This is a genomic window from Sinorhizobium fredii USDA 205, assembly GCF_001461695.1.
Classification (GTDB): Bacteria; Pseudomonadota; Alphaproteobacteria; order Rhizobiales; family Rhizobiaceae; genus Sinorhizobium; species Sinorhizobium fredii.
The window spans coordinates 1-84023 of the sequence record NZ_AUTC01000137.1; the positions used below are offsets into that span (position 1 = coordinate 1).

70 protein-coding genes, 4 pseudogenes and 1 riboswitch are annotated in these 84023 nt (G+C 61.2%); of the genes and pseudogenes, 29 read left to right on the forward strand and 45 right to left on the reverse strand.

Translation table 11 applies throughout. From position 1 onward, the window contains the following. Positions 1-354 precede the first annotated feature (354 nt). The 4 genes from N181_RS15455 (at position 355) to N181_RS15470 (ending at position 5130) form a co-directional block, all read left to right on the forward strand. A complete protein-coding gene (locus tag N181_RS15455; RefSeq protein ID WP_037396885.1) occupies positions 355-2541 on the forward strand; it encodes a TonB-dependent siderophore receptor in 2187 nt (728 codons plus the stop codon). Between the two features lie 5 nt (positions 2542-2546). Further along, positions 2547-3302, forward strand: a complete 756-nt coding sequence (fhuF, locus tag N181_RS15460; protein WP_080577592.1) for a siderophore-iron reductase FhuF — start codon at positions 2547-2549, stop codon at positions 3300-3302. Position 3303: 1 nt separating this feature from the next. Continuing rightward, positions 3304-4428: an ABC transporter substrate-binding protein gene (locus tag N181_RS15465; protein ID WP_037396879.1), complete on the forward strand. Its 1125-nt coding sequence runs from the start codon at positions 3304-3306 to the stop codon at positions 4426-4428. 183 nt (positions 4429-4611) lie between these two features. Next, on the forward strand, positions 4612-5130 hold the full coding sequence (locus N181_RS15470) for a hypothetical protein (protein ID WP_014329017.1): 519 nt from the start codon (positions 4612-4614) through the stop codon (positions 5128-5130). Here the strand turns inward: N181_RS15470 and N181_RS15475 are convergent, their stop codons facing one another. Next, positions 5131-5715, reverse strand: a complete 585-nt coding sequence (locus N181_RS15475; RefSeq protein WP_014329018.1) for an isochorismatase family protein — start codon at positions 5713-5715, stop codon at positions 5131-5133. 114 nt (positions 5716-5829) lie between these two features. Here N181_RS15475 and N181_RS15480 point away from each other — a divergent pair, with 114 nt between their 5' ends. Then, positions 5830-6273: an Lrp/AsnC family transcriptional regulator gene (locus N181_RS15480; protein ID WP_234885888.1), complete on the forward strand. Its 444-nt coding sequence runs from the start codon at positions 5830-5832 to the stop codon at positions 6271-6273. Between the two features lie 69 nt (positions 6274-6342). Here N181_RS15480 and N181_RS15485 read toward each other — a convergent pair whose 3' ends face one another. From N181_RS15485 to N181_RS15495, 3 genes are read right to left on the reverse strand one after another with little or no spacing between them, the layout of a single operon-like run. Then, the gene (locus tag N181_RS15485) at positions 6343-7887 is read right to left on the reverse strand and encodes a trimethylamine methyltransferase family protein (RefSeq protein WP_037396876.1); all 1545 of its coding nucleotides are present in this window, start codon (positions 7885-7887) and stop codon (positions 6343-6345) included. A 51-nt stretch (positions 7888-7938) separates the two neighbouring features. After that, positions 7939-10386, reverse strand: coding sequence for a GcvT family protein (locus N181_RS15490; RefSeq protein WP_037396873.1), 2448 nt, complete (start codon positions 10384-10386; stop codon positions 7939-7941). After that, entirely contained in the window at positions 10383-12830 is a 2448-nt protein-coding gene (locus N181_RS15495; RefSeq protein ID WP_014329022.1) for a GcvT family protein, read from the reverse strand. The genes N181_RS15490 and N181_RS15495 overlap by 4 nt, the downstream gene beginning before the upstream one ends. 128 nt (positions 12831-12958) lie before the next feature. On the opposite strand from N181_RS15495, the gene N181_RS15500 reads away from it, so the two are divergent. Then, the gene (locus N181_RS15500; protein ID WP_014329023.1) at positions 12959-13819 is read left to right on the forward strand and encodes a LysR family transcriptional regulator; all 861 of its coding nucleotides are present in this window, start codon (positions 12959-12961) and stop codon (positions 13817-13819) included. A 6-nt stretch (positions 13820-13825) separates the two neighbouring features. Here N181_RS15500 and N181_RS15505 read toward each other — a convergent pair whose 3' ends face one another. The 3 genes from N181_RS15505 to N181_RS15515 all read right to left on the reverse strand — a co-directional run bounded on the left by N181_RS15505 (position 13826) and on the right by N181_RS15515 (position 16668). Then, positions 13826-15517 carry an alpha/beta hydrolase gene (locus N181_RS15505; RefSeq protein ID WP_014329024.1) on the reverse strand — a complete coding sequence of 564 codons (1692 nt, stop codon included), beginning with the start codon at positions 15515-15517 and terminating at the stop codon, positions 13826-13828. Positions 15518-15641: 124 nt separating this feature from the next. Further along, the gene (locus N181_RS15510) at positions 15642-16145 is read right to left on the reverse strand and encodes a methyltransferase family protein (RefSeq protein WP_037396860.1); all 504 of its coding nucleotides are present in this window, start codon (positions 16143-16145) and stop codon (positions 15642-15644) included. 64 nt (positions 16146-16209) lie between these two features. After that, a complete protein-coding gene (locus N181_RS15515; protein ID WP_014329027.1) occupies positions 16210-16668 on the reverse strand; it encodes an Lrp/AsnC family transcriptional regulator in 459 nt (152 codons plus the stop codon). A gap of 127 nt (positions 16669-16795) precedes the next feature. Between N181_RS15515 and N181_RS15520 the strand changes: the two genes are divergently transcribed. After that, a complete protein-coding gene (locus N181_RS15520; protein ID WP_014329028.1) occupies positions 16796-18079 on the forward strand; it encodes a cystathionine gamma-synthase family protein in 1284 nt (427 codons plus the stop codon). Between the two features lie 38 nt (positions 18080-18117). Here N181_RS15520 and N181_RS15525 read toward each other — a convergent pair whose 3' ends face one another. From N181_RS15525 to N181_RS15530, 3 genes and pseudogenes are all read right to left on the reverse strand, one after another. Beyond that, positions 18118-18468 (reverse strand): VOC family protein, encoded by a 351-nt coding sequence (locus N181_RS15525; RefSeq protein WP_014329029.1) that lies wholly within the window; start codon positions 18466-18468, stop codon positions 18118-18120. Further along, a pseudogene (locus N181_RS31805) lies at positions 18443-18574 on the reverse strand (TetR/AcrR family transcriptional regulator); the annotation flags it as partial. The gene N181_RS15525 and the pseudogene N181_RS31805, both read right to left, overlap by 26 nt. Before the next feature lie 23 nt (positions 18575-18597). Next, a complete protein-coding gene (locus N181_RS15530; protein WP_037396857.1) occupies positions 18598-19074 on the reverse strand; it encodes an anthrone oxygenase family protein in 477 nt (158 codons plus the stop codon). Between the two features lie 210 nt (positions 19075-19284). Continuing rightward, positions 19285-19555: riboswitch (cobalamin riboswitch) on the forward strand. Between the two features lie 40 nt (positions 19556-19595). Here N181_RS15530 and N181_RS15535 point away from each other — a divergent pair. Both N181_RS15535 and N181_RS15540 read left to right on the forward strand, forming a co-directional pair. Then, on the forward strand, positions 19596-19772 hold the full coding sequence (locus N181_RS15535) for a CbtB domain-containing protein (protein ID WP_014329031.1): 177 nt from the start codon (positions 19596-19598) through the stop codon (positions 19770-19772). Between the two features lie 174 nt (positions 19773-19946). Beyond that, positions 19947-20720, forward strand: coding sequence for a CbtA family protein (locus N181_RS15540; protein ID WP_037396855.1), 774 nt, complete (start codon positions 19947-19949; stop codon positions 20718-20720). A gap of 137 nt (positions 20721-20857) precedes the next feature. Here the strand turns inward: N181_RS15540 and N181_RS15545 are convergent, their stop codons facing one another. Continuing rightward, the gene (locus N181_RS15545; RefSeq protein ID WP_060563539.1) at positions 20858-21697 is read right to left on the reverse strand and encodes a ferric iron reductase; all 840 of its coding nucleotides are present in this window, start codon (positions 21695-21697) and stop codon (positions 20858-20860) included. 69 nt (positions 21698-21766) lie between these two features. Beyond that, complete coding sequence (locus N181_RS15550) at positions 21767-23107, reverse strand: glucoamylase family protein (RefSeq protein WP_037396828.1); 1341 nt, start codon at positions 23105-23107, stop codon at positions 21767-21769. A 259-nt stretch (positions 23108-23366) separates the two neighbouring features. Between N181_RS15550 and N181_RS15555 the strand changes: the two genes are divergently transcribed. After that, positions 23367-24161, forward strand: coding sequence for a DUF1194 domain-containing protein (locus tag N181_RS15555; protein WP_037396825.1), 795 nt, complete (start codon positions 23367-23369; stop codon positions 24159-24161). 150 nt (positions 24162-24311) lie between these two features. On the opposite strand, the gene N181_RS15560 is transcribed toward N181_RS15555, so the two are convergent. The 6 genes from N181_RS15560 to N181_RS15585 all read right to left on the reverse strand — a co-directional run bounded on the left by N181_RS15560 (position 24312) and on the right by N181_RS15585 (position 28776). Continuing rightward, entirely contained in the window at positions 24312-24545 is a 234-nt protein-coding gene (locus tag N181_RS15560; RefSeq protein ID WP_037396821.1) for a hypothetical protein, read from the reverse strand. A gap of 183 nt (positions 24546-24728) precedes the next feature. Next, positions 24729-25910, reverse strand: a complete 1182-nt coding sequence (locus N181_RS15565) for a YcaO-like family protein (protein ID WP_037396845.1) — start codon at positions 25908-25910, stop codon at positions 24729-24731. Between the two features lie 29 nt (positions 25911-25939). Continuing rightward, the gene (locus N181_RS15570; protein WP_014329038.1) at positions 25940-26155 is read right to left on the reverse strand and encodes a hypothetical protein; all 216 of its coding nucleotides are present in this window, start codon (positions 26153-26155) and stop codon (positions 25940-25942) included. Between the two features lie 23 nt (positions 26156-26178). Then, complete coding sequence (locus tag N181_RS15575; RefSeq protein ID WP_037396844.1) at positions 26179-27975, reverse strand: AfsR/SARP family transcriptional regulator; 1797 nt, start codon at positions 27973-27975, stop codon at positions 26179-26181. Positions 27976-27982: 7 nt separating this feature from the next. Next, on the reverse strand, positions 27983-28531 hold the full coding sequence (locus N181_RS15580) for a helix-turn-helix domain-containing protein (RefSeq protein ID WP_234885889.1): 549 nt from the start codon (positions 28529-28531) through the stop codon (positions 27983-27985). Positions 28532-28569: 38 nt separating this feature from the next. Next, on the reverse strand, positions 28570-28776 hold the full coding sequence (locus tag N181_RS15585; protein ID WP_060563540.1) for a CsbD family protein: 207 nt from the start codon (positions 28774-28776) through the stop codon (positions 28570-28572). 357 nt (positions 28777-29133) lie between these two features. Between N181_RS15585 and nuoH the strand changes: the two genes are divergently transcribed. The 3 genes from nuoH to N181_RS15600 all read left to right on the forward strand — a co-directional run bounded on the left by nuoH (position 29134) and on the right by N181_RS15600 (position 31405). Beyond that, entirely contained in the window at positions 29134-30120 is a 987-nt protein-coding gene (nuoH, locus tag N181_RS15590; protein WP_037396819.1) for an NADH-quinone oxidoreductase subunit NuoH, read from the forward strand. Between the two features lie 133 nt (positions 30121-30253). After that, positions 30254-30820: an NADH-quinone oxidoreductase subunit I gene (locus tag N181_RS15595; protein WP_037396815.1), complete on the forward strand. Its 567-nt coding sequence runs from the start codon at positions 30254-30256 to the stop codon at positions 30818-30820. 144 nt (positions 30821-30964) lie between these two features. Beyond that, entirely contained in the window at positions 30965-31405 is a 441-nt protein-coding gene (locus N181_RS15600; RefSeq protein WP_014329043.1) for a CBS domain-containing protein, read from the forward strand. Positions 31406-31426: 21 nt separating this feature from the next. Here N181_RS15600 and nuoG read toward each other — a convergent pair. The 16 genes and pseudogenes from nuoG to N181_RS15680 form a co-directional block, all read right to left on the reverse strand. Further along, a pseudogene (gene nuoG / locus N181_RS15605) lies at positions 31427-34011 on the reverse strand (NADH-quinone oxidoreductase subunit NuoG). Positions 34012-34042: 31 nt separating this feature from the next. Beyond that, positions 34043-35305 carry an NADH-quinone oxidoreductase subunit NuoF gene (gene nuoF, locus N181_RS15610; protein ID WP_037396808.1) on the reverse strand — a complete coding sequence of 421 codons (1263 nt, stop codon included), beginning with the start codon at positions 35303-35305 and terminating at the stop codon, positions 34043-34045. Between the two features lie 4 nt (positions 35306-35309). Then, on the reverse strand, positions 35310-35822 hold the full coding sequence (locus tag N181_RS15615; protein ID WP_037396805.1) for an NADH-quinone oxidoreductase subunit NuoE: 513 nt from the start codon (positions 35820-35822) through the stop codon (positions 35310-35312). A gap of 17 nt (positions 35823-35839) precedes the next feature. After that, on the reverse strand, positions 35840-37054 hold the full coding sequence (gene nuoD, locus N181_RS15620; RefSeq protein ID WP_037396802.1) for an NADH dehydrogenase (quinone) subunit D: 1215 nt from the start codon (positions 37052-37054) through the stop codon (positions 35840-35842). A gap of 1 nt (position 37055) precedes the next feature. After that, on the reverse strand, positions 37056-37619 hold the full coding sequence (locus N181_RS15625; protein ID WP_037396799.1) for an NADH-quinone oxidoreductase subunit C: 564 nt from the start codon (positions 37617-37619) through the stop codon (positions 37056-37058). Then, positions 37616-38119 (reverse strand): NuoB/complex I 20 kDa subunit family protein, encoded by a 504-nt coding sequence (locus tag N181_RS15630; protein ID WP_037396796.1) that lies wholly within the window; start codon positions 38117-38119, stop codon positions 37616-37618. The genes N181_RS15625 and N181_RS15630 overlap by 4 nt, the downstream gene beginning before the upstream one ends. After that, the gene (locus N181_RS15635) at positions 38107-38472 is read right to left on the reverse strand and encodes an NADH-quinone oxidoreductase subunit A (RefSeq protein ID WP_037396793.1); all 366 of its coding nucleotides are present in this window, start codon (positions 38470-38472) and stop codon (positions 38107-38109) included. The genes N181_RS15630 and N181_RS15635 overlap by 13 nt, the downstream gene beginning before the upstream one ends. 141 nt (positions 38473-38613) lie before the next feature. Further along, a complete protein-coding gene (locus tag N181_RS15640; protein ID WP_037396790.1) occupies positions 38614-40053 on the reverse strand; it encodes an NADH-quinone oxidoreductase subunit N in 1440 nt (479 codons plus the stop codon). Further along, positions 40050-41525, reverse strand: a complete 1476-nt coding sequence (locus tag N181_RS15645) for an NADH-quinone oxidoreductase subunit M (RefSeq protein ID WP_060563541.1) — start codon at positions 41523-41525, stop codon at positions 40050-40052. The genes N181_RS15640 and N181_RS15645 overlap by 4 nt, the downstream gene beginning before the upstream one ends. Before the next feature lie 8 nt (positions 41526-41533). Further along, positions 41534-43294 (reverse strand): Na(+)/H(+) antiporter subunit D, encoded by a 1761-nt coding sequence (locus N181_RS15650; protein WP_037396787.1) that lies wholly within the window; start codon positions 43292-43294, stop codon positions 41534-41536. Beyond that, positions 43287-43541 (reverse strand): hypothetical protein, encoded by a 255-nt coding sequence (locus tag N181_RS15655; RefSeq protein ID WP_037396786.1) that lies wholly within the window; start codon positions 43539-43541, stop codon positions 43287-43289. The genes N181_RS15650 and N181_RS15655 overlap by 8 nt, the downstream gene beginning before the upstream one ends. Beyond that, the gene (locus N181_RS15660) at positions 43538-45001 is read right to left on the reverse strand and encodes a monovalent cation/H+ antiporter subunit D family protein (protein WP_037396784.1); all 1464 of its coding nucleotides are present in this window, start codon (positions 44999-45001) and stop codon (positions 43538-43540) included. Before N181_RS15660 ends, N181_RS15655 begins: the two co-directional genes overlap by 4 nt. A 4-nt stretch (positions 45002-45005) precedes the next feature. Next, positions 45006-45308, reverse strand: coding sequence for an NADH-quinone oxidoreductase subunit NuoK (gene nuoK / locus N181_RS15665; RefSeq protein WP_014329055.1), 303 nt, complete (start codon positions 45306-45308; stop codon positions 45006-45008). Next, on the reverse strand, positions 45308-45808 hold the full coding sequence (locus N181_RS15670; RefSeq protein ID WP_014329056.1) for an NADH-quinone oxidoreductase subunit J family protein: 501 nt from the start codon (positions 45806-45808) through the stop codon (positions 45308-45310). The genes nuoK and N181_RS15670 overlap by 1 nt, the downstream gene beginning before the upstream one ends. Before the next feature lie 239 nt (positions 45809-46047). Further along, positions 46048-46932 carry a hypothetical protein gene (locus N181_RS15675; protein ID WP_037396781.1) on the reverse strand — a complete coding sequence of 295 codons (885 nt, stop codon included), beginning with the start codon at positions 46930-46932 and terminating at the stop codon, positions 46048-46050. Between the two features lie 212 nt (positions 46933-47144). Further along, positions 47145-49148, reverse strand: a complete 2004-nt coding sequence (locus N181_RS15680) for an aldo/keto reductase (RefSeq protein WP_060563543.1) — start codon at positions 49146-49148, stop codon at positions 47145-47147. Positions 49149-49386: 238 nt separating this feature from the next. On the opposite strand from N181_RS15680, the gene N181_RS15685 reads away from it, so the two are divergent. Next, positions 49387-50277 (forward strand): helix-turn-helix domain-containing protein, encoded by an 891-nt coding sequence (locus N181_RS15685; RefSeq protein WP_080577590.1) that lies wholly within the window; start codon positions 49387-49389, stop codon positions 50275-50277. 324 nt (positions 50278-50601) lie between these two features. Here N181_RS15685 and N181_RS34805 read toward each other — a convergent pair whose 3' ends face one another. Then, complete coding sequence (locus N181_RS34805; protein ID WP_255877882.1) at positions 50602-50877, reverse strand: PIN-like domain-containing protein; 276 nt, start codon at positions 50875-50877, stop codon at positions 50602-50604. A gap of 116 nt (positions 50878-50993) precedes the next feature. Continuing rightward, the gene (locus N181_RS15695) at positions 50994-51689 is read right to left on the reverse strand and encodes a MerR family transcriptional regulator (RefSeq protein WP_037396776.1); all 696 of its coding nucleotides are present in this window, start codon (positions 51687-51689) and stop codon (positions 50994-50996) included. Between the two features lie 362 nt (positions 51690-52051). On the opposite strand from N181_RS15695, the gene N181_RS15700 reads away from it, so the two are divergent. Both N181_RS15700 and N181_RS15705 read left to right on the forward strand, forming a co-directional pair. Beyond that, positions 52052-53356: a tyrosine-type recombinase/integrase gene (locus N181_RS15700; protein WP_081318998.1), complete on the forward strand. Its 1305-nt coding sequence runs from the start codon at positions 52052-52054 to the stop codon at positions 53354-53356. A 24-nt stretch (positions 53357-53380) separates the two neighbouring features. Continuing rightward, positions 53381-54358, forward strand: a complete 978-nt coding sequence (locus N181_RS15705) for a hypothetical protein (RefSeq protein WP_060563546.1) — start codon at positions 53381-53383, stop codon at positions 54356-54358. A gap of 19 nt (positions 54359-54377) precedes the next feature. Here N181_RS15705 and N181_RS31810 read toward each other — a convergent pair whose 3' ends face one another. Further along, complete coding sequence (locus N181_RS31810; protein ID WP_081318999.1) at positions 54378-54620, reverse strand: helix-turn-helix transcriptional regulator; 243 nt, start codon at positions 54618-54620, stop codon at positions 54378-54380. Between the two features lie 431 nt (positions 54621-55051). On the opposite strand from N181_RS31810, the gene N181_RS15710 reads away from it, so the two are divergent. Then, positions 55052-55420 carry a hypothetical protein gene (locus N181_RS15710; RefSeq protein ID WP_210172813.1) on the forward strand — a complete coding sequence of 123 codons (369 nt, stop codon included), beginning with the start codon at positions 55052-55054 and terminating at the stop codon, positions 55418-55420. Between the two features lie 700 nt (positions 55421-56120). Here the strand turns inward: N181_RS15710 and N181_RS15715 are convergent. Next, positions 56121-58742, reverse strand: coding sequence for a UvrD-helicase domain-containing protein (locus tag N181_RS15715; RefSeq protein ID WP_060563553.1), 2622 nt, complete (start codon positions 58740-58742; stop codon positions 56121-56123). A gap of 182 nt (positions 58743-58924) precedes the next feature. Between N181_RS15715 and N181_RS15720 the strand changes: the two genes are divergently transcribed. Further along, on the forward strand, positions 58925-60835 hold the full coding sequence (locus N181_RS15720) for a DUF262 domain-containing protein (protein WP_060563554.1): 1911 nt from the start codon (positions 58925-58927) through the stop codon (positions 60833-60835). Here the strand turns inward: N181_RS15720 and N181_RS15725 are convergent. The 5 genes from N181_RS15725 to drmD form a co-directional block, all read right to left on the reverse strand. Then, positions 60803-63487: an ATP-binding domain-containing protein gene (locus N181_RS15725; RefSeq protein ID WP_060563556.1), complete on the reverse strand. Its 2685-nt coding sequence runs from the start codon at positions 63485-63487 to the stop codon at positions 60803-60805. The genes N181_RS15720 and N181_RS15725 overlap by 33 nt on opposite strands. A gap of 241 nt (positions 63488-63728) precedes the next feature. Further along, the gene (drmB, locus tag N181_RS15730) at positions 63729-65636 is read right to left on the reverse strand and encodes a DUF1998 domain-containing protein (protein ID WP_280938364.1); all 1908 of its coding nucleotides are present in this window, start codon (positions 65634-65636) and stop codon (positions 63729-63731) included. Further along, on the reverse strand, positions 65614-69150 hold the full coding sequence (drmA, locus tag N181_RS15735) for a DISARM system helicase DrmA (protein WP_081319001.1): 3537 nt from the start codon (positions 69148-69150) through the stop codon (positions 65614-65616). Before drmA ends, drmB begins: the two co-directional genes overlap by 23 nt. A 98-nt stretch (positions 69151-69248) precedes the next feature. Beyond that, positions 69249-73184 (reverse strand): Eco57I restriction-modification methylase domain-containing protein, encoded by a 3936-nt coding sequence (locus N181_RS15740; RefSeq protein WP_060563560.1) that lies wholly within the window; start codon positions 73182-73184, stop codon positions 69249-69251. A 7-nt stretch (positions 73185-73191) separates the two neighbouring features. Further along, positions 73192-76356: a DISARM system SNF2-like helicase DrmD gene (gene drmD, locus N181_RS15745; protein ID WP_060563563.1), complete on the reverse strand. Its 3165-nt coding sequence runs from the start codon at positions 76354-76356 to the stop codon at positions 73192-73194. A gap of 267 nt (positions 76357-76623) precedes the next feature. Between drmD and N181_RS15750 the strand changes: the two genes are divergently transcribed. The 3 genes from N181_RS15750 (at position 76624) to N181_RS15760 (ending at position 78612) form a co-directional block, all read left to right on the forward strand. Beyond that, positions 76624-77052 carry a hypothetical protein gene (locus tag N181_RS15750; protein ID WP_060563564.1) on the forward strand — a complete coding sequence of 143 codons (429 nt, stop codon included), beginning with the start codon at positions 76624-76626 and terminating at the stop codon, positions 77050-77052. Positions 77053-77285: 233 nt separating this feature from the next. Beyond that, positions 77286-77753 carry a hypothetical protein gene (locus tag N181_RS15755; RefSeq protein WP_060563566.1) on the forward strand — a complete coding sequence of 156 codons (468 nt, stop codon included), beginning with the start codon at positions 77286-77288 and terminating at the stop codon, positions 77751-77753. Positions 77754-77817: 64 nt separating this feature from the next. Further along, the gene (locus tag N181_RS15760; protein ID WP_141322135.1) at positions 77818-78612 is read left to right on the forward strand and encodes a hypothetical protein; all 795 of its coding nucleotides are present in this window, start codon (positions 77818-77820) and stop codon (positions 78610-78612) included. Here the strand turns inward: N181_RS15760 and ligD are convergent. Together ligD and N181_RS15770 are read right to left on the reverse strand one after the other, a co-directional pair. Next, positions 78602-79573 (reverse strand): non-homologous end-joining DNA ligase, encoded by a 972-nt coding sequence (ligD, locus tag N181_RS15765; protein ID WP_060563570.1) that lies wholly within the window; start codon positions 79571-79573, stop codon positions 78602-78604. The genes N181_RS15760 and ligD overlap by 11 nt on opposite strands. A 32-nt stretch (positions 79574-79605) precedes the next feature. Next, positions 79606-79932 carry a sunset domain-containing protein gene (locus N181_RS15770; protein ID WP_192936727.1) on the reverse strand — a complete coding sequence of 109 codons (327 nt, stop codon included), beginning with the start codon at positions 79930-79932 and terminating at the stop codon, positions 79606-79608. A 141-nt stretch (positions 79933-80073) separates the two neighbouring features. On the opposite strand from N181_RS15770, the gene N181_RS33180 reads away from it, so the two are divergent. The 8 genes and pseudogenes from N181_RS33180 to N181_RS15795 all read left to right on the forward strand — a co-directional run. Beyond that, positions 80074-80538 carry a hypothetical protein gene (locus N181_RS33180; RefSeq protein WP_153451703.1) on the forward strand — a complete coding sequence of 155 codons (465 nt, stop codon included), beginning with the start codon at positions 80074-80076 and terminating at the stop codon, positions 80536-80538. Between the two features lie 468 nt (positions 80539-81006). Next, positions 81007-81135: pseudogene (locus N181_RS34810) on the forward strand (hypothetical protein); the annotation flags it as partial. Beyond that, positions 81113-81424 carry a hypothetical protein gene (locus tag N181_RS31825; RefSeq protein ID WP_081319002.1) on the forward strand — a complete coding sequence of 104 codons (312 nt, stop codon included), beginning with the start codon at positions 81113-81115 and terminating at the stop codon, positions 81422-81424. The pseudogene N181_RS34810 and the gene N181_RS31825, both read left to right, overlap by 23 nt. Further along, positions 81390-82043 (forward strand): SOS response-associated peptidase, encoded by a 654-nt coding sequence (locus tag N181_RS15775; protein ID WP_060563572.1) that lies wholly within the window; start codon positions 81390-81392, stop codon positions 82041-82043. Before N181_RS31825 ends, N181_RS15775 begins: the two co-directional genes overlap by 35 nt. Before the next feature lie 8 nt (positions 82044-82051). Then, positions 82052-82570: a thermonuclease family protein gene (locus N181_RS15780; protein WP_037401804.1), complete on the forward strand. Its 519-nt coding sequence runs from the start codon at positions 82052-82054 to the stop codon at positions 82568-82570. A gap of 413 nt (positions 82571-82983) precedes the next feature. Continuing rightward, positions 82984-83331: a transposase gene (locus tag N181_RS15785; RefSeq protein ID WP_037448289.1), complete on the forward strand. Its 348-nt coding sequence runs from the start codon at positions 82984-82986 to the stop codon at positions 83329-83331. Further along, a complete protein-coding gene (tnpB, locus tag N181_RS15790) occupies positions 83328-83672 on the forward strand; it encodes an IS66 family insertion sequence element accessory protein TnpB (RefSeq protein WP_037448290.1) in 345 nt (114 codons plus the stop codon). The genes N181_RS15785 and tnpB overlap by 4 nt, the downstream gene beginning before the upstream one ends. A 73-nt stretch (positions 83673-83745) precedes the next feature. Continuing rightward, a pseudogene (locus tag N181_RS15795) lies at positions 83746-84023 on the forward strand (IS66 family transposase); the annotation flags it as partial.

Consider the following 84023-nt stretch of genomic DNA (forward strand, 5'->3'; position numbering starts at 1 on the left):
AAACCTGCTCCGGCAGAATGCTTCAATTTAACCAGGAAAGGCTCTAACGGGCAATCGAACCCTCATCCGAGCCGCCGGCCGCCTTCGCCCCTTGCGGCTCGCCGGCGAGACAAAAGCCTTCGCCCTTCAGCCGATTGCAGAAACGGCCGAAGGGCTTTCTTTTGCCTGTAGCTTTGCGTTTGCCGACTGGTTGCATTCCATGCATCGGGACACAACGCATGCTCGCTGTTGCACTTTTCTCACAAATTTCAAAACATGACTCTAAGAGTCATAAATACTGCTTGCACCTGCAATAATCATGAGTGAATAACTCATCTTATTAATTTTCGCTTACCGTTCAGAAAGTTCGATCGCATGCGCAGCCACGCCACCCGCCTCCTGCCGCTGATTCGCGCGGCCCTCGCCGGGACCTCAGCCCTTGCCCTCGCCACCACCGCGCAGGCGCAAGAGGCTCAACAGGAGACCGCCGGCAATGGGGATTCGACCGCCCTCGAAACTCTGATTGTGAACGGCGGCAGCGGCGGCGTGATCACCGCCGACGGCTATGTCGGCACGAGCAGCGCAACCGGGGCAAAAGTCGATACGCCCTTCCTGCAAACGCCGCAGTCGATCTCTTCCGTTACCGAACAGCAGTTGAAGGACCGCAACCCGCAGACGCTGCTCGACGTGCTGGCTTACACCCCAGGTTCGCGCGTAAACGCCTTCGGCTTCGATCCGCGCTTCGACAGTTTTTCGGTGCGCGGCTTCGATGTGACCTATACGGGCATCTTCCGAGACAACCTCCGCCAACCGGCTGCCAGCTCGTCGATTTTCAAGAACGAACCTTACGGCCTGGAAGGCGTTTCCATTCTTCGCGGTCCGTCTTCCGCCCTCTACGGCGCATCCGGCGCGGGAGGTCTCTTCAACCTCATCACCAAGCGGCCGACCGAAGTGCCGCTGCACGAACTGCAAGTGCAATACGGCACCGATAACCGGTACCAGGGACAGTTCGATTTCTCCGGCCCGGTCAACGAAACAGATCCGGTCTACTACCGCCTGACCGGGCTCCTGCGTGACTCCGACACCGAGCAGGTGAGCGTGCCGGACGACCGCGCCTATATCGCGCCAGCCTTCACCTGGAAACCGGACGAAGACACGAGCCTGACCGTTCTCGGCGAATATTCGCGCACCAAAACCGGAGGCACGGCGGCCTACTACAATGACCCGACCGGTGAGGTAACGGACATCTTCGCGGGCAACCCCGACTTCAACGATTCGGTGCAGAAACAGGCCCGACTGGGCTACGAATTCGAGCATCGGCTCAACGATACCTTCACGTTCCGCCAGAACGCGCGCATCTCCACGCTGAATACGGATACCGACTGGGCCTTCGCCTACGGCCCGAACGCCGACGATCCGACGCTGCTTGACAGCAGTGCGGGCACCTTCGACGAGCGGTTGACGGCCTTCGTCATCGACAACCAACTGGTAGCCGAGTTCGATACCGGCGCGCTCGATCACACATTGCTCGCGGGCGTCGACTACACCAAATTGCGTTTCCGCTCTCTCTCCGGTACAGGCGTTTCCCCGCCGCTCGACACCAACAACCCGACGCAAGGTCGCCCGGTTGCGGCGATCGACTTCAGCAGCCGCGTCGTCCAGGATCAATGGCAGCTCGGCACGTACCTACAGGACCAGGTCCGCTACGATGCCTGGACGCTAACCGGTGGCGCACGTTATGACTGGGTTTCGACCGATACCGACACGACCGATCTCGCCAGCGACACGGTGAGCACCGTGTCTCAGAACGACAAGGAATTTTCCGGCCGTATCGGCCTGACCTACGAAACCGACTTCGGCCTGGCACCCTATATCAGCTACTCGACGGCATTCTCGCCCAATGCCGGAATCAATAGAGAAACGAACCAGCCGTTCAAGCCGACGGAAAGCGAACAGCAGGAAGTCGGCGTCAAATATCTCCTGCCGAACAGCAACACACTGATCACCGCCGCTCTCTTTAACATCGACCAAACCAACAGCCTCTATTACGAGGTTGTGGACTTGCCCACCGGGCCCGAGAACATTCAGGTGCAGCGCGGCAAGGTGCGCTCCCGCGGCTTCGAGTTCGAGGCGAACACCAGCCTCGACAACGGCCTGTCGCTGGTGGCCTCCTATACCTACACCGACGCAAAAATCCTCGAAGGCCCTGCGGACACGATCGGCAACTACGTCTCATCCGTGCCGCGCCACATGGCCTCTGCCTGGGCGTACTATACCCTGCCAGAGGATGGGCCGGGATATGGTCTCGGCTTCGGGGCAGGTGCACGCTTCCTCGGGTCCAGCTATGGCAACGACCAAAACACGACGCGCAATTCGTCTCGCGTCCTGTTCGACGCCGCTGCTCACTACGACTTTGCAGCCCTTGACAAGAAATATGAAGGTTTGCGTCTGCAGGTGAATGCCACCAATCTATTCGACCGTCGCGAAGCGGTTTGCTCGGCAGGCTTCTGCTATCGAGACCAGGGCCGCGCCGTCATCGGCTCGCTCCGCTACAGCTGGTAGCAACCATGACGACCGGCGGGCATGAAAGCATGGCGGAAGTAGGCAGGGTAAAGGTCCTGTCGGCGGCCTTTGCCGGTCCGCATGCCTGGTGCAACGAAAAGATGATGCTGTCGGCCGATCTGGCCGATGGCATCCCGCTGACCGAGTTCTTCGCCTCTGGCGCCTTCGAGCAGGCGCTTTCCACCTATGCGGCAACGTTCGACGGCAGCGACCGGCGCGCCGTCGCCTCCATGTGGTCGCTCTTCTATTTCTCGTGCCTCAGCATTCCCTATGTCGTCGCCTGGGCGCTGGAGCGCCAGATGCTGCCCGTCACCTTAGACGAGATGACCGTGGCGCTTTCGGCCGACGGCCTGCCTCGTGCTTTCGGCGTCGCGGCGCACGGCGACTGGCGCGATGAGGGCGGGCAGGAGATTTTCTCCGTCCTTCAACCGTTGATGGACGAGCACCTCGTCAAGGTCATTGGCCATCTCAAGGCGGTGGGCGGAATTGCGCCGAAGCTCGCCTGGAACAACGCCGCTGTCTACATCGACTACGCGCTGCGGACCGCCGGAACTGAACCCTTGAGCGATCAGGCCGATGCGATGACCGGCTTGCGCCTGATGCCGAACGGCACGCCCAATCCCTTCTTCGACTGCCTGCGCCATGAGGAAGAGGACGGGGGGGGCGTCTGCCGGCGCAAGATCTGCTGCCTGCGCTACCTTCTTCCCGGAATCGCGAGCTGTGGCAGCCTCTGCGCCCTTCCGAGCCAAAGGAACCAATAGTTTGTCTCAGATCCCTTCGCGCGTCGTTCGAACCGTCGCAACGCTGTTGATCGCCCTGCTCGCCTTCACTGCCCGGGCGCAAGCGCAGTGGCCGATGACGGTGACCGATTCGGCAGGACGCGAGGTCACGATAGCTTCGCGCCCCCAGGCGGTGCTGCTCGGCACCGGCTTCAATCTCATCGCCCTTTCGCTCATCCACTCGGATCCGGTGAGCCTGCTGGCCGGTTGGTCCGGCGATATGAAGGGCGACAATCCGGAAATCTATGAAAGCTTCCGGCGCAAATTCCCGAGATTTGCCGAAGTGCCGCTGATCGACGACGGCAGCGGACCGGGCCTGTCCTTCGAGACGATCCTGACGCTCAAAGCCGATCTGGCGCTCCTCGCCAATTGGCAGGCGGATACCGAGGCCGGCCAGCGCGCCATCGACTATCTCTCGGGGATCGGCGTCCCAGTGGTCGTCGTGAACTTCAACGACGACGTGCTCACGCGCACGCCCGACACCATGCGACTGCTCGGCAAGATCTTCGAACGAGAGGAAAAGGCCGAGGAATTCGCCCGCTTCTACGAGGAACGCCTTGCCCGCATCCACGACCGGGTTGCCAAGCACCCGGAGCCCGGACCGACCGTCCTGATGGAAGCCTTTCCCGGTGCGGATCGCTGCTGCTGGGCCTATGGCATCGGCGGTCTCGGTGAATTCATCAGCCTCACCGGCAGCCGCAACATCGCCGAAGGCAAACTGCCACGACCGGGCGGCATGATGAATGCGGAAGCGATCATGGCCGAGAACCCCGATGTCTATATCGCCACCTCGTCGCCTGGCGGCAAATATAGCGGCTTTTCGATCGGCCCCGGGGTCAGTGGCGAAGAGGCCGAGCAGACATTGGCAAAGGTGGTCGCCACGCCGGTAATGGAGAGTATCGCGGCCGTCCGCAACGGCCGCGTCCACGGACTGTGGAACTTCTTCAATGCCATTCCGCTGAACATCGTCGCCGCGGAAGCCTTCGCCGCCTGGCTGCGGCCGGACCTCTTCGCCGATGTCGATCCGGCCAGGACCCTGGCCGAAATCAACGAACGCTTCGCGGCCGTTCCCTTCGAGGGCGCCTACTGGATCAGCCTGAAGAAGTGAAGTTGTGCCGAGGTTAACGACGTCCCGTATCGATTTCTGCCGGCCAGATGGCGGGAATTGCCCGCTTTGCGCGAGCCTATGTAAATCGGATTCGATTTAAGGGAAAAAACATGCAGTAATTCAAAGCGCTACAGCGACCCCTCGCGCGTCCTGTTGGACGGCCGCCGCTGTAGGAGGGTCTTTATGCTGTGGGTGATTGCGTTATTCCTGGGCTTGGCGATCGTGTATCTCGCGGCCCGCTATGGCCGCTTCCGTAGCTGGGTGGAGCCGGTCCTTTCCATTGCGGTTGCGGTGGGACTCGCCGCCGCCTTTCTGATCTGGCTCAGCGAAAGCACACCGGACTCGCCCGCACCCGCACCCGCCCCGCGCCCGGCCGGGCTCGCCCCTTCCGACATCGATCTCGAGAATCTGGCCTTCGAGCGCAACCAGGCAGAACGCAGCTATCGCCTCCGTGGAGCCGCCCGAAACACCTCGTCAATCACGCTTGAATATTTCCGTCTGACCGTCACGCTCGAGGATTGCCCGGAAAGCGGGTGCACTCGGATCGGCGACGACACGGCGCTCGTGCTGGTGCGTGTCCCGGGCGGTGAGACCCGCCCCTTCGAGACGTTTCTCACTTTCCAGTTCCGGGAGGACGAAGCGCCCAAGGCGCCCAAATGGAGCTACCGCATCGTCGAGGCGAAGGGCGCAACGGCGCGATGATCATGCCGCCTTCACCGCGCTCAGCGCGGTCAGCATGTCCTCTGTGGTCACCACCGCGGCAAAGTCGGCCCTGAGCGTCGCCACATGCGCGCGGTGGATTTCCCGCGCCGCGATCACCGCGCCCGCGCCATCCGCCAAATCGAAACAATCGCAGGCATCCTCCACCAGGATCACACGATAGCCGAGATTGGCGCCGACACGCACCGAGGTCGACACGCACATGTCGGTCGAGATGCCGAACATCACGACGGTATCGGCTCCGAGGCGGCGGAGCCTGAGGTCGAGATCCGTGCCGATGAAGGCCGCATTCACGCTCTTGGTGACGAGTTGTTCCTCTTCCAACGGGTCGAAGCCGGGACGAAAGGCGTTGCCTGGCTGCCCCGGACGCATCGTCGAGCCTTCCACGACGCTGTCGTGCCGCACATGAATGATCGGCCGTTTTGCGGCGCGCCACGCCGCCAGAAGCGCCAGCCCGTTTTCATCGACGCGTTCATTCCAGCGCGGCGGCCACGGCGGTGCATCGAAGGCGCGCTGCATATCGATCGGGATCAGGACGGTGTTTGCGGGAAGTTTCAAGCTGTTCATGACGCGGGCTCCTTCGTTGTGCGAAGAACGTAACTTCCCTATCGTCCGGTTTCATTGAGCATGATGCCGTCCTGCCCAGACATTCGTCCGGCGCAGCCGGCCGAGGACGACGAATTGACCGAACTCGACGAAAAGGACCGTCTTTTGCTGGCAGCGTTGCGTAAGGATTCCCGCCAGAGCCTGGTGGCGCTCGCCCGCCATGCCGGCCTGTCGCGCAGTGCCACGCATGAGCGGCTGCGACGGCTGGAAACCAAGGGCACGATCGCCGGCTATACGATCCGGCTCGGGGTGGAAGCGAAGGCCCCCGTGGTGCGCGCCCTCGTTGCCGTCGCCTTCCAGCCCGGCAAGAACTGCGACCATGTCTTGCCGCACATTTCAGGCATGCCGCACGTCGTCAGTTGCTGGTCGCTCGCCGGCGCGACGGATCTGATGCTGCTCGTCGAATGCGACTCGAACGATGACCTCGACACGATCCGGCGACAGATCGCCACGATTCCAGGCGTTGCCACGGTGCAAACGCATGTGACGCTCAAGACGCATTTCGACCGGCGCAGCTAGATCACGATAAGCGGGATGCGGGCGGAAAACCGCACACACTTTTCCTCATCCCGCTCTGAACCCTTCCCTTCAGCAATAGATCCTGAATTTTTCCCGGATTGCGCGGTCGATTTCCGGCGCAATGACGGACGGCGCCGCCTCGGCGAGAATGCGGTTCTTCCGCTCGATGGCGCGGGCGACGAGATCGGGCCGGCCGATCTCAACCCATTCCTTCGGGCTCGTGCGGTCGGCGACGGCCGGGTAGATGTACTCGGTCTGCATCAGTCCGAGCGTCTGGGGATGGCCGAGATAATGGCCGGGACCGTCGATGCAGACGGAGCGCATGGTTTCGAGCGAAACCGAATCCTCGGTCACGTCGATGCCGCGGATGCAGCGCTGCACCTGGCCGAGCAAGTCGTCGCCGAGCACCAGCGATTCCAGGCAGAAGCCGAGGAGCGAGGCATGCATGCCGACCGCCTCATAAACCATGTTGAGGCCGGAGAGACCCGCCATGACGTTGGAGATCGCCTGTTCCCAACCCGCCTGCATGTCCGGCAGCTTCGCATCCGCGATGCCGGCGGCGGCGCCACCTGGCAGGCGGTAGAACTGGTGCATCTGCGCACAACCGGCCGTCAGCAGCGCCTGCTCGCCGGAGCCGCCGGACATCGCCCCGGTCCTGAGATCCGAGACGAAGGGCCAGGTTCCGAAGACGGCCGGATGCCCCGGAGACATGGCGTTGACATAGACGACGCCGGCCAGGCATTCGGCGACCGCCTGGACGATCGCCGTTGCCAGCGGCGCCGGGGCTGTGGCGCCCGCCTGCCCGGCGGAGAGCAGCAGGATCGGCATGCCGCCACGAATGCACTTCTCCATGGTGATGCAGCTCTCTTCCGCAAACTTCATCGGCGGCACGACGAAGCAGTTGGAATTCGAGACGAAGGGCCGCGCCCGCCATTTCTCCTCGCTGCCAGCGATCATGTGGATCAGATCGAAGCAGCCCTCGACATGCGACGGATCGGAAAAGCTGGTGCCGACATGCTTGGTGGTACCGGCGCAGCAGGCATAAAGCGTGTTGATGTCCATCAGGAAATTGTCGGGAACGTCCCGGCAGACCATGGCGCGCTGGAAGAAATGGACATTGTCGAGATGATGGACGAGCCGGGCGGCGTTGAGCAGATCCTTCGCCGTGGACTCGCGATATTCCCGCTTTTCGACATCGACGACATGCACGGCTGCTCCGGCCGTGCCGTAATGGACCCGCGTGCCGCTGAGTTCGAGATCCTGTTTCGGATCACGGGCGTAGAGGGTGATGTCGCGGGCGGCGATGGCGAGCATGTCCTCGACAAGCGCGCGAGGAAAGCGGATACGTCCGTCGTCGCCGAGGATCGCGCCGGCGCCGGTCATGATCTCGATCCCGGACTTCGGCGCGTTGGCAAGGCCGATCTGTTCCAGCGCATCAAGCGCCGCCTCGTGGATGCGCCTGACACCCGCCTCGGTCAGTGGTTTGTACTGGCCGCCTGGAAGCCCCGGGCGAACCGGCCGGATGTTTTCCGCAAGCGGAGCCGCGCGAAGCGCCACCCGCGCCGCCCGTCCCCCGGATCGTCTCGAAACCGCAACTGCGCATTCGTCAGCCATTATCATCTCCTAATGGCGCTGTCATTTCTCGCGTAGTTCAATCGAACATGCCTATGCCCGCACCCGCTCCGCCTTCGGATCGTACATCGGCTTCAGCGAAGCCTCTGCCTTGACCCGCGTCCCGGCGATTTCGATCTCGTAGCTCGACGCCAGCACGTCCGCGGCGCTCTCGCCCCGGCACGTCACGTAACCGAGCCCAATCGCCCCGCCGAGGTGATGACCGTAATTGCCGGACGTGATCGTCCCGACGATCTCGCCGTTGCGGACGATCGCCTCGTTGTGGAAGAGCAGCGGCTCCGGATCAGCAAGCCGGAACTGCACCAGCCGGCGCGACAGCCCCTTGTTCTGCTTCGCGAGCACGGCCTCGCGGCCGATGAAATCGCCCTTCTCCGGCTTCACGGCAAAGCCGAGACCCGCTTCAAGGACGTGGTCCTCGTCGGTGATGTCGTGGCCGAAATGACGGAACGCCTTCTCGATGCGGCAACTGTCGAGCGTATGGATTCCGCAAAGCTTGAGCCCGACGCTCTCGCCTGCGGCCTCGAGCGTCTCGAAGACATGCGCTGCCTGGTCGGTGGAGACATAGAGCTCCCAGCCAAGCTCGCCGACATAGGTGACGCGGTGCGCACGGGCGAGACCCATGCCAACCTCGATCTCGCGCGCGGTGCCGAAGGGATGCGCCTCATTGGAGAAATCGTTCGGGCTGACCTTCTGCATCAGCGCCCGCGCCTTCGGCCCCATCACGCAAAGCACGCTTTCGGCGGCGGTCACGTCGGTGATCACGACGAACTCGTCACCGAGATGCTTGCGCAGCCAGGCAAGATCGCGCTGCAGAGTTGCTCCAGGGACGATGAGCAGGAAAGCGGTCTCGGAAAGTCGCGTAACGGTTAGGTCGCTCTCGATCCCTCCGCGGGCATTCAGCATCTGCGCATAGACGATGCGGCCCGGTTCGACATTCAGCTCATTGGCGCAAAGCCGCTGCAGGAAGGCAAGCGCATCGCGTCCTTCCACCCGAATCTTGCCGAAGGAGGTCATATCGAACAGGCCGACGCCGCCGCGCACGGCCAGATGCGCGGCCTTCTGGTTTTCGAACCAATTCTGCCGCTTCCAGGAATAGCGATATTCGCGTTCCTGGCCTTCATTCGCGAACCAGTTGGCGCGTTCCCAGCCGGCCACCTCGCCGAAGACCGCGCCGCGGGCCTTCAGGTGGTCGTGCAAGGGAGATCGGCGAACGCCGCGCGCCGTCGCCATCTGGCGATAGGGGAAGTGATCGGCATAGAGAAGGCCAAGCGTCTCCGACACACGCTCCTTGAGATATCTGCGATTCTTCTGGAAAGGCTCCGCCCGGCGGATATCAACCTCCCAGAGGTCGAAAGGCGGCTCGCCATCGTTCATCCATTGCGCCAGCGCCATCCCGGCACCGCCGGAGGAGACGATGCCGATCGAATTATAGCCGGCTGCAACCCAGTAACCTTTGAGTTCCGGCGCCTCGCCGAGATAGTAGCGGTCGTCCGGCGTGAAGCTCTCGGGACCGTTGAAGAACGTATGGATGCCCGCCGTCTCCAGCATCGGCATGCGGTTGACCGCCATTTCGAGGATCGGGGCGAAATGGTCGAAATCCTCCGGCAACTGGTCGAAGCAGAAGTCCTCGCTAATGCCCTCCATGCCCCAGGGCTTGGCCTTCGGCTCGAAGGCGCCGACCAGCATCTTGCCGGCATCTTCCTTGTAATAAGTGCACTCGTCCGGCACGCGGAGCACAGGCAGGCGGCTCAGGCCCGGGATCGCCTCAGTGACGATATAGAAATGCTCGCAGGCATGCAGCGGCACGGTGACGCCGGACTGGCGGGCCAATTCCCTGCCCCACATGCCGGCGCAATTGACGATGTTCTCCGTCTCGATCGTGAAGCGCTCGCCGTTCTGTTCGCAGGTAACGCCGGTGACGCGGCCGTCCTTTTTCAGGACCGCCGTAACCTTGACGCCTTCGATGATCGTCGCGCCGTTCTGCCGCGCGCCCTTGGCAAGCGCCATGGCAATGTTGGCCGGATCGCACTGGCCGTCGAGCGGCAAGTGAACCGCCGCCTTGACGTCGGAGGTGTTGAGATGCGGATACATCGCCTTGACTTCGTCCGGCGTGATCTCGCGCACATCGACGTTGAAGGCCCGCGCCAGCGAGGCCTGTCGGTAGATTTCCTCTTTACGCTCCTCGGTGAGCGCCACGGTAATCGAGCCGTTCTGGCGCATGCCGGTCGAAATGCCGGTCTCGGCCTCCAGCTTGACATAGAGGTCGGCCGAATATTTCGCGAGCCGCGTCATGTTCTGCGAGGCGCGCAGCTGGCCGATCAGTCCGGCCGCGTGCCAGGTAGTGCCTGAGGTCAATTGCTTGCGCTCGAGCAACACCACGTCGGTCCAGCCGAGCTTCGACAGATGATAGGCGACAGAGCAGCCGGAAACGCCGCCGCCGATGATCACCACGCGCGCCTTTTCAGGGATGGGCTTCGTCATGCTTTCAGTCTTTCATTCGAGGGATCCCAGAGCGGCTGATCGGGCTGAACGACCGCCTTGAAGCGGTCGCCGAAAATCTCGACTTCAATTTCTTGACCGGGCACCGCAAGATCGGCGCGCAGCATGCCGAGTGCGATCGACTTGCCGACGCGATGGCCCCAGTTTCCGGAGGTCGTCTCGCCGACCACCTCACCGCCCGACCAGAGCGTCGACATATAGGGCGCGTCGCATTCGCCGGCCTCCACCGTCAGCGTCACGAAGCGCTTCGCCACCCCCTGCTGCTTCTCGCGCTCCAGCGCCGCCTTGCCCTCGAAGCGCGGCTTCGACCAGTCGACGAAGCGGTCGAGCCCACCCTGCAGGACGGTGTAATCGGTCGAAAGATCGCCTTTCCAGGCGCGGTAGCCCTTTTCGATGCGCAGGCTGTCGAGTGCCTCCATGCCAAAGGGTTTGAGCCCATGTTTCTGCCCGGCCGCCCAGACGGCATCGAAGACAGCCGCCGTATCCTCGATCTTGGCGTGGATCTCCCAACCGAGCTCGCCGGCGAAAGAAACCCGCACGAGCTGGCAATAGCGCCCGGCGATCTGCGCCGTCTGATGCGTCAACCAGCCCTTCGAAAGATCGGCATCCGAGACCTCCGCAAGAATTGCGCGCGATTTTGGCCCACTCAGGATCTGGCAGGCAAAGTTGGCGGTCACGTCGTCGAGCGTGAACACGGCCCCGGCCGGGCGGTGCTTTTGCAGCCATTCGAAATCGTGCCACTGCGCCGTCGCTGCGGTGATCAGGAAGAAGAAATCTTCCTCAAGCACCATCACCGACATTTCCGTGACGATCCGCCCCTTGTCGTCGGCGAAATAGGCCAGCCCGATGCGCCCCGGCTTCGGCGTCCGGCTGGTGATGAGACCGGAGAGCCATTCACGCGCCCCCTCACCCTTCAGCCGGAAGCGCGAGAACCCCGGCAGGTCGAGGATGCCGGCGGCATCGCGGACGGCCAGGCACTCCTCCTCGATCCGCTTCGCCCATGGCCCTTCGCGCCCCCAGGTCTGCGCCGCCGCTTCCGAAGTATCGTCGCCGGGCTGCGCATACCACATCGCACGTTCCCAGCCGTTATAGGGCTTGAACTGCGCGCCGAGCGCGGCAATCCGGTCATGGATCGGCGACAGCTTCCTGTTGCGTCCGGCAGGCCAGTAATGTTTCGGGAAATGCATCGCATATTCGTGGCCGTAGATTTCCTTGCCCTTGGCGATGCAATAGTCCTGGTCGGTATAGTCGGTGTAGCGGCGCGGATCGCAGGACCACATGTCCCATTCCGTCTGGCCCTCGGTGATCCATTCGGCGAGCACCTTGCCGGCGCCACCCGCCTGGCAGATGCCGAAGGTGAAGACGCAGGCCTCGAAGGCGTTTGGCACGCCCGGCATCGGCCCGATCAGCGGATTGCCGTCCGGCGCATAGGGGATCGGGCCGTTGATGACGCGCGACAGCCCCGCGGTGGCGAGGATCGGCACGCGCTCGACGGCGTCGTTCAGATACCACTCCAGCCGTTCGAGATCGTCCGGGAAAAGCTGGAACGAAAAATCCTCCGGCATCGGATCGTCGGGCGTCGTCCAGTGCGCCCGGCAGTTCCGCTCGTAGGGGCCGAGATTCATCCCGTATTTCTCCTGCCGGAGATAGTAGGAGGAATCGACGTCGCGGAGCAGCGGCAGCTTGTGCCCCGCCTCCTTCGACCAGGCGGCAAGCTCGGGGATCTCGTCGAAGAGAATGTATTGATGGCTCATCACCATCATCGGCACGTCCCGGCCGAACATCTTGCCGACCTCGCGGGCATAGTAGCCGGCGGCATTGACGACATATTCGCAGCGGATCTCGCCCTGCGGCGTGGTGATGACCCACGCGTCGTTCTCGCGCCGCACCGCCGTCACCGGACAGAAGCGGATGATCTTCGCACCCATGTCGCGTGCGCCCTTGGCGAGCGCCTGGGTGAGCTGCGCCGGGTCAATGTCGCCGTCATAGGGATCATAGAGCGCACCCGTCAGCTCATGCGTTTCGAGGAACGGATAGCGGCTGCGCATCTCCTCCGGCGACAGGATATCGAGGTCCATGCCCTGGTAGCGGCCCATGCCGACGACACGCTTGAATTCCTGCAGGCGCTCCCTGGAATGGCCGAGGCGGATCGAGCCCGTTACGTGGTAGTTCATCGGATAATCGACCAGGGCGCCGAGCTCGCGATAGAGCGAGGCTGAATAGCGCTGCATGTTCATAATCGACCAGGACGAGGAAAAGGTCGGCACGTTACCCGCCGCATGCCAGGTGGATCCGGCGGTCAATTCGTTCTTCTCCAGAAGCACGCAATCGGTCCAACCGGCCTTGGCAAGGTGGTAGAGCGAGGAAGCGCCGACGGCTCCCCCACCGATGATGACGACACGCGCGTGAGACGGCAAATTCGACATGCAGAATTCCCTTGTTGTGTCGCGATATTTGACGACGGGACCAAGGCCATCAAGCGGAGAGATTCGGCTTTATTGATCGACCATTTCGATTAGATTTGACTGCAGCAGGCGTAAGGAGCGGCCCCAAGATGCAAGTCGACCTGATCGAGACCTTTCTGGATCTGATGGAGACACGGAGTTTCAACCGCACCGCCGAGCGGCTGAACATCACGCAGTCGACGGTTTCCCATCGCATCAAGGCACTCGAGGCGCAGTTCAGCCGCAAGCTCTTCACCCGCAACAAGGGCGGCACGGTTCCAACCGCCTCGGGCTTACGCTTTCTGGATTATGCAAAAGCGCTGCAAAATCAGTGGCATGAGGCAACTCGCGCGGTGGCGAGCGCCGGCGCTCTGGAGCGCTCGATGCGGCTCGGCATCCAGCACGACCTCGCGCATGCATTCGCCGGCGAATGGGTGGCCGCCATCCGGCGCGAACTGCCGGCGACCGAAATCTACATGGAGGCGGATTACTCCAGCCAGATGAACCGCGATCTCGCCGCCGGAGAACTGGACCTCGCAATTCTCTACACGCCGCACTATCTGCCTGACCTTCATTATGAAAGGATCGGCGAACTGCATTACCTGCTCGTCAGCACCGAGGCTCGCGACATGGCCGGTGTGAAGCCCGAAACCTATATCCGCTCCAGCTACTCGCCCGCCTTCGACCGCGCCCACCGGCTGGCGCTGCCGCACCTTTCGGTCGCCTCGCTTGCCGCCGGGCAGAACATGGCGATCACCGGTCTGCTGCGCTCGCTTGGCGGCGCAGCCTATGTGACGAGCGCCACCGCCGATCGGCTTGCCAACGACGGTGTCGCTGCTACGGTCGCCGACGCACCCGTCATTCCGCAGGCCATCTATGCTGCGACGAGCCTCCGCACCCGCCACGCTCACCAGCACCGAAAGATTATTGCCGCCATGGATGGATTGCTCGCCAACCTGGCTGCGCCGTAGTGCCGCTCAGAACCTTCCCTTGAAGTCGGCCTTCAGCCGCGCCGCATCCTCGGCCGTTACGCCCTGCGGATCGGTAACCGCCAACCAGGCGTCGATATAGTGTTCCGGTGCATAGACATGGCCGTAGCCCATCGGCGAGGTGGTTGCCATCGCCATATCGGCGAGAAGCTGCAACCCTGTCACGACAGGAAACCACTTCAGCGCCGGAGAAACATCGGGTCCGCGCGGCGCCCTCATCCAGTCCGGCTCGCGGTAAAAGGCGTGCGGGTCGAAGAAGGTCACCGGGTCGCTCGCATATTGCAGATAGACGATCCGCATGGCGCCCCAATGCGCGCCGGGGATGTCGAGCGCGTTCTCCTGATTGGTAAAGCGGATCACGGAACTGTCCCGATAGCGTGGCAGCCAGGCGGGCGAGCCTGCGACGCGGTCCGCCGTCACCGAACCCCACAGCCCGCTTTGAAAGGGCGGCCCGCTCCAGAGCGCGCCCTGGAACGGATCGCTGATGACGTCGAAGAGATCGACCGACCCCTGCGAATTCATCGCCCCGAGACTCAAGCCATGCAGATAGAGCTTCGGGCGCCGGTCCTTTGGCAGCCTCGTCCAATAACCGTAGACCTCGTCGAAGAGCGCGTTGGCCGCATCAGCCCCGTAACCCGGCTCGACGAGAAGCGACAGCCAGCTCGTGAGGTAGGAATACTGCACCGCGACGCTCGCGACATCACCTTGCAGCAGGTATTCGAGCGGATCGAGCGCCTCCGGGTCGATCCAGCCCGTGCCGGTCGGCACGACGACGATCAACGACTTGCGCTCGAATCCCCCGGCGCGTTTCAATTCCTCCAGCGCCAGTTTCGCCCGCTCGCGCGCCGTTTCGGCGGAGTTCAGGCCGACATAGACACGCACCGGGTCCGGCGCCGCGCCGCCGAAGAAAGCGCCGATATCGGCGCCCGTCGGCCCCGAGGCGATGAACTGCCGCCCCTGCCGGCCAAGCTCGTCCCAGTGTACAAGCGACGCCGCGCTGCCGGTCTTGACGGGATCGGTCGGGGGCGCGACATCGGGATCGATCAGCGCGTCGAGTTGCTGGAAAGAACTGTCGGCCGCGCGAAGCGCGAACTTGAAGATCACGCCATTCGTCACAGACCAGAAGAGCGCAAGGGCGACGAGCCCGCCAAGCGCATTGGCGATGGGGCGCGTCAGGAAATATTGGAGCCAACGAGAAACAACACGGAAATTCAGCCGGAACAGCCGCGCCAGGAACACCAGAGAAACGAACACGGCGATGGCTATGAGACCGAGTTTCACCGGGTCGGCGCTCTCGATCGGCTCGAGACCCATGATGTTGCGGACGGTATTCTGCCACCCCGCCGCCTGCCAGAGAAATACCGCCGCCGCCGCTATGCAGACGATGGCGGCAGCGATCTTCAGCGTGCGCGCCCGTCGCGACGTCGGCTCGGGCAATTCAAAAAACGACCAGAGCCACCGCAGGAACGCACCGATCGCGTAGCCGGCGGCGAGCGAAGCGCCGGAAATCACCGCCTGGATCAAATAGGGACGAGGAATGAGGCTCGGCGTCAGCGACACTGCAAAGAAGATGACGCCGACCAGAAGTCCGCTCGTCGAAAAGGAGCGCAAGAGGCTTGCCAGATAGCGCGGCAATGGCCGCATCGGCTTCGACAGGTCCGTCTGTTGAAGGTGTTCCATGGCGGGCCTCCCCTCTGCGGGCGGTGTCACCGTTGCTGCGCCAGTCGACCGAGACGAACGACGCATGCCGGCAATGTCGCCTCCCGTTCTCGTACAGTCAATCGGCGCAACCCGAAGATGCGCCTCAACCTTTCCGCCACGGCGTCAGCCTTGGGAGCCAGCGCGGCACGTTACGCTGATAGGCTTCATACTCGGCGCTGAAGGCGTGGTGCAGCGTCGGCTCCTCGTAGGCGATGACGAAGAGATGGCATATCGTCCAGAATGCCGCCCCATAGGCAACGAGCCGCCAGTCGCCGAATAGCAATCCCTGCCCCAGGATGATTGCCAGCACCGAGAGATACATCGGATTACGCACGTGACGGTAGAAGCCGGTGACGACCAGGATTTGCGTCGGGGCAACCGGCGCCGGCGTGCCGAACCCTTCCACAGCGAACCGTCTGATCGAATCGACCAGCCCTGGAAGCCCGGCGACGATTAGGGTGACGCCGACCGCCTGCGTCACCCATGTGCCGAGAAAGGGGTCGCGAAACTGCCAGCGAGTGATCCACCATGGGACCAGTCCCGCGATCGCACAGGGAACGACCACGAAGAAAACCGCTGAACCGAGGATTGCGACCGGCTTTCGCATGATCAAGCAGTATCCGTCTGACGGGTTGCAAAAATTCGTCCCGACCGTATCGACGACCTCCAGATTAGATCCTCCGCTCCTTGATGGTATTCATCACGAAACTCGTCTCGATCGAAGCAACGCATTTGAGCCGGGCGATTTTCTCCTTAATGAAGCGCTCATAGTGATCGAGACCGGCGCTCATCACCTTCAGCACATAGTCGCGCGAACCGGTAACGAGGTGGCATTCGAGCACTTCGTCCCAGCCGCGGATCGCCTCCTCGAACATGACGATCTCGTCCTCGTGCTGGCGGCTGAGGCGAATGGTGGCGATCGCGGTCATCGTCCAGCCTTCGACGACCGGGTCGACGAGCGCCGTGTAGCCTCGGATGACGCCGGTTTCCTCCAGGCGCCTGAGCCGCCGCAGGCAAGGTGAGGGAGACAGTCCGACACGCTCCGCCAGTTCGTTATTGGTGATCCGCGCGTCGGAAATCAGTTCCCTCAGAATGCGGCGATCCGTCTCGTCGGCAATTTTCTGCGTCATATTGCAAAAACCTCGGCAAAAAGTTGCGTCTATCAAATCGAAGTGATCACAAATAGCAAGGATCGGTCCAGTCGTTTGATATAAATTGGCAGATAGTCGAGTCCGCTCGCGCCCAGGGAGAGAAACCATGACCGCGCCGCATCCGTCGAAGACCCATATCGGCAACCACAAACTGCATCCCGAAACGCTGATGCTGAACTATGGTTACGACCCCGAGCTTTCGGAAGGCGCGGTCAAGCCACCGATATTCCTGACTTCGACCTTCGTATTCCACTCCGCCGAGGAAGGCCGCGACTTCTTCGATTTCGTCTCGGGTCGGCGCGAACCGCCGGCAGGCGTCGGCGCCGGGCTCGTCTATTCCCGCTTCAATCATCCGAACAGCGAGATCGTCGAGGATCGCCTTGCCGTCTATGAACGCGCAGAAGCGGGCGCACTCTTCTCCTCCGGCATGTCGGCAATCGCCACCACGTTGCTTGCCTTCGTGCGGCCGGGCGATGCGATCCTGCATTCGCAGCCGCTTTACGGCGGCACCGAGACGCTGCTCGCCAAGACCTTCCTCAATCTCGGCATCCATGCCGTCGGCTTTGCCGATGGCGTTGACGAAGCGGCCGTCAGCGCCGCCGCCGAGGAGGCGATGAGCAAGGGCCGCGTCGCCGCCGTCCTCGTCGAAACGCCGGCCAATCCCACCAACAGCCTGGTCGACGTCGCAATGATCCGCCGCATTGCCGAGAAGATCGGCGAGAGGCAGGGCCAAAGACCGATCGTCGCCTGCGACAACACCCTGCTCGGCCCGGTTTTCCAACACCCGATCGAGCACGGCGCCGATCTATCGCTTTATTCGCTCACCAAATATGTCGGCGGCCATTCCGATCTGATCGCCGGCGCCGTCCTCGGCTCCAAGGCGCTCATCAAGCAGGTGAAGGCGCTTCGCGGCTCGATCGGCACGCAGCTCGACCCGCATTCCTGCTGGATGATCGGCCGTTCGCTGGAAACGTTGTCGGTCCGGATGGAGAAGGCAAACGACAACGCCCGCATCGTCGCCGAGTTCCTGCGCGATCATCCGAAGGTCGAAGGAATCCATTACTTGCCGTTCCACGACGAAGCCTCGGCGGTCGGCCGTGTTTTTGCCGGGCAATGCACGGGCGCGGGCTCGACTTTCTCCTTCGACATCGCCGGCGGCCAGGAGGCCGCCTTCCGTTTTCTGAACGCGCTGCAGATCTTCAAGCTCGCCGTCAGCCTTGGTGGCACGGAATCGCTGGCGAGCCACCCGGCCGCGATGACTCACTCCGGCGTGCCGATCGAGGTGCGGCGCCGCATCGGCGTGCTCGAATCCACCATCCGCCTGTCGATCGGTATCGAGCATCCGGACGACCTCGTCGCCGACGTCGCGAACGCGCTGACGACCGTTTGATCGGGGCTGATCGGTTGTGCGGGGCTCCCGTGCCCCGCTCAATGCGACAGGATATTGACGATGTTGCCGAATGGATCGCGCAGGTAGAAGCGCCGCACGCCCCATGGTTCGTCGGTGATATCGTAGACGATCTCGACTCCCGCGGCTTTTGCGCGCCGATACAATTCGTCCGCATCATCCACCTCGATAGAGAGCACCGGCACCGGCGTTCCCGATCCGCCTTCGGTGGCGAAGCTGACCTGCGGCATGGCCGAACCGCCCTTCGCCGCGAAGGTGACGATCCAGCCATGGTCCATGACGATCTCGAGGCCGAGCAGGTCGGCATAGAAACGGCGCGCATCTTCCGGATCGGACACCTGAAGATTAGGCACGATGCGTCGGACTGCCATTTGATCCTCCTGATCTAGCCATGTGTCTCACAAGAGAAGCCGCGGCTATTCCCGCTGTCTCCATATAGTTCGGATCGCGGTGGAGCAAAACGACCGCGAAGCTGCCACCGCGGGCGCTGAATCGCGCCCTCAATTGCGTGCGAAGCCGAGCACGAAGAGGCAGAGCGACCCGATCGAGGCGAGCGTGCGGACATGGTTCCACCAGACCCAATCCGTCAGGTAGCGCTGCTGCCAGAGTTCGACCGCGGTCTGACCGCCGGCCGCAGCAAGCGCGTTGTTCAGCGGCACATTGAAGACGATCGTCACCATCAACGTCCCGACGATGTAGACAATACCGCCCGCCGCCAGCAGGTAGCTCCCCTGCCCGCCCCCGACGAACGCGGCGACGATGAGGGCCAGGCCGAGAAGTGCCGTTCCCATGAAGGCGATCAGGAATAGCGGGTTCTGGATCACCACATTGATCGCATTCATGGCGGCGATCCCCTGTTCGGGCGGCAGCCGCGACAGTGCCTGCATCACGCAGACCGAAAAGACGAAGAAGAGGCCGGCCATCAGGCCGGACCCAATAATGGCGGCGAAGGCCAAGGCAGGAACGAAAGCAGTCATCACGCGGGACTCCGGACACCGGTTTGCAGCGAGTTTGCGGGGCACAGGTTGCAAGCTTTCACGCTTGCACGCAGGCGCCACCAAACAGATAGCCGACTGTCGCGACATAGTCATCAAGGGTTGCGTCATGAGGGGTGAGGTCCCTCAGAAGCAGCAAACCCTCCCGCACTTTCCACCGCGGCTCGATTGACATCGTCGGTGTCCGCACCTAATCATCGCTGATCGGTTGGTTCCCGGAATGCGAACGCGTTTCGGGAGTAAACGGGAATGTGACGGATGGACCCAAGCTGGGCATCTCAATCACGGCCGACCCCGCGACTGTAGAGCAGCGTGAATCTGCCGTTCCGGAGCGATCCGGAAGAAGCCACTGGATAACCGCGAGAGGGCGGTTCGCATCTGGGAAGGCGAGGCAAATTTCTGGCGCCTGATCTGGGCACCTGACGCTGCGAGCCAGGAAACCTGCCAAGCGATGCGGGCATAATGCCCAAGGGGAATATCCCATTGCCATCACGGAGGTTGTCATGGCTACGTCTACAGTTTCGAGCATTCCGCTCTCCCTCAGCGACCGTCTGACCGCGGGCATCATCGCCCTCATGATCGGTGGCTTCCTCGTCTTCGGTGCAGGCCTGGCGAATTCCGCCGTGCTGCACGACACGGCACACGACACGCGTCATTCCTACGGCTTCCCCTGCCACTAAGCGAAGCCATGGAACGCGTGCCGCGTTCCACATCGACGAAACAATCGACCCTCCGGTGCTCGGAGCGCGCGTCGTGCCTCTGGCACGTGCCCGCGACTTCGGGCGCCGGTTTGCGTCCATGGAACCGGGACGGCAGTGCCGCAAGGCGGCCGCGCCCGCTGAGGAAAATCGACAATGATCGTCAAGACACTTCTGGCCGCGGTCGTGGCCGGGCTGATTGCCGGCGTCTTCATGACCGGCGCCCAGGAATTGCGCGTCACGCCGCTCATCCTGCATGCGGAAGAATTCGAGGGCGAAGCACCGGCTGCAGGCGAACAGCCGGCGGCCGCGGATCATCAGCAGCATTCGTCGCTGAACGGCGCCCCCACCCTGGGCGAGATGCTCGCCGCGCTTTCGCCGGTCACCCCCGCCTACGCCCATGAGGGCGAAGAGCACGAGGAAGGCGGCATCATGTTCGGCATGAGCCGCTTCTCCGGCACTCTCGCCGCCAATCTGGTTACCGGCGCCGGCTTTTCGCTGCTGCTTGCCGGCATCAGCCTGGTGATCGGTTATCCGATCACGCTTGCCAATGGCGCGCTCTGGGGCGCCTTCGGCTGGCTCGCGGTGCACCTGCTTCCGGCCGTCGGCCTGCCGCCGGAACTGCCGGGCTTTCCGGCCGCCGAGCTCGGCGACCGCCAGCTCTGGTGGGGGGCGACCGTGCTGCTCTCGGCCGCCGGTCTGTACCTGTTGGCGCTCCGTGGCGAAATCGTCGCCAAGCTGGCGGGTCTCGTCCTTGTCGCCGCTCCGCACTTCTACGGCGCGCCGCAGCCGCTCGACATTTCCAGCAACGTGCCGGCCGTGCTCGGCGCCGAATTCGCCGTCGCCGCGCTCGCGACGACGCTCGCTTTCTGGATCGTGCTCGGCATCGTCTCCGGTTTCATCAATGACCGGTTTCTGAAAGCAAACTAATGCATGTCGCCCAAAAGTGCGCAGCGGTTTTGGGATAACGACATGCATAAAAACAAAAACCTAAAGCGCGCCGCGTGAATACGTATTCACGCGGCGCGCTTTAGCATTGTTCACGGGTTCCTCCTCACCTTGGTCCCTCAAAGTGAGGAGTGGCGGCGATCGAGCAGATGCGCTCTCAGCCTCTCCCGCCGGACCTCCGGATCCAACAGCACGCAGGTGTCGCAAAAATCGCCGCCGTCGGTACGGTAATAGAGGCAGCAGCCACCGCGCATCCGGTAGGTTCGGGAATGCGGAGCTTCCGCTATGATCTTCTCAAAGTGAAGCTCGGGCGACGCGAGCGGCGAGTGAGCGCGTTTGACAATCGCCAGCGCCTGCTCGGTTGCTGTGTCCTCCTCTCCGCGCCGGCGACCGATTTCCAGGAAAGCCCCGGCGAGGCTGTCAGCGGCTAGCCGCCATTGTGCACGGGCCGACAGACCGCAACGCTTTTTCACGAGAGCGATTACCGGCTTCAGGTGCACAACGAAGGCATCGTGGAAGCTCCGGGCCGCCTCCCCCGGCCCCCGCTTATTTTCGCCCGGCGGAAGCTCGACGAGGAAATGAAAGCGGCCGGCCGCGAGTCGCCCGTCGAACGGACGCAAATAGGTTTCGAAACGCAGTCCCGAGACGCTCGGGACAAGGCCGCTGGCGAGATAGATTGCTCCTGCCGCAAGGCTGAACTGGTGGCTGTAGAAGGCGATCAGATGCGCCGCCCTAATCTTGTCGTCCATGCCGGCCGCAAAGCGGTCCTGATAGGCAAGGCAGGTCTCGAGGTTGGCGGAGCCCAACCAGAAATCGTTTGGCGATTCCAAGTCTGCGCAGGGGGGCGCAACCGAACAGGCGACTTCCGGCATGGCGGCCGCAAGCCATTCGACCGCAGCCACTGCCTCTCTGTCCGCGGCGTTCCCCTGATGCTGCCCCCGCCCCATTCTCTCATCCATCAGACCACGCCCGGCACTACAGCGCCGTGCGTCTTTTCAGACGCACTAAGGTCGCTGTAGCACTTTGAATCACTGCATGTTTTGATCCGTAAATCGCTTACGATTTAAGGAAACAGGCAGTAGCCATCCACCTTCGAAGCCTGCCCTTTTCAGCCCGCGGCTGAATGCCGGGATGCTGCGTGTGATTTCCCAAACAAGGCCGCTTCTCCAGTTCTCGATCATCATGACTGCCAGCCCCTGGTCAAGCCCGACAATCCGGTCATCGACCCAGCCCTCGCGCCCGCCTCCCGGCAGGCTCGGATTGAACCCGCCCGGCAAGCGGCCGTCGCGAAGCAGGGCCGGATAATGCGCCAGCAGATGCGAAAGACTGTCCAGGCAATCATCCGGCGCGAAAGGCAGACCCGCAAGCGGCGCCCACGGAACCAGGGTCCCGTCATCGGCGCCGAAGGGAGCGCCGCGCGCCGCATAGCCCAAAAGCTGCTGCCGCCGGCCGTCACGCAGCTTCAGCCAGCCCTTTGGCGCATGGCAGGCGCTGAAGCCCCAGAGATCGCGGCAATAGCCGAAAAAACGGTGAGGATTTTCTTCCGCATGAGCGCGCTGCAAAGCGATCGCCCGGCGGGTATTCGCAAAATAGTCGCTTCTTGCCGAACGCATTCCCATGTCGCCTATGCCACGGAAGTCGATCCATGCATGGGGAAAGAGGTGAATGAACAGCTCGCCGGCATGGAGATGTGGCGCCCCGTCGATCGTCAGCCATTCGTGCGCCGCCGAATAGGCGCCATAGGTTTCCGGCGCGACGGGGCGGTTCGACGAACCGAGCGCCAGCACGTAAAGAAGCAACGCCTCGCTGTAACCACGCCAACGGTGTTTCAGGAAACGTCCTGGAGGCCTCCAGCCCATCGCTACCGTGTCTCCGCGGTTGAGGGCCCAGGCCCAATCCGCCCGCTCATAGAGACGCGCAGCAAGGCTCCGGATCTCCGCCTCGTTCGGATCGCGCCCGCAGAAATAGGCCGCGGCCGTAAGGGCGCCAGCCAGCAGCAGCGCCGTGTCGATGGTAGAGAGTTCGCTGTTCCAGGTGCGCTCGCCCGTCCGCATGTCCAGAAAATGATAGTAGAAGCCGCGATGTCCCGTTGCCTGCCTGTCGCTCGCCTGCCGGCTATCGGCGAGAAAACGCAAGGCGGTGAGCACGCGGCGGGCCGCGTCGGGCCGCCTTATCCAGCCGCGTTCGACGGCAACCGGATAGCAAGACAGCCCGAAGCCGGTGGCCGCTATGCTCGACGGCGACCCCGCCCGCGAGGTGTCGGCGACAAGTCCCGTCCGCGCATCGGAATAGTCGAGGAAATAATCGAAGGCGGCTCGCTGCAGCCGCTCGATCAGAACGATGTCCGTGTTCGACCGATAGTGAAGCATGACGAGGTTCTGTTTGACGACCTTGGCCAGATTGGGTCCAGCAACCCGGTCGCAGCGCTGCGAAGATCTTGAATTGAGCCACTCTTATCTCACGGAGCGCCTATTGTGTGCGTTTGCTCCTGTCCCAGGCGTCACGATCAAATAATATTGCAATCGCGCCTGGCCGCGGCAGTCGCCGATTTGCAATCCTGTGATACATTCTGTCGTGAAGCCCACGTTTTTGGGACGGGGCAGTAGATCATGACGATTGGCGGATGCGATGTTGAGCATGCTGGCGTTGATCATGGCACTCAGTGGCAGCCCGATACAGACGGCCGCCACGCCCCCGAATGTCGATGTGGAGCTGGTTCTTGCTGTCGACATGTCCGGCTCGATGGACATGGAGGAAGCGCGGGTGCAGCGGTCCGGCTATGTCCAGGCGCTCAGGCACCCGGAGTTCATCAACGCCGTCAAGGGTGGATATCTCGGCCGCATTGCCATCGGCTATTTCGAATGGGCCGGCATGGTCAACGAGGCTTCGGTCGTCACCTGGCAGGTTGTCGAAGGTGCCGAGGATGCCGAAGCCTTCGCGGCCAGGATCGAAGCGCGGCCGATCGGAACGCGGCGCGGCACATCGATTTCAAATGCGATCATTTTTGGCACGAGCCTGATCGACACCAATGCCTTTTCGGGCGCACGTCGCGTCATCGACATTTCCGGCGACGGCCCCAACAATACCGGGCCTCCCGTCGCCCCGGCCCGCAACGAGGCGGTATCACGCGGCATCATCATCAATGGGCTTGCGATCCTGATCCGTCCCTCCGTGTCGACCGGCCCGCTGGACCGGTACTATGCGGAGTGCGTGATCGGCGGGCCTGGTTCCTTCGTTCTTCCGGTGCACGAGGCGGAGGATTTCGCAATTGCGATCCGGCAGAAGCTGATTCTCGAGGTGAGCGGGGTGACACTTCCGCCCACGCTCAGCCTCGCCGCTGGCGAAACGGCGGCAGATTGCATGATCGGCGAAAAGCTTCGGCCGGGCTTCCTGGACAGGGTCTATCCGGAACTCGACCGTTAGTCTAGGCGGCCAGGCGGCCGAGTCCCCACGCCACTGCGCGTTTCCTCAAATCAGGACCGATTTTAGGAAACGGGCAGCGATTCAATATGCTTCCGCGTCCTTTGTGCGTCTGAAGGACGTGCGGTGCCGTGGGCGTCGTCCGCGTCAGGTTCACTGCAGCAGACGAAACCCGCCCGCCAGATCGGCTCCTGCGGCCGCGAATTCACGCCGATCGCGCAGTTCCGTGGCGACAGCCTGAAGCGCCATGTCGATGCAATATTCCAGGGCTTGCGCGTCCAACGCGCGGGCACTGTCGCGAATATGGGCCAGCATTCTGGCAATGCTCGCAAATTCCGCTTCGTGATCGGTCGCTGCCGAGACAGAATAAGTCATTCGAACCCCCATTGCGTATACTACCCTCGCAACGGACTATAGATGAATTTCCCGTTCGCGCGCGTTGCACGAGCGTTGCACAGCTATCAGTGGTGTTGCGCGATGAATTCACCAGTCCGGGCTCAGGAAAACTACGCCCCTTCGCCCCCTGGCGCAGTTCCCGTTGGCACAGGGCACTTCGAGCGCGCCGCTGTCTTACGACGAAATTGCCCTCGATAGTGCGCGGGGTCCGAAGCGACGCGCTCGCTCGCCGTCGGGGTTCTCGAGGTCCGCCACCAGCACCTTGACGACGGCGAAGGGCAGATCGCCGCGAGACAGGGGAACGGCGATGACAGACCGCACGCCTGCCTTCTTCACGCAGGAGATGGCGTGGCTCAGCAATGCCTCGATGGGCACGCCGGTGCGGGCGACCGGCGTCGTGAAGGGTCGCGGCGTTGCGAGAAAGGCGCGCCGCGTCGATTCCGGCAATGCCCGCCTGAAGGTCTCGGCGTAGACGTCGTCGCGGGCGCCGCCGATATAGGTGAGCCGTGACTGCGCCGCCTCCGTCACCGCCCTGATCGCCGCCCGGACGGCGCAAGGGTGCGCCCCGCACCCGCTCGTCACCTCGACAAAGCGGAGATTGCCTGCAGTCGCCGTGCCGCGCGGGCCGAGAAATGCAAGGAAGCACGGAATGCCGGTGTCGCTGGTGATGTCGAAAAGCCGCAAGTCGAGTTCGGCCGCCCTGATGCGGCCGACGAGCCCGTCGAGGGCCGGATCATCAAGAGCCTCAGGGGCAACGCACGCCCGGTGCCGGGCTTCCTGACCGGAGACCCGCCAGAGAGCGTGCGCATCGCGTTCGACCCGCTCCAGCAGGCCGTGCAGGATCGCCTCCTCCATGACATTGCCCGACGCGAGCCCATCCGACGACATCCAGAAACGCGACGGTCTCGTGCGGTCGAGAAGCACCGCTTCAAGCGGCACGAAAACGTCGCCGCCGGAGACCAGATCGGCGCCGCGGACCCATTCAACTTCCTCATCCGGCCGGATATCCTCCCGGCCGGCGGCGATCAGCCCGTTCAGCGGATCGAAGGCCCGACCGACGGCACGCAGCTTTTCTGCCGTGTGAACGAAACTCTCGACGGCGGGCTCGCCGGCGACGGCGCGCTCCAGCGCCTCCATCACCGCCGATGTCCGGGCATCGGCGTCCGTCAGCCCCTTTCCCTGGGCAACCACGATCGACCGCGAATTCGGCGTGTAGGCGCACCAGACCGGAATCCCGACCTTGTCGAGCCCTGTATGCCTGGCAACGCGCGTCACGCCGAAAGCGGCAAGCAAGGGACGAACTCGGTCGAACGTTTCCCCCGGGCTGCACACCCGGTCGGAATAAGCGTTGACCAAGCTCGGCCGCTCACCGATGTCGTGGCGGATCAACTGTCCACGTGACCTGCAAAAACGTCATCGACCGACGTCACTGCTATGGCGAGATCGACGTTGTTGACGAAGGTGCTACCCAACTGTCGAAAACCATTGACGATCGCCAGATCGCCCGTCACCGAATCGAGCTGCCTGACGGTTCCATTTCCAAGATCTACCATCCAGAGACCCGGTTCTCCCGGGATCCCGATCACAACGACTTTGGCCATAGTGTTTCCCCTCTTGCCCACGATCAAAAACCGGCCTTCTTCAGCCCCTCACGGTAAAGATCCTTCTGCCACTGTTCCTTGAACGGAATGACAGAAAGCCATTTGTCGACATCGAAAGTCGGATTGGCCTTCAATGCCCGCATCCTGTGCTGGCGAGCTTTCTTGCGATCACCCAGCATTGCCCAGCTCGCGGCAACGATCCTGTCTGCCGGCGACTTGTCCTTCATTTCCTGGGCAAAGCCTATGGCCTGTTCGTATTCCCCGAGGAAATAGCTGGCCCCCGCTGCACTCCAAAGATAGGCGTCCGGCGCCAGCGGGTTGAGCGCAAGGGCCTTGCCGAGCTTGTCCAGGGCCTCGCGAGGGCGGGAGGCGTGCACGAGCGTGTCGGCGTGGCTGTAGAGCACGTCGGCATATTGCGGGCTCAATTGTTCGGCCAGATCGAGCGCTGCCAGACTCTCGTCCACATCGCCCTGATAGAGCTTCACGACCCCCACTTCGCGGTGAGCGGTCGGCAAGCGCTCGTTGCTCTCGATCGCTTGCCTGGCATGCCGCTCCGCCAAGGTGAGGAGTTCACCGTCGGCCCGTGCCGTCAACAGCCACTCGGTCGCATAGGTCCGCGCGATGCCGCTCAGCGCCGGCGCAAAATCCTGCCTGTGCTTCAGCGCATCCCGGAAGTCGTGACGCGCCCTGCGAACTTCCGGCAGGCCTAGACCCGAGAGATGCCTCAGCCCGCCGAGATAGGCATAGTAGGCCTCCGGATGCGACAGGTAGTCGAGATTCTCCGGCCGCCCCGTCTCCACTTGCTCGGTGACAGCGCGCGCGACGTGGTAGGCGATCTCTTGACGCTGCATGAGGAGGCCCGCGGGCGAGATCAGGAAGCGATCAGCCCAGACGATCTGGTCGGAGGGGAGGAAGATCAACTGGGTAAAGAGCCCTTGATCCGACATGCGGCAATCAAGTGCATAGGTGACGCCGTGCCTCTCGAGGATCGCCGCCTTGTCCGCCGCCTCGCGGATGCGCTCGGCCGTATAGGGCGCGACGACGGTCATCGAGCGCAACGCACAGAGCCCGATCGTTATGTCCTCGATCACCGCCACGCTGACGGCGTGGAGCATCGGGTCGCTGCCGAAGGCAGCCGGCGGAAGAAGAGCGACGCGCGCAAGCTGCGCGGATTGCGCCGCGCTTGCTTGCGCTTGCTCTTTGGCCGCGGCCGGGGTTCTGACGCTAAGCAACGGGCCGTAGCTAATGCGCTGCAGGATTTCGCGAACGGTGGCATCCGCCGGATCGAGCTCCAGAAGGTGCGCGCAGGCCGCGCGCAGCGTCGACCGGTCAGCGGATCCCTGCTCCGCTTTGATGAGCGCGCTCCGCAGCACCTCCGTAAAACCGCGTCGCTTCTCCGCCACCCAGTCCGCGTAGCGTCCGGGCGGCAGATCCGCCAACGGCAGGAACGTATCGCGCCAGAGTGAAAGGGCGTTTCGGAAGCTCCCTTCCGAGCCGTTTATGCCGTCGAACTCGGAGACATCGCAGGAGATCGGCCCCAGCGCCACCTCCGTCTCCGTGGCCGACAGGACCGCACCCGCCGGCGTGACGAGGTGCTGCATGCGCCACAGCGTCGAACGCAGATTCTTGAACGCGACGCTTTTTTCCCTGTCAGGCCAGATCATCGTCGCGAGCTTGTCGCGGCTGGCGACCCTTTGCCCGGATGCCGAGAGATAGGCGAGAATCAGGAGCCCCCGCTCCGGACACGCGACTGCGCCGCCGGCACCATCGATCAGCAGCAACTCCCCGAAGGTCTTGAGGTGAAAGCCGGCCCCCGTCACGAACACCTCAACCGACCGATAAGCCCAGGGTTCGGCAGCCCCAGAGCGCAGGCCGGGCGATACGGCGGCGTCCAGCCGTCCACGATCGAAGCACCGTCTTCCTGCTGATATCCGCCGCCTCGATCGTCTTCGGCAACCCGCCTCCTGCCGACGCCGGCGATTCCTCGAAGAAGAATGTAAAATGCACCTGCAGAACGTCGGCCATCGCCAGCAACTGGGCCGCGCAGACGCGGCGTGCACCCTGTTCGTAGCTCCGGACCTGTGCGACCGGCACACCGAGCGCCGCGCCGAGATTTTTCTCGTCCATCCCCAGCGCCTCGCGGCGCAGCCGGATACGATGGCCGACGAAAGCGTCAATGGCATTGGGCTGGCTGAGCACCTTTCGCCTCCGCGCAAGAATGGCTGGCTGCTTAAATTCAAACATGCTTGAAAATCGGAACCGATGCAACTCGGGGCTTTGCGCGATACACAAGGTTCTCGTTTGCGTTTCGATGCATTGCACGCATTTGCCGCATTGCAATGCCGGAACATCGCTGCCGCCCGACGCGAAAACCAAAAAAAGACCCCGCGCGAGCGGGGCTAGAGGTTGAGGGATCAATTCCAGGTTTGTCGATTGTACCAGTCATCGAGATCCCGTCTGACGAGATCCTTTTCGATGCCATAGCGCTCCTGGATCTTGCCTTCGAGCTGATCGAGCTTGCCGTCGATCTGGTCAAGATCATCGTCGGTCAATCTGCCCCACTGTTCCTTGATCTTGCCCTTCGCCTGCTTCCAGTTGCCTTCGACGTGATTCCAATCCATGCCATTTCCTCCTGGCTTGTGACTGTCATGTCGGGGAAACTCACGACGGCGGCATTGGTTTCATTTAAGGGGTGGAGAAGGAAAGCCGGACAGGAACGAATCCGCGCCTTCACGCATTTACCGGGCAAGTACGGAGGCCCAATTCGAAACGCCCATCCAGACCGGGCCTCCTTCGGGTGGGCAGCCGTGTTCAGCCGCCCCGGATGCAATTTTTGGAGGGTCGCCGCCCTCTCACCGCAGCCATCCCCAATTGAAGAGACGGTTCACCTCCCAGCTCGAAGACAGAGGGTGCCAAGCTAGTGTATAGTCAGGAAAAATCCCGTCGCGCCTTTCAACCCGAAGAAGTAGCCGCGGATCATGGAGCTTGCCGTCGCCATTGGCCTGATCATCCTCAAGGTCGCGTTGCTGATAGCGATGCTCTTGCTCCTGCCCTTGCCGCTGACCTGGGTCGAACGCAAGATCGCCGGGCACATGCAGCAGCGGATGGGACCGATGCGCGTTGGCTGGCACGGGCTGCTGCAGCCGGTGGCGGACGGGATCAAGCTCCTGACCAAGGAAGACCACATCCCGGCCGAGGCCGACCGCTTCCTGTTCAAGCTTGCGCCAATCCTGGCGCTCGCGCCGCCCTTTGTGGTGTTCGTGGCAATCCCGTTCGGAGAGTCTGTCTCGGTGCTCGGCAACGAGATCACGCTCTACGTCTCAAACATGAACGTGGCGCTGCTCTTCGTCTTCGCGGTGATCGGTCTGGAAGTCTATGGCGTCATTTTCGGCGGCTGGGCGGCGAACAGCAAGTATGCGGTCCTCGGCAGCCTCAGGACCTGCGCGCAGATGATCAGCTACGAGATCCCGATGGGGTTTGCAGTGATCGGCGTGGTCATGCTGGCGCAGTCGATGAGCCTGCTCGAGATCGTCCGGGCCCAGGAAGATGTCTGGAACATCGTCTACCAGCCGATTGGGTTCTTCGTGTTCTTCGTCGCCGGGCTCGCCGAAGCGCAGCGCATCCCCTTCGACCTGTCGGAGGCGGAAGGCGATCTTGGGGCCGGCTTCCATACCGAATACAGCGGCATCCGCTTCGCCTTCTTCATGGTCAGTGAATACGTCGTCATGCTTTTGGTGTCGGTCCTGACGGTGATCCTGTTCTTCGGTGGCTGGAACGGCGTGCTGATCCCCTTGCCGCCACTCCTCTGGTTCGCCCTCAAGGTGGCGTTCTTCGTCTATTTGTTCATGTGGTTCCGCTTTACTTTCCCCCGTTATCGCTACGACCAGCTGATGGCGATCGGTTGGAAAGTCTTGCTTCCCCTGTCGATGGCGAACATAATTATTACTGGAATTGCTTTCTCTTGAGGGCCTTAACGGGCTCCACTGCATGTTTCCTTGGATCGAAGCCGATTCGAGGAAGAAACACGCAGCAATTCAAAGGGCTACGGCGACCTTTGTGCGCCTGAGAAGACGCACGGCGCTGTAGAGCGAGGCGGCGATGTCGCGCGCAAGGGACACAATCGGCACATGGATCGGCTGGACGTTCTTCGCCGACCTGGCGAATGGCTTGTCGCTGACCTTCGGCTACATGTTCTCGAAATCCGTGACCATGCAGTATCCGGACAAGGAGAAATGGCTGCCCTATTCGCGTTATCGCGGCCACCATTTCCTGAAGCGCGACGAAGAGGGGGAGATCAAGTGCGTGGCCTGCGAGCTCTGCGCGCGGATCTGTCCCTGCTATTGCATCGAAGTGGTGCCCTACGAGGACGAGAAGGGCAACCGGCGCCCGGCCAAATTCGAGATCGACACGGCCCGCTGCCTGTTCTGCGGGTTGTGCGAGGACGCCTGCCCGGCGGACGCAATCGCGCTTGGCCAACAATATGAATTTTCGAGTTTTTCCTCGCGTGACCTGGTGATCGGGCGCGATGACCTGCTTGCAAAGCCTGGCAAGGCGGCGACTGGCGGCGGTGTGGTCGCTGCGCGCCTGAACACGCAGAAGGACGTGCTCGTCGAGACGGATGAGCGGCAGGGCTACAACTGGTGGCGGAACATCCGGCGAAGGTGAGCACGCCAGCTCTGAAACCGGAGCGCCACCCCGCATCTCCTTGGATCGGAACCGATTGAAGGATGAAACCATGCAGAAATTCAAAGTGCTACGGCGACCATTTGCAGATGAAAGACGCACGGTGCTGTGGGAGAGGAGGCTCAGATGTTTGTCGGCGAAATCGTGAAGAACAAGGGTGTCGGAGTCATCGCGGTCGCTCCCGAACAGCCAATGGTGGAAGTCCTGCGGCTGTTTCGAGACAACAATATCGGCTTCGTCGTCGTCAGCCAATCGGCCGGGGAGTACCTCGGCACGTTATCGGAACGGGATTGCTGCAATGCGATGGCCGAATACGGGGCCGAGGCGGCGATGATGCAGGTTGCCGACATCATGAACCGCAGCGTGGCGATCTGTTCGACGGAAGATCTGCTGCCCTTTGTGATGGCGATCATGACCCAACGGCGAACCCGCCATGTTCTGGTGATGGAGGGTGACGACATTGTCGGCGTGGTCAGCATCGGCGATGTGGTCAAGCACCGGCTCGACGAAGCGCAACGCACCGAGCAGGACCTGCACGACTATATTCGCGGGACCCACTATCACTGACGAGATCAGCGGCGGCGGGGGTCAGGGCGAGCCGGCCATTCCTGGGGCGACATCCTCGCCGTTCGCCGCCGGGGCGGTATCGGCGCCGATCTCGAATGTCGCATGCGCCTTTTGAACCTCGACCGGACATGGATATTCACCCCGCTGCATCAGGCCATTGAGGCGCAGAGCCCTGTAGTTTTCGGGAACAAACACGAGACCGCGCGGAAAGCGCCTGTTGACCTTGAGCTTTGCGGTCAATTCGGCCTGAGCGGATCGCACGACCACCTGATCGCCATCTGAAACGCCAAGTTGCGCAGCCTCCTGCGCGTTCATCTCGACATAGGGGTCATCCGCGACCGTATTCAATATCTCCGAGCGTTCGGAAAGATATCCGTTGTGGAACAGGCAGTCGCCGGTGACCAGCATGAGGCCGTCGCGGACCTCGAAGGTCGGCGGCGCCGGGTAGAACCCGCTGGCAGGTGGTGTCGGGTCCGCCTGCGTGAAGGCGCCGTCGGCCCCAAGCCCGTCCAGTGTCAATCCCTGATAGGCCGGGACCAGCCGGTCGATCTCGTCGAAGACTTCGCCTTGCATAGATGGCTTCAGCACCTGGCGCCGGAGTGCCGCGACGAGTTCGAAGATTTCCAGATTGCCTCTGGCCTCGAAGGCGGGTTCGCGGAATTTGCGGACCGTCTGAATGCGGCCCTCATTGTTGGTGAATGTGCCGGCTTCCTCGCCGTAGCCCGCCGCGGGCAGCACGACCTCGGCCAGGCCCGCCGTATCCGTCAGGAACGTATCCTGCACGATCAGAAGATCGGCGGCGCCAAGCGCCCGCTTTACGAAATCCCTGTCGGGATAGGCGATCAGCGGATCGGTTCCGGCGACGTAGAGCGCGCCTATCCGCCCGTCGATGCAGAGATCCAGAATGGCGTCGAGATTCGCTCCAGGCTCAGACGGGATTTCGGCGCCCCACGCCCGTTCGAGAGCCGCGCGCGCCGCATCGTCGGTGACCGCCCGTAGCCCTGGCAGAGCCACCGGCAGGACCCCCATGTCCCAGGCGCCCATCTGGTTGGCGCGGTCGAAGAGGAACTGCATTGCCGGATCCTTGCCGAGCATGCGGAGAGCCTGCAGCAGGTTGCTGACCTGCTGCAGCAGCGCGCGCGCTTCGGGTGATCTGAGGAGGCCGACGCTGACAAGCACTGTGACGCCGCGACTGTCCCTGAGGCCGGCGACCAGGCGATCCGAATCTTCTCTGCCGGGTTTCTCGGACGGGTCGCCGATTGCCGCGCCGACGGTGTCAGCCGCTGCCGCGAGCCCAGCGACCACCTCTGCAAGGCTCGCCGCCTCTCCGCCCGGTCGCACGCGAAGCACCACCGGGCATCGGCGTCGAGACGCGATGGCCGAGCCGAAAGCAGGTGCAATCCGGCCTGCCGCTGGCGCACGGCGTCGCGCAGCAGATATTCGGTCACCGGATTTTCCTCCGTCACATTGCCGCCGATCACGAGCACACAATCCTTGCCGATTGCCTCCTGCAGTGGAGCACGCGTGTAGAAGCCTGCAAGCAGAGGCCCGAGCGCGTCGAAGGGCGCGGACCAGCGCGACGAGCAATCGATGTTGTTGGTCCGGAATACCGTCCGCATCAGCTTCTGGAACTGATAGAGCACCTCGTTTGTCAGGCGGGCCGATGCAAGCCCGCCCGCGGCCTTGTTCTCGACGGCCGCCAGACGCCGACGCAGGTAGTCACCCGCTTCATCCCAGGAAACCGGAACCAGGACGCCGTCCCGACGGATCATCGGTCGCTTGATCCGGTCTCGGCTCTCGACAAAGTCCAGGCCGAAACGCCCCCGCACGCAGAGCGTTTCGCGATTGACCCCGTGCTCCTCCTTGGAGCGGACCCGCATGAACTCTCCCTTGCGCGCCCCGACCGTCAGCTGGCAGCCGGTGCCGCAATGCGGGCAGACCGTGTCGGTCTCCGCGAGATCCCAGGGCCGCGCCTTGTAGCGATAGGGAAAGCTCATCAGCGCGCCGACCGGGCAGACTTCGACGCAATTGCCGCACTGGTCGCAACTCGCAAGACTCCCCTCGAAACCGGTGACGGCAGTATCCATGCCTTTTTCGACGGTACCCAAGGCGACGGCTCCAACCACCTCTTCGCACATCCTGACGCAACGCTGGCACTGGATGCAGCGGTTGACGTTCATGATGATCACCGGGCTGAGGCGAATGTCCCGGGAGTGGAACACGCGCTTGGGATCGCGGAACTCGCTTCGCCGAGGCCCGTAGGCCATCACCATATCCTGCAGCTCGCACTCGCCGCCCTTGTCGCAGATCGGACAGTCGAGAGGATGGTTGGCAAGCAGCATGTCGAGCATGGAAGAGCGCGTTTCGTCGATCAGCGGCGTGTTCGTCCGCACGACCATACCGTCGGTGACCGCGGTGGCGCAGGACGGCTGCAACCGCCGCAGCCCCTCGATCTCGACCAGGCACATGCGGCACGACGCAAGCGGCGGCAGCCGCTTCAGATAGCAGAAGGTCGGGATATCGATGCCCAGGCGCTGGGCTGCCTGAAGCACCGTCGAGCCAGCCTCAACTTCCAGGGTTTGTGCGTCGATCGTGATCCTAACCATATTTCCTCACAGCCTGTTCTCGGCTCACTCATTAGTGGAAGGGGCACCTCCGCTCCTCGATATGGGCAACGAACTCATCGCGGAAATGCGTAAGCGCGGCCCGCAAGCCCATCGCCGCGCCGTCACCCAAGGCACAAAACGTGTTGCCGAATATGCCCTTGCAGAGCTTCTCCAGTTGCTCCAGGTCGCCCGGGGCACCTTCCCCGGATTCAATACGGCGCAGCACCTTCACGACCCAGTTCAATCCTTCGCGGCACGGCGTGCACTTGCCGCAGGATTCGTGATGGAAGAACTCGATGATCCGGGTGGCGACCTTGACCATGCAGGTCGAGTCGTCGATCACGATCACCCCGGCCGAACCGAGCATCGAGCCGGCGGCGGCGAGCGAATCGAAGTCCATGCCCACGTCGAGACCATCCCCCGCGATGACCGGAGCCGAGACGCCGCCCGGGATCACCGCCTTGATCCGGCGGCCCGGCAGCGGCCCGCCGGCGTGTTCCACCAGTTCGCGTAGCGGTATGCCCATCGGCAGTTCGTAGAGACCGGGTTTGCGAACCTGCCCGCTCACGCAGTAGAGCTTCGGACCTGGGCTCTTGTCCGGACCGATGGCCCGGAACCAGTGCGGCCCGCGCATGACGATATGCGGCACGCAAGCCAGCGTCTCGACATTGTTGATCACGGTCGGGCTGGCATAGAGCCCGGCCACGGCCGGAAACGGCGGCTTCAGTCGCGGCTGCGCCCGCTTGCCCTCGAGCGACTCGAGCATCGCCGTCTCCTCGCCGCAGATATAAGCGCCGGCGCCGCAGTGAATATGGATGGTGAAATTGAAATCCGATCCGAGGACGCCAGCGCCGAGATAGCCCTTCTCGCGAGCCTCGGCGATCGCCTGCTCCAGGCGACGAATGGCCTTCACATATTCGCCGCGAACGTAGACATAAGCGGTTTCGGCCCCGATCGCGTAGGCGCTGACCGCCAGGCCCTCGACGAGTTGGTGCGGGGCGCTCTCCATGATGATCCGGTCCTTGAAGGTTCCCGGCTCGCCCTCGTCGGCGTTGCAACAGAGATATTTCGGCTTGTCGGCGCGCTTCGGCACGAAGCCCCATTTCATCCCCGTCGGAAATCCGGCACCGCCGCGACCACGCAGGTTGGATTGTTTGACAAGATCGACGACTTCGTCAGGCGTGTGCTCGCGCAGCACCTTGGCCAGCGCCTGGTAGCCGCCGCCGGCCTCGTAGGTGGAGAGCAGATGGCCATCCGGAGCATCGATATTCTTGAGGAGGACCGGTTCGAACATCACGCTATTCTCCCGGCGGTGCTGCGTCGGCGAGGCCGGCACCGATCGCTTCGCCCGCCTCCGCCCGCAACCTCGCCAGAAGCGCATCGATCCGCCCGATGTCGAGTTCGCCGTGATAGTCGTCGCCGACCTGCATAACCGGAGCCATCTCGCAGGCGCCGAGGCACTCGACGGTCGAAAGCGTGAACAGCCGGTCGGGAGTGGTATCGCCCTTCCTGATCCCCAGCAGCGCTTCCAGATGCTTCAGCAGCGCATCGGATCCGCAGAGCATGCAGGAGACGTTGTCGCAGAGCTGCAGGTGGAACATCCCGATCGGCTCGGTATGAAAGAGCGTGTAGAAAGTCGCCAGTTCGTAGACCCAGATCCGCTCGACACCGAGAATGTCGGCGACCTCCTCCAAGACCGGGCCGGGCAGGTGACCATGTTCGTTCTGCGCGATGAGCAGGGCGGGCATGATCGCCGAGCGCTGGTCGGGATACCGCGCCGCTGCTTCTTCGATCTTTTCGCGCATGCTCATCGCGTCCAAAACTCCTGCTACTTGTCCACCTCCGCCATCACTGGGTCGAGGCTGCCGAGCACGGCGATCATGTCCGCCAGATAGCGGGCGTTGGTGACCCCGAAGAGCGCCTGAAGGTTGACGAAGGACGGTGCCCGCACCTTCATGCGGAACGGCTTTTCCGATCCGTCGCTGATGATGTAGAAGCCGAGTTCGCCCTTCGGCGCCTCGATCGCCGAGTAGACCTCGCCCTCCGGCACCTTGAAGCCATAGGCCGACAGGTCGAAATGCTGGATCAGCGCCTCCATCGAGCAGTGCACGCGATCCTTGTCCATCGGGAAGGCGATCGTCGGCATGTCGATCTGGAATGGCCCCTCGGGCATCTGTTCGAGACATTGCTCGATGAGCCGGACGCTCTCGCGCATCTCCTCGACCCGGCACTGCCAGCGCGCGTAGCAGTCGCCCTCGTCGCGAGTAATGACGTTGAAGTCGAGCCGATCGTAGATCTCGTAGGGTTCATCGCGGCGGATGTCCCAGTCGACGCCGGAAGCGCGAAGGTTGGGACCGCTGAGACCCAGATCGATGCCGTCCTCGGGGGAGATCACGCCGATCCCCTGGGTGCGGCTCAGAAACACCCGGTTGTCCTCTAGCAGCCGCTCGTAGTCGCGGATCCGGTTCGGGAAGATCTCGCAGAATTCCCTGATCTTCGGGAGGAAACCCTCGGGCAGATCCTCGCGCACACCGCCGACCCGGCAGAAGGAGGTGTGCATTCGCGCGCCGGTGATCATCTCAAGAAGGTCCATGATCATTTCGCGCTCGCGCATGGCGTAAAGCAGCGCAGTCATGGCGCCGAGATCCATCGGCAGCGCGCCGGTGATCAGGAGATGGCCGGAGATCCGCGCCAGTTCGGCCATCATAACGCGGATATATTGGGCGCGGATCGGTGCTTCGATACCCAGGAGCTTCTCCACCGCCAGCGCGAAGGCCAGGTTGTTCGAAGGCGGACAGACATAGTCGAGCCGGTCGGTGAGCGGAAATATCTGCGTATAGGTGAAGCTCTCGGCCAGCTTTTCGGTACCGCGGTGCAGGTAGCCGATATGCGGGTCGACGCGGGCGACATACTCGCCGTCGAGTTCGAGGACGAGCCGCAGCACCCCGTGGGTGCTCGGATGCTGCGGGCCGAGATTGAGGAGCACCTCCTTGGTGTCGAGCGATTCGCCTTGCGGCCTCATGAGCTCAGTGACTTCGGTCATCTCACGTTTCCGGTGTCGAGCGGACTCCTGTTGGAATGTCGTTGGTGACAAGGTCCGGCTGGGTCGGCGGCGGCCCTTCGGCGCCGAACGGATTGAGGTCGTCCTTGTAGCCGCGGAGCGGGAAATCCTTGCGCTGCGGGAAACCTTCGAAGCCTTCCCACATGTAGATGCGGCGCAGGTCTGGGTGTCCCTCGAAGCTGATCCCGTACATGTCCCAGGCCTCGCGCTCATGCCAGTTGGCGGTCCGCCAAACGCCCGTCACCGAGGGGACCCGCGGCGGGTCGCCGAGGCGGCACTTGATCCGGATGCGCCATTTGTTCGGCAGCGAGTAGAGGTGGTAGACCGCCTCGTAGCGCGGTGCCTCGGGGTAATAATCGACACCGCAGATATCCGACAGGAAATCGAACCGCAGCGCCGGATGCTCCTTCAGGAATCGGCAAAGCTCGACGATCCGGTCCGGCGGCGCGGCGAAAGCATGAACTCCATGCGAGACGCGGAGTTCCTCGACTGCCTCTCCAAAACGTTCCGCGATGAGGGTGCTGATGACGGACGCCTCGACGCTCATGATGCGGCGATCCGGTCCAATGGCGTCCCGGCCAGCGCCCTGGACTTTTTAATCTTCTCCTGAAGCAGCAGGAAACCGTGCATCAGCGCCTCGGGCCGCGGCGGGCAGCCGGGCACGTGGACGTCGACCGGCACGAAGGTTTCGGCTCCCTGCACCACCGCATAGGTGTTGTAGACCCCGCCCGAGATGGCGCAGGTGCCCATGGCGATGACCCAGCGCGGCTCCGGCATCTGGTCATAGAGCCGGCGCACCACGGGCGCGAACTTCCGCGTCACGGTGCCGGCGATGATCATCACGTCGGACTGGCGGGGCGACGGCCGGAACACCACGCCGAACCGGTCGAGGTCATAGCGGGCGCACCCCGCCGAGATCATCTCGATGGCGCAGCAGGCAATTCCGAAGGTCTCGGGCCACAGCGCCGATTGGCGACTCCAGTTGATAACGCTCTCGGCCGTGGTGAACAGCACGCTGTCGCGGAACGCATTGTTTACGCCTCCCATTCCAGCGCCCCTTTCAGCCAGGCGTAGGCGAAACCCACGAGAAGCAGCGATATGAACACGAACATCTCGATAAAGCCGACCAGTCCGATCTCCTTCAGGACGACGGCCCAGGGAAACAGGAACATCGTCTCGACATCGAAGACGACCAGCAGGATCGCGAGAATATAGAACTGCACCCTGAAACGGCCCCCGGCAGCCTCGCCGGCCGGATCCATGCCGCACTCATAGGGCATGTTCTTTTCGGGGTAGGGATTGGACGGGCGCAGCAGCGATGAGACAAACAGAGTCGCCCCGACCACCAGAACAACTCCGGCGATCATGACAAGAACCGGCAAGAATTCGATCGCAGTCATATCGCAGCGCCCCGTCCAACGAGGGCTTTCCTCGGTCCCAACCCTTCTTCGGGTCGGTAACGCGGGTGCCCTGAAAAGCGAATTGGGCAATTCTTTCTTGAACTTGCAGTCTATTCCGTCGAGCGGACCATTGCAAATAAATCAACCGCCAAACGCCGACTGTTGAGCAAGCCTCAGAAACCACGCCGGAAACAGGCCGATTCCGATGGTGCCGGCGGCGGTGCAGAAGAGTGTGGCGCGGACCAAGGGCGTCAGCGCCGGTTCGAACGCCCTCTCCGGCTCGCGCATGTAGATCACCATGACGATGCGGATGTAGAAATAGGCGGCGACGGCGCTCAGCAGCACCGCGATCACCGCCAGCACGACGAAACCTTGCTCGACGAGCGCGACCAGCACGTAGAATTTGGCGAAGAACCCGGCCGTCGGCGGGATGCCGGCGAGCGAAAACAGATAGATGAGCATCAGAAGCGCCAGTCCCGGATGCGACTTGGCGAAGCCGGCATAGTCTTCGATGACCTCGCCGGAGAAATCGCCATTCCGCATCATGATGACGGCGCCGAAAATGCCGAGATTCATGAAGGCGTAGATCAGCAGATAGAGCATCACGCTGGCGACCCCGTCCGCCCCGCCGGCCACCACGCCGAAGGTGGCAAACCCCGCATGGGCGATACTGGAATAGGCGAGCAACCGCTTGATATTATCCTGCACCAGCGCCACGAAACTGCCGAGTGCCATCGTCACCACCGCAATGACGGCGACGATGATCCACACGTCGGAGGCTGCAACCAGCGGGTTCAGGAACACCCGGAGGATCACCGCGAATCCTGCCGCCTTCGGACCTACCGACATGAAGGCGGTGATCGTCGTCGGCGCTCCTTCATAGACGTCCGGCACCCACATGTGGAACGGCACCGCGCCGACCTTGAAGACCAGCCCCGCGACGATGAACACCACCGCCAGCAGCAATCCCGGATCCAGCGGATCGCCGCTCACCGCCGCGGCCATCGCATCCAGTTGCGTCGTGCCAGTGAGGCCGTAGACCAGGGAAACGCCGTAAAGGAAGATCCCCGTCGAGACCGCGCCAAGGATCACGTATTTCAGCGCCGCCTCGTTCGAGCGCCGCTCATGCCGGAGGAAGCCGGTCAGCACATAGGTGCAGAGCACCATCAGTTCGAGGCCCACATAGATCGACAGGAGATCGGTCGCCGAGGCCATGATCATCATGCCCGAGAGCGCGAAGAGCAGCATCACATAGTATTCGCTGCTGCCGATCCCCTCGATATCGGCATACTTCCGCGAAAGAAGGAACGTCAGCACCGTGGCCAGGTAGAAGACGAACTTGAAGAAGACCGCGAAGCGGTCGGCAACGAACATGCCCGAATAGGCCGGCCTCACCTCGCCCGCCAGCATGAGCGTCGCCAGGGCGGCAATCAGCACGATCGCGACGGAAGCCGAGACGAGCAAATGTTCCTGCCCGGCCCGCATCAATTGTCCGAGGATCAGCAGGATACAGGCGCCGGTGATCACAATGATCTCGGGCAGGCTTGCCAGCACCCACTGGAGGAGCACGGCGCCAGTCATTGTCCGCTCCCCTTGCCGTGCACCTCAGTCAGCAAATTCTTCACCGAGACGTCGATGACGTCGAGGAAGGGTTTCGGATAGAACCCGACCCAGAGCACGAAAACCGCCAGCGGCAGGATCGCCGCCATCTCGCGGGCGTTCACGTCGCGGATCTCGTACCGCGCGCCGACGCTCGCCGGACCGAGTGCGACCTTGCGATACATGCCAAGCAGATAGGCTGCACTCAGCAATGCCCCCAGAACGGCCGCCGTACCGACGGCCATATTGGCGGCAAACCCGCCCGACAGCACCAGCAGCTCGCCGACGAACGAATTGGTGCCCGGCAGCGCCATCGATGACAGGGTGAACAGAGCGAGAAACCCGGTATAGACCGGCGCCACCTTCATCAGCCCGCCATAGTCGGCAATACTACGCGTATGGGTCCGCTCGTAGATCACGCCGACGAACAGGAACAGCGCGCCCGTCGTCACGCCATGATTGAACATCTGCAGGATGCCGCCTTCGAGGCCGCGGAGATTGAGCGCGAATATCCCCATCGTCACGAAGCCCATGTGGCTTATGCTGGAATAGGCCACCAGCTTTTTCAGATCGTCCTGCGCCAGGGCGAGCAAGCCGCCATAGACGATGGCGAGTGCCGAAAGCGCCAGCATCAACGTCGAATAATAGACCGACGCCTCCGGCAGCATCGGCAGCGAGAACCGCAGGAACCCGTAGGCGCCCATCTTCAGGAGCACGCCGGCGAGGATGATGCTGCCCGCCGTCGGCGCCTGGACGTGGGCGTCCGGCAGCCAGGTATGGACCGGGACCATCGGCACCTTGACCGCGAAGGCGATCAGGAAGGCGAAGAACAGCCAGGACTGGACATCGAATGGCAAATCCTGCGCGGTCAACGCTAGGATGTCGAAGGTCTCGCCGCCGTGGAAATAGAGTACGATGACGCCGATCAGGAACACGAGGCTGCCGGCGAGCGTGTAGAGGAAGAACTTGAAGGCCGCATAGACCCGGCCCGCGCCGCCCCAGACGCCGATGATCAGATACATCGGGATCAGCATCGCTTCCCAGCAGACATAGAACAGGAACAGGTCGAGCGCGCAGAACACCCCGAGCATCAGCGCCTGCATGGAAAGCAGGCTGATCATGAATTCCTTGACCTTGCGGTCGATCGCCACCCACGAGGCAAGTACGCAGATCCAGCCGAGCAGCGCGGTCAGGAATACGAAGAGCGCGCTGATGCCGTCGACGCCGAGCGTATAAGTGATGCCGATCGCCGGCACCCAGGGGTGCTTTTCGGTGAACTGCATCTCGTGGGTCGTCGTGTCGAAGGCGGCCAGCATCGCAACCGCGAGCACGAGGTCGACCACGGTGAAACCGAGCGCTGTCCAACGCACCGCGTCGTCATTGCACAGACACATCAACACCGCCGCCCCGGCAACGGGCAGGAAGACGATGAGGCTGAGCAGCGGGATCGTCATCGCACCCCCTATTGCCACACGACCGCGAACACGGCGATTGCCGCGATCAGACCGGCAATCATCGCCAGAGCATAATGGGTCACGACGCCGGTCTGCAGCCGCCGCAGCACCCCGCCGCCGTCGAGGATCGAACGTGCAACGCCGTTTACGGCGCCATCGACGCCATGGAGGTCGAGCCGGAGCCCCGCTCGCGCGGAACCATGCAGGAAGGGCAGAACCGCAGTTTCCGACACGTCGCTGACTGCCTTCTCGTAGCGCGCCAGCGGTCGCTCGGCGAACCACATGAAGGCACGCGCGCCCTTGCGGTAGAACCAGTCGGTGTCGATGCTGACGGTGTTCTCCGGGTCGAGCGCCTTGAGGAAAATCACGAAGCCGAGGGCTGTGAGCATCAGCACGCCGAGGCTCTCGGTGATGTGGGCGCCCGTATAGGGTTCGAAGTCGATCGGATAGGGGAGAAGCGCGTAGAGCGGCCCTGGGAAGAGCCCGATCGCAACGCAAAGCGTCGCCGCCATGGCCATCGCGACCAGCATGTTGCCGGGCGGTTCCCGCGCCTCCAGCCCCCGGTCCGTGCCGAAGAACATGTAGTAAGGGAGCTTGAGCCCGGTGTGCAGGAACGTCCCCGACGACGCCATCGTCAGCGCCAGCATCACCAGCGCGCGGTGATCCTGGCCGGCGGCGGCGACCACCATCGATTTGGTGACGAAGCCCGAGAAGAACGGAAATGCCGAGATCGCGAAGGCGCCGATCATGTAGAGCGCCACGGTGACCGGCATGGTCCGGTATAGCCCGCCGAGCTCGGTGAGCTTGCGCCGCCCGGTGACGTAGATCACCGCCCCCGCTCCCATGAACAGCAGCGCCTTGTAGAGGATATGGGCGAAGGCATGGCTGGTGGCGCCGTTCACGGCCAGTTCGCTGCCGATGCCGACGCCCGCCACCATGTAGCCCACCTGGCTGACGATGTGATAGGCGAGCAGCCGCCGACAGTCGTTCTCCAGCACCGCGTAGACGACGCCGTAAAGCGCCATCGCGGTACCGAGCCAGACCAGAAGCTCGGTTCCCGGATAAGCCCGCGCCAGCACGTAAACGGCCGTCTTGGTGGTGAAGGCGCTCATGAACACCGCCCCGGTGACGGTCGCTTCCGGATAGGCATCGGTCAGCCACGCATTGAGCGGCGGCACGGCGGCATTGAGCATGAAGCCGGCAAGGATCAGATAGACGCCAGGCCCCATCCCCGCTTCGATCGGTCCGAAGAGAAGCGAGCCGCTGGCAAGCCCGTGAAGGACGATGCCGCCGAGCAGGACGACGCCGCCGGTAACATGCACCATGAGGTAGCGGAAAGCGGCGCGGATCGCCTTCTCGCCTCCCTGAGCGAACACCAGATAGGCAGAGGCAAACGCCATGCCCTCCCAGAACAGGTACAAGGTCAGGTAGTCGCCGGCGAACACGACGCCAAGCGCGCTGCCGACATAGACGAACGCCGCCACATGTTGGCCGGCCTCGGTCAGGTGCAGCGCATAGACCATGCCGATCAGCGCCATAAGGGTGAAGACGGTGGCAAAGACGATGCTCAGCTTGTCGACCTTGGCGATGAGAATGTCCTGGCCGATGAACTGCGCCGCGCCGTAGCTTCCCGGCTGCATGGCGAGCACGGCGAGGATCGCCAGTACGGGGATCAACAGCAGATAGGCCTTGCGGATCGATCCATTGAGAAAGGGGATCGGCACCGCGCCGAGAATGAACAGCAGGGCGGGATGGACGAACTCAGTCATAGTAGTCCTCGCGCCGCATGAGCCCGCCCTGATGGCCGAGGAACTTGGAAACGAAAATCAACAGCACGCAGGAAACGAAGCCATAGACGGCCGACCAGCCAGGCAGGCGCTCCCACAGATATTCGGCATGTTCGCGGGGAACGACAAAGTCGGCGAGGACGATCAGGACGAGCACCAGATAGAACAGCCGGCGCCGCTGCCTTGCATGGGCTTCGTCGCCAAAGAAATCGACGATTCTCTTGATCATCGGACCACTCCTTCCGCCAGAGCGAGGAAATAGCCGGGGAAGATGCCCATCAACACCGAGAGGATGGCGGTCGCGACCAGCGGCACCGTCACCAGCGGAATTTCCCGGACCGTCGCCTGGCCTTCCGGCGCCCCCGCCCCGAAAAACGCGACATAGCTGACCGGCAGGAAATAGGCGGCATTCAGGACCGAGCTCGCAAGCAGCACGATCAGGAACGCCATCTCCCCCGCCTGGACCGAACCCAGCGTCAGATACCACTTGCTGACGAAGCCGGCGGTCGGCGGCACGCCGATCATGCTCAGCGAGGCGACGAAGAACGCCCCCATCGTCCAGGGGAGCCTACGGCCGATGCCGGCCATATCGCTGATGTTGCGCTTGCCGGAGGCGCAATAGATCGACCCGGCGCAGAAGAACAGCGTGATCTTGGAGAAGGCGTGCGCCGCGATGTGAATGATCCCGCCGACCATCGCGACCGGCGAGAGCAGAACCGCGCCCAACACCACATAGGAGAGCTGGCTGACCGTCGAATAGGCGAGCCGCGCCTTCAGGTCGTCCCGGGTCAGCGCATAAATCGACGCCATCAGGATCGTGAAGGAGACCAGATAGGCCGTGGCGATGCCGAGCCCCAGACCGCCCATCAGCCCGGGACCGAAGACGTGAAACACCACCCTGAGCACGCAGAACACGCCCATCTTGACGACCGCTACCGCATGCAGCAGCGCGCTGACCGGTGTCGGCGCCACCATCGCGGCAGGCAGCCAGGCATGCATCGGCATCACCGCGGCCTTGGCGAAGCCGAAGAGATAACAGAAATAGACGACCGCCAGCAGTGCCGGCGAGGCATTGGCCTGCGTCAGCAGCCCTCCGGGCATAAAGTCGAGCGAGCCGGCGATGTGATAGGTCAGCGCCAGCGCCGCGAGGAGCACGCTCTTCGACGCGCCCATCAGATAGACGAGGTATTTGCGGCTGCCCCTCCACCCCTCCTCATCCTCGTGGTGGTAGACCAGCGGATAGGTGACGAGGCTCAGCGCCTCGTAGAAGATCACCAGCGTGAACAGATTGGCGGCAAAGGCGCCGCCGACGGCCGCCGCGAGGCTGGTGGCGAAGCAGGCGAAGAAGCGGGTCTGCGCATGCTCCTTCAAATGCCGCATGTAGCCGATGGAATAGATCGCCGCCACGATCCACAGCAGCGACGAGACGGTGGCAAACACCATGCCGAGCGCATCGACCCTAAAAGCGAGGTCGATCCCCGGCAGGACCTCGAACAGCCGCAACTCGACTGTGCCGCCCGAAAGCACCGTCGGCGCCATCGAGGCGACGATCGCGAACATGACGATCGCGGCGAGCGGCGAGACGAGATCGCGCAATTTTTCGCGCTTGTTGAGAAGGAGAACTGCAAGGGCCGCCAGGCCCGCGACGGCGACGGCAAGGAGGGGCCGGATGGAGATCACCGGGTCCAAGCCGCTATCCTTTCATCACGGTCACGTCGTCGACCTTGAGGGTGGACTTGTTCCGCACGAGGGCAACCACGATGCCAAGCGCAACGGCAACTTCCGCGGCCGTGATTGCGATCACGAAGATCGCGAAGATCTGGCCGCGGAAATCGGCGTAGTAGCGCCCGAAAGCGATAAAATTGATATTGACCGAGTTGAGCAGCAGCTCCAGCGACATCAGCACGACGAGAATATTTCGCCTCAGCAGCACGCCCGCCGCCCCGATCACGAACAGGGCCACGCCCAGCGAGATATGCCACCAGAGCGGCACCATCAGCCCGACTCCTTTCGCGCCAGCACAATGGCGCCGACGAGCGCTGCGAGCAGGATGACGGAGGCGACCTCAAACGGCAGGAGATAGTCGGCGAAAAGCGTCGTGCTGAGCTCTCTGATCTGGTCGCCGCCCCCCATGGCGGCAGGCTCGGTCGCCGAAAAGCGGTCGCTCGACAGCACCAGCACGAGCATCTCTGCCCCGAGGAGGACGAGCAGCACCAGCGCCGGCAGGTTGCCGCCCGGCAAGAACCGCTGCAGCACCGCTTCGCGCACGTCGATCATCATGATCACGAAGAGGAACAGCACCATGATCGCGCCGACATAGACGAAGATCTGGACGACGGCGAGCAAGGGCGCCTCGAGCAGCACGAAGACGGCCGAAATCTGCAGGAAGCAGGCCATCAGGGCCAAGGCGCTGTGGACCGGATTGCGCGCCAGCACCACGATCAGGGCGGTGATCACAGCTACCGCGGCGAACAGAAGAAAGAACCCCTGATCCATCGACGCCGACCCTCCCACGCGAACTGTTACTCGGCGCGAGACGGCCAGATGTGAGGTAGCGCCGCACTTCAGATGCGTTCACAAATTGTGCCCTAGTCTCGGATTTTTCACAAGAATGATTGTCGCCGGAAGGAAGCGCGGTGCTGGCCCGAGCAGAAAGCAGCAATACGCCCTAAAGGTGTGCCACAGATTTTGGCACGCCCTTCGTGTTCTCAGTTCCGATCGTAGGCGGAAACCACTTACGGCAGGAGGGTAGTGGTCGTCCAGGCCGGACCGCTGCGCTCTTCCTGCTTGAGCGTCGAAGAGCCGAAGTTGTAGCGCAATCCCGTTGTCAGCGTGTGGCTATTTTCCGGTTCGAAATCGATGCCACCGCTTTCCAGGCTTGCTCGGTCGAAGCGGTATCCAGCGAACACCGTGATGGGCATGAACTCCGGACGGTAGTTGCCGATGATCGAGGCTGTCGTCAGATCAAGCTTCGCATCGGCAACGTCGAAGTCGAAGTTGTGAAGCCCGACTTCGCCGTCGATCCGCATGTTGTCGGTAAGATACAGTCGTGCGCCGATCTTTCCGAAATAATGGTCGGCATCGAGGCCAACGATTTCAGACTTGCCGTAACCCAGTTGAGTGTATGCGGTACCCACGGCATCGAAGTAGGCAGCTTCGATGCCACCGGAATTGTCGGTGACATCGTCGCTTCCTCCTGCCAGCCCCGACGCAAAACCGGTCCCGAGCCGCGAGCTTTGAAAGAATGCGCCCAATGCATAGTCCTGGGTTGGGCGATAGTAGACGTGCGCTGCCCCATAGGCGTTGTCATAGTCGGCGTCATCGACGTAAGTCTGGCCATATCCACCGTCAGCCTGGAGGTTCAGGCCGGAGCCGGCGTCGAAATTGACTGCGCCGCGGAGAGCCCAGCCCTTGCTGTCCAAATCGGAGTCTGACGTCTTTCCGGCGTGAAGCTCGCCCTCGACGTAGCCGACCACGGGACTTGCTACAGCAGATGAGGCTTCTTCATACGACGCGCCACTGTCGGCAAATCCACCAACCAGCGGCCCATCCATGTCGGCAGCTTCAGCACTCATTGCTGAAATCAAGATCGCAGTCGTTGCGAAGAGGGCTTGTTTCATGACGATATTCCTAGAGAGAGAATATCAGCACCCTATCCACTCTTGGTTAACCATAACTTTAAGTCTCCACTCTGCACTGCGCGACACAACCATGGATAAGCATCGTCTAAATCACCCGGCAGGTTCCGAGACCCTCGCAACGGAGAGCTGAGGGGAGCCGGCGGCGACGACCTTGGGGATCGCTTGCGTCGACCCTGCCGGAGCCCCGGCGATCAGCCTTCCAGCCAATTGAGCTCTTCCGGACTGAGCGTGATCTCAGTGGCGGAGAGGCTGTCTTCCAGCTCCGCCACGGTCCGCGGACCGATCAGCGGAATGACGGGAAACGGTTGGGCGATGACATAGGCGAGCGCGATATGAATCGGGCTGCAGCCGCGCTTCTTGGCGAGTTCGATGGCGCGGTCGCGGCGTCGGAAATTGCGGTCGGAATACCAGACCCGGACGATTTCCTCATCGTCATGTTTGCCGCGCCCTGCCCTGTCGGTGAAAAAGCCCCTTCCCTGGCTAGACCAGGCGAAGTTGGGAATCTGCCGCTTCTTCAGCCAGTCTTTCCAGCGGTCGTCGGACGCCGCGACGCAGCCGGGCCAGATGGGATCGAGCATCTCCGCCAGCGAGAAGTTGTTGGAAAGAGCGGCCGGGGCGGTCTTGCCGTTTTTCTCGGCATAGACGATGGCCTCGTCCATGCGTTCGCGTGTCCAGTTCGACCCACCGAAAATACCCCGGATCCGCCCGCGCCGGACCTCGTCGTCCATGGCATCGACGAATTCGCCGACCGGGATTTCCGGATTGTCGCGGTGCATGAAGTAGATATCGACATAATCGGTTTTCAGCCGCTCCAGCGACTGATCCAATTGTCTGGCAATGACGTCCGGATAGCAGAGTGGCGAATGGGCGCCCTTGCCGATCAAGACGATGTCCTCGCGGTTGACCCTGCGGCTCGTATGCCAGTCGCCGAAAATGCTCTCGGTCTTTCCGGCACGATAGACAAACGCGGTATCGAACACGTTTCCTCCTGCCTCGTAGAAGGCATCGAGCGTCAGCGAGGCGGAGGCGAAACTCGGGAAGAACTCGAAGCCCAGCGAAACGGTGGAGACCGGCTTGGCCACGCCGGCAATCCGCCGCTTGGGCAGGCTCTTGCCGGCGACGACAGGGGCGCCCGCGATGTTGACGGTCCGCCTCGCGGCCGTCTCGATCGCGTATTCGAGACCGACAGATGCGCGCCAGCGGTCGAGGACGCGCAGATTGGCGAGGGTATCTTCCGCATTCATGCCGGGGAAGGTGAACTCGGTGCGGCCGGAACGGATCGCCTCGCCGACCGCATCGACCTCGAACGAATAGAGATGGCGCTTCTCCTCGACCTCGATGGTGCGCTGTCCATCGCCCCTGATGATTTCGATGCGCCCTACCCCGCCTTCCGTGCCGGAGGCGAACCAGAAATCCTTCACTTCGATGCGGCCCTTCGAGCCGATGATACGCAGCACGTTGTCCTGCTCAGCCATGATCGAGCAGGACACCTCCGCGACGATGTCGTTCGGGAACTTGAGAACCGCCGAGGCCCACTCGTCGACGCCGGACGGCCCCAGGCGGGCAGCTCCGGACACCGACAGCGGTTCGAGGAACGGCTTTTGCTCCACAGCACCGGCGAGCATGCGCACCATCGAGACCGGATATCCGCCGACATCAAGAATGCCGCCGCCGGCGAGGTCATTGGCAAAGAGGCGGTGTTCAGCACGATAATGGCCCATATCGAAGCCGAAACTGGAGCGGATGATCCGCACGTCGCCGATGGTCCCTTCCCGCACCAGTTTTACGAGACGGCCAGTCTGCGGATGAAACCTGTACATATAGGCTTCGCCGGCGAAGACACGGGCCTTTGCCGCCTCATGGAAGATCGACTGTGCCTCGAAGGCTGAAAGCGCCATCGGCTTTTCGACCAGCACGTGCTTGCCGGCGCGCACCGCCTTGATCGCCCATTCGGCATGGCCGGGATGCGGGGTGGCGATGTAGACCGCGTCGATCTCCGGATCCCCGAGAAGCGTGTCGTAACCTTCGACGATCCGCGCCCCCGGAAAACCCTCGCCAAGGCCCCGCTTGTCGGGATTGCGGGTGGCGATGGCCGCAAGCCATCCTGTAGCAGAATGAGCGACACCTTGAGCGAATGTCCGCGCAATGGTGCCGGGGCCGATGATACCCCATCGGATCGGTTGTTCTGAGGTCATGGGATATCCTTTTCGATCAGTCTTGGACGTGATGGGTTGATCAGTTCAAACGATTGCCATCGGCATCGAACGGAAGCAGCGTCTGGCGGAAAGGCCGGCGGGTTGCTGATGGGGACAGCGACGAGAGGCGCGGGAAATGCTGGAAGCACATTGAAACCCCTGCCTTTTCAATTGTAGTTCTTCAGCGGATATGGGGCACATTACCGCTGGGCGAAAATCTGTCTCGTACGAAGGGAATGTGGATTTGGCGGAAAGTAAGATTGTCGAACGAGCGGTCTACCAGCCGGGTGCCTGCGGCATCGAGGGCATGCCGACCCGGATGCATTTCTTCCACGCCCATCCCCCGACCATGCCGCGCGCCCATTGGCATGCACAGGTCGAAGTAAACTACGTGATGCGAGGCTCGGTGCATTATCGCATGGCCGGCCATGATCTCCGGCTCGGCGCCGGTCAGATGTGCATCTTCTGGGGCGGACAACCGCACAGGATGGACGAATCCTCCGACGACTCAATCTATGCCGGCGCTCATCTTCCGCTGGTGCATTTTTTCCGCATGCGGCTGCCGCCGGCAATCTCGGCAATGCTCATGGGCGGCGCTACCATGCTGACGTCCGAGACGGATTGTGCCGACGACCGGAACTTTCCGCGCTGGCGCAGCTGGGCAAGTTCCGGAGACGAAGCGAAGGCCCAGCACGCCGTAGAAGAACTGCTGCTGCGCGTCGAGCGCATGTTCATGGAGCCTTACACGATCGTTTCGACCGACATGGAATGCAAGGCCGAGAGCGTTTCGATCTCGCCCTCGTTCGGTGTCGTGCGCATGTGTGATTTCATTGCTGCGAACTTTCTCGAGGAGATCGATGCGGTCGATATCGCCGCGGCAGCAGGATTGCATCCGAAATACGCCATGAACCTGTTTCGCAAGTCGACCGGCATGACGCTGATCAAATACGTGACCCTGCTGCGTCTTTCGCGGGCGCAGGCCATGCTGATCAACGGCGACGACAGCGTTCTGCAGGTGGCGATGGATAGCGGCTTCGGGTCGGTCAGCGCCTTCAACAAGGCCTTCCGCCAGATCGCCGGCATGCCGCCTTCGGATTTCCGGCGCGACGTTCGCACCGCGGCTAGGTGAGCGTTAGGCAGCGGCCTTGCCTGCACGAGAACCCGGTCAGACAGACCAGGCATCGCATGAAATCTTTGGAAGATAGTAGGCCTGGAGGGCCGCGCCGGCCGCGCAAGGAATCGAAACAGCCTTGACGCCCACGGAGCCTGTCACTCAGACACTGCCCTCATGAACTTTCTGCCCACGTCGCTGAGGTGGACGCGATGAATGTACCTGCTGCCAATTTGCACCCCGCCACCGTGAGCAAAACGGGGCGTGCTCTCGACGGCATAGAACATTGGAAATAGCCAACCACCGAGGAAACGGCGCTTCAATTCCTCGAGGCATATCCTCCTATTTGAGAGCTGACAGCTTCGAAGACTTCATGGGCAATTCGAACATAGATCCGCCTGACACGTTTCCAGCGACGGTTTCGATAACTGGCCAGAGCGCAATGAGCCGCTCGGCCTGCTTTAATACGGTGGATTTGTAGAGGCCGGCCGACAGAAACATTCCGACGATCTTGGAGCTTTGAAAAGCCTGCTTCTCAGCGCGATTTCGCGTGATTCGACGGTCCCCGGAGATAAACACCCACCCGCCTTGCTTCGACAACTCACCTATCAGGTCCACGTCCTTGATGTTCGCCTAAAACTTGTCCCTCAAGGCAACGATCTCGTGTTCATCACCCATCAGCGCCTGAAGGCCCCGGGCAAGCCGCGGTGAAAGATTGTGGTCGAACAAAACCTTCACGCCGCCAGAGATTCCTCAAACGCTACCGCGTCTCGGACGATCGCAAGAGGGACCTCAAATAGCTTCGCGACGGCTTTGTCCGATCCCTCCGCCTTCACGGCTTGGGCGAGTGCCACAGTTGGGACGTTGTATTCTGCGGTGGTCGGCTGACCAAAGACAAGTTCGGGATCGATTATGATCGATGACTTGCCCTTATAAGGGCGCCATCTGCTTACAGCATCATTATCGATATCGAGATCCTTGAAAGTACGCTCGATAGCCAACTTTATCGTGTACTGCTTCTTCTTCAGGTCGAGAAGATTTTCGTCGCCGCCTGTGTTCGCGCTCTCAAGAAAAATCGTCTTGCCGTCAGTCTGAAATCGGCGGGTCGAGAATGGCCGATCGTCATTCACACAGTCCCGCGCATAAGCCAGGCAATGCCGAATCGTCTTCAGACCGAGGCCAGCTTCGAGAAAAGCGCCAACAAAACGTAGTTCGATCAGGTCGCGAAACCCAAGTTCGACGTCGCCGTCATCAGGCGGCAGTTGTGACTGCCACAGCGGCTCCACATGATGGGTTTGACCCTCATGGGTGTAATCGTATCCGCCGAGCCACCTACGAATGCTACGGACGGGAATATTCAGCAAACGCGCGGCGTCGGCGGCTGTATAGAAGCCGATCCCTACCCTTGCTGACCTCTCGTTCTCGATCATTGTAGCTGTGCTTTCTGAGGCGTATGCGCGTCGGCATTATCGTTTTGGATAGTTCTCCGTCAAAGGAATTTTTTCGTGTGCGCGCCCGTTGCCCCAATTGGCGCGCATAGGGCAACATTTCCAGAGATTTTCGTCTAAATTATTGAATCTTAATGGTGGGCCCGGAGGGACTCGAACCCCCAACCAAGCGGTTATGAGGCGCGGGAACACATAGGGCCGATAGTGCCCATGGTCACCATACGGTTCGAACCCGCTGAAATCGTTGCGTTCGACGGCGTCCGGCGCTTTCCTGGTCCCGACGCCGGAAACCCCTCCGGCCGCCACTTCGTTGACCAACCGTTGACCCGATCAGGAGTGCCGCCATGACCAGACCACGCGCATTGGACGCCGAGCGGATCAAGAAGCTTCGCCCGAGAAAGGGCCACGATCGCGACGAGTATGCGGACGGCAAGACCCCGAACCTGTTCCTCCGGGTCGGCCGACGGCACAAGGTGTTCGAGCTGATCGTCCGGTGTCCCGGGGCGCGCGATCCCACCCGCCTCAGGATCGGGACGTTTCCGAAAACGACGCTGGACCGCGCCCGCGAGGTCGCGGCCGACTGGAACCAGCTGCTCGAGCTCGGGCTGGACCCGAGGCAGGAGACCAAGCGGCGCGAGCGGGAGGCGGCCGTGGACGAGCGGAGGACTTTCCGGTCGGTGATGGAGGACTACATCGCCTGGCTGCCCAACCGGAAACGCAACCGCCACGCCGCCGCGGACGCCGCGGCCCTCAGCGCGGAATTCCTCGATCCGGACCGCAACGGCTGGATCGACAAAGCGATAGCGGACGTCACGAAAGCCGACGTGGGCTCGCTGATCGAAAACATCCGCGGCAGGGGCGTTCCCGGCCGGGCGCTGGAGGCCCTTGGCCTGATAAAGGGGTTCTTCGTCTGGGCTAACGGCCCGGCCCGGTACCAAGGCTACGGCCTGACGAGCAACCCCGTCGCCGATGTCACTCCGGATGTGATGCAGCTGGAACGGGGGGTGCGAGAGAGGACACTCGACGTGGCCGAGCTGCGGGCGTACTGGAGGGCGTCTTTGGCGATGTCCTATCCGGACGGGCCGCTGTACAGGCTGGTCCTGCTGGCGGGGGGACGGCGCAGGGACGAGGCCGAGGGCGTCCGCTGGTCGGAAATCGACATCGAGAAAAGGCTCTGGACCATCCCGAAGGAACGCGTGAAGCACGGGGACGACCTCCTCGACCTGTATGTCGTCCTTACCGACGAGGCGATCGCGTTGCTGGAGGAACTGCGGCGGGGCCAGCCGGAGGGCTGGGGAGACTGCATTTTCAGCGTGACGAACGGCCAGAGCCCCTACACCGGGTACGACATGGACGACTTCCGCGCGCGCGTGGAGGAGGAGTACCGCAAACTCCGGCCCGGATCGGCGATGGACGGTTGGTGGCTGCACGACCTGCGTCGGGTGGTCCGCACGGGAATGTCGCAGCTGGGCGTTCCACCGGAGATCGCGGACTATGTCATCGGGCACCGGAAAAAGAAGGACTACAACCAGGACCGTTTCATCCCGCAGTGCCGGAAGGCGATGCGGCAATTCACCGACAGGCTGTTCCGGGTGATCGACGGTTCCGCCGCCGGCTTCCATGCGGACGATCCGGACAACGCCGAGTAGGCGAGCGCGCGACGGGAGGCCGACATGGCGAGCCGCAGGGATGCCCACGTAATTTCCAGGGAAGAGCTGTACGAACTGGCCTGGTCCCTTTCGGCCGGAAGGGCGGGACTCCTGTTGCGGGTCTCGGACGTCTCCTTCGCCCGAATCTGCGACGCGCTCGAGATACCCCACCCAGGCCGCGGCTACTGGGCCAAGAGCCCGGCGGAGCGCGCCCGCCTGAAGCCGGCGCTGCCGCCGCCGTCACCCGGAGTGAAGGATGGCTGGAAGCCAGGAGACCCGACAGAGCACGCGCACTTCACGCGATGGAATCCGCAGCCGCAGGGACCTCCGACGTTCGCGGATTTCCAGGACAGCAGACGCCTTCACGAGCTCGTCAAACCCGCCGCGAAGGCGTTGCGGCGCGCCGAACCCGGCGTCGACGGATACTATCTGAAGCCGCGCATAAGAAGGGGGCTGGTCGACATGGCCTGCTCGAAGGACGGCCTCGAGAAGTGCCTGCGGTTCACGAGCGACCTGTTCAAGCGGCTGGAATCACCGGAGAACGGCCACCACGTCTCGATCGCGCCGGCGATCAGGGGGTTCGTCCGGACACCGATCGACACCGCCGAAGTCGGGGCAGCGCGAGGCAAGGGCGTTTTCCCGTCGTGGTCCCCGCTCCGTCCGACCGTCGTCTCCGTTTTCGGCGTGCCGATCGGTCTAGCCGTCGTGGAGACGAGCAGGCCGGCGCGAATGCGGTACGTCGGCGGCGGCCGCTATGTCCCCGACGACGGTCGCGAGGACGACTACGTCCCACCGACCTGGGTCGAGACCCGGAACGTTCCCACCGGGCTGCTGAAGCTGGTGGCCTACAGTCCGTATTACGGGCTTCCGTGGCAGCGGCAATGGACGGAAACGCCGGGCAAGCTTTTTTCGTTGTCGCTCGACACGATCGTCAGGGGATTGGAGGCAGGGGCGCACGAGCTCTTCCTCGCGCTCGACAAGGCGGGCGTCCCGCCCGGATAGACGCCGGCTCCGCGCGGCGTCAACCGCGGTTGGCCAGCCACTCGAGGACCTCGAAAACCCGGAAACCCTTGCGGCCGTTCGGGTCGTCCGTCAGCGGAAGGTATTCCGGAAACGTCTCCCTCTCGACCATCCGCTTGATCGTGCTCCTGGACAGGGAGGTGATTTCGCAAGTCTCCTCCATGCTGAAGAAGCCGCGCGGGTCCCTCGCTCTCAACCGTCGTTTGTCCGGCACCCGCCGGCGCGAACGTTTCCCGCCTGCCATCCGACGTTCCCTTTCTTCGTTTCGCGACTTCCGTCGGCCTTCGATATGCTACCGCCGGAGCCTCCGGGCCGCGGCCGTGGATTGCCCGCCATGACGAACCCGTGCCGGTGCCGCGCTTCTATCGCCCTGGCGCTGGCCGAGGAGGCAAGGGCCGAACCGAATCCCGCGATCCGCCGTCGGCGGACGCGATCCTTTCCGGTGCGGTCCGGTCTATCCCGGGCCAGCGCCCGCCTGTGCTTCAGCGGGCAAGGAGTCGGGTCGACACGGTCCGGAAGAGAGCCGACTCGACCGTGTACGCCCGAAAACCAGCGCGCCGCTGTCGCTGCCGATAAAACGAAAGCGGCTCGCTCGGCCCTATACGCCAGTCCCGCCATCGTCCGGCTCCAACCGGGCCGACCTGGGCAAGGGAAATGCCGGTGCCCAGCGGCAGATTGAAACTGACCGCCTACAGCCCTCTGCTCGACGTCACCTGGTCGCGCGAATGGGTGGAAACGCCCGGGAGCCCGCTCGACGAGCGGCTCGAAACGATCGTGGCGGCAATCGAAAGCGGCGCGCTCGAGCTACTCGCAGGCTCGAGCGCGACGGGCGGTACGGGCCCTAGCCAGCAGGCAAGGTCCGGGGACCAGCCCGCGCCGACTGCGGGGGCCGCCGCGCGCCTGGCCGCGGTTCAGCTTCCAGGGTTGCACGGGCCGGCATCGGATAAGCCCGCGTTGCCGGCGGGGGCCACCGCGCGCCTCCTCGCGCTTCAGCTTCCAGGCGTGGACTTCGGGAATTGGGAAGCCGATCCGCCCGCTGGTTAGATCGACCGCCACCACGAATTCTCCTCTGCACCGCATCCGGTGGATCGTCCACCTAGACAGTGTGAGCAACTCGCAAACCTGCTTGAGCGTGTATAGTCCCGTCGGAAATTCCATGGCGCGACCTCCTTGTCGTCGGCTTCCCGCCGTTCGGTGGTTCCGGTGTGCTTTCATCCGCGCGCGATCTCGCATCGCGCCGATTGGGTATAATTCACGCTCTTTCCGTCTGTAACGTCAACACCACAGAGAATATCTCACAACTCTTCCTGGACGTCGGCTCCGGTACAAAACATACGTTTACTCTTACGTTAAATATATATAGACCCAAAGAGGGGTCTATTCGCAGAGTTGCAAAACCATGTCTTGAAAAATAGAGCAACGTTGTTGTCAACACTCCCTGTCGAGCGCAAATAAATTGTAGACTTCATTTGCAGCACAAAACGAGGCTGCGGCTGCCGACGCTGGAGAACAACGGTTCCGCGCGTGCGGTAGTCCACACAGCCTCCTACGACCCGCCCGACGAGGTCCGTCGCGAGAGGTTTTTTGAAATCAAGACCGGCGGAGGCAGCGGCAACCGCGGCAAAACACTATTGGAGACTCGACAAACTCGTCACCTTTCGATCCGAAGGGGGCGACGTTAGAAAAACATTTCTGTGAACGCGCGCTACCAGCCGCATGACTGGACGGTGCTTTGCGTTTCGCGTCAAAATCGCTCTCGCGGTTCGACCGGATAGCCTAGCCTTTCCCCTATACTCCGAATCTCGCTTGCGACGACGGGTCCGAACTGTACATCGCTACGCCTGCTTTCCTGGAGATCGGCGAGCGCGGACTGAATATTCGGCCAGCGCAACCTTCTACCGCTGCCGCCGCTACCCGCGGCGCGTAGCCCCCTGCCGTCTACCAGTTCGATCAGCTTGTCCTGCGCCTCAAGCGAGAGCTTTAACGCCGCATTGGAGTATACGAATTGCAGCCCGGTCAGCTTACCCAAATCGTCATACTCCTTGTCCGGCTCCATTTCCGGCAAGCATTCGGGGACCGTTTGCTCGATGCCGTCCGGCAGCACTTCAACCTCCTTCCAGAAATCGGAGCCAATGGTGTCGCTCACCTCCTCGATCCATGGGCTGGCTTTCCCGTGGAACGAGAGGATTAGCTCTCGCTTCGCGCGGGTCATAGCCACATATAGCTTGCAGGACGCCCTGTAAGCCTCCTCTTCGGGAGCGTCGAATGGCGGGAGCACGCCGTCCCGGCAGTTCAGGATTATGAGCACGTCGAACTCATATCCCTTCGTCTGCTCGAGGTCGCAGAACACGAGCGCGTCGCTGCTTGGATCATAGGCACCGTCGAGAGCCGTAACGCCGCATTTCGCCGCGAACACCTTGACGTCCCTGGCGGAAAAGCCTGCGAACGCGATGCACACCGTCCGTGCGCCCCCGTCGAGCGCGGTCTGTGCGTATGTCCGCGCGTAGACGATCTCTTCTTCCAGCGTCTCGGCCGCTAGCGCCATGGGTACGTGGCCACTGAAGTTGGCGAACTTGGGATCGAGAATCTCGAGGTCCTCGCTGTCGAGCATGTCCTCGCTGAGGTTCCTTCTCAGGACCTCGTATGCCGCTTTCAATATCTCGCGACTGTTCCTGTAGTTTTTCTGGATGCGTTCGCGGCTGACGGACGTGATCCCGGCTTCGACGAGACTGCGATGTTTCGGCAGGATGGTCTGCGCCACGTCACCGCATAGAAAAATGTCGTTCGGTCCCACTTGAACCAACTGCCGCACGACACTTAGCTCGGTCGTCCCGAAGTCCTGCGCCTCGTCGACGAGGATGCTGGTATAGCGCGCTTTGATCGATGGCAGGTGCTTTGCCAAGGCTGCCGTAAGTCCCAGGTAGTCGACAACACCGATGTCGCGCATCTTGCGCTCCCATCCGGCCAACCCGTCAAGTACGTCCGCTCTACGGTCCGAAACGATTCCGAACTTGCGGCCCTTTCGCTCGATAGTGAGGTAAGATTTCCGGTCGTCGGGTTTGACAGCGCTTCGTATCCAGTCAAATTCTTCGCGGATGTAGGTCTCGGCGTTCACCCCGCGCGCCGTAAGTGATTTATGCAGCGGTAACAGGACCTTGGCCGTCGAATTATTCAGCCACTGGCGGTAATATTCACGAAATATCAGATCGACATGTTCGTCATGCTTCCACGTGACGTCGAGATAAAGGCGGTCGTTTTCCGGTTCGAACTCGTGCAGCAGACGTTGCGCCAATTCGAAGAACGACGTCACGTCGACACGACGGCGTACGTCCTCGTCGACGCACGAGGACTCCACCAGTTGGGTTAACAGTCCCGCCAAGCTTCGATTGAGAGTCAACAACAGAACGCGCGATCCCTCGGTTTCCGCCAGCCGCAGCGCTCTGCGTACGGCCACGCATGTCTTTCCCGCCCCAGAAACACCGGACAGTTGGGCCCCTCCCGGATAGGTAGCCTGGACGACCTTCTCCTGCTCCGGATGAAGGTAGAGGAACCATTCCTGCCACGACGACCGCTTTTCGAATGAGCTCAGCCAGTCTTCGTATTCCTTTGAGCCCAGTCGAAGCCGACGGATGTCTTCGCCGTCCTTCACTTCGAGAAGTTCGACGTCATCAACCTCCTCAAGAGCGCTGATCCGTCCGAGGCCATAGTCGACCCGATCCTGAGCGCCATCGTAATTTCCAGCGAGAAGAAGATTGAATACGCTATAGACGAACTCGCGCTTCGGCTCGGCGACCTCCGAAAGGATTGCTTCCAGCTCCTTGGTTGTCGAGCGCGCGTCCAATGCCTCTAGCCGACGCGCCACGCTCCGGGGCAGGCCATCGAACACGTGATCCATGGCCTCCGAATCAAGTCGATCTGCGAGAGCTACGTCGTGATGATCCGCCCGGTGCCATCCGGTATGGATGATTTCCTCACCCGCACCGGGGACAAGCACCGCTCGAAGGTCTCGGACCGCGACTTTCAATCCCTTCTGGCCATTCAGCCATTTGTCAACGTCCTCGTGATCTCCGACGAAAAGGAAAATGCATGCCTTGTCATATTGCTGCGTTACCAAGCGCCAGCCGTCGCCCAGATCGTATTTGACGGCATTCGCTATCCGGGACTCGCCATGATTTGTGGGCGACAAGCCCGCGAATGGGTCAGGGTCCCGCAGGCTTCCAAGGATTACCCTCACCTTGTCCGCCTTCTTACGACACTGCCCGCCATCCCGGATCGCTTTCGAGAGGGAACGGTCAAAAGTTTTCGTCGTGTAATAGCTGATGGACTGCGCGATGTTCGCGACGGCTTTCGGCGGTATGGAGTCCAAGAAACTGCCCCTGCGATGCTCTCTTCCGGCACACTATATTTTGGCGTTCAGCTCAAGCGCAAGTTGGGTTTTCGATTGTTTACACGGGTCATGGACATTAGCCGTCGTTTTCAGGATGTTAGCTGCGAATTCCTTATTACGTTGAGCTGATTCTCTAATCTTCCCACCCGGAAAACCCCATCATGAAACCTTACACACGATCCATCATCGAGCTCTTCGATGGCAAAAGGCGTTACTTGATACCGCTTTATCAGCGGCAGTACGCCTGGAAAGCCAAGCCCCAGCTGGAGCTTCTGTGGGAAGATATCGAGAGGGCGACCGAGAGGCTAAAGACGGACCGGGCCTCTGTATCTCCGCATTTCATGGGTGCGATCGTCATCAGCCAGGTCAAGACCTACGGAAAGGAGGTCCAAGCCTTTGAAATCATCGATGGTCAGCAACGGCTCACAACGTTCCAGTTGCTTCTCACCGCACTGCGAGACGTGGCGACCAAATTTGAATCCACTTACGCCGACGAAGTCTCAAAATATCTGCTCAACAGCGGCATGATGGAAAACCCGCTTGTCGAGCGTTACAAACTATGGCCGTCGCTTCTGGACCGAAGGGCGTTCGTTTCGCTCGTTGATGCGAACGCCGATCTCGACAAGATCGCCGACAAGCCCCTGGACGAGGACGGCTTCGTCAGGCTCGCCATCGCGGCGCACGCCTACTTCAGGGAGAAGATCGAGGCGCATGTAAGTCCCGACAGCGACTTCGACGAGCATGCCATGGACATCCTGTTCGAGGCGCTCAAAGACGGGCTCGCGGTCGTGTCGATCGAGCTCGAGGGCGGCGATGATCCTCAAACGATCTTCGAGACCCTGAATAGCCGGGGCGTCGACCTCTCGGCGGGTGATCTGATGCGAAACTTCATCTTCCAGCGCGCCAAGGGCATGGGCCAGAAGGCGAGCTCACTTATTGTGGACGAGCTCTACAAAAAGCACTGGTTGCCGCTGGATCGGGCATTCTGGACACAGAGTGCCTCCCGTGGGCGTCAGACGAGTAGCCGATTGGATTGGATGCTGACGGACCACCTATCGATGCATCTAGCCGACATCGTCTCGGTCGAGACGCTCTTCGAGGCTTATAGGCGCTGGATTCTCAGTATACGTCCGTTCGAGGACGTGACCGAAGAACTATCTTCAATTACGGCAACCGCCGAAGTCGAAAGGAAGCTGTTCGAGCAGTCCAAGAACGACCCTCTCGGAAGATTCGGCATCTTCGCCGATGCGTTCGACGTGTCGACAGCCATGCCGCTTGTCATATACCTCGCCACCGAGGCTGACATCGGCGACAGGTTACCTGAAGCTCTGCATGCGCTGGAAAGCTACATACTGCGCCGCGACATCTGTGGGCTGACCACGAAAGCCTACAACAGGCTGTTCGTGGGCCTCGTGGATCGAATCCGGAAAGCAAAAGGCGACAAAGTCGAGGCCTTGGTCGAGACGCTTTCAAGCAGGGAATCGGATATCGATCGTTGGCCGAGCGACACCGAGTGGCGTCACGCTTGGCTCGGACGCGACCAGTACAAGGGGCAGCGACAGCCGCGCCTTCGCTACCTCTTCGAAATCATCGAACAGCGGAAGCGTACCAAGCTAAACGAGAACATCGAAATCAAGTCGGCGCTCTCGATCGAACACATCATGCCGCGGGGTTGGACCGACAATTGGCCTATCGCCGGGTACGAGAACGCGGCCGATGACGATACAGAGTATCTGTTGAGGTCCGCCGAACGAGATGGCGCAGTTAACAAACTGGGCAATCTGACTCTCCTTACCCAGTCGCTGAATGCGACCGTGTCCAACGGCCCCTTCTCAATCAAGATGCCCGCCGTCCGATCGCATTCAAGCCTGGCCCTTAACCGCGAGCTCAACGGTTTCGATACATGGAACGAGGAAACCATTAAGCTGCGCGGAGCGGCTCTTTTCGAAGTGGCTAGGCAGGTATGGGTATCGCCAAAAAATTTGACAGAAGTTGCTGCCGCTACCGCATCCAACATCACCGTGACTGGACCCGTAAGATTACCAGTTGTATGCGAAGTCAGCGGCAAGTGATTTTATTTTTTCCGGGAGACTATTTCCCACGCAAGTCAGGCCGAGATATGTCGCGGCCCGAGTCGCTCCCACATACAGATACTTATCAAACAAAGTCGGATGGAGAGATGCAAGGCTATCCACTCCAACGAAGAAAACGGCCTCGAACTCCAGGCCCTTGATGTGCTCAACATCGAACACTCGAATGTCGTTCTCCTGACCAGCGAACTGTCCCTTGTAGCAGGCAACGACATTTAAATTCTGACCAGAAAGTGCGGCCTGTAGCTCGTCGGCAAGCGGGCCGACTTCCGCCTCGTCGTTGACTAGAATCGCAACCGAAGGCAATGGCTCTGTAAAACGCTCAATTTCTCTGATCCTATCAGCCAACCAACGGGCGATGTTATGGCGCTCAGAAAGTCCAACACCGAGTACCGGCGACACCCCCTCGTTGTCCATATTCTTCGGCAGAGCAACGTCCACCGTTTCGCCCGAGCATAGTCGTACGATTTCAGTTGCAAGATGACTCAGTTGGCGGCTGTGACGATAGGTGACCTGAATCGGCCGCACCTCGATCTGAGGGAAAGCCCACAGCATATCATCCGCAGACCGGCTGCCCCACGCAGTGATACGCTGGTTGAAGTCCCCACAAGCAAAGAACGACTCGATCATTGGGCTGCCAAGAGCGCCCATGCATGCAAGCTGGATGGGCGAGAAGTCCGTCGCCTCATCGACCATAATCTGATTCCTGAAGAGTTGCTGAGATTCTTTGAGCACCGAATAAACTGGTTCGTCGATGGTGCGTCGGATAGTCCGATCTCCAATCAATTCCGACACACCCCTAAGTGTACCAAGGAGCATGAGGTCAACTTCGAGCGGACCGACGTCACCGAGAGGGATCGGGTCCTGCGTGTACCACAGACCGTCAGCCTGTCGCGCGCGCCTAAAGCGCCGGTAGCGCGCCGGGATTCCGTTAAGGTACCGCCTTACCGGGTTGGCGAACTTGCGAAGCTCGGTTTGGGTTTGCAGGCTCTCACCAATCTGACGTAGGTCTGCATCCGGTAATGTCCTGTCCGCGATCCATTCAGCGATCCGCCCTGCTCGGCTAGTCTTGCCCAGCACCCGCCGCGAGAACCGCGCTCGCGCTTGGCTCCGCAAATTCCGAGTATATGCAGCAGCAGCAGCGGCGCTTCGTGTACGCGGTGTCTGGATTTCCTCTTCCTCGTCCCCTTCCGCATCGTCCAAGTCGTCGTCAGCCGAACTCAGACTGTCAAGGAACAAGGAAAATTCGTCGAGGAAGCTCCGGTTGCGGTTCACCTGCAGAACGAGGCTGCGTTTGATGGCACCGTCGGTCTCCTGCTTGAGTCCCTCAAGCAACCGCTCGACCTCGGCGGAGGTACCCGTCACCCCGAGCATCGCTCGCGCAAAGCCGATAGAACGCGCACCGGCGACGGTCGAACCCAGCCGCGTCCCTAGTCTTGATGTTTCAGTCGCCGCAGTCTTGCTGAGTAGCTCGGCTGCACCGTCGAGTTCAGCCCAGAATTCGTTCGTCTGCCAGCGCGAGAAATCTTCATACCAATCCTTCTGATTATCAACGATACTGGGTTGCAGAAGTAGATCGTTCTCCTTGAGGACAAACAGCCCGCCTCCTGCCGAGGTCCTTAAAATGCGAAACCGGTTGCGCGCCAACTCCAGCCGGAAGCGCGACCACGTTGCAATCTTCTGATCGGGTGCGGCAATGTTTTCGCGGGCAAACGCCTCCTTCAGATACTGCTTTAGAAGATCGGTAGGTGTGAACATCAGCCAGCTGTGGCGATGTTCCGGACCATTTTCGAAACGGCTTCCGTCTGCGAGCCTGCGCTCATCCTCATCCAGGAATTCACGATCTAATTTCTGGCCGAGACGCCTGATCAAAGTTGTCGTCTTACCCGTCCCAGGTGGGCCAATAATGAGGAGCTGACTGTTGAGCGGCAAACGGAAGATTTCATCTTGATAGCGATCGAGAATGGGCTGGTCTCTCAGCCCCATTTTGGTAATCACGCTGCGACGGATGCCTTCGATGAGAATCGATGCCTTCTCAGCATCGGCAAGAATGCTTTCAAGCAGGCCGTCGTCGTCCTGCCGGACCTGAAGCGCCAGAATGTCGCGCATCGATACGACCGTGACCGGACCATACGTTTCGCCTTCCAGTACCGAATTCCGTGAGTCCCATTCGCCATTGCGCCGTAGCGGGTGGAGAAGTGCCTTTTCGATGATCTCAAGAACCTGGGTGCCTTTTGGTGTGCGGAGTTCGTACTCATCACCGACATCCAGGGAGGCAAGTCTGCCTGCAGGCGAATTGCGACCGGCGAGGCGTTTGCCCTCACCGGGACTAGCGGCCGGCGTCTCGCGGCAGATGTAATAGATCACAGGGCGGCCGTCGGCGTGCCGAGCAACGACTCGTGCAATCGCTGGCTCTCGGGCAAGTACTTCCAGGCTGCGACGCTGGGCCTCATCGATTTCGCCAAGCAATTTGACCGCCTCGCCGGAGGTGAAGGTATTCACGCTTGCAAGAGAGGCAGGTCCGGTCGAGTAGGCTTCGGTGAGCTGTGACTCGACCGATGACGCAATGGCGTCAAATACGTCCAATGTCTCGGTCGCAACTTGTTCGATGTTGCCTTGGTAGTTTGTCGCCATTCCCCGCTCCCCGCCCGACAATTCTTGGCTGTTGAATGGACTGCCAAGCCCATCCTTTCGTTGTATCAGTTCAAATATCGCAACGGAAAGGAAGCTGTTTTGCTTCAAACATCCAAAATCCGGGTCCGTTGTGCACAGCAATGCGACGCTCTCAGAGAGACAATAAGGGGGCGAGGATTCTCGGCTCGTCGCTGATAGCGATCGCCACCGCGGTGGAAGGCAATGCGACGAGCAGCCATCCTCAGAGGACCTCAAAACAGGCATATCGCGCGGCAACAACCGTCGGTACGAGCAATCCGCGATCAAGCCGGTTATTCCGCGCCTCGCACGAGGTTTCCGGGATAAGCAAACACGCGTGACATGCCGCCCCATGGAGATGACGATCGTCATGCTCCCCATTTGGGGAGTGCTCGGCGCAAATCGGATCGTTCGAGCAAAGCTCAAGCCGCTTCATCGCGCGCGAGAGCAACTCGCCAACTCGATGGGCCATTCCGCTCAGCCCGCCCAAGGTGCCCTGGCCACCTGCAGTCGAGGTGTAGATCAACAGGCCGAATCGATCTGCCTGACCGCTGCCGCTGGAATACACGCGCTCTTTCAGAGAGGACAAAGGATAGCCGCACTCGAGTGAGAGTTCGGACATGAACGAATGCGAGAGCGAATGGAGGGTCCAGTAAGCTGCACCTAAGTGGGAAGGTGGTCGCCCAAACTTTTCGGCCTCGCGCGCCTCGCCTTCTCTCAAGACCAGCGTACGTTCCCCTACCGCAGCGTCGCCGCGCCACCGGTTGAGGAAATCTGGATTTACGTGAAGGAAGATGCCCTCGCCGAACTGTTCGATAGCTGGAAGCCATTCGACATTTCTCGCAAGGTCAGCGCCGTCAACCGCAAGCTGGATTTCATCAAGTTCACTTTCAGCTGCCGTCGGTGGCGGCTCGAGACGAGTAAAGCCGTATAGGCAAGTGACTTCCCGCAACCGGTGAACCTTGACAACTCCAGCCAGGAAATCACTCCAAGGCTGTTTCAAGCCCAGCTCGGCGAGAGGTAGGGTCTCAGCAAAAAGATGTGACGTCGGTCCATCATGTCCGATGAAGCGAGTGCCGGAAGCCAAGATATCAAATTCCGCAATGCGCGGATTGGCTGAGGTAGTAGCTGCTTCACCAGTCTCGTCATCGAGCGCACGCAAAATCTCTTCGTTCGAAAATTCCGAGAAAGCGTCTTTCGTGTGAGGCAAGCTGCGCAGGACGTCGATGAAATTCGGTAGCGCGCGGATGGAGTCGATGGTCGGCCGATGTTCCTGAACAGTCTGGCGTACACGGTCATCGGAATTTGTCAGTGAGATCACCGTCACGGTCTGTGCAAAATAGGTGTTGGTTGCCGATCGTGGTAGGAGTCTGAGATCAATGCCGCATTCCTCGTCATGCAAGCGTTGCGGCTGCAGCCATGGACTTTCCGCGCGGCATGTCCCCAGGAACTTTGGCTTATAGAGGTCAGCCATCGTTAACATTGAGCCGCAGGTGCAGCGGACAGAGATGTCGGATGGGTCTGAGCTCACCCCCCGCTCCACCCAGTGCATTGGCTTTCGGCACGTCTGGTCACCGTTGCGATGGACCAAGAACCTCCAGCTGATGTCCTGCAGATGCCCTTTCGTGCAGGCGGCCACGAAACGGATCGGGTTTACTTCTCGGCGCTTACCCTGATCATCCCTGTAGGAAAGCTTCCCAGCCTTGGTAACAGTCAAATGGTGGAACTCGACCATTCGCCGACGCTTCTCGATAGCAGACGATGAATGATCACCGTCAGCGCCCGATGCGCTCGCGTCGTCATCTACAGTGAACCAGCTAGGAAACAGCAGAACTTCAACGCCCGGAGCTCGATCATCTCGGCGCTCTTCATCCTGCTCAGGCGGGTGGCGCAATCCCGAGAAAGTCGGACTGAGTTTGTCACCGAGCTGATCGCGAAGTAGGGCAATCAGGCGATCCTCAGCAACTGTCTTCATGTTGGGGCCGTAGCGCCAACCCTGCAGCCCCGATACGAGACAGCCTGATCCGGGAGGTCGAGCATAGCGCCTGGACCATAAGTCAGGAGCAACTGACTGAAGCTTTGCGTAATGTCTGCCATGGGTCTTCTCGCTACTCGAATACGCGTCCGTCAGGTCTTCTGATTTTTAGGAGGGCCACCGGTTCCGTGTCGCGCATCGACCGAGCTGCCACGAAGAAATTGTTTCCGCGTAAACCCAGAGTGTCTTGAAGCAGCCGTTGCACCGGCTCTGCCTTTGCGTAGACGAAGCGATCCCCGTTCTCCGTCTGCCTTTCGGCTATCGCGATCCAGGCATCGCGCAACTCATCAAGACGGGCAAGGCACCGATCGACCAGCTCCTGCTCGACATGTGCGGTGCGCATCTTGTCTTCGATGATATTGCGAACGGCGGTATAAGCAGCGGGATTGTCTCCCAATCGCGTGACGAAGTCGTTCTGACTGAGGTCCGGTTCTACATGGCGAGCCGCGGCAACGAGGGTCGCAGCCAGAGCCCTGTCCAGCGCTCTCGGGGAAAACGGCGTGACGCTCGTCGCCTCGACCGCACGGTAGAAGCTCATGTGGAAGGCGCGAAATTGCTCGTAGTGCGTTCGGTCCCGCGGCTTGTGGATGTTGAGAAGCGTAACAACAAGTCCTGGTTTGGATGCTTCGCGGCCAACACGCGAGGTCGCCTGAATATATTCAGCCGCCGTCTTCGGCTGCCCCTGCACAACCATCAAGCCCAGACGGCTGATATCCAGACCAACCGAGATCATGTTCGTGGCAAGCGCGACGTCGACAGCGTTCTTATCCGATACCGGATAGCCGAGACGCGTACGCGCTTCCGAAACCTGGTCCGTGCTGTAACGGGACGTCAGTTCCTGTACTTCCCGCAGGACACGATCAGCGAAGGGTTGGCCCGAAGGCTGCTTGCGCACTCGGCTACTGCCATAGCTGGTGAGATGGGCCCGCACCTCATCCTCGACGATACGACGTGCGCCCCCGAGCTCTCGAAGGGCATTGAAGTAGCAAAGAGCCGTCAGATAAGGATCGGCCGGATCGTTTTCTTTCCCTGTTGAGAGGGCAGCAGCGCCCGAGAGTATTGTCTGTAAGGCGCGCAGGTAAACCAGTTTCGGACCGCGTCCAGGCGATGCGATCCCCGCGTAGACGCGTGACGGAGAAACCTTGTCCACCTTGGCAAAGAAGGAATCGTGACGGCTGATGCCCGGAGGCGGGAAAATTGCGGTCTTCGAGCGTCCGAACAGGTTCTTAATCTGAGATTCGGCCCGACGAACAGTTGCCGTGGACGCGACGATCTTGGGGCCACGACGCTCACCGTTGATCTGGCGGGAAGCGAGCAAGTCGAATGCCGTCTCGTAAAGCCCGGCGATCGTGCCCAGTGGCCCGGAAATGAGATGCAATTCGTCCTGGATGATCAGGTCGATCGGGCGTAGCTCGCGCGCCATACGCGTGCCGCCGTTTTCCCCGGCACCATAGAAACCTGTATGATCCGAGCGGTCCACATTGCCGAAGAACGCGCCCGCCCTGCCTTCCCAAGGGATGTTTGCGAACTTGTCAACAGTTGCAATCATGAAAGCAGGAAGACGGCGATAAATCTCGTCGTCAACGACGACGATCGGAAGGCGGTCGACACCCGAGAATTCGCAATCCAAGTTGTCGCACCGAATATCCAGGCGCTCCGGCTTGGTCAGATGCGGATGTATCTGGAAACTGGCCTTGTTGAAGCGTTGACCACACCAGGGGCAGTTCTTCATGGGGGCCGGCGCTGGCCCGTTGCGTCCGCGATGATCGTCCAACCAGGCGACTGCAGTGCTGGGATTCTTGTTCTTGGAATCGCCGAGCGCGTTGGGAGTTGCACCTCCACCAACCCACAGACCGATTTCGATAGGCCAGGTGCCGAGGTCGGGATTGGCCTTCCGCTCCAGTTCGAGCGCGCATACAAGGCCCGCGGCGCGCTGCAACTGGTCGAGCGTCAGAAGCCGCAGTGTATAGCGCATGACAACGGAGAGCCCCGCGCCCTCCAGACCGGGATTGGCCAGGCGACGGCGCGCAATGGCGAAGGCGGCGAGACCGAGATAGGCTTCGGTCTTACCGCCGCCGGTGGGGAAGAACAGTAGATCGACGATCGGCCGATCCTCGTGACTGGGGTCAGCTAGTCCTTCGAGGTTCAGAAGAATGAAGGCGAGCTGGAACAAGCGCCAGGTTGGTGACCGTTGCTCCGCCAGCGGCTTCTTGTTGTCGGCAGCGGCACGCTGACGGTTCGAGCGCGCCATGACCTTGTTCATGATCAGGAAGGCTTCGCGGCTGGTCGGGTCGTTCACCAGCCGCGCGATTCCACCTTCGATCCGGCGGCAGGCCTCACGGATGTTCCGCAAGCATTCCTGCGCCACTTCCTGCCGACGAGCACCCCTGACCTCACTGATGACCTTGTCTTGCTCGACAGCCCATTTCGCGTATTCGATCGGCAGGGTGGATAGAGCCGCCTTCAAGCTCGTCACATCCGCCGCCGCGGCTTCAAGCTTTTCCATGCCCCGCTCGACGCCGGGGACGTCAATGTCGGCACCGAGCTTTTCGACTTCCTGGCAGGGAATGGGATTGGTGAAGGCCGTTACGATCCGGCCGTTCTCGTCCGGGGTACACCAGTCGGCGGACGTGTTGTGGCCGACAGCGAAGGAGCAGACATCGCGGTAGTGCAGGTCCGCAAGGCGTTCGTCAGGGTCGCTCGCATCGTAGGACGCGCGATCTTCGCGTGGGGCAAAGCCTTCGGGGACATGCAGTTCGAGCCGCGCCTGGAAGCAGAAGGCGATGTCGCCGAAACGACGGTAGGTTTCTGGGCGGGCATTCACCAGAAAGACGGACACGGCCAGAACATCGTCGCGGATGCCGTCAATGCCGGCGGTCTGTGCAGGGCGGACCGTGACGACAAGCTCGAGACCACCGCCAGGCACTTGGGGTGCGGCACTATTTGGCACGATGATGCGCTGCGGAACGCCCTCCTGGATCGCGGCTAGATCGATCGTCAGGCGCTCTTCGCGCGGAATCCTGCGCCAATCCAGCGAGCTTTTCGGCGGTTCCTTCGGCTGTTCACCGGCTTGCGCCGCCTTCTCTCTCTCATCCGGCAGAAACACGGCCTTGTCCAGCGGCGGCTCGGTGACGTAATCGCCCCAGGTCACGCGCGCATCGAGCGTCTTGGCCGAGCGCGGCAGAAGCAGGGTCAGGCCCAGCGAGGAGGGCACGAAGGAGCGCATGGGCGGCCGTTCGCTCGCGCCGTCATCGGCGGCGTTACCGGGGCCGGGTGCGCCCTGTTCCATGCCCTCGGCAGATCGCAAGGCGTCGAGCTGGGCTTCCGCCTTCTCTTCATCGGCAGCGCCATTGCCGAGAATCTTCTCCGCTCGCCGCTCGCGGCTATCCTTACGACGCGGCGCGAGAAAGCCGGTCAGATACCACGTGGAGGGGCTGGTGCCGGAAATAATTTCGCGATCCAGATCGGGATCAAGGTCAGGATGCGCGCCGACAAGATCGCGCCGCAACAGGTCCATCAACCGCTCGCGAACTTCGACGGCCGATACCGGCTTCGGCAATCCCGCCAACCTATCGGACAAAAGGGCTACGCCGTCCGTCTCGTCACTCATGTCCCCACCCGAATCTGCTTTGAACTCGAACCTACCAGCCTAAGATCGCAGAGCAATCCCCAGTTGCTGCAGGCTGGCTGGGGCCTAATTTTGCGTATTTACTCCCCCTCGACGTCTTCCTCATCACTCTTGGCTGAGGATTTAGGCGCAACGCCATTTCGAACTTCCTCGGCATGCCGTTCGGCATTGAGGGCCAGAAGGCGGGAAAGCACGCGATCACGACCTTCCGCATTCCAGAAATAACGGCCCTGATAGGTGTGGTCATCCTCCGTCTCTTCGGTCAGGAACTCGGGGCGCAGTTCGTCGGCGAGGTCCTGCCAGCCATAGGCGCACAATACCGCGCGATCCATTTCATCATGTAGGTCTCGAAGTTTAGACACCTCAACCTCACGATCGCTTATGGCATGGAAACGGTTGTATATTTTGGTCATTCCCTCGCCGAAAGCGACCATCAGCGCTGCTCTATCACCGTGATAACTCTCTCCGACCTGCGCCAAATTGTCGTAAGCAGCGCATTCATCTGGTAACGGGAAAGTGTCAAAACAATCGGATGGGGCATAGACAGGATCATCCTTCATTGTGGACCCAAAGAAACGAGCCCAGACCTCATGAACTCTGGATTGGAGAACAGAAAATCTGCCGAAGCCGCTTTCGACCCACACAATAACCTTATGCGAATAAACAGGTTCAGGGCTTGCGACCAGGAAACATACATGTTTGCTCGTCTGTGAGCAGACTATTATATACTTGCTTCTGCTTTGTTTAATTCTAAGGGCTTCGCTCGATCGCCGAAAAAGCCACCAGTTTCTTTCGGTTGCGTCACCTTTGCCGATACGCTCGGGGAGAACCTTATCTCTTACTATGGCCATCAAATCTGGATATCGAAGCTGCGCCTCCTCTAAAGTCAAACCTGATAGGTCGATCACCCTTCTAAACCCGGTGCAAATCGGCTCAGAATTAATTTCTTCACCGCCGATGAGAGGCCGTACGACTTCATCATAGTCTGGGTTTTTCGCGCGGAGTTCTTGGTAGACTTCGTCACCATTCGATCTCCCATCCCGGGTATGAGAGCTGTCGAATGTGAAGCCAATTCCACCAATTTCGGTACCCTTGAAAGCAATCCCGCGGTTTTGTTGCAGGACATAGGGATTCTCATCGAGATGACCGGGAACGAGGTAAGCGGAAATACGCGGCACTGACTTTCCGTCAATGTAACAGGACTTCGCCGAAACTCCTTTTATCACGTGGACTATGGATACTACGACCGCAGCACCAGCATTAGGCCATCGATATCTTCGAATAGCTCGGAAAACGGTGCCGCCGTGAGCCACAATGTGGCTTAGCCCAGAGTCACGAGTGTCCCCTTGACCGACGGTGTTCGTAGCAATGAGCCCCATCGCAGCGCCTACCCGCGCCAAAGAGAATGAACGTCTAAAAAAATGTGCCACAAGGTCGGCATTGCCATGTGCACCTGGATGCAGAGTCTGCAACCAAGAAGGATATACAGGACCAGACCCTGCACTGATCGTATTTTTGCCTGCAAAGGGCGGATTGCCGATAATGGCGTCGAACCCAGGATTCTCGCGTCCAAAGACTTCCGGGAACTCGATCTCCCAATGGAACGGCCGCCACCCCTCCTCCGTGCGAAAGGCTTTCGCTTTTTCCTCAAGCGCATCCCAACGGGGTTGAAGATGGCCGCTGATCCAGCTTTCCACCTTGGCACGCTCTGTCTCCCGGGCTTTCGCCTTATCGGCAGCGAAGAACGCTGAGATTACAGCGTCTCCCACGATCCGTGCCGGTTCCACCTCTGTCTCGACACGTCGGAAACGCGATTCCTGCACGGCGCGAGTGACGTCGTCGGGTGCGTTGCGAATGGCCTCACGTCCCTCGCGGGCACGATCCACCGCATCCTTGATCATGCCCCGGAACAGAGGCAGACCGGGTTTGGACGCGTCCCAATTGGCAGCCTCGATCTCATGACGGGTAAGGCCCACCAGGCTGTCACCGCTCTTGATCGCGTGGTCGAGGAAGGTGAACTCGTGTTCCCTCGCGAGAGTCGCCAGCCACAGCGACAGGCGAGCAAGGTCCACCGCCATCGGATTGCGATCCACACCGTAGAGGCATTTCTGGGCGACCAAGCGCCGGGCATGTAACGCCTCGTCCTCGTCGGGCGGAATGGTCGGTTTTTCCGCGCCATGCATGTTCCAGGCCTGCTCCAGCCGCGCGCCCAGTTGGCGGCAGGCTTCTACCAGGAATGCGCCGGAACCGCAGGCCGGATCGCAGACCTTCAGCGCCAGCACCGCTTCAGGCGATGCCTTCTCGCCAATCCGCTCGAAGGCGGGCTCCAGCGCATGACGCACGATCGGCTCGGTCAACGAACGCGGGGTGTAATGCGAACCCGAACGCCGACGCTCCTCGGTCGGCTGCAGATAGGGCGTACCCGCCCCGATGACGGAACCATCCGGCGAGGCTCGCAGATCGATCAGACCACCGAAGGCTTCTAGCAGCGCTGGCACATCGGACGCTTCCTTCACGCCCTTGCCCTGTTTTGCCGAGAGCTTGATGGCACGATCCTTCAGCCACTTCTGCCGATCATTCGGCTTCTGCGACAGAAGCGTGTCGAGACCGATGAAGGTTGGCAGCTTTTTTTCGTCCTTCAGCGCGGCCATCTGTTCATTCGCCCGCAAGGCGGTGAAACCCATCACGGTTTCATAGACAGAGCCGATGCTTTCGACATCGAGCGAGCGGTAGGACAGTCGCTCGCGGATTTTCTCGCCCGACATGTTGCGGGCTTCAACCGTCATCAGGCCATGCAGGATACGCAAGATACAGCCGTCGGAGATCGGCAGAACCTTGGCGTCGTTCTTTGCGCTGCCCTTGTCCCGCCCTTCCAGGAACGGGAAAACATCCGGGTCGAACAGCTTACCACCGCGCCGGGCGACCCAATCCCCACGACCTTCATGGATGATACGGAAGACCGCCAGCAGCTGTCCCCAGCCGCCACGGCGCTCGTCCATCGTATCCGGATTGAGCGCCTCGTCCGTCAGGAGTTTCGCATAGAGCGACTTGATCGAATACGCGCCTTCCCACAGCGTCTTCAGCTGCGGGTCGGACGAAGACGGAAGCAGGTCGCGGTCTTCGGCATAAAGCAGGAAGACCAGCCGCATCAGGCAGGTGAGAAGGCCCTCATAGAGATGGTGCGAGTCCGTTTCAGCGAGACGCTCGATTCGATCTGGATCGGCTCGATGGATTCCGCGAAGAAGTTCGTGCAGCGCTCCCAGTACCTGGCCTGACAGCTTTTCTGAAACCTCATTTTGCGCTTCGCGCGATTGCTTGAGAACCGGACGAAGCCGCTTGTCCGGCGCGCCAGTGAACAGGGCATTGCGGCCGAGGCAGAGCTTGAGGCCTGACAGCATCGGGCGACCTTCGACGCGACCGAGCGCCGCCAGCGGCCATGAAATCCAGCCTGCCGTTTCGCCACGCGGCGCATAGACCAGACGTAGTGTGTTCCTCGCGATCAAAACGCCGACGCCGACACCAGTTTCTCGCAGCAAGCGTTCGAGCCGCTGATGCGGGCCCGCCTCCCACTCGCTATCGCCGAATTGGCCTCGTCCATCCGGATCGAGGCTCGGGTGGATCGAGAGGAGCAACTGCGCCGGGACACCCTCTTCCGAAACATCGTTCCACAGCACCGCCATGTCCGGCGTCAGCAAAGTTTCATGCTCGGGAACGACCCGAGTCAGGTCGACGGGGACTGCAGGCCCCGATGGGCTACCGGTCACCAGACGCTGGGGCCAGCCGAGGATGCGTTCAAGGAAGCCCCAGGGGTTGCGGAGAATGAAAAACTTGTCGTCCTCACGCTTGGCATCCGGAGACAGTTCCAGCGCTTCGGCAACCGCCTCGGTATCCAGAGGCGTCTGCCGTATCGGCGTCAGTCCCTTGTCCCGGAGTACATTCGGCCCAACGACCAAACCCTCAGGCTGGAGATAATTCAGCCATTCCGTCGTTTCATCTGAACGTGCGTAGAAGTTCATGGAGTACTCAATTCGTGACGGGCCAGAGGTAGACAATACCGAGAGGTTCAAGCTGCCGCGCCTTCACCTCGTAGCCTTCCTTCACCTTCTGGGGTTCGTTATCGAGATCGTTTTGTAGGCGGACCAGCTTTTCATCCCACGAACGGCGGTCGGCTTCGAACTGCCGCAGTTCCTTCTCGGATTGCTGCCGCTGTTCCTCTGTCGAGAAGTCGAACGCAAATTGGTCAGGAGCCTTCTTCTCGCGCATCGCCTCGCGAACCTTCTGAATCTGGCGTCTGAGCAAATCGGCCATGGATTCCGCCTCGCGGCGACCATTTTCAGCAAGTTCCGACAGAGCAGTCCTTTCCGACTCCTCGGCACGTGCTTCGAGGTATGGTCGAAGATCACGGATATCGATCTCGACCGTCCTTTCCAGGCGCTCGATCACGCTTTGGATTGGCGTTCGTCCTACACGCAAAGCCTCGTCCAGCTGCGCGATGGTCGTCGCCTCGCCCGCTTCCGCGAATGGAGACAGCGGCGTCTCATCACGGCGCACATCCCGCCACCCAGCCGTGATCGGAATGATCTCCTCGTGCAGACGGCGCGCACCGGGACCGAACAGCGACAAGCGTCCGACCAAAACGACACGTGGCTGTGCGCCAGGACCGATGATGGCCGTGACCCTGCCGATATTGGAACGGAATCCCTGAGACGAGAAACGGGAGATCAGACGCTTGACCAAGCGGTGTTCCAAATGGAGCTGCACGACGTCCTGAGGCTCGGGCTCCCCCTCGTTCACGTGAGGAGGCTCGAAGACAAGCCCGCGAACTGGTGTCCTGTGTCGCCACCTCTCGCGCTCAGATGGACGTGCCGGACGACCGGGACGCAGCTCATCAAAAAGCGTTGCCCAGCTCCGGTCCTTTACGAATGCCGGATGCTGCGGATCAAGAGCCACGGCTTCGGGAACGCTGAATTGCCCGGGCGACAAAGAAGCCTGATCGTCTTTCAAGGCGATTTCGACCACCTGTCTGATATCGGCTCCGTCCACGCCAACGCGCTTGCGGGCCTGTTCGAGCAGGCGCTGCAACCGATCCTGCTCTTCCTTCAAGCGTGCGAGCCGCTTTTCCTGCTCATCTCCGAGTTCCTTCTCAGCGGTCGAGACGTTCCTGGAATCCTGAGCTTCGATCTCAGCGGAGAGACGTAGGGCATCCTCACGACGAATGCCGTCGCGCGACAGGCGCGTTTCGATGGTTTGCCGCAACACCTCGCCTGACGCGCCGAGCTCCTTCCGGATCGTCTCGGTCTTGCGTACCAACGCGTCGAGGACCCGATCTTCCTCCCTCTGGCTGTAGAAGAAGTAACTGCAGGTCACCGTTTTCGAGGGCTGGAGCTTTCGGTCTATTCGACCATTCCGCTGCTCAAGGCGAGACGGGTTCCAAGGCAGGTCGACGTGGATCAGATCGTGGCATCGGGCTTGAAGGTTCAGGCCTTCGCGGGCCGCGTCGGTACAGACCAGAATGCGAACCGACTCTTGGTCGAACGGCGCGTTGAAGGCGATCTTGATGCGGTCCCGCTCTTCGAGGCTAGTCTGCCCGGTGAATACCAGGATACGGCCGTCAACATCGATCTTGTTGCGGCTTCGCTTGAGTAGGCCTTCCTTCAATCGCTCGACAAGCCAACGGCGGGTATCGTCCCATTCCGTGAAGAGGATGAGGCGACGATCGCGCCATTGATGTGCACCATCGAGCATCTCCGCTTCTGCCCAGTCCAGGATTGCCTCGATCCGCCCATCGGGTTCGTCCTTCGCTGCACTGGAAATCGCGAGCATGCGATCGACATGGGCAACGGCGGCATTGAGGTCACCCAGTTCTGACCGAGCTTCGGCCGTCGCCAGATCGATGAGATCGTTGTCCTCAGCCAGATCGATGGTCTCGTCTACGCCACTTGCTATTTCATCCCGTTTTCGGTTGAGCGTCTTTCTATGGGTGCGCAGTGTTCGGTCGAAAGCCGCAATAGACGAAAACAGTCGCTGCTGGAGATTGGCAAACAGAAACCGGGCACGCGATCCACCATTGGAGGAGGATCGATATTCATCCAGCATGACTGCCAAGCTAAGCTCAGGTGCGTTGGTGGGCAGGTTTTCGATCTTGATCGGCTTGACGATACGCTCCGGGAATGGCTGCCCGAGCAAGCGCAAATCCTCTTTCAATCGACGAACCATAACAGGCTCGAGCTCTTTCGCCTCGACGTTGATGCCCCTTGTGAAGCGCTGAGGGTCGAGGATTTCCAGAAGCGTCGCGAACGAGTTGGAATGTCCGTTGTGGGGCGTCGCCGATAGAAACAGGCGGTGTTCGAAACGACCCGCGATCTGCCGAACTGCGCGGGTGGTTTGGCTCTCGGTCGCCCATACAGTTCCGGAGGACGGAGCCGCGTGATGGGCTTCATCCAGGATGAACAGTGATCTGGCCCGGAACTCACCAAGAAGGTCACGCAGTCCGGACATGTAAGTTTCGTCCGAAAGCACACTGTGTGAAACGAGGAACCGAGAACCGACGCTCCAGGGATTCGCCGAGAAGCCACGAGTGCGGCGAGTCTCGAGCAGGTATTCACGGTCCACGATGGTGAAATCCAGGCCGAACTTCTGTGAAAGTTCATCCTGCCACTGAAGCAGCATGGATGCCGGGGCCGCGACGACGACGATTTCGACCCGACGCCTGAGAAGAAGCTCGCGGACAATCAGCCCAGCCTCGACCGTTTTTCCAAGGCCAACGTCATCAGCGATTAAGAGATTGACGCGAGGCAGGTCCAGTGCCTTCGCCAAGGGCAGAAGCTGGTAAGCGTCCAGGCGAATACCCGCGCGAAACGGAGCCTGAAACAGTTTGCGATCCGCGGCAGATGCGGTTCGCCATTCGGTTGCCCGCAAAAAAGCACCAAGACGCTCGGGTCCCTCGAACGTTGTCTGGAACAGGGACGACCAGTCGTTCGGATCGATCACCTGTCGGTCGACCTCCGACTCGAGGTTAACCCGAAGCACTTCGCCTTGTGCGTCGTCCTCTACGGAGATCAAATCCAAGAACGGTATCGGCCCAATATTACCGCTTTGCTCAACGACCCAGCTTTTGGAGCGAACGCGTACGAACGTGCCAGGCAATAGGTCGGTGGAGGTCTGAGTAGCCGTTGTCGCGGTATCCAAGTTCTGCTCCCCATTTCGCCTATATCCAAAGCAGCCGTTCAAGCTGATTCCGAGCGGGCGATTTTTAACGCAACTTTTCCTCCTTGGCTTGAGATAACTCACGGGTGCGGAGTCTATTTTTACGCAACCATCGCAATCTCGGCGATCTCGGAGCTATCCAAGGACCGCGGAATACCCCTTCGTTGGCCGAGTCCTCAAATTCAAAGCTGCCAATTTACCTATCGTCAAAACGTCGCGGGTACGACTGCCGATAAGGGAGAACTCAGGATGTACATTGCTTACTTCGAATACGAAGACACCACATACTTTTTTGGCCACCTTTCCGGAACTGCGGTTACGCGGTTTACCCACGATGTCGAGGAGGCTCGACTAGAACTCGAAGCGTTGGCGGAACGACGGAACCGGCCGCTGGAAGGCCGTGCAGCGGCTCGGGCACCGTTCGTCCAGGGTTTCGTTCAACGGAAAATCGACATAGCAGACGATGGATCGCTGAGGTCTTTCAACTACTTTCCGGAGACACTAATTGTCCATGTCCGGAGACCCGTGCAAACGGCAGAAAATGAGCTTTACTTCGTCTTTATGCTAAGAAATCGGACCCTCGACGTGCCTGTTCCAACCCTTAAAGATGCGCTCTTCGTTGCGGAAAATGTTCACAAACTGGCAACGATCCCCGCTCATGTCTTTCAGGATGATTGATGAATGTACCTGGGGCAACGATACCTTTTTGATGCAAATTGGGTGACGTGTTACTCTCTTTAAGCAACAACGAGCGAGCTGGTAGGGGATCACGATTCTGGGAGGCGTGTCACCGCCTTCAACAACCTGAGGCGCGGGACCCGTATTACATCTAGCATTGGTTTTTTGGTCTTAGTTGCTCTAACAAACCAACGTAATGATTGCGTCTCGCAACCTCACTTCGGGAGCATATCATGCCGGAACCGCAGCCTTTCGCCATTCTCGCCCCTGTGCCTTTGGTTCACCTTGAATCCAGTACGGAAGTGCTGGCCACGGAGGCATCGGTCGCTTTCGGTTCCAACAGCTACGAGGTATTCAACAAGGTGGATGAGCTTAGGGATGGCAACCCAGTGCGCGTTCTGATCTACGCCTCTCACGAGGGTGCCGAGGCCCAACCAAGCTACATGGTGAAATGGCGGGGATGGTATGTAGGTCAGGTATGGAATGATGACGGCCGACATCCCGAAGAGAAGTTCCGTCCGCCGACCGCCCTCAGCGACACGCCTTCCTGGATGACGTTTTGGCACGTCTCCGAACTCGAGGAGATGGACAAGAAGCACTGGTTCCCGATCAGCAAGGTTCCCAAGTTCAAAGGCGGCTGGACGAAATTGAAACCCCCGCGCGGTCCGGTTCTTGTGGGGTTGCCTTCCGCATTGGAATAGGCAACCGATGAGCCGCGCTGCGAAGCAGAGATCAGATCGCGCGGTTTCCGGGAAGAGTATGCAGATGCTGACTAGACGGAAAAGACTCGGTAATCTCGGCGAGAGATTAGCGAGAGCACTGCTGCTTCAGAAAGGTTTTGAGCAAATTACAGACCTAAACGCGCGACGCCCCAATCACCCTGGCGGGGACTTCACTGCCATTCGCAATGGGATGCCATATTTCATAAGTGTGAAGGCGCGTGACAAGTATCAACAGAACGGCCGCCTAAACGGCGGCTACAACGTCTATCCGACCAAAGTGTGCAAAGCCGCAATGTCGTATCGGGCGGTTCCTGCTTGGGTGAGCATTCAGATCGATGTCGAAAACGCCCGGTACAGTGCCTATTTTGGCAGGATTGACGAGCTCAGCAATCCCAACAGCGTCTCAGTGCCAATGACACCTCGCGCTGTCATGAAATACGAGTGCCTCGCAGAAAGTTTGACTGATCCGGAAATCAAGTCTGACCTATCTAACCGGGCGGAATTTCGCCCCACGAGACAGGTGTCCGAGCCTCAAACCAGCCTTTCCAGACTTGAGAAAATCGCCACCGAGGTGCTTGGGTTTAAGCCAGGAACGAAAACGCACCGGGCGATCACGCTGTACCTTCGAACCAAAGGGGCGACGACCGAGGAGGTCAAGGCTGTTAACGATGGACCTTATCTTAACTGTCTCACGAAAGTTCGGGCGATGGGACACGAGGTCAGAAAGTCAGTTGTCACAGCGAGAAATAGACGGGCGGTGACCCGCTACAGGATTGTCCTCAAGATGGCCAAAGAGGTCGGGACATCAAACACTCCTGAGCAACCAATTAAAGATTGAACACCGACGCGTCGTCCGCCCTCTCTCTGATTCCCTTGAACGAGGGATGCCTGAGCTTTTCGTCTTCGGTCCATGCTCGATATTCGACCTCGGCGACGAGCAACGGCTTCGTGAAAACCGCGCCCTTGCGTTTGAGAGCCACAGCCGGCTCGTTGGTCACGACCTTGTCGAGCAGCTCCCGCAACCCGACCGATTCCGAGCGGGTCCAGCCTGTGCCACAACCACCAACGTATACGAGGCTGCCTCCCTTTTTCGCGGCCAACAGCAGCCGTCCGACCGCACCGGGCAGTGTTGACGGCTCGTATCCGACGATAACGAAGCTGTCGCGGCGGCTGCACGTGATCTTCTGCCACCAGTCAGTCCGGCCGGAACGATACGGTCTCTCTCGATGCTTGGCGATGATGCCTTCCAGCCCGTGCGCACAAGCAACGCGGAGAAACTCCTCGCCTTCCGCCTGAACCTCTTCCGAGAGGCGAATGGCACTTTCACGACCACCCACAATGGGCTCGAGCAGGCGTCGGCGCTCGCGTAGGGGCAGTCGGCGCAGGTCGCGGCCGTCGAGATAAAGAAGGTCGAAGGCAAATAGAATGATCTCTCCGGGCTCGTGCGCAGCCGGGCGACGCCCGAGCGCGCGCTGAAGCATACCGAAATCGGATCGCCCCTGTTCATCGAGAACGACCGCTTCGCCGTCGAGAATGCCGCTCTTCAATCCGAGTTGCAGCGCCTCACCCGCAATCGCCGGAAAGCGGGTAGTCCAGTCGTAGCCGCCACGCGTGATGAGCCGCACCCGGGTGGGCTCAATATAAATGCCGAGGCGGTATCCGTCCCATTTCACCTCGTACGCCCAGTCCGGCCCCTTCGGCGGCCTGTCCACGAGCATCGCCAAGCATGGATCGACGCGGCTCGGCATTGGGTCAGGCGGAGGCGTGTCTGACGACTTTTTCGAAGATGCTCTGGCCATTCGGCAATTAACGCGCAGGAGGGGAAATCGCCTCACCGATAGGCCTTTCGCCACCCAGCTTCACGCGCCGCCTCTTCAGAGCAGAACCAACGTTCCCCGCGTAATGGACTGACAATCGTCTCGCGATAATATTCCTGGCCGGGAACGTGAAATATCCGCTCGCCGGTAGTGCTGACATTGCCTTTGATATCGCATCCAATGCCGGACGCCATCGGCGACGTGAGCATCGCTGTGGCGAGGATAGTGATACCCGCCGCGAGAGCGACGCCGGGAATCCAGTCGGCAAGCTGACCGTTTTCAAAGCGCGGATGCGGCCGAGAAGGCCCACTTCGTTTCTTGCGCGGATCGAAGTCGACCACATTCCCCATGTTGCGCCCCCTCAAGCGGCACGATGCCGTTTATCAGCGGTTGAGTCCATTAGCCCCATGGAATGAATTGACGGGGAGCCGCGGGCCAATCACACTCGCCCAGACGTAGAACTTCGACAGATGAATCAACTCATGCAACCCAAGAAATCGATGCCTCCGAGCGGGTTCGCCAAGAGCGCGGTCCTAATCGGTATCTGCGCTCTCACTTCAGGTTGCTGGCCAGGGGAGTGCTATCCGCCTTTGCCTCCGCTATTGCGCGATTTAACGGCTGACAGCGAAGGAGAGGTATGGAGTCCTGGCTCGTGCGCCCTTCCCGAAGGCAAACAACAGGCCTATTCACCGGAGCTTACAAGTCGTTTGCAGGCGCGCTTTCCGGGCGGCAGTGATGCGGCCCCTGTAGAACGAGACCTGTTAGCCATGGGATTCAGGGTTGTTTCACCCTGTCCGAACGTTCCGAGTGATCGTCTGGCCCAGTTTCTCCAAAAAGGGTGCGCTTTCCCGATGGATGCCAGAATAACATGGCAGGTGACCGAGGACGGGAAAATTGCCGATCTCAGTGGCGACGTCTTTTACAAACCTGGCCCCGAATACCGCTGACCCCGGGCGCTGCGGCGCGGGTCCTATGCCGCCCCTCGCCGCCTGTCGCCCTCAGTCGGCGGCACGAACACGACGGTGACTGTCCGGGAGCCGCACCGCGGACATCGAAGACGGCTGGCGACCATCGACAGCGGAAAGTCTCGGCCGCGCGTGGCCACCAGCGTCAGCATGTCGAGATCATAGCTCCAGGTGCATCGGCGAACGGACTTCATTCCCTCGCGATTGCCGTACGCGCACCGCGCCTTTAGCTGCCATCCCAGGCTGAAAGCTTCACCGATTGTCTCGACCATGGCCGCCAAATAGTATAAGAACAAACAGAGAACAATGACAGCCGCGCGCAAGTTCCACAGATTTGGGCATGGTCAATGGCCGCCCGTCGGGCGGCGGTGCTTCGCGAAGAAACGTGCGATGAGTGACGAACGAATATCGGGAAACGCGCGAAGCGATGCGGTTCTTTGCATTCATTAGTGCGAGCAGCCGGGTTGCAAGAAGTGGGGCAGCTTCGGCTTCGCCGTTGGGCGCAGCGAACCGAAGTGGTTCTGCTACGAGCATCGGCCGGAGTGGAAGTCGAACGATGAGGCACGCCCGCAGCATTGATCTGGACCCCGGTAGACACGCGATCGATCCAGAAGAAGGTATCGGTCACCTGCGCCTGGCTGATTTGGAAGAAAATCAAATTCTCGGCGCGCGGTGCGCCGCCTGCGATCACAACAACTGGGTCAATCGTTGGGAGATCGCTGGCGACGCGACGCTCGACGAGTTGAGGCCCCTGCTCCGTTGCACGCGGTGCGACAACAAGGGTAACAATGGCTGGCGGCTCGGCAGGATCGACCGCGACTCGGAGTGGACGGATGTGCAATCGCTATCGTATCGAAGTCGAGTTTGACGAGCTGTGGCGGGTGGCGAGGCCACACCGCGACATGACAAACCGGGCGAACCCGACGACCGAAGTGTTTCCTGACAAGTCTGGTCCGGTGATCCGCAACAGCAGGGATGGCGAGCGCGAGCTGGTCAATCTCACCTGGGGCATGCCGTCCCCGCCGACCGTCACCAACGGCAAGCCGGACTATGGCGTCACGAATGTCCGAAACCTCGACTCCCCTCACTGGCGTCGCTGGACCGGGACCGAATATCGCTGCATCGTGCCGTGGACAGCCTTCTGCGAGTACGAGGACACGAAGCCGAAGAAAACGGCTCGGTGGTTCGCACTCGATGAAAGCCAGCCCCTCGCCCTCTTCGCTGGCATCTGGACCCCGTGGACCGGCCAGCGTGGCTCGATGAAAAACCCGCGACGCGGTGAGCACGAGCTGTTTGCGTTTCTCACGTGCGAGGCAAACGCTGTCGTCAAACCGATCCACCCGAAAGCAATGCCTGTCATCCTGAGAGAGCCTGCCGAAATCGAGCTGTGGATGAACGGAGAATGGAGTGATGCGAGAGCTCTCCAGCGACCGTTCCAGGCCGACCGGATGATGCTGCTGCCTGTCGAACAGGCCGCCCTTCTGTAGGAACCTCCATGAAGTTTTCAGATGTCCTCTGTGCCGGCGCGATTCTGCTCGTTGTCAACCTACACTGGAACGCTGCGATTGCCGCCGAGGCGATTGTCGGACGTGCCTCCGTCATCGACGGCGACACGATCGAAATCAGAGGCGAGCACATTCGCCTGCATGGCGTTGATGCGCCGGAAAGCTGGCAATCATGCAATGATGGCGACGGTGTCACCTACCGTTGTGGTAAAGAGGCAGCAATGACGCTCGACCAGTTCCTCGCGGTGTCCCGCCCTACGCGCTGCGAATTCGTCGAGAGAGATCGATATGGCCGCTTCGTGGGAATCTGCTTCCGCGCCGATGGCCGCGAGATCAATCGCTGGCTCGTCGAAAGTGGCAATGCTGTCGATTGGGCAAGATACAGCGATGGTCGCTACGCCGCGGTTCAGGCGACCGCACGGTCGAAAGGTGTTGGCCTCTGGCGCGGGAAGTTTCAGTTGCCGTGCGAAGCGCGAGCCGAACATGCGGGGCGTGAGCCGACCTGCTGAAAAACTAAGCCTTCAGACGCCGCCCTCGCGATAATATCTGTTGCTGCCAAAGCATTGGAATCGGCCACGACTTAGGATATCCTATTAGGCGAGAGGTCTTCCAATGAAGAAACTTGCAATTGTGCTAATTGCAGCAGTTATTGCCGCCTCCTCTGCTCATGGACAGGCAACCATCACCAGAGCGAGGTCAGCTGGCTTGATTGATGGGTATCGCGCTTACATAAGCCGAGACGACCTGTTTAGTTCGAGCGGAGTTCGGTTAACCCAACCTTGGCAGGTAATCCGACAAGACCGTAAGCGACAAGGTGGCCCCATCTAGCGAACCCGGTGGGCCTTCGAATATCGGTAGCGGACGTTGTGAGCTGATGTGAGCTTCTATGTCTGCGCCTAGTTCTGGAACTAAAACCTTCCATATGATCGAAGCAGTCGCCGACCGCCTTGAGGGTGCGCCGCGGCAACTTCGCCGGCGCTGGTCGGATGAGTTCAAGGCGCGGGCGGTGGCTGAGGCATTGGAGCCAGGCGCGAGCGTCTCGGCGGTCGCGCATCGGATCGGCATCCACCCGTCGCAGCTCTTTGGCTGGCGTCGTGCGGCCTTAGGCGGTCGGAGGGTTTCCGCGGAATCGGCGCGGTGCGAGGTAGTCGCGGCGCGCACTGACGAAGCGGTGATCGAGATTGTCATTGGCGACGTGATCGTGCGTGCCGGCGCTGACGTCAACGAGGCGCACTTGCAGCGGGTGATCCGAGCGGTGCGATCGGCATGATCCCCTCCGGCGTGAAGGTGTTCCTGGCCAGCCATCCGGTTGACTTCCGCAAGGGGCCAGACAGTTTGCTTTCGCTGGTGCGTGACGCCGGCAATGATCCGTTCAACGGTGCGCTTTACGTCTTCCGAGCCAAACGGGCGGACCGGGTCAAGATCGTCTGGTGGGACGGCTCCGGGGTTTGTCTCTATGCCAAGCGGCTGGAGAAGGCGCAGTTTTGCTGGCCGCGGATCGGTCACAACCGGATTCAGCTCAACCATGCGCAGCTGCTGGCACTGGTCGATGGCATGGACTGGAAGAGGGTTCGAGCTGTGCCGGTGAAGCCGCCGGAGATTGTTGGGTAAAAGCCCTGCGGCGAAGTGAATCAGCGGCCTGAAAGGGCAGGAAAACCGGAGCAAATTGTGCTCTGGTCGGCTGATGACGCCGCCCGATCTCAAACTCCCCGATGACGTAGAGACGCTGAAAGCCATGGTGCTTGCCATGGCCGAGAAGGCGGCGCGCGCCGATGCTTTGGAGAGCGAGGTCGCCGATCTCAAGGCACGAAACGCCGACGCCGATGAGCGCATTGAGCGGCTGACGCAGATCCTGAAGGCCTTTGATCGGGCCCGGTTCGGACGGCGCTCGGAAAAGCTCGGCTCACCTTCCATTGACGACGAGCAGCAGGCCTTTGTCTTCGAGGAGATCGAGACCGGCAT

What these genes read in the sequence shown, in the direction of transcription:
- N181_RS15635 (WP_037396793.1), bottom strand. Translation starts at nt 38,472, where the DNA reads ATGACTGCGATCGAATTCTTGCCGGTTCTTGTCATGATCGCCGGAGTT.
- N181_RS31825 (WP_081319002.1), top strand. Translation starts at nt 81,113, where the DNA reads ATGAGGCACGCCCGCAGCATTGATCTGGACCCCGGTAGACACGCGATC.
- N181_RS15700 (WP_081318998.1), top strand. Translation starts at nt 52,052, where the DNA reads ATGACCAGACCACGCGCATTGGACGCCGAGCGGATCAAGAAGCTTCGC.
- N181_RS15490 (WP_037396873.1), bottom strand. Translation starts at nt 10,386, where the DNA reads ATGACGAAGCCCATCCCTGAAAAGGCGCGCGTGGTGATCATCGGCGGC.
- N181_RS15570 (WP_014329038.1), bottom strand. Translation starts at nt 26,155, where the DNA reads ATGGCCAAAGTCGTTGTGATCGGGATCCCGGGAGAACCGGGTCTCTGG.
- N181_RS15500 (WP_014329023.1), top strand. Translation starts at nt 12,959, where the DNA reads ATGCAAGTCGACCTGATCGAGACCTTTCTGGATCTGATGGAGACACGG.
- N181_RS15675 (WP_037396781.1), bottom strand. Translation starts at nt 46,932, where the DNA reads ATGAAACAAGCCCTCTTCGCAACGACTGCGATCTTGATTTCAGCAATG.
- N181_RS15720 (WP_060563554.1), top strand. Translation starts at nt 58,925, where the DNA reads ATGAAACCTTACACACGATCCATCATCGAGCTCTTCGATGGCAAAAGG.
- N181_RS15455 (WP_037396885.1), top strand. Translation starts at nt 355, where the DNA reads ATGCGCAGCCACGCCACCCGCCTCCTGCCGCTGATTCGCGCGGCCCTC.
- tnpB (WP_037448290.1), top strand. Translation starts at nt 83,328, where the DNA reads ATGATCCCCTCCGGCGTGAAGGTGTTCCTGGCCAGCCATCCGGTTGAC.
- N181_RS15550 (WP_037396828.1), bottom strand. Translation starts at nt 23,107, where the DNA reads ATGCTTCACTATCGGTCGAACACGGACATCGTTCTGATCGAGCGGCTG.
- N181_RS15555 (WP_037396825.1), top strand. Translation starts at nt 23,367, where the DNA reads ATGTTGAGCATGCTGGCGTTGATCATGGCACTCAGTGGCAGCCCGATA.
- drmA (WP_081319001.1), bottom strand. Translation starts at nt 69,150, where the DNA reads ATGAGTGACGAGACGGACGGCGTAGCCCTTTTGTCCGATAGGTTGGCG.
- N181_RS33180 (WP_153451703.1), top strand. Translation starts at nt 80,074, where the DNA reads ATGCAACCCAAGAAATCGATGCCTCCGAGCGGGTTCGCCAAGAGCGCG.
- N181_RS15475 (WP_014329018.1), bottom strand. Translation starts at nt 5,715, where the DNA reads ATGAACAGCTTGAAACTTCCCGCAAACACCGTCCTGATCCCGATCGAT.
- N181_RS15495 (WP_014329022.1), bottom strand. Translation starts at nt 12,830, where the DNA reads ATGTCGAATTTGCCGTCTCACGCGCGTGTCGTCATCATCGGTGGGGGA.
- N181_RS15535 (WP_014329031.1), top strand. Translation starts at nt 19,596, where the DNA reads ATGGCTACGTCTACAGTTTCGAGCATTCCGCTCTCCCTCAGCGACCGT.
- N181_RS15740 (WP_060563560.1), bottom strand. Translation starts at nt 73,184, where the DNA reads ATGAACTTCTACGCACGTTCAGATGAAACGACGGAATGGCTGAATTAT.
- N181_RS15655 (WP_037396786.1), bottom strand. Translation starts at nt 43,541, where the DNA reads ATGATCAAGAGAATCGTCGATTTCTTTGGCGACGAAGCCCATGCAAGG.
- N181_RS15615 (WP_037396805.1), bottom strand. Translation starts at nt 35,822, where the DNA reads ATGAGCATGCGCGAAAAGATCGAAGAAGCAGCGGCGCGGTATCCCGAC.
- N181_RS15520 (WP_014329028.1), top strand. Translation starts at nt 16,796, where the DNA reads ATGACCGCGCCGCATCCGTCGAAGACCCATATCGGCAACCACAAACTG.
- N181_RS15650 (WP_037396787.1), bottom strand. Translation starts at nt 43,294, where the DNA reads ATGACTGAGTTCGTCCATCCCGCCCTGCTGTTCATTCTCGGCGCGGTG.
- N181_RS31810 (WP_081318999.1), bottom strand. Translation starts at nt 54,620, where the DNA reads ATGGCAGGCGGGAAACGTTCGCGCCGGCGGGTGCCGGACAAACGACGG.
- N181_RS15585 (WP_060563540.1), bottom strand. Translation starts at nt 28,776, where the DNA reads ATGGATTGGAATCACGTCGAAGGCAACTGGAAGCAGGCGAAGGGCAAG.
- nuoF (WP_037396808.1), bottom strand. Translation starts at nt 35,305, where the DNA reads ATGTTCGAACCGGTCCTCCTCAAGAATATCGATGCTCCGGATGGCCAT.
- N181_RS15755 (WP_060563566.1), top strand. Translation starts at nt 77,286, where the DNA reads ATGCCGGAACCGCAGCCTTTCGCCATTCTCGCCCCTGTGCCTTTGGTT.
- N181_RS15470 (WP_014329017.1), top strand. Translation starts at nt 4,612, where the DNA reads ATGCTGTGGGTGATTGCGTTATTCCTGGGCTTGGCGATCGTGTATCTC.
- N181_RS15670 (WP_014329056.1), bottom strand. Translation starts at nt 45,808, where the DNA reads ATGGATCAGGGGTTCTTTCTTCTGTTCGCCGCGGTAGCTGTGATCACC.
- N181_RS15600 (WP_014329043.1), top strand. Translation starts at nt 30,965, where the DNA reads ATGTTTGTCGGCGAAATCGTGAAGAACAAGGGTGTCGGAGTCATCGCG.
- N181_RS15560 (WP_037396821.1), bottom strand. Translation starts at nt 24,545, where the DNA reads ATGGGGGTTCGAATGACTTATTCTGTCTCGGCAGCGACCGATCACGAA.
- N181_RS15785 (WP_037448289.1), top strand. Translation starts at nt 82,984, where the DNA reads ATGATCGAAGCAGTCGCCGACCGCCTTGAGGGTGCGCCGCGGCAACTT.
- nuoK (WP_014329055.1), bottom strand. Translation starts at nt 45,308, where the DNA reads ATGGTGCCGCTCTGGTGGCATATCTCGCTGGGCGTGGCCCTGTTCGTG.
- N181_RS15540 (WP_037396855.1), top strand. Translation starts at nt 19,947, where the DNA reads ATGATCGTCAAGACACTTCTGGCCGCGGTCGTGGCCGGGCTGATTGCC.
- N181_RS15595 (WP_037396815.1), top strand. Translation starts at nt 30,254, where the DNA reads ATGTCGCGCGCAAGGGACACAATCGGCACATGGATCGGCTGGACGTTC.
- N181_RS15645 (WP_060563541.1), bottom strand. Translation starts at nt 41,525, where the DNA reads ATGACGATCCCGCTGCTCAGCCTCATCGTCTTCCTGCCCGTTGCCGGG.
- ligD (WP_060563570.1), bottom strand. Translation starts at nt 79,573, where the DNA reads ATGGCCAGAGCATCTTCGAAAAAGTCGTCAGACACGCCTCCGCCTGAC.
- N181_RS15510 (WP_037396860.1), bottom strand. Translation starts at nt 16,145, where the DNA reads ATGCGAAAGCCGGTCGCAATCCTCGGTTCAGCGGTTTTCTTCGTGGTC.
- N181_RS15750 (WP_060563564.1), top strand. Translation starts at nt 76,624, where the DNA reads ATGTACATTGCTTACTTCGAATACGAAGACACCACATACTTTTTTGGC.
- N181_RS15775 (WP_060563572.1), top strand. Translation starts at nt 81,390, where the DNA reads ATGTGCAATCGCTATCGTATCGAAGTCGAGTTTGACGAGCTGTGGCGG.
- N181_RS15725 (WP_060563556.1), bottom strand. Translation starts at nt 63,487, where the DNA reads ATGGCGACAAACTACCAAGGCAACATCGAACAAGTTGCGACCGAGACA.
- N181_RS15525 (WP_014329029.1), bottom strand. Translation starts at nt 18,468, where the DNA reads ATGGCAGTCCGACGCATCGTGCCTAATCTTCAGGTGTCCGATCCGGAA.
- N181_RS15545 (WP_060563539.1), bottom strand. Translation starts at nt 21,697, where the DNA reads ATGGATGAGAGAATGGGGCGGGGGCAGCATCAGGGGAACGCCGCGGAC.
- N181_RS15625 (WP_037396799.1), bottom strand. Translation starts at nt 37,619, where the DNA reads ATGAGCGTCGAGGCGTCCGTCATCAGCACCCTCATCGCGGAACGTTTT.
- N181_RS15485 (WP_037396876.1), bottom strand. Translation starts at nt 7,887, where the DNA reads ATGGCTGACGAATGCGCAGTTGCGGTTTCGAGACGATCCGGGGGACGG.
- N181_RS15505 (WP_014329024.1), bottom strand. Translation starts at nt 15,517, where the DNA reads ATGGAACACCTTCAACAGACGGACCTGTCGAAGCCGATGCGGCCATTG.
- N181_RS15760 (WP_141322135.1), top strand. Translation starts at nt 77,818, where the DNA reads ATGCTGACTAGACGGAAAAGACTCGGTAATCTCGGCGAGAGATTAGCG.
- N181_RS15680 (WP_060563543.1), bottom strand. Translation starts at nt 49,148, where the DNA reads ATGACCTCAGAACAACCGATCCGATGGGGTATCATCGGCCCCGGCACC.
- N181_RS15695 (WP_037396776.1), bottom strand. Translation starts at nt 51,689, where the DNA reads ATGATCGAGAACGAGAGGTCAGCAAGGGTAGGGATCGGCTTCTATACA.
- N181_RS15705 (WP_060563546.1), top strand. Translation starts at nt 53,381, where the DNA reads ATGGCGAGCCGCAGGGATGCCCACGTAATTTCCAGGGAAGAGCTGTAC.
- N181_RS15515 (WP_014329027.1), bottom strand. Translation starts at nt 16,668, where the DNA reads ATGACGCAGAAAATTGCCGACGAGACGGATCGCCGCATTCTGAGGGAA.
- nuoD (WP_037396802.1), bottom strand. Translation starts at nt 37,054, where the DNA reads ATGACCGAAGTCACTGAGCTCATGAGGCCGCAAGGCGAATCGCTCGAC.
- N181_RS15640 (WP_037396790.1), bottom strand. Translation starts at nt 40,053, where the DNA reads ATGACTGGCGCCGTGCTCCTCCAGTGGGTGCTGGCAAGCCTGCCCGAG.
- fhuF (WP_080577592.1), top strand. Translation starts at nt 2,547, where the DNA reads ATGACGACCGGCGGGCATGAAAGCATGGCGGAAGTAGGCAGGGTAAAG.
- N181_RS15630 (WP_037396796.1), bottom strand. Translation starts at nt 38,119, where the DNA reads ATGGGAGGCGTAAACAATGCGTTCCGCGACAGCGTGCTGTTCACCACG.
- nuoH (WP_037396819.1), top strand. Translation starts at nt 29,134, where the DNA reads ATGGAGCTTGCCGTCGCCATTGGCCTGATCATCCTCAAGGTCGCGTTG.
- N181_RS15530 (WP_037396857.1), bottom strand. Translation starts at nt 19,074, where the DNA reads ATGACTGCTTTCGTTCCTGCCTTGGCCTTCGCCGCCATTATTGGGTCC.
- N181_RS15780 (WP_037401804.1), top strand. Translation starts at nt 82,052, where the DNA reads ATGAAGTTTTCAGATGTCCTCTGTGCCGGCGCGATTCTGCTCGTTGTC.